Below are 115,343 nucleotides of genomic sequence, written 5' to 3'. Positions count from 1 at the left end.
GTATTTTATGATAACTCTTCATTGCTTAACAATTTGCGGTACTATCCTTATTTCTTAGGGCTATTTATCCTATCCTACCTGTTATTTTCATTCTGGTTTCTGAGGACGATTAAAAAAACGGATGAAGGATATGTATGGGCAGGTCTGGCAAAGGAAACCGCACACCAGATCGGAACTCCGCTTTCATCCATGATCGGATGGATGGAGATTATGAAACTGGAAAATCCTGATTCTGAAGGAATCGAAGAGATAGAAAAGGATATTGAGAGGCTGAGAACCATTTCTGAACGATTTTCAAAAATCGGATCTGTGCCGGAGCTTAATGATATGAATTTTAATCAGATGATTCAGGAGAATTATGAATATTTAAAATCCAGGATTTCAAGTAAGATAAGTTTTACCCTGCAGCTACCGACATATACTATTCTGGTTCCGCATAATAAGATCCTGATGAGCTGGGTTATTGAAAATCTGGTGAAAAATGCCGTAGATGCTATGAAAGGGGAAGGATCTTTGCAAATGTCCGTATTTGAAAGAAATAAAAATATCCTGGTAGAAGTGAAAGATACGGGTAGCGGGATGACAAAGCAGCAGGCAAGAAATGCATTTAAACCGGGCTATTCAACAAAGAAACGGGGTTGGGGATTAGGGTTGTCGCTTGCAAAAAGGGTAGTGCAGGAATACCATAACGGTGACATAAAGATTTCACAAACAGAATTGGGCAAGGGGACTACTTTTAGGATAACAATTAAGAAAGGATAGAAAGTGTGTAAAAATAAAAAAAGCGGGGATTGTTCCCCGCTTTTTCATTAAGTATTGTTTATTATTTCTTTCCTGTTAACCACTGATCCTGCAGTTTTTGTTCTGCCGGTGTAGGATTGGCTTTGTATTTAAGCGTTTCCATTGTTAGCTTATCAAGGATTGCTTTTCCTTTCAGCTCTATTTTATCAGTCTTATCTCCATTTTTTCTAAGAACTGTTACTGTCACGGGTTGTCCTTCTTTGATGGTTTTGGTATAATTGATAAATGCCTGTATATTTTTCACATCAATAGTTTTTCCGTCTATTGCATAGATCTCATCCGTAATTTTAAAACCAATGCTTTTTGCAAAAGGAGATAAAGGAGAGTTTTCATCAAAAATGAAAGTATTGTTTTTCTCGTTAAATCCTGTTTGGTTTGGGTCTTTAATAAACCAGAAGATTGGTGGAGTTTCCTGTTTTGTTATTTCCACACCTACCTGGTTTAAATAGTCAGCATAAGGTGTTGGCTGATTTCCTGCAATATATTTGTTGTAAAAATCTTTAACTTGCGGATAGCCGGTAACAGTTACCAGTTCATCGATCAGTTTGTCGTCCTTAAACGGTTTGTTTTCACCAAATCTCTGTGATAATTTTCTGATCATATCACGATAACCCATCTCACCGTTGGATAATTTTCTAAGCTCAATATCCATACACATTGCCAGTAAGGCTCCCTTTTCGTAAACATTTCTGTACTGATCCTTGTAAGGCTCTACAAGAACATTTTTACTCATTACAGTAAACGGCATTGTGTCGTCATAGTTCTTAGAATTGGTGATTTTTTCACCTATTCTCTTCAGGAATTCATCCTTGTTGATCAATCCTTCCTGGATTTGGAATAAATTTGCGAAATACTCTGTTCCTCCCTCATACATCCATAGATGTTGAGACATTTTAGGATCTGCATAATTGAAGTAGTGAATTTCTTCAGAGTGGGTTTTCAGAGGATTTACCGTATGGAAGAATTCGTGTGAAACAACATCGGTAATGGTTTGGTCGATAGCTTCTTTAGGCATGGCCTCCGGTAATACAACACTTGTAGACTCATGGTGTTCTAGTGCTCCGAAACCTTTAATCTGAGGTCCTTCTCCACCTGAAAGGTAAAGCATGATCGCATACTTTTTATTGGTATTCATATCACCCAGGAATTTCTTTTGGGCAACGACCATTTTTTCAAGGTTGGTTTTAAAGTCAGCTGCTTTATACTTTCCTGTCGGAGAATAAACGCCTAAAACCAGATCCATACCGCCTGCATTAAAAGTAATATAGTCCGGTTTGGTGTACATTAACGGAGAATCTGTCACTTTTGCATAGTTAGCCAGCGTAAAAGTGTCTGTAGCTTCTGATTTATCCTGATCTACGAGGGCAGTGGTTCCATAGAAATCAGCGGGCTTCTGAATGACCAACTGGTAAGGAACATCCTGCATATCATCTATATATCCTATAAACCCATGGGTATTGATTAAATATACTTTTCCAGCTTCAATATCAGTTCCAGACGGAGAAAATACCGCTTTGTGTTTTTCAGTATTCAATTCATCATCAAAACTGTCATTGACCAGATAAGTTACCTTTGATAAAAACTGAGCATTTTTAAGTGCATAGGAATTGTCATCCACTTTAGTGTAGGCCAGCTCTCTTCCCTTGTTATCGAAGAATTTGATACCCTCTATAAATCTTCCGTAATCATCCACGGAATAAGTTCCGGGAACTGTTTTAGGAAAATGGAATTTTACATTGCCGGATTTCATTTTAGGAAATTCCATTGTTACCGCCACCTTATCGTCTTTTACATTCACCAGGTCAATATTGGTTTTAATAGACTGGGCATTGGCCAGAACAGTGGCTAATATACCTAAGCTTAGTGCTATTTTTTTCATTGATTAGAATTTATAGTTAAGTAGTTGTTCTAAAAATGATTTTGTTACAAATAAGATTCCATTGTGGTATTAAACTTTTCTTAAAATGGCAAAAGCCCTTCTGTATTTCAGCTTATTGTACCTTCTTATAATTCACGTAATAATTTTTATTAAACTCAACAGGAGTACCTTTTTTCAATTTTACCGTTTGCCATTCCTCTGTTGGATTTATAGTTTGCTCTCCGTCAATTCTGATAGGAAGCTTGAAGTTCTTAACAACATTGGTGTATCTGAACTTCAATGCTTCTCCTTTTTGAGAGTATTCCAGTGTCGGAACTTTAATAGTTCTCAAATACTGGTTGAATACACTGGAAAAGTCAATGCCTGATTTCGAATTGATGTAGTTTTCAATTTGCTGAGTAGTTACCGTCTGGTGGTAGAATTCCTTATTAAGGCCTCTTAAGATCTGTCTGAACTTATCATCATTGTTGATAACCTGTCTGATCGTGTGGATCATGCTGGCTCCTTTAGGGTACATATCACCGCTTCCTTCATTTCGAACTCCGTATTTACCGATAATCGGGATATCATTGCTTATGATATTGCGTATTCCGATGGCATATATATCTGCTGATTTTTTATCCAGGTATTTTTCTGTAAAAAGAACTTCTGAATAATTGGTAAAACTTTCATGGATCCACATGTCAGCCTGATCTTTTGCGGTAATATTATTGGCAAACCATTCATGTCCGCTTTCATGGATAATGATAAAATCCCATTTCAATCCCACTCCCGTACCGGACAGATCCCGTCCCAGATATCCGTTCATATATTGATTACCATAAGCTACGCTACTCTGATGTTCCATCCCCAGATACGGAGAATCCACGAGTTTATAAGAATCCTCATAAAAAGGATACGGACCAAACCAGTACTCAAAAGCGGATAGCATTGGTTTTACCTGCTGGAATTGCTTTTTTGCTTTTTCTAGATTGTAATCCAATACCCAATAATCCAGATCCAATTTCCCTTTTTCCCCGTTAAAAGTATCTTTAAAATTGACGTATTTTCCAATATTAGGAATGATAGAATAGCCGTTGATTGGGTTTTTAACTTCCCAAGTATATATGGTTTTATCTCCGTCCGCTTTTTTATCGATTAAACGTCCGTTTCCAACCCCAACAAGACCTTTGGAAGCAATGATTTTCATAGTGATGCCATTATCCGGCTCGTCACTCCATATATCCTTTGTAGGAAGCCATACAGAAACCCCTATGCCTTCATCAGCAACGCTCATCCAAGGATTTCCATTTTCATCCTTGGTAAAAACCCAGCCTCCATCCCAGGGTGCTTTTTTGGCAATCACAGGATTTCCGGAATAGGTGATATCAATGGTGTATTTTTCGCCTTTTTTGAAGTTTTTATTTGTGGTGATGAAAATGAAATCCCCATCCTGTTTGGTGTCGGCAATCGGAAAGCTGGCCTCCACTTTATCGGCTTTCATAGGTTTTTGAAGATCGATCTGGAAAGTAGGGTTGGTGACATCTTTGATGATTTCAAAACTGATCTTGTTGGTTCCTTTAATGCTTTTCTGATCAAAATCCGGTTCTACGGAAAGATCATATCTTTTTACATCCCAAAAGTTCCGGAATTTGGTGTTTGAACCTTTTAAAGTGTCCTGCTTTGTAAATGTTTCCGTTTTTTCGAAGAATTGTCCAAAAGCAAGTCCTGATGCAAGTAAAAGTGAATATGAAAGTTTTTTCATCTGATATCAAATTATTAATCTATCAAAAATAGAAAATTAATTGAAGATAAATTGTGAAAGCATAAAATAGTTCTTAAAACTAATATCGGTGACAACGGGCAAAACAATAGCCCTGATTGAAGTGAAAATCCTTTTTGTAAAAAAGATTGTAACGGAAAGCAGGATTAAGCTCCTGAAAAAAAATATAAATCGAGTGGTTATATCCATAAAAAATCCCGCAGATCAATCTGCGGGAATATAGTAAGAAGACGCTTTTGGTCTTTGTTTTTTGCTGACACTACTTCTGGACGACAGGCAGGTTTCCTTCACGTTTCTGAACCTTTTTATAGGTGTAAGAACACATGACAATACTGAATTCATACAGCAACAATAATGGCAGGGCTGCCATAATCATACTTAAAACATCAGCAGGAGTAATAATAGCTGCTACAACCATGATGAGCACAATAGCATGTCTTCGGTATGTTTTCATGAATTTCGGGCTCAGAATTCCGATCGTCGTAAGGAAATAAATAAGGATAGGAAATAGAAAAACCACTCCCATACCTAATACAACCTGTAAGAATAACGTGGTATAATCGCTCAGATCATAAAGAGGAACGATAATATCGGAAATTTTGAAAATCACCCCAAAGTTGACGGCAAAAGGAAGAATCAGAAAGTACCCTGATAAAACCCCTGACATAAACAATATCCACACCGCATTGATAATGAAGATCGAATTTTTTCTTTCTTTCGGATGTAATGCAGGACTGACGAAACGCCATAGCTCCCAGACTATATAGGGAAATGCCAGAACAATCCCCCCGAAAATAGAAACGGCCATCATGACATTGAACTGCTGATAAAGCCTTTGTACACGAACAGGAAATTCTTTTGGAAGATGTATGCTGTCTTCTCCGAGGATCATCCTCGAAAAGTGATTAACAATTTTAAAAGTGGGAAAGTCATTTCTGGTAGGACCGAAAAAAATATGGTCCATAATCCAATTGATATTAAAGCCAATGATAAAAGCGGCAATAATAATAGCAATAATTGAGCGAATCAGATGCCCTCTTAATTCTCCAATGTGCCCAAGAAAGGACATTTCCTTTTTTTCTTCCATTATATAGAATCTATCTAGAATATTAAGGTCTTACAAAGTAAAAACTTTATAATATATAAGCATGCAAAACTATGAAATTATAATGAGTAATTGTAATTATTGATTATGATTTTGCTGTCCTTTTTATATAATCACTGATCCCGGTAAAAAATTACCGGGATCAGTTTTGAGATTTCTACTTTTCTTGTTTTTCCAATATTTCCAGCACTTTTTCACCAACCGCTCCTCCTGATTGAGGATTTTGGCCTGTAACGAGTCTTCCGTCAGCAACGGCGAAAGAAATAAAATCTTTATCGGCTTTAACATAGTTGGCACCTTTGCTTTTTAAAACATCTTCTGTCAGATAAGGCATATGGTCAGCTAACTCAGCTGCTACCTCCTCCGAATTTGAAAAACCGGTAAGTGTTTTCCCCTTAATCAGTAATTCACCATCTGAAAGCCGGATGTTAAATAAACCTACAGCACCATGACAAACAGAAGAAACAATTCCTCCGTTTTCATAGATCTTTCTTGAAATATCCTGTAACTCCTTATTGTCAGGAAAATCCCATACAACACCATGTCCTCCGGAATAGTAAATAACTTCATAATCTTCTGCATGAATATCCTTAGGCTCTAAAGTATTTGCCAACTTTTCCCTGAAGGATTGATCTGCATAATATTTCCAGTCCACCGGTTGTACAAACATTTGGAGGGAAACAGGATCAAGAGGAGTGTAACCACCTCGCGGGCTTACAAAATCGATTTCATATCCTTTTTGGGATAATTTTTCATAAAAATGAACTGCCTCACCTAGCCATAAACCGGTTGCACGATCCATTTCAGGGTATTTTTCCACACTTGTGACTACGATTAATGCTTTTTTCTTCATGTTTTTTGTATTTGTTCTTACAAGATATGGATTTTAAAAAATGTTGGCAAGGGTAAAAATAAAGTTCCGGCTTGCGAAGCAAGCCGGAACTTTATTTTTATAAGATGTTATTTTTTAGATTATTCCTTCGTCCAATAATTTGTGAAGGTCTATAATTCCAAAGTACTTACCATTTTCGGTTACAATAAGCTGGCCGATATTGTTTTCTTTTAAAACTTTTATCGCATCTTTTGCGAGAACATTTTTTTCAATGGTTTTAGGATGGGCAGACATGATATCTTTGGCCAGAACCTTAGATATATCTTCATCTTTTAACAGCATCCTTCTCAGGTCACCGTCCGTAATCACACCGATGATTTCATCTTCTTTTGTAACCACAGTAATTCCATGACTCGATGCGCTGATTGAGATAATTACATCCCGTACAGGTGCATTTTCGCTTACCTGTGGTTTTTGTGATGAAAGGAATTGTTCAACCCTTGCGGTTAAGTTTTTTCCTAAGCTTCCTCCGGGGTGGAATTTTGCGAAATCGTTTTCTTTAAAGTCGTTGAGTTCCATCAGGCAGATTGCCAGGGCATCTCCCAGTGCCATCTGTATGGTAGTAGAACTGGTCGGAGCTAGTTTATTGGGGCAGGCCTCAAGGTCAACATGGGTATCTAAAATGATTTCAGAAAATTCTGCCAGTTTGCTTTTTCTGTTTCCTGTCATTCCTATTAATGATGAAGAATAATCTTTTAAGAATGGAACAAGATTGGCAATTTCAGGTGAATTTCCGGAATTGGAAATGCATAAAACCACATCCTGTTTCTGGATAACTCCAAGATCTCCATGAATGGCTTCCGAGGCGTGAAGGAACTGGGAAGGAGTTCCGGTGGAATTGAGTGTGGCAACAATTTTATTTCCCACATGAGCAGATTTTCCTATTCCAACAACAATTAATTTTCCTTTTGCTGAATGAATAACCTCTACTGCTTTTACAAATTCATTGTCTATTCTGCTTTTTAATTTTTCAAGTTCTGAAATCTCTATTTCTAATGTTGTTTTTGCTATTGAAATGATATTTGCTCTTTCCATTTTTACCTTTACAATTTGTATACAAAATTCTCCCGATATAAATTTATACTTTAAAAAGAATATTTAATATAAATTTTATTTTTTATAAATTCGTTCGCTTTTATTATAAGCAAAAATTTTATAACTTTGGATTAGATGCAAATTTAGCAATAGAAAATTAGATGAGCGCAAAAAAAGCCAATTTATCGGGCGAATTGAAAAAGTATTTCGGGTTTTCTACTTTTAAAGGTCAACAAGAACAAATTATAGAAAATCTGTTACAAGGGAAGGATATATTTGTTTTGATGCCGACAGGAGGAGGTAAGTCATTATGTTACCAACTTCCGGCACTCATTTCTGAAGGGACGGCGATTGTAGTTTCTCCCTTAATCGCATTAATGAAGAATCAGGTAGATGCCGTAAATGGTCTTTCATCTGATGATGGAGTAGCACATGTTTTAAATTCATCATTAAATAAAACCCAAACCAAGCAGGTCTTTGATGATATTAAAAGCGGGAAGACAAAATTACTTTATGTTGCTCCTGAATCATTAATTAAAGAAGATTATCTGGATTTCCTTAAGGAAGTTAAAATTTCATTCTTTGCTATTGACGAGGCTCACTGTATTTCAGAGTGGGGACACGATTTCAGACCGGAATACAGAAATCTGAAATTGATTATCGATAAAATTGCCGACGTTCCCGTTATTGCACTTACAGCCACGGCAACTCCTAAGGTTCAGGATGATATCCAGAAAACATTGGGAATGACGAATGCATTGGTATTTAAGGAAAGCTTCAACCGTGCTAATTTATACTACGAAGTACGCCCGAAAGTCAATGTAGATCTTGAAATCGTAAAATTTATTAATCAGCATAAGGGAAAATCAGGAATTATATATTGTTTAAGCAGGAGAAAAGTAGAGGAATTTGCGCAGCTTTTACAAGTGAATGGAATCAATGCATTACCATATCACGCCGGTCTTGACCAGAAGGTAAGAGTGGCTAATCAGGATAAATTCCTCATGGAGGATGCTGATGTTATTGTTGCAACCATTGCTTTTGGGATGGGAATTGATAAACCGGATGTGCGGTTTGTAATCCATTACGATTTTCCGAAGTCATTAGAGAGTTACTACCAGGAAACGGGACGCGCAGGAAGAGACGGTGGAGAAGGACACTGCTTAGCCTTTTATGATCCGAAAGATATCGAAAAGCTTGAAAAGTTCCTTGCTCAAAAGCCGGTTTCAGAAAGGGAAATCGGATTACAACTTTTAAATGAAGTGGTAGGTTATGCTGAAACATCCATGAGCCGGAGACAGTATATTTTGTATTACTTTGGTGAAGCTTTTGATCCTGTTAATGGAGAAGGAGCTAAAATGTGTGATAATGCATCAAACCCTCCAAAATTAAAGGATGCTACAAAAGATCTGAAGAAAGTTCTGGAACTGATCAGGGAAACTGGAGAAAAGTTTAAATCCAAAGACCTGATCTCTGTGATCTCGGGAAAAGAAAGTGCTGTCACCAAATCGTACAAGCTTGAACAAAGTTCATATTTCGGTTTCGGGAAAGATCAGAAAGATAACTATTGGAAAACGATCTTAAGACAGGCTACTGTTCAGAATTTTCTGCAAAAAGATATTGAAACGTACGGTGTTTTAAAGATTACGGATAAAGGCCTACAGGTTCTGGACCATAATTTAGATCACGTGTTTATGATAGCAGAAGACCGCGAATTTGACCTTACACAGTCAAAAGCGGAAAGTGATCAGGTGCAGATGCAATCCGGAGGAGGACTGGACCAGAATTTATTTGGTCTTTTAAAGGAACTGAGGAAAAAAGTAGCTAAAAAATACGGAATTCCTCCTTATACGGTATTCATGGATCCTAGTTTGGAAGACATGACGGTTCAGTATCCGATCACAGTGGAGGAAATTGCCAAGATTTATGGAGTAGGGGAAGGAAAAGCCAAAAAGTATGGAAAGGAATTTGCCGACTACATAAAAACCTATGTTGAAGACCATAATATTGAACGTACTCAGGATATGGTACTGAAACAGGTAGCGAATAAATCGAGCCACAAAGTATTTATTATTCAGAGTACCGATAAGAAGATCGATCTTGAGGATATTGCAAGAGCCAAAAATTTAACAATGAATGAATTGTTGAAAGAAATGGAAAGTATTGTATACCAGGGAACGAAGCTGAATATTGATTACTATATTGAAGATAATTTCGATGAAGATATTGTAGATGGCTTCATGGAATTCATGAATGATTCTGAAAGCGATAGCATGAAAGTATTGCTGGATGAATTCGGAGATGAGCTTTCTGATGAAGAGGTCAGAATGTTAAGGATAAAATTCATTAGTGACGTAGCTAATTAAATTAAAAATATGAACCTTATCCGATCATGGGTAAGGTTCTTTTACAATGATGAAAAAGATTTCTGTTATTTTTATTCTGCCGGATTTGGAAACCGGAGGTGCAGAAAGAATTATTACCACAATTGCAAATCATCTTTCACGGGATCGTTTTGAACCTAAGATTTTGCTTTTACGGAAACAAGGAGGTTATCTTAGCTTTCTTGAAAAAGATGTTGAAATTATTGATATCAATACAGAAAGAATCAGACATTCATTAAAGCCTATTTTATCGGAGATCTATAAAAGGAAACCTGATATTGTATTTTCAGGATTTGGTGAGGTAAATGCATATTTATCATTGTTTATAAAGCTTTTTCCAAGGACGAAGTTCATTGCCAGAGAAACAAATGTGGTAAGTGAGCATGTGACGCGGAAAGAAATTAAATTCTTTTATAATTTTTATAATAGCTATCAACGGATCATCGCACAAAGTGATGACATGATGAGGGATCTGATGAAGAACTTTAATATAAAATCGGATAAGATTGTGAAGATCAATAATCCGGTGGATTTTGATTTTATCAATCAGAAACTTGCCGTTTCCCAAAAGCCGGAATGCTTTGCGTACAATTACAAAAATGTTGTGGCCATTGGAAATTTATCTTCAAGAAAAGGATTCGATAACTTGCTGAAAGTTTTTTCCCGATTAAAAAATGAAAATATTCTGCTCCATATTCTGGGGGACGGAAAAGACAAAGAAATCCTGCATCAGATGAAAGATTTTCTGGGATTAAAACATGTATTTTTCCATGGAAGACAGGAGAATCCTTATCAATACTTAAAATACGCGGACCTTTTCATTCTTTCTTCAAGATATGAGGGATTTCCTAATGTGTTATTGGAAGCCGGTGCTTGTGGAACTTACGCTCTTGCTAACAACTGTCCCGGAGGTATTAATGAAATCATCCAACATCAGGTAAACGGTGAGATTTCGGATATCAATAATCACGAAGATTTTTCTCAAAAGATCATGAGTATCCTGCATCAGACCTATGATAAAGAAGCCATTAAAAGTTCTATTAAATCAAGGTTTTCCAAGAATATTATTCTCGATAAATACGAAAAACTTCTGTTGGATGTAGTTCGTAGTTCATAACAAAAATTGTTAATAGGCTAATTACTAATTATTAAACCAAAGGTAATCATGGAGAAAATAATTAAATCGTTTGCAATAGCTATTTTGATGGTGAATTCTGTAGCTCTTATGGCTCAGAACACCCAGCTTTCCAGAAAAGAGTTGCTAAAAACAGGTCTTGATCAGAAAGTTAAAACTGCGGAAATTCAGGAGGTCACAATAGCTGCAGGCATAGCGGCACCGGAGCATCTGCATCCTTGTCCGGTATTGGGAATAATAAAATCAGGAGATGCTGTTTTTCAGATAGAAGGGCAGCAAAAAATAATACTCCATGAGGGGGATGCTTTTTATGAACCAAAAAACGTTAAAATTCTTCATTTTGATAATGCATCAGCTGAAAAACCACTCATTTTTTCAGCAATTTATTTAAAAGAAGGAAATGAAGAAAATATCAAACTATTGAAGTAACTCCTGTAAAAGATAGGATGTCCTGTTATCAATTCTAAAATTGATAAAACTCACTTTGGTGCTTGGTAATTTATCATTAAATTTGTAAGACTTAAGATAGATAATAATAAACAAATTCATAAAATAACATGAGTCAATTCGATGTTACCGTAATAGGTTCTGGTCCTGGTGGTTATGTTGCTGCAATTCGTGCTGCGCAATTAGGCTTCAAAACAGCAATTATTGAAAAATATTCAACTTTAGGCGGAACTTGTCTTAACGTTGGATGTATTCCTTCTAAAGCACTTTTAGATAGTTCCGAGCATTTCGAAAACGCAAAACATAATTTTGCAGGTCACGGAATCATTATCAATGATCCTCAAGTAGATATTGCAAGAATTATCGAGCGTAAAAATGAAGTGGTAAAGCAAAATACAGATGGGATCAACTATCTGATGAGCAAAAACAAAATTACTGTTTTTGAAGGTGTTGGAAGTTTTGAATCAGCTACTCAGATTAAAATCAGCAAGAAAGATGGTTCTTCAGAAACTATCGATTCCAAATATACAATCATTGCAACAGGTTCCAAGCCGTCTTCATTGCCTTTTATTACGCTTGACAAGGAAAGAGTAATTACTTCTACTGAAGCTTTGAATCTTAAAGAAATTCCTAAGCACTTGGTAGTTATCGGAGGTGGTGTAATCGGTCTTGAGCTAGGTTCAGTATATTTAAGATTAGGATCTCAGGTTACTGTTGTTGAATTTATGGATAAGATCATTCCTGGAATGGATGGAGCATTAAGTAAGGAATTACTGAAAGTTCTTAAGAAGCAGGGAATGAAATTCATGCTTTCTACTGCTGTTTCTGCTGTTGAGAGAAATGGAGACTCTGTAAAAATTACAGCTAAAGATAAAAAAGGAGAGGAAATTACTGTTGAAGGAGACTATTGTTTGGTTTCTGTGGGTAGAAAGCCTTATACAGATGGTTTAGGTCTTGAGAAGGCTGGAGTAGAACTTGATGAAAGAGGCAGAGTAAAGGTAAATGATCATTTACAGACCAATGTTGCCAATATTTATGCGATCGGAGATGTGGTTAAAGGAGCTATGTTAGCGCATAAAGCTGAAGAAGAAGGCGTATTTGTTGCTGAAACTTTAGCAGGTCAAAAGCCACACATCAACTACAATCTTATTCCTGGTGTAGTATATACATGGCCTGAAGTTGCCGGAGTTGGTAAAACTGAAGAGCAGTTAAAAGAAGAAGGTGTTGCTATTAAAGTGGGTTCATTCCCAATGAGAGCATTAGGAAGAAGCCGTGCAAGTGGTGATATTGACGGATTGGTAAAAATCATTGCTGATGAGAAGACAGATGAGGTTTTAGGAATGCATATCATCGGAGCAAGAGCCGCAGATTTAATTGCTGAAGGTGTAATTGCTATGGAATTCCGTGCAAGTGCAGAAGATATTGCAAGAAGTTCTCATGCTCACCCAACGTATGCTGAGGCTGTTAAAGAAGCGGCATTGGATGCTACAGGGAAGAGACCAATTCATATGTAGTATTTACTGAAAGATTAAAAATTTCAAAATTGATATAAAAAGAGAAACCAAAACTTGGTTTCTCTTTTTTTTGGCATAAAAATAGAGATGCTGATATAAAAGTAAAATAATGAAAAATATATTTATTGGTTTAGCGATGTTTACCGGAATTTATTCTTTTGCTCAGGAAGCTGGAAAAGCAGGAGAACTGTTAAAAAATGAAGCTTCTGTGACTGAAATGAAATCTTCAGCGGCCAAAGGAAATCAACAAAATAATACTACTAAAAATAATACTACTAAAAGCAATTCCGGATTTCGAAACGGTAATCAAAATAATGGTTTTAAAAATCCCAATTATCATTGGAACCAAAATTATGGATATGCAGAAGTTTTTCTGAGGATTCCTGAACTGGGATATTTCACTGTTGAACTTGGTGATCAATCCATTTCAAATAATTCCGGAAAATACCGTTTCTTTGATTTGCAATCCGGGAGAATGCCCATATCAATTTATGATAATGGATTTTTAATTTACAGATCGACTCTGATGTTAAGGAATAACAACAGAATGGTACTCGATTTTTTTACCAATGAAGGTTTATATTTATTGGATTCTTACCCGGTTCAGGACGGATCTTATGGCTTCAACGACTGGAATGATATATGGAATAATCCTTATGGTAATCAATCCGGAAACTGGAATCAACCAGGCAATACTATGGATGCCCGCACATTCAGCCAATTTTTTGAAATGCTTCAGAATAATGAGAAATTTGATGACGGTAAAATAGCATTGATTAATCAGCAGATGCGTACTTCTTTTTTTACTTCACAGCAGATAAGGGATCTTGTAAAATCGTTGAGTTTTGATAAGAATAAATTGACCCTGGCGAAATCCATGTACCGAAAATGTGCAGATAAGAACAGGTATTTCATGGTGTATGATGCTTTTGATTTCGAAAGCAGTAAGCGGGAATTAATGGAATATATAGCAAACTCATAATAAGCATCTAGACAAATTTTAAATTTAAATTATGGAAAGATCAGAATTGGAATTGTATTTAAAACGGTTGGGAACGTACTGGAACCATGAAGATAACGGCGAGCTGAAAGGCTTGCAGAAATTACATCAGTTGCATCCTAAACATATTGTATTTGAAAATATTGATTCTTTCATGGGCATCGTTCCTTCTTTAGACATAGGTGCCATTTTCCATAAACTGGTTACACTTCAAAGAGGTGGATACTGTTATGAACAAAATATACTGTTTAAAAATATCCTGACGAACTTAGGGTTTATTATCAAAATGCATCTGGCCAGAGTCCTGTGGAATAGTGCCAATGGTAAAGCAACGGCAAGATCACACATGATGCTCACTACGGATATTAAGGGTCTAAAATACCTTGTAGACGTGGGTTTCGGTTCAATGACGCTTACTTCACCCATATTACTTCAGGCAAATATAGAGCAGGAAACTCCAAATGGAGTGTTTCGATTGGTAAACAATGACATTTTTTATCAGTTGGAGGTTTTGAAGGAAGAATGGCTTCCGATCTATAAATTTTCACTTGAAGAAGTGGAGAAGCCTGACCTGGAAATGGCAAATTGGTTTGTGGCTACTGGACCTGATTCTGTATTTGGTAAATCTCTTATGATTTCCAGTGTAGATGAAAAATCCAGATATTCCCTTTTTAATCATGCATTCACTATACGCGGAAATGATGGAAGAAAAGAAAGTCTTGAAATTACTGAGCCTGATCAACTAAGGTTTATCCTGGCCACACATTTTAATCTTGACAAGCTTTCGGATCAATTATTAAGCACAATGTATAACAAGCTGAACGAAATCCGGATTCGTTTTCAGACAACTTAATAACCGGTCGATGAATAATCAACTTTGTAGCTAAGTTCTCTTTTAAAATAGACCTCTTTATAAATATAAACTGGTAAAGGAATATTGGGTCTGATTAATAAAATTAAATCAGGAAATTCAGGGAAATAGAAGCTGACGGAATTATTTCTGAAGGAGTCATTTTATATTTCCGTACCTTTGCAGACTAATTTTATCATCAATGCAACTCGGAAGAACTCAAACTTTAAAAATTTCAGAAAAAAATAATTCAGGATGGATCCTGATAGATGAATCGGGTGAAAAGGCTTTTTTACCAAAGGTTTTCGCTCAGGAAGATAAGGAAATTGAGGATGAAATTGAAGTTTTTGTGTATCAGGATGATGGTAAATTAAAAGCCACTACTGAAATTCCATTGGCTGAAGTAGGAGAGTATGCAGTAATGACAAGTGTTCAGAGTTTACCTAGTGGTGCTTTTATGGATTGGGGAATTATTAAAGATTTATTCATTCCTTATAAGCAACAAAAATCCAAAATTATTGAAGGCAAGAGATATCTGGTATATCTTTATGTAGATGAGGATCTGGAACTGATCACAGGAACAACAAAGTTTAAAAGGAATCCTCAATATGAAAATCTGCCCTTCCAGAAAGGGGATAAAGTAGATCTGATCATGATGAATGAAAGTGAACTGGGGTGGAATGTTGTTATTAATAAAAAATACATAGGATTGATCTATGCTTCTGATGTTTTCAAGAAATTATATCCGCTATCTGAAGAAAAAGGATACATTAAAGCCATTCGTGAAGACGGTAAGATTGACGTTTCCTTACAGCCTGAAGGTTTTGAAAATATTGATGAGTTTAAGCAAAAAATCCTTACCAAATTAGAGGAGAACTATGGTCTTCTTTATCTATCTGATAAATCTACTCCAGAGGAGATCAAAGGTGAAATCCAGATGAGTAAAAAGAACTTCAAGAAAGCAATCGGAGGTCTTTATAAAGATAAGATCATCGATATTATGGAGGATAAGATCAGATTATTATAAATATAAAACGAGCAGAATTTTCTGCTCGTTTTTTTGTTTTTATTCTCTGTTCTTAATCAATATCCAACCATTGTATAATCGCCCATCCGAAACCTTTATAATGTACCAATAACTTCCTGTAGGCAATGGTAATGAATTGTATTTTCCGTCCCATTCAAAAGGTTTTTTACTGATGATATCTTTGAATACCGGAATACCTCTTCTATAATAGATGCCTACTTCAGTTCCTGTATAATTTTCAAGGCCTCTTATCTTCCATTTATCGTTGATCCCATCACCATTAGGAGTAATTGCATTAGGAATATTGAAGATAGAAAAGTTTTTCTGGCCAATGATACAACCTGATTTTGTTCTTACATAAACAGTATATTCTCCCATGCTTAAATTATTAAAGACATTGGAATCCTGCCATGTCACATTATCAAGTGAATATTCATAGTTTCCACTAGCTGAAAGTAAAACAGTTGCAGAACTATTAGCAATTGTTACAGAAACGATCTCAGCTAAAACAGAATAGCTAACCTGCGTATTTGCAATGCTTTCACATCCGAAACTGTTGGTTACTTTCACAGAATAGTTTCCGGGAACGGATACTATAATTGTCTGTGTTGTAGCTCCTGTATTCCATAGATAAGAAGCAAATCCGCTTCCTGCATCGAGTGTTAATGTTTTTCCCTTGCAAAAATCAATGTTTTCTGGAAGACTGATTTTAGGCTTTGGATTTAATGTTAAGCTTAATCGTATCACTATAAAACAGCCATCGGGGGTAGATACTTTTACATGAATAATACTTGAGCCAATGCTCATCATATAAACTGAAGGATTTGGAATCGTATTTCCTGCACTATCTGTATAAGTAAAAGTGTAGTTTTGCGGGTTAGAAATAATATTTCCTTCATACGAATGAAGATTAATAGCCATTGTTGTTCCGGTAGAAGTATTGCATAAAGCATCTGTGACATCCTGAGCCGGAACATTATTGATGGACAATGTAACAGCTATGGATTGCTTTTCAGATTTGCACCCGTTCAATGTTTGAGTGACAAAATATGTTTGTCCATGTACCAGCGGTGTACTGAGAGGTAAAATATTCCCTCCCGCATTGTAAAACACAAGTGATGCTCCCGTAACAGCCAGATTAGCTAACGTAGGATTGGCAGAGGCACAAAAATCCTGAGTAGCATTTGCTGCTGGCTTAGGAGTGGAATTAACCGTCACCTGAATTGCTATTTTGTTGCTTTCACAGTTGTTAATGGTTTGTGAAGCATAATAGGTTTGCCCGCTTACAAGCCCTGTATTTAAAGGTAAAAGGTTTCCTGATGCATCATACCATTTTATATTCTGACCAATGATCTGAATATCTGAAACTTTTGGCTGATTAGTAGCGCAAAATGTTTGTTGTAAATTTTGTGTTGCAGGGAGAGCCGGAGAGGTTATAATTACATTTTGGTTTTGTGTTGCCGTATTTCCATGACCATCATTATATGTCCAGTGGATTATATAAGTTCCCGGAACAGAATAAGAAAGCGGATCTGTGGTGGTTGCTGTAATAATTCCTGCGCAATTATCAGTTGCTGTTGGGAAAGTTGAAATTACAGTATGGCAATCTCCTGTGACATCCGGCATATTGGCAATATTTGGAACCGGTGCAACAGTATCTCCTACGATTACATTTACAGTGAAGCTTCCGTCACAACCGCCTGACCCTGATACCTGACAAATATATGTCCCTGCATTAGCCGCTGTAGCATTTGAAATAACAGGATTTTGTTGGGTAGAACTAAATCCATTAGGTCCGGTCCAGCTATATGTTGTTCCCCCGGTTGCATGTAATTGGATGGATGAATTGATACAAACAGGAGAGTTTGAGGTTACTGTAGCGGCTGATGTACAATCCTTAAATTTAGCAATAAAAATATCGTTTCCACCACCAGGTAATTGCTGAAATGTTCCAGGGGTTGCGATACCTGATGTATTTCCACCTGACATTCCTGTTAAATAAATCGCATCATCATTATCTTTTGTTACCTCTCCTTGTTGTGTCGCACCATTTCCTGTATAATAAGTACCCCATTCCTTTACATCATTTTGGTTATATTTAATTAAAAATGTAGAATTATATTGTGCCGGCATTCCCATATAGGCACCGGGAGTCGATATATCCGGAAGGCCATTGAAATGTAAACCTGTGAAGAAAACATTTCCCGAAGTGTCAGGATATGCTAATAATTGAGGATCTCCATGAAAATTAAAGTAGTTTTTTGTAACGGTATTATTCGCAAGGTTAACACGCCAAATTCCTGGCTGCCCCTGAGGAAAAGCAGTTGTAGTATATTTTCCCGGAAGAATTAAAATATTATTTACAATTCTTGCTTTTAACACAAGTTCAGATCCTGCGTTTCCATAATAGCTTGATCGAAGAATGGTGTTTCCTTGTTTCGATAATTTAATATAGATTCCGTCTGATTCTCCACCTTTTATAGATTGAAAGGCATTAATCATGGGGATATTTGAAGATTGTGTAGCTCCAATTATTTCAAGATCATTGTTTGAAGAAAAAATATGGAAAATAGAAGTTGAACCATCACTTTGCCCAAAATAAGTTGCCCAATCTACATTACCTGTTGTTGAATTTAAAGAGGCTAAAATTCCATCTGTATATCCAAGAGGTGTAGATTTTGTTGGTTGCATTGCATTCACAGTTGGGAAATCAGAACTGAAAGCATCTCCTCCGATATATATCTTATTTTGATTATAAGAAACGGAATAAAGCTTGTCTTGTCTGCTGGAAACAAATTCTTTTTGAAAGACAAGAGCGCCATTATTGTCAAATTTTACTAAAACAATATTTTCATTGTATGGTCCTCTTTGAATAGTTCCCCGGCATAAATACTAAAATCTTCGTCAAAATCAACATCCATGAAAACATCAGTCATTCCAAAACCATAATATGTTCCCCAAAGTCTTTGTCCGCTTGGCGTCAACTTCATTAAAAAAGAGTCAAGTCCACCGGCAAGATTCTGTTGATAGGTACCTGAAGTAGCAAAATTAGTATAGCTACTGGTGGTACCAAATAAGTAACCCTTATTTTGACTATCAGTTTTTATTCTACCATAATCATCACCTGTTCCACCCGCATGGCTTCCCCAGATTCTTGTTGGAACCGGATCAATGATAATAGTTTTAGTGGAAATGTCAATTGGAGTATTAAAGCTAAAAGTTTGATTACCAATATCATTAAAAGAAACGGGAATACTTACATTTATATTCTTGTTTTTAATCCAACTGTTGGGAATATTTTCCTGCATTTTTCCAAAACGCATATCCAAGGTAAGCTTACCATCTTTAATTGAGGTTGGAGCCCCACTAAATTTCATTTTTATATCTGAAATTTTTCCGCCTGGATTGATAATAAAATTGTACTCAATGGGCTTCATAGTGTCTTTTGGTTTAAAAAATACCAAATCAATATTTGAATAAATATTCTTGTATACTATTTTTTGGAACCTGTGTACATTGGTTATTCCTTTAGAATTATTGGGAATGTTGTAATAATTGTCAAAATCATAAGATTTTCCCTCCGCAATAATTGCAACACTTTTATTTGAATTTAGTAATTCAATATCAACTCTATGAAATAAATGTTCGTAAAGGAATTCATCCTCATAATACGTTTTAGCGTTTAAAGATTTATCTTTTTTAAATTTTTGGGAATTAGGATTGGATGTCTTTTTCGTTTCGTATACATCATAAGAAAACCCATTAGATCGAAGTTGAACATTCAGCCCTGCTGAATTGTACAAATATTTTACATCAGTATTTTCTTTTCCATCCTGATCAACAATCTGGCCTTTGTTTTCGTAAAAAAAATACTGATTATCCTGTATAGCTTTGGTTTGAGAAAATGTGAGTCCATAGGTGAACACTGATAAAAGAAATAAAATTTTCCGCATCTATTATTAATTTCCGGCAAATATATAAAAACGCCTCACTTTATCGGGATTAATAATCATTCATCTGTAAGTGTTTGTTTTAAAACATGATGGAAATCATGAGATTCATTTAATTATTTTGTTTAACAATTTTGTCAAAAAAAAAATTTGATCTACATTTGCACAAATTTGTTTAACAAAAATGTCAAATCAAGCAAAAAAAGACCAAACACAAGAATTGATCAAAGAAACTGCGAAGCACCTATTCTTTGTGAAAGGGAAGTTTGATGCTACTACGCAAGAGATTGCAGATGAAGCCGGAGTGAATAGAACGCTTATTAATTACTATTTCCGTTCAAGAGATAATCTGATGCAGATTGTATTTAATGAAGCGCAAAAAGTAGAACAAGAGAAATCTAAAATTATACAGAATTCCGATCTGCCTTTTAAAGAGAAAATAAGCCAGTTTATAGAAGGCAGCTTATCAACAAGCCTTCAGTATCCTTATCTGGAAACTTATATTGTTTCACAGATCAATAAAGGGAATTGTCATCAGAAGGATATAGAGGAAGATGATTTGAAAAAGATGTATGAAGACATTGAAACGGAAATGGAAGCAGGAAATATAGAGAGAATGAAACCTATCCAATTTATTCTGAATATGGTTTCTTTATTGGTATTTCCCAGCGCAATACGTCCTCTTTTGATGGAGAATCTAATGATCAGTGATAAAGAATTTGATAAGATCATATCAGAGAGAAAAGAGATCATACTGAATATTTTATTTAAAAATTAGTTAAAAGCTTAAAGTATTTTTAAATATGATCCGTCCTTTAGGAATAAAGTATTTGAAGAAGAACATCTATTAAAAAAATAAACGAAGTAATAAAATTATGAAAAGAAAACGTATAACTGCACAAAAGCTAAAAATAGGGATAGCTGCAGCATTTATGATTTTCGGTTACTCATCGGTACATGCTCAGCAACAGGTTTCTTTAAAAGAAGCCATTCAGCAGGCCCTGAAAAATAAGGCAGAAGCTAAGAAAGCTGCTTTACAGGTAAAAAAAGCTGAATATAAGATTGATGAAGCCAGAGCCGGTGCTTTACCGCAGATCAGTGCTAATATCAGCAATACTTTTAATCCTATTTTACAGAAGTCTGTTCTTCCTGGTGAGATTTTAGGAATGCCGGGACAAATGATTCCGGTGACATTCGGAACAAAATGGCAGTCTGTAAACTCTGTAACGCTTAACCAGAATATTTTTGACCAGAGAGTATTCATCGGTTTAAAAGCGGCTAAATCTACCCGTGAGTTTTATATTCTTAATTCACAGCTGACCAATGAACAAATCATTGAAAATGTAGCGACAGCTTATTATCAGGTTTTTGTTCAGGAAGAAAATCTTAAGACGATTGAAGCCAGTTATGCTAATACGGAAAGGGTAAGAAATGTGATCAAAAGTTTAGTTGATAATGGCCTTGCTAAATCTATAGACCTGGACCGTACCAACGTTCAGCTTAATAATATAGGATCGAACAGGCAACAGCTGATCAACGGAGTGGAAGTGGCTAAAAATTCATTGAAGTTTTATATGGGAGTTCCTATTGAAACACCGATAGAGCTTGAAGAAAAAACAATCGAACCCAATCCGCAGCTTTTAGCAACCAATGTGAGCCTGGAACAAAGATCTGAATTAAAAGTACTAAATAAACAAAGAGAGTTATTACAGTTTAGTAAAAAAGCAACAGAAGCTTATCTTTATCCTACCGTGGGATTAACAGCCAATTACGGATGGCAGGGATTAGGAAATAAATTTCCTTATTTCACAGGATCTTCTCAGGGAACCAACTGGAGTGATTTTGCTTCCATAGGTCTGGCCATTAAAGTTCCGATTTTTATGGGTGGCCAAACCAAGGCTCAGATTCAACAGGCTGAAATCGATATTCAGGATCTGGATCAGGATATTGAGAAAACTAAGCTTAGCCTGAACCTGGATTATAAAAATGCTATTTCCAATATGGAAAATGCGATCATCAATATCGAAAGCATGAAGAATAATGTAGGACTGGCAGAAAGGGTTCAAAGCAACACACAATCCAATTATCAGTATGGTTTAGCAACACTTACAGAAGTTCTGGATTCTGAAAATGCTCTTACTCAGGCAAAACAGAATTATGCGAATGCATTGCTGGATTATAAGCAGGCTGAGATAAAACTGATCAAAGCTAAAGGAGAATTAAATACATTAGAAAACCAATAATAAACTAAAATGAAAAAAACTTTAATATATATCATCGTAGCGGCTGTACTTATTGGTTTAGCAGCTTATAAGATTGCGGGAAACAAAGAAAAACAGACACAGGAAGTAAAAGAAGTTGCCAAGCAGGTTGATAAGATCAACGTTAATGTGGTAACCGTAAAGAGAGAAAATATCGATACGGATTACTCAGCGAATGGAACGTTTCTTCCAAAGCAGGAAATGAATCAGTCTTCTGAAATTGCAGGACGTATTGTAAGTGTTCTAGTAAAAGAAGGTTCAAGAGTTTCTGCAGGTCAGACTTTAGCAACTATTAAAAGAGATGCTATTGAGGTAGATGTATCACAGGCTCAGAATAACTTACAAAACGCAATTATCGACAATCAGCGTTATGAAAATGCTTATAAAACAGGAGGAGTTACCAAGCAACAGCTTGATAATTCAAGATTACAGCTTAAAAATATGCAGGCTGCTGTAAAAGCTCAGGGTGTAAGAGTAAATGATACCAGCATCCGGGCAGGGATCAGCGGTACAATTAATAAAAAAATGGTGGAGCCTGGAACTGTAGTTTCAGTGGGAACTTCCATGTTTGAGATCGTTAATATCAATACCTTAAAACTTTCCGTTCTGGTGGATGAAAGCCAGGTTGGGAAAATCCAGTTAGGTCAGGTAGTTCCAATTAGCGTAAATGTTCTACCTGAAGATTCTTTCAGTGGAAGAATTACATTTATTGCTCCTAAAAGTGATGCTTCTTTAAATTTCCCGGTAGAAATTGAAGTTCCGAACAAAGGAAACCTGAAAGCCGGTATGTATGCAACTGCAGTATTCAAAACAAACAACGGAGCTGAAACTCAGAACATGCTTACTGTTCCTGCGGAAGCATTTGTAAACGGGGTGAGCTCTGGCCAGTTGTTTATAGTTCAAAATGGAACTGCCAAATTGATCAAAGTAACGATCGGAAAAGTGTACGGAGATAAAGTACAGATTCTTACAGGTCTTACTGAAGGTCAACAGGTAATTACCAGCGGACAGATCAACTTGGATAACGGGTCAAAAATCAATATTGTAAAGTAGTAGACTTATGAAGTTAGCAGAAATATCGATCAAAAGACCCTCGTTGGTAATTGTATTATTTACAATTCTGACACTGGGAGGTATCCTGAGTTATACACTCATGGGATACGAATTGATTCCGAAGTTTGAAACCAATATGGTAACAATTTCTACGACCTATCCGGGAGCTTCGCCTGCAGAGGTGGAAACTTCCGTAACCCGGAAAATTGAAGATGCCGTAGGTTCTTTGGAAAATGTAAAAAAAGTAGAGTCTTCTTCATATGAAAGTTTATCCGTGATCATGGTTCAGCTGAACGATGGTGCGGATGTGGATTATGCTTTGAATGATGCTCAGCGTAAAGTAAATGCAGTTCTTAAAGACCTTCCGGATGATGTAGATCCGCCTTCACTGAATAAATTCTCATTGGATGATTTACCTATTATTACGATGAGTGTTTCTTCGAATAAATTGAATAACAAAGAACTTTATGACCTTTTAGATAAAAAAATAGAGCCTATTTTCTCCCGTGTAAACGGAGTAGCACAGGTTGATCTTGTAGGTGGACAGGAAAGAGAGATTCAGGTGAATCTTGATGAGAAAAAATTGCAGGGTTATGGACTTTCCATCGGAGATGTTCAGCAGGCTATCCTTTCATCCAACCTGGATTTCCCTACAGGAAGTTTGAAATCGAGAACCACAAAATCTACGATCAGATTATCGGGAAAATATAAATCGATCCAGGAAATGAACAACCTTGTTGTTTCCAATAAAGATGGAGCTCAGGTTCGTTTATCCGATATTGCTACCGTTTTCGACTCTCAGAAAGATGTTGAGAAAGTGGCCAGATTTAACCAGTTTCCGACGATCTTAATGCAGGTTAAGAAACAGTCTGATGCGAATGCGGTTGCTGTATCTGAAAGTGTTCAGAAAACCATAGCAAAAGTAGAAGAAGCGTATAAAGTTCAGGGGATAAAAGTGAAGGTAGTAAATGATACTACGGATTTTACTCTTGAATCTGCCAACCACGTTATTTTTGACTTGTTCCTGGCAATCGTCCTTGTAGCTATTGTGATGTTATTATTCCTTCACAGTATCAGAAATGCCTTTATCGTAATGGTCTCTATTCCGGCTTCGTTAATTGCAGCTTTCATTGGAATGAACCTGATGGGGTATACACTGAACCTGATGAGTTTATTAGGATTATCCCTGGTGGTTGGTATCCTTGTGGATGATGCGATCGTGGTATTGGAAAACATTTACCGTCACATGGAGATGGGTAAAAGTAAGATCAGGGCTGCGTATGATGGAGCGTCTGAAATTGGATTTACGGTTGCTGCAATTACATTGGTAATCGTGGTGGTATTCCTTCCGATTGCAATGAGTTCAGGTCTTGTAGCAAACATCCTTGGACAATTTTGCGTCACGGTTGTTATTGCAACCTTATTATCATTGTTGGCATCATTTACCATTATCCCTTGGTTATCATCGAGATTTGGTAAGCTGGAGCACTTAACAGGTAAAAACTGGTTTGAAAAATTCATTCTTTGGTTTGAAGGACTGATTGATAAATTCACACACTGGATCACAGGCATTCTTGAGTGGTGTCTGAAGTCAACGTTAAGAAGGATATCAACGGTAGTGATCACCTTTATTATTCTGATCTCTTCGTTCATGTTGGTAGCATTTGGTTTCATTGGTGGTGAATTCTTCCCTCCAATCGACCGTGGTCAGTTCTTAGTTCAAATGGAATTATCAAAAGATGCGACTGTTGAAAAGACCAACCAGTTAACTTTAGATGTAGAGAAGTTTTTAAGAAATGATAAAGATGTTGTGGATCTGATTACCACTGTTGGTCAGCAGTCAACAGGTTTTGGTGGAGCTCAGGCAACGACTTATCAGTCTGAAGTTCAGGTAAACCTTACTGATAAATCTGAGCGTGCTGAAAGTACGAACATCAAAGCAGCTAAAGTAAAAAGAGCATTAGAAGAGAAATTTACAGGAGTTGAGTTTAAAACGGCTCCAATTGGTATCCTGGGTGCTGAAAATGCACCAATCGAAATGGTTGTAACAGCTCCTGATAATGCTACAGCAGTAAAAGAGGCAACAAGAATTCTGGAACTGTTGAAAAAAGTTCCCGGAGCAGTAGATGCTGAACTATCAACAGATACTGGTAATCCTGAAGTTCAGGTAAATATAGACAGAGATAAAATGGCTTCTTTAGGCTTGAATCTTCAGAGTGTAGGACAAACAATGCAGACAGCATTCAACGGAAACACAGATGGGAAATACAGAGCCGGAGAATATGAATATGATATCAATATCCGTTTCGGTGATGCCAACAGACAGTCTATTGATGATGTTAAGAACCTGATGTTCACAAATCCTAGAGGAGAAAAGGTTCGTTTGAGTCAGTTTGCAGAAGTGAAAATGGGTTCAGGACCAAGCTTACTTGAGCGTAGAGATAAATCTCCTTCCGTAAAAGTAAGAGCAAAGGCGGTAGGTAGACCTGTGGGGGATGTTGCGAATGAATGGGCAGACCAGTTCATGAAGAGCGATAAAAAACCTATCGGAGTGGATTATATCTGGAGCGGTGATATGGAAAACCAGCAGGAAGGTTTCGGTACTTTAGGTATTGCCTTACTGGCGGCTATCGTATTGGTTTACCTGGTAATGGTTTCCTTATATGACAGTTTTGTTTATCCGTTTGTGGTATTGTTCTCGATTCCGCTTGCGATGATCGGAGTTATGGTTATCCTTGCCTTAACAGCAAATTCACTGAACATCTTTACGATGTTAGGGATGATCATGTTGATTGGTCTTGTGGCGAAGAATGCGATCCTGATTGTTGACTTTACCAATGCTAGAAAAGCTGCAGGATCAAATACACACGATGCCTTGATTCAGGCTAACCATGCTCGTCTTCGTCCTATTCTTATGACAACCATCGCGATGATCTTCGGGATGTTGCCAATTGCATTGGCAAGTGGAGCAGGAGCCGAATTTAATAAAGGTCTGGCTTGGGTAGTTATCGGTGGTTTAACATCGTCTCTATTCCTTACCTTGATCATCGTACCAGTAGTATACTCTCTGTTTGATTCAATTCTAAGAAGAATGGGTCAGCATGAGAAAACAGACTATGAGGCTGAAATGAAGGCTGATTACGAGCACAGAGAACTAAGTGATGACGGATTTACTCCTAAACATTTAGATTAAAATAACAACCTTAATTAACCGAAAAAGCGTATCATTTTTGATACGCTTTTTTGATTGTTCCCTGTGCTGCCAACAAAATTTTAAACTCTATTCTCCACAATAAAAAAGGCTTCCAGAATAAACTGAAAGCCTTCGCTTTTATTTTATGCAAAAAATTAATCTGCCATGGCTTCACCTGACTTTCTGTAGATGAAGTTTCCGTAAATGTGTCTTCTTGCAAAACGGCTTGGTGAATCAGCATTTACCATTTTAATATAGGTGTTTCTTGGTACTCCCAGGTATTCATACATCATTCCGTTTAAATGCTGGATCTTCAGAACCTGTTTTTCAAAATAGAAATCGTGAATATTAGATTTTGTAGTTGTTTCTACATATTCCTCCTTATACTTTTCCTGTGTTTCCGGGTTAATGCTCACCAAAAAATGGTAAGCTTCAATTACAGATTTGCTTTTTTCTTCCGCTTCCAATTTTCCGGCTTCATCATTGATAAATTTATCAGGATGAGAATCTTTCATCGTATTCCTGTAAATGGTTTTTAACTCCTGTAATGTGACTGTTTTATCTACCCCAAGAAGCTTTCTATGTTCACCAACTCTTTTCATATCTATATATTTTATTGATTTTAAGGATTCTCTGTAATTGTTATATCCATAAGTATGAATTCGTACAATACTATTTTATATTCCGTTATATGATCCTTTTTTCGGGGTGCAAAATTAGGTAATTAATTCCAGAAAATCATAACTTATTCATTATTAATTTATTTGAAGCTGTTTGTTATAATAAGAAGATAAGGAAAAGAATTAATAATCTTCATTTTTTATCATATCTAATAAATCTTTGACATTTTTAAACCCGGGAAGATCATTATTATTTTGTTTTAAATCAAAAAGTTTAGTTTCTGTTTTTACTAATGAATTATTTATTAAAGTCTCACTTGTATATTTTGCTAGGTCAGGTTGAGAATCATCATAATAAATTGTGATTTCGCGAATTATACTTTTTTGTGGATTTTTATGATCTTTTATATAATGATTGGATTCAGATTTTAAAATTCGAATAATTTTACCATTACTATCTTTAGTTATTTGATGGAGAATCCTATTGCACCTACATTTCTGTTTTTTTTATTTTTTATTAATCCAGATCCCTCGACAAGTTTGGTGGGATAATCTTTTGAATAAACATCAATAGTATCCAAATGGCTGTAGTTTTTATGTTTTAGTTCTTTTGACTGACCTAGTAATGATCCTGAAATTGTAATTAAAATAAATAGAATTTTCATATTACTTCTGTAGTTTGGAATTTACAATTTTAATAATTCTAACAGTTCCAATTAACTGAGATTCTTCAAATCTTAAATCCCTGCTGTTTTTAATTTTCTTTGAAAATATTCCTACGGTAAAATATTAACTTCTGCATTTACCAAGTTCCCATGAAAATATAGCTCCTAAGTTTTAAATATAACAAAACATAAATATATGATATTTTGTTTTTCGTGATAAAAATTTCCTACGAATTCTTCTGTAGTCATTGATTTATTTTATTAAACAAAAAAAGCAGAAGCTTACGCCTCTGCCTTACAATATAAAAAAAATAATAATCAGTTCTATTATACTTTCTCAGTCGAATAAGCTGCAGCCACTTCTTTCGAAGCTGCTACCATAGCGATCAATGCTTTTTCTGTTTCCTCCCAATGACGGGTTTTCAATCCGCAATCTGGATTTACCCAAAGCTGTTCTGCCGGGATTACGGCTTGTGCTTTTTTCAGCAATGCAACCATTTCCTCTTTTGACGGAACTCTTGGAGAGTGAATGTCATACACTCCTGGGCCGATCTCGTTTGGATATTTAAAGTCTGCGAAAGCATTTAATAACTCCATTTGGCTTCTTGAGCATTCTATCGTGATGACATCGGCATCCATATCGGCGATATTGTGGATAATGTCATTAAACTCGGAATAACACATATGCGTGTGGATTTGTGTAGCATCCTCAACACCACTTGCAGAAATTCTGAAAGCTTCTACAGCCCATTGAAGGTAATTTTGCCATTCTGCCTTACGCAAAGGAAGACCTTCTCTGATAGCTGGTTCATCGATCTGGATAATTCTGATTCCTGCTTTTTCAAGATCGTTTACTTCATCACGGATTGCCAAAGCAATCTGCTTACAGGTGGTAGAACGAGGCTGATCATCACGTACAAATGACCATTGAAGAATGGTTACAGGGCCGGTCAACATTCCTTTTACCCATTTTTGAGTTAATGACTGGGCATATTGCGACCAGTAAACCGTCATTGGCTGAGGCCTGTGAACGTCTCCATAAATAACCGGTGGTTTTACACAGCGGCTTCCGTAGCTTTGAACCCATCCGTTTTGAGTAAATGCAAATCCTGCGAGCTGTTCCCCAAAATACTCGACCATATCGTTGCGTTCAAATTCTCCATGTACCAATACATCAATTCCGATTTCCTCTTGCCATTGGATGGTTCTCTGTGTTTCTTCTTTAAGCAGCTGATCATATTTCTGGGCGGTAAGATCTCCTTTCTTGAATTGAGCTCTCCAGCTTCTTACTTCTTTGGTTTGAGGAAAGGACCCAATTGTTGTTGTTGGAAATAAAGGAAGCTCCAATGCGTTCTGCTGTGCTTCTTTTCTCACATTAAAAGGACTGTTTCTCTGTGCGTCACTTTCTGTAGTTACGGTAACACGGTTTTTCACATCCTGATTGTGAATTAGTGTTGAAACTTTTCGGTTTTCAATAGCTTTTTTATTTTCAGCTAATTCCTGTAAAGTATTGTAATCCGGGTTTTCTGAAGCTAATTTTTTTAAGGTAACAATTTCATAAACTTTTTGCCTGGCGAAAGCCATCCATTGTTTGATCTCCGGAGATAGTATATTTTCATTTTTCTCCAGGTCAAGATCGAAAGGAGAATGAAGTAATGAACATGACGGTGCAATGAAAACTCTTTCAGAACCTAATGCTGCAATAGCTTTTTTGATGAAAACCAGAGACTGATTGAAATCGTTTTTCCAGATATTTCTTCCGTCTACGACTCCTAATGAGAGGATTAATGTTTCAGGAATTGCATTGATGACCTCATCCAATTGTTCCGGGGCTCTTACCAGATCAATGTGTAGTGCATCAACAGGTAGAGTAGTGGCCAATGAAAGGTTATCTTTTAACCCATCAAAATAGGTGGTCACAATAAATTTAAGGTTCGGAAACTGTTTGGCAATTTCAGCATAAATGTTCTGGTAAACTTCTTTTGCTTTCTGATCAAGGTCTAGTGCTAAAAACGGCTCATCCAGCTGAATCCATTCTGCTCCGTTGTTTTCAAGCTCTTTTAAGATCTCAACGTAAACCGGAAGCAGATTTTGTGCTAAATCCAATTTATCAAAACCTTCTTCTTTTTCTTTTCCTAATAATAAATAGGTTACCAATCCAAGGATAACAGGCTTTGTATGAATTCCTGCTTCCTTCGCTTCAATAAACTCATTAACGATTTTATGGGAGAATAATTTGAATTGCTGATCTTTTTGGAATTCTGGAACGATATAATGATAATTGGTATCAAACCATTTTGTCATTTCCATGGCTGTAATATCGTGCCCTTCTTTCTGATAACCTCTGGCCATAGCAAAGTAAAGATCTAGCTCATTTGGTGTAATATCCTGATAACGGGAAGGAATAGCTCCAACAGACAATGTCATGTCCAATACCTGATCATAAAAAGAAAAGTCATTGGATGGAATCAGATCAATTCCGGCTTCTTGTTGTAGTTCCCAGTTTTGCTTTCTGATCTTTTTTCCTGCCTCTAAAAGTTCCTGTAACGATGTTTTACCTGCCCAATATAGTTCGCAGGCTTTTTTAAGTTCTCTGTTGCTACCGATTCGCGGATAGCCAAGGATGTGTGTTTGCATTTTCTTTAAACTTTTAATTAAATTTTGGTTTTAAAAGTTCTTATAATGCTTCATAACGCAATCGGGAAATAGTTTTTAGCAATAGAGAAGATACAATATAGACGTAATTTTCCCAGTGAAGAGTAGATTGTTAGGTAACCTGAAATTAATTTTCATAAAAAACATTACGTTTAAACTCAAATAAATTCTGAGTTAAAACCCAATCCAATACGTTCAAAAGTATCATCTGTATGACCAAAAGCTTCAGACCGCGAAAGCATTGTCAATTCGGGACAGGCAGGTCTCCTGACTTGTAACAGTTTTTGTCATCCTTCCCGCTTGTGGCAGTGGATATTCAGGGACAAAAACCTCTGTTGTGTTACTTACAGTTGCGCGACAGCTCGTGATTTTCACACGATTCCCTATTAATCTACCTTAAGTAAAACCTTTTCCGTTTGATGAAGTATGTTAAAGAACAAAATAGGGTGTAAAGGTATTAATTTAAGATGTTTAATTGGCTTAAATGCAAAAATTAAGTATATTGTTTTGTTTAAATTGAATTTGTAAGTTATTTATTCTGTAAATTTGGAAATATAAATCGAAAAAAGAATATTATCCTGTGGAAAGACTAGACGATAAAGACCTTCAATTGTTAAGAATCCTTCAAAAAAATGCAAAATTGACCGTTAAAGAATTGGCAAAGGAAATTAACCTTTCTCCATCTCCTGTTTTTGAGCGTGTTAAAAGGTTGGAGCAGGAGGGTTATATCAAACATTATGCGGCTGTCCTGGAAGCCGAGAAACTGAATCGTGGTTTTACAGTTTTCTGTCAGGTTAAATTAAAGATCCACGACAGGTCTGTGGGAAATGAGTTTGTACAGGAAATTACACTGATAGACGAAGTGGCGGAATGCTATAATATTTCAGGCGATTTTGATTTCCTTCTCAAAGTTCAGGTACGCGATATGAAACACTACCAGGATTTTGTATTTAATAAATTAGGTTCCGTCGACTCGATAGGAAGCACACACAGTACTTTTGTAATGGCAGAAGTGAAGAATAACCATGGAGTTACTATATAGAGCAGATCTCTTACTAGATTTTTTTTCCTCTGATCCTGCTTAATGATACAGAAGTGATACCAAGATAAGATGCAATATAATACTGAGGAACCCGGCGGAAAATCTCGGGGGATTGCTTTATAAGCTCATTATATCTTTCCTCTGCAGAATCTTTTATACGGGAAATAAAGAGCTTCTGATATTTAAGTAAGCGTTCCTGTAGATAGCTGTAATAAAGTTCCTTGCTGTCCGGATTATTTTCAATTATTTGTCTGAAATCCTCAATAGAAGTGCTATATACAGTACAGGGTTCTATCGTTTCGATATTATAAATACTTGGAGAATTATAAAACAGACTTTCCCACGACGAAATAAAGTTTCCTTCAAACAAAAATTGAAATGTAATTTCCTTACCGTCATTATTAAGCCAACCTCTGGCAACTCCTTTTTTGAGATAGTAAAATTTACGCGCCATCTTACCTTCTTCCGTTAGCAAGGTTTTGTTGGGTAATTCTTCCTGTTCGAAATTACTAAGGATTTTAGCCAAGGCGTTTTTATCTGGGGACATGCTCAAGAAGATTTTAAATATAATTACTCACTTCAATCAGGTTCTGATCAGGATCCCGGAAGTAGACGGACCTTATTTTGCCTGTTGCTCCGGTTCTGATAACAATACCCTCGATGATTTCGATGTTTTTTTCTTTAAGTTCTTTTAAAATATCATGTACATCTGTTGTGGCAATAAAGCACAGATCTGCAGAACCGGGAGTAGCATGTAGTGCCTTTGGCTCAAATTCATTGCCTTTCTGATGCAGGTTGATTTTTTGGTTTCCAAAAGCAAGCGCTTTCCGGTTATCTCCGAATGAGACCGCTTCAAATCCAAGGATGTCTGTATAAAAAGAGATGGTTTTTTCGATATCAGCTACCGTTAGAACGATATGATCAATGTTTTGAATTTCCATGGTTTTGTTTTTAATGTAAACACTGCATATTTTTTATGCTGTGTTTGAAATATTAATAAAGATAATCAATATTGATCAGACCCCTTCTCAATGGAACAAGGACTGTATCATTGGTATTCATTTCAAAAATGGGTTTTAATTTTTTTTCAGCCTGAATGTATTTACTTTATTCAAATCATTATTATCATGTATTGAGGTTTTACCATTCAACCAAAAGGTCTTATAATCTTGATGATTAACAACTTTATATTCTTTTGAATTTCTTCCTTTCTCAACTTTCATATTGATGTAAAGTAAAAGATCATTTATTGGACGATGTAATCCTGCGAAACAACTGAGTCCTAAAACAAAAATAGCAATGGGTAAGTTTGAAAGATCTTTTATTTTTGATTTAATTGTTAAGAAAAACATTAGGGACAAAAGAGCGAAAAATACAATCACTGTATATTTCCAGGAGCTTTCTTCAAAATTTTTGAGATCAGAAGATAAGTAGGTCTCTCTGATCATCGGTTGTAATACAAAATTATGTACAAAGAAAATGATTAGAAAAACACTAAAAAATACTATTTGGGATGTTGATGTTTTTTTTAACATTTATGTTGATTATAATCTATGGTGAATTTCTCATAATAATTTTCAAGAGCAATGTCATCTTGCCTTACTGGATTGTTGAATTTTACGTTTTAACAATATGTAAATCAAAGCAAAGATCAAAAAAATAAATGATTGAATAATAATGACTATTATTTCTGAATCCCTAGCAGCAAATCTAATCATAAAGCTAACAACTGAAATGGGATATGTTATCATCAAACCATAAATAGAATATTGACAGTAAAATATATCTGAAGGGTAGCATCCAAAAAGCGACACTAGTGCAATTATCTGATAAATTGAAAATAATAAGAAAATTACATTAAGCTGTTTGATGCTTGAAATTTTTAAAATCATCTGACACTGCTATAATTAAAGATCTTCTAATCTTGCCTCTGCTGCTGCAGGTAGGTCAAAGTTGAATTTTTAACAAACTCTTCCATAGAAGTTTCTTTACCTGCATTTTTATTAGTCAGTTCAAAAAGATATTGAATTAAATTGCCCAGTTTACTATCCTTGCAGGTCACTCTGAATCTTTTGGCCTTCAGGCTGGATTCGAGGAACGTTAGTTCTATGGTATTGCTTAATTTTACATTATTGACATCGAAACCGGCACGGGGATTTTTCTGAAGACGCAGAAATCTTTTCTGGGTTTTGTCGGTACTTTCCTCTATGAATTTTTCCATTTGATAATCGGTCAGGAGTTGCGGATAGATAAGTCCTTCCCGTAAAATTAAACTTGTTAGTTTATCCGATTTATCATAGAAAATGGTTTTATCATCAAATTGTATCTGATTATCTTTCACAACGATCTTTCCTTCAAATTTGTTATAAGTCTTCTTTTTATAATCATTTTTGAACTGCTCGGTAAGTGCTTTTTCCTTAATGCTTACACTTTCTTTTTTTTGACCAAAGGCAGCTAATGATAACGATAATAAGATAATCAATGAAAATTTCCGTTTCATATTTTTAAATTTTAAGTGTACTTCTCACATCCTTTTCGGGAAATTCTAAGGCTAAGAAACCAAGAATGAAAAATACTTATTTTATTTTAAATTCAGTTTTTATGATATTAGTTTTTTAGCAGCAAAGATGATGCTACAAAATATTTTTTACACGAAGATATTGAAGGAGCATGATTGTTTTTGCATCTTTGATCTCCCCGTTATCGATCATTTGCAATGCTTCACCGAAAGATAACTCCAGCACTTCAATATCTTCACCTTCTTCTTCAAGGCCACCACCATCTGCTATTTTCATTTCTTTAGAATATTCCGCAATGAAAAAATGAAGAATTTCAGTTACTGACCCCGGAGACATATAAGATTCAAAAACTTTTTCTACCCGCGAAATCTGGTAGCCTGTTTCTTCTTCGGTTTCTCTTCTGATACAATCTTCAGGATTGTCATCATCCAGTAAACCTGCACAGGCTTCTATAAGCATTCCTGTTGAATTTCCATTAATAAACGTAGGTAATCGGAATTGCTTTGTCAGAATAACTGTATTTGTATTTTTATTGTAAAGCAGGATCGTGGCACCGTTTCCTCTGTCGTAAGCTTCTCTGCTTTGGATTTCTACTGATCCGTCGTTTTTTATCTTTTCATAGGTAACCTTTTTCAGGGTGTACCAGTTATCTGATAAGATTTCAGTCTTTATGATTTTCACTTTATTGTTCTGCATAGGGAATATCTTCTATATGATAATAAATTTTCAGTCCTCTTTCTTGAGCAATTCTTACATCCTCATCAGCTCCTTTGGATGCTCCTTCTATCCGTAATACAGCATCACATTTTTCCAGAATTCTGTGGGCAATCGGATATTGTATTTCCTGCCAGGCTTCATCACCTATCTTTGTTGAACCGGCAAGGTGTATCAGTGGTAATGCCACCCATTCACCTATCATCGGGATATGACCTTTCCTGAAAATAGGCAATGCTGCTGATTCTAGTTTATTCAGATTTTGTTTGATGAGTTTTGGATCATCGTGGGTACCACTTCGGTAAGGTCCGGCAATTAATATTAGCATTATCTTTTATTTTTAAGTAAAATAAAGAAAGAAACCATGTAAAAAAAATAAGATAGTTTAAGAGTATTCATTTTTTATTTTTATTGGTTTTTATGGTACTTAGAAATTCGGGCGTGATCCCAAGATAAGAAGCGATTTGCTTTTGGGTAATACGTTCTGCCGCCACAGGATATTTCCGGATAAAGGCATTATAACGTTCTTCTGAAGACAGGGAGAGATTTTCAATGATCCTTAGCTGTTCCCTGGTATAAGCATTCTGCATCATAATTCTGAAGAATCTTTCAAATTTCGGAACCGTATAGTACAATTTGTCCAGATCTCCTTTTTTCAATTGAAAAATAAAACTATCCTCGAGTGCTTCAATATTCAGCATAGCGGGTTTTTCATTAACGAAACAATACATATCAGTGATCCACCAATCAGGAAGGGCAAACATAATTGTGGATTCTTTACCTGTCGCATCCAGATAAAAAGCACGCAGTATGCCCGAATGAACAAAGCTGATTTCTTTACAGGGTTCCTGCTGTTTCAGGATACTTTCTTTTTTTCTGACTTTCCTTTCGCGTAACAAAGAATTGAAATAATTGGCTTCATCATCGCTGAGCGATATATGTCGGGATATATTCCTTAAGATTAAGCTGTTATTCATGGTTATCAGATGAATTTTAATTTCTCTGTAATGTACGGGCTAAATTAATATTTATTTTCCAACAAATCCTGTAAAATCCTTTTAAATTGAGAGATTTTGATCGATATAGATCATACCTTACTATTTTCCATGGAGATGTTTTTTCAGATATTTAGACGTTTCGGACTGCGAAGCGGATAAAAGATGTTCTACAGTCCCTTCGAACATAATTTTACCACCCAACTTTCCGGCTCCGGGACCAATGTCAATAATCCAGTCTGCCTGAGCAATAATATCCAGATTATGTTCAATGACGATAAGGGTGTTATCTTTATTCACAAGCTCCTCAAAAAATAAAAGCAACTTTTCATTGTCGATAGGATGAAGTCCGGTGCTGGGTTCATCCAGAACTATAACCCTGGCAGTATGGTTTAATTCTTTGGTTAATTTTAGACGCTGCCTTTCACCGCCGGAAAAACTGTCGAGCCGCTGGCCTAAAGTAAGGTAATCTAAACCAAGTTTGATCAGCAGAGTAAGCTCATGTCCGAATCCTTGTTTGGGAAAAAAACTTAGCGCTTCTAAAACGGTCATATCCATCACTTCAGCAATATTTTTTTTGTGATAATGATATTGAAGAACTTCGGGCTTGTATCCTGATCCCTGACAAACTTCGCAAGGTTGCTCAATATCATCCATAAATGCGAGGTCCACTTTTTCTATTCCCAGACCTTTACAATTGGGACAGGCGCCCTCTCCGTTCCGGCTGAAAAGCTTATCCGAAACATTGTTTGATTCTGCAAAGAGCTTTCGGACCGTATTGGAAAGATTGAGATAAGTAAGCAGGTTGGAACGGCTGCTGGCCGTAAAAACAGATTGATCAATGACGGTTAATTCCGGATAAAAAAGAGGGAGTATTTTATTGATCAGCGTGCTTTTACCGGAACCTGCAACTCCCGTTACAACCGTCATAACTCCTTTCGGAATTTTTATGTCAATATTTTGAACATTAAACATACTTCCGTTTTTTATGTCAATAAATCCTTTTGCTGATCGGGGATTTTTATTATAATCTGGAATTTTGCTGAAATAGATCCCGGTTTTGCTTTTAGCTGTTTTTAGATTCTTAAAAGTTCCCTGGTACATAATCTCGCCTCCATTTTTTCCGGATGCAGGTCCCATATCTACGACAAGGTCTGCTATTTTAATAAGATCAGGATCATGTTCTACGATCAATACTGTATTTCCTTTATCTCTGATTTTCTTTATAATGTCTACAATATGATCAATATCTTTGGGATGAAGACCAATACTGGGTTCATCAAAAATATACAACAGATCGACAAGACTGTTTCCTAACTGTTTTACCATTTTTACCCGTTGAGATTCACCTCCGGACAGAGTATCTGTCTGCCGGTCCAAGGTGAGATATTGCAATCCTATATCGATGAGATTCTGAAGTTTTTTTTCCAGCTCCGATAGGATGGAAGAGTAGGTTTTGGAGGGGATGGACTGGATGAATACCAGAAGTTCATCCACTGATAGTGCTGTACAATCGGCAATGTTTTTATCAGCAATTTTACAGGACAAAACTTTTGGATTCAATCTTTTTCCTTTACAGGCCGGGCAATCTTTAGTAATGATTACTTTTTTTAGCGTTTCTTTTCTGGTGATATTCTCTTTTGAGTCCTTTTTTAAAAATGAGTTTTCAATCCTTGGAATTACTCCTTTATACTTCACCGTTTTTCCCCATTCTTTTGAAGGATGTTTAGGAGTGTGCTCTTCAGCATTCAGTAATAATTCCCATTCATTTTTTGTATAGTCCTTTAATTTTTTATCATTGTCAAAATATCCGGAATGAATATATCGGGTCAGCCGCCAGCCACCGGGTTGAAAGGTAGGAAACCGTATAGCACCTTCGTTTAGGGATTTATTTTTATCAAAGAGAGTTTCAGTATTTACCGTCTGTACAAATCCAAGACCTTCGCATTCAGGACACATTCCCTGGGGATTATTAAATGAAAATACATTGGAATATCCCACAAAAGGCTCACCGATTCTTGAAAAAAGTAATCGTAAAGAAGCATAAATATCGGTTGCGGTTCCCACTGTAGAACGGGCGTTACCTCCTAATCTCTTTTGATTGATGATAAATGGAACATTCAGATTTTCAATTTTATCTACATTCGGAACACCAAAATGTTGCAGGCGGTTTCTGATGAAGCTATTTTGGGTTTCATTGATCTGCCTCTGAGCTTCAGCCCCGATTGTTTCAAAAACCAGGGATGATTTTCCTGATCCCGATACTCCGGTGAAAACGGTGATTTTGTTCTTAGGTATTTTTAAGGAGATATTTTTAAGATTATTCTGTCTGGCTTTGGTAACAATGATGTCTTTCATAATGTAGTATTTAGATATGAAATCAGATACTTCAATATTAACAGATACTTTCTCTTTATGTATCCTCTGAGAAAAGACCGTGGATCTTATTTCTTCAGTAAATCTTCCAGCGAATCTCTCAGATCAGGAAACTGAAACCGATAGCCTGCATCCTGAATTTTTTGGGAATCAACCCTTGAGCCTTCCAGTAAAGCAACAGAAAGCTCTCCAAAAATGATCTTCAGTACAAATGCAGGAACATTAGGCATAAACAAAGGTTTGTGTAAAACCTCTGCAATTTTTTCCGTAAACTGTTCGTTGGTTGTATGTTGTGGTGATGCAGCATTATAAGCTCCTTTTAGCTGAGGATTTTTTAGAGCAAATTCATATATACCGATGATATCTTTCAGATGAATCCACGGCATATACTGTTTTCCGGTTCCAATGGGTGAGCCGATTCCCAGCCGCACGGGAGTTGCCATTTTTTTTAGGGCTCCGTCTTTTTCAGATAGTACGATGGATGTTCTTACTTTAACAACTCTTTCTGCAACATTCTGACTAAGAAATTCATCAGCAGCTTGCTCCCAAAGCATAACTACCTTTCCAAGGAAATCATCGGCTTTTTCATCTTCCTCTGAGAAAATTTTCTGTGAAGTATAAGCTCCATAAATTCCCGTGGCGGAAGCTGATATAAAAGATTTTAACTTGATGTTTTTCTTTTTTAAAGTATCAAGAATAAGTTTTGCAGAATCAATCCGGCTGGAAATAATCTCTTTTTTTCTGTCATCCGACCATCTTTTTTCAGAAATATTGGCTCCAGCAAGATGAATGATATGACTGATATTTTCAAATGCCGAATCATCAATTGTCCTATTACTAATATCCCATTCGTATTCATTGTCTTTGGTCTTTTTCCGGGTCAGCAACCGGACCGTATATTCCGGATCTATCTTTTTTGATAGCTCTCGGGCAACCATTCCATTAGCTCCGGTAATTAAAACAACTTCTTTCATAGATATTAATTTTGGTGGTGTATTCTTAGGTTTGATTTTTTACAATCAATACAAAATCATCTTCCAAAAGTTTATAACCGTAATCGTAAATAAATTTATATTCCGAACCGTTTTTATAAACTTTAATGTTAGTGATGTAATCGAAATCAAAACCTAAGCCATCCAGCTTTGAACGTGAAATTTTTGTTTTACCTTCCACGTTTATTTCCGTAAGAATACGGTAGTTTTTGCGAAGTTTATTATTAATGTTCCGCATCAGGTTATTGGAGTCTTTATTCTGCTTATTGTTATAGGCGTTGCGGCAGGCGTCATTGCAGAATTTTTTGTCTGATCTTCCGATGATCTTTTCGCCACATTCTAGACAATTCATAATATTATTTTTTCATTTTGTGTTGATGCTTTTTCTTTAACAACCGCAGAAATCTTGTATGGTTGGGATAACTTCTGTTGGAGGTAATATTATTGAAAAATAAAGCAACAAGAAGCAGGATGATACACCCCGATAGAACAGGAGATAATGCATACCAATATCCCAGTTCCGGAATTTTTCCTGATGAGGTAACGGCGATCAACGCTGTAGCACCACCGGGTGGATGCAGGGTTTTCGTATACTGCATCAGAACGATTGAAAACGCAACAGCCAACGGAGCTGACAGCCATAGCACGTCGGGAACTATTTTATAAATCGTTACACCCACCAATGCTGAAAGAACGTGACCTCCTACAAGATTCCGGGGTTGTGCCAACGGACTTTGAATGGCTCCATAGATTAAAACGCTGGATGCCCCGAACGAGCCGATCAGAAAAATGTTCTCCTGTTCCAAAAGATAGTGCGACTGGATGAATGCAATGATTCCGATTCCAAAAAATGCACCTAAAAAAGACCAGAAATGTTCTTTGTAATCGACAAGAGTTTCTTTATAAATTACATATTTCGAAACCCTTAGTGTTCTTTTTATTTTCTGCTTCATGAATTCTTCTTTATTTTTTTATTATCTGGGTTAAATTTTCAACAAATGCCTTTGTGTAGACGCCTTGCTTATCGTAGTCAGGGTCTAATATAGTAATTTCTATTCCAAAACATTGGTCATTCTCAATCAATGGGGTCAGAATTTCCCGGAGGTTATTATAGTCGATTCCATCTTCTGTTCTGCTATCAACAGCCGGCATAATCTGATCATTCAATACATCAACATCGAAATGAATGAAAAAACCATCCAAACCTTTCTGTTGAATCATTTTTAAAAAATCTTCAGCCGTTTTGCTGAAACCATTTTTACGTAGACTTTCCAGATCATAATAATGAACGCCTGAATTAATAACCTGGTTTACATAGTCTTCATCGTCTGTTTCTGCATTCCCTACACAGAAGATGTTTTCTTCAAGAAAATAGGGCCTCAGGCCACGAATATTGGTGAGTTTTTGATGTCCCATTCCTGAAACGATAGCCAGATCCATTCCGGCTACGCCACCACTTGATGAAAGTTTAGGTGGAATATAGTCAGTATGCCCGTCAAGATAAAACAAACCAAAATTTCCCAGCTTTTTAAGGGCGATTGCAGTTCCTATTAAAATACTGCAGTCACCGCCAATGATTACATTGAGGGTGTCTTTATCATAGTTTTTCAGGATCAGGTCAGATTGCTTTTGGGCATATTCAATGATTCGATCTGGATTTTTTACCTGGGTTTCTTCATCAAAATCCATTGCATAGTCAGGACCATTAAGTCTCAAAATATTCTTAGGATGGAGCTTAGCATGAAAATTAAGTTTTCGAAGCCAATCCGGAAGTTTTTTTACTCCGGGCTCTGTTTCATGTTCTTTTTTAGTAAGGCCTAGATTAAAAGGAAATTCAAAGATGTTGATCTCTTTTTTCATACCATGAATATTTAATCAAAGGTACGGATTATCCGTTTACAAACGACTACAAATGAATTTAAATAGTTTATAACCGACTTTAATGGGCTGGGATGGCAATCTTTGCAACAGAGATTTGAGAAAGCAGTGAACGTCTCTTATCTGATAATATTAATCTTTAAAATTTATAGTTATGTCACTAAGAAACAAAGTAACATTAATCGGTTACACAGGAAAAGAAGTAGAAATGATCAACTTCGACAGTGGGAATGTAAAAGCAAGCGTGTCTTTAGCAACGAGTGATCACTACACCAATGCAAAAGGTGAAAAAGTAGAAGAAACACAATGGCATAATCTGATTGCCTTTGGAAAAGTTGCGGAGATCCTTCAGAAGTATGTTCCCAAAGGAAAAGAAATCGCTATTGAGGGAAAGCTTACCTACAGATCTTACGATGATAAAGATGGTGTAAAAAGGTATATTACAGAAATAAGGGTTGATGAAATCCTGCTGTTAGGGGGTAATAAATAATACAAAAACACAGATGATGAGAGTAAAAGTTTTTAAAATAAGGCTGCCCGAAGAGTATCTGTATACAGATCAGCAGGCATTGGACGATTTTCTCGGAAATCATGAAATTATTAAAACGGAAACCGCTTTTGTACACGACGAGCTTTACTGGTCAGTTGTCTTATACTTCGAAGAACTGAAAGCAGGAGTATCTGCTGTAAAAGAATCCAAAAGTGTAAAATATTCGGCAGAAAATGAAATGCTGAATAGGGATGAAGAAAAAATTCTCGATGCCCTGAAATTATGGAGATCGGAAAAAGCAAGAGAGCAAAATCTCCCAATTTATTTTATAGCCAGTAATAAAGAGCTGTTATCCGTAGCAAAATATAAACCGGCAAAAAAAGCAGAATTATTAGACATCAAAGGTTTCGGAAAACATAAAATAGAAAACTATGGTGAAGAGATTATAGAAATTCTGGAAAGTATCTGATTTACTAATTGATCAAACACAAATTGTGAAACAATGAAAAGCTGGGGGACCTGTATTCCTTCAGCTTTTTCCATACCTATTTATGTTATGAAACCTACCGGTAAATAATGGGCACACGTACTGAAAACTGATAATATTTTTTTATAAGACATTTGTAAATAAAACAAAAAAATAATAATTTGACATAGGCAAAAAAAAGATAAATGATTAGTATAAACGATATACTCCCTATAGTATTTTCGATTGTAATTGGAGGAATCATCGGGATCGAAAGAGAGTACCAGTTAAAATCTGCAGGACTTAGGACAATGATATTAGTGACATTGGGTTCGTGTATGTTTACCATGCTATCTTTGAGTCTTGGTGTCGAGGGAAGTCCGGATCGGATTGCAGCTAATATTATTACAGGAATCGGCTTTGTAGGGGCGGGAGTTATTTTTAAGGAGGAAAACAGGGTATCCGGACTTACAACAGCTGTGACTATTTGGATTTGTGCGGCACTGGGTATGACGATAGGTGCGGAATATTATAAGGAAGCTCTTATCGGTTCCCTATCTGTAGTTTTACTTTTGGTCCTTTTCAAATACATACAGAACGTTATCGATAGGATTACAACCCGCTATACTTATCAGATTACCCTTTCTTATAATGATGAAGTGGTGGATAAATATGAAGCCCTTTTCAAAGAATACGGACTAAAATCGAGCAGGGGTAAACAGATGAGGATCGGAGAGAAATATACGATCATATGGCGTGTACAGGGAGCTTTGAAAAATCATGAGGCTTGTACAAAAATACTGTTTAATGATAAGGGAATTGATGAGTTCAAATTTTAAATAATTAAAATCTTCCGGAATTTAAAAAGTCCTTTCAATTCCTTATTTTTGCAAGACTTATCAATTATTATTTATCATTTACCTATTATAGAATGAAGCCAAGCTTAGCAAAAGGAACGAGAGATTTTACCGCACAGGAAGTTTCAAGAAGAAAATATATCATTAATATTTTACAGAATAACTTTCAATTATTTGGATTCCAGCCTTTGGAGACACCAAGTTTTGAAAATCTTTCGACATTAACGGGGAAATATGGAGAAGAGGGAGATCGGTTAATTTTTAAGATTCTGAACTCGAGCATCAATGAAGCTAAAGAAGATAAAAAGACACAGATGCTTACCGATTTTCAAAAAGCATTGGATAAGCCTTTCAGTTCAGAAAGTCTTACGGACAAAGCTCTTCGCTATGATCTTACCGTACCTTTTGCGAGATTCGTGGCAATGAATCACGGGCAATTAACATTTCCATACAAACGATATCAGATTCAACCGGTTTGGAGAGCTGACCGCCCTCAAAAAGGAAGGTTCAGGGAGTTTTACCAGTGTGATGCCGATGTAGTAGGCAGTGAAAGTCTTTTACAGGAAGTAGAGCTGATTCAGCTGTATCTGAAATCTTTCTCAGACTTGAAAGTTTCGGTAACGATTCATGTCAACAACAGGAAAATCCTTTCCGGATTGGCAGAATATGCAGGAATTACAGATAAGCTTATTGATTTTACTGTAGCACTTGATAAATTGGATAAGATTGGAAAAGACGGTGTAATCAAGGAATTGCTTGAAAGAGGAATTTCCCCGGAATCTATCGATAAACTAGATTTCTTATTCTCTCAATCGGATGATGCTTTGGAAAACCTTCTTCAGCTGAAGGAAAAATTTGTAGGAAATGAAATAGGATTGAAAGGAGTAGAGGAACTGGAGTTTGTTCTTACGCAATCTTTAAGTCTTGGCGTAGACTTGCAGAACCTTGTTTTCGACATTACATTAGCAAGAGGGTTGGATTATTATACAGGAGCTATCTTTGAAGTGAAAGCCGATGAAGCTCAAATGGGTTCTATCGGTGGTGGTGGAAGATATGATAATCTTACGGCTGTATTCGGGGTTAAAAATATTCCGGGTATCGGTATTTCTTTCGGATTAGACAGGATTTATCTGGTTATGGAAGAGCTAGGTCTTTTCCCGGAAGAGGCTGCGTCGAAAGTAGAATATTTGTTTGCTAATTTCGGAGGGGAAGAAACACTTGAAGCTCTAAAGCTGATTATTCAACTCAGAGCAAAGGGGATTTCTGCCGAGCTTTATCCTGAAAGTGCAAAAATTAATAAGCAATTCACTTATGCGGAAAAAAAGGGAATTAAAAACCTGGTATTCCTGGGTGAAGAAGAGATTAAAAACAGAACAGTGACTTTTAAAAACCTTGAAGCCGGAGAGCAAAAAACAGTTTCTTTGGAAGAGTTTTTGGGATAGTCTAGATTAATAACTAAAAAGAGTCTTCTTATCAAGATAAGAAGACTCTTTTTTTATTTTATCTTAGCCTTTATTTCATTATATATTTTTTGAGTAAAAGGTACTTTGATTCCGTTTTCATTTCCGTATTTGATAATTGCTCCTGCAAATAATTCCAGTTCACTTTCTTTTTTTCCGGAATTAATATCCAATTGAAGGGAAGTAGGAGTTTCATGAGGAAATGCTGATGCTTTTTCAAAAGTATTCTCGATGATATTATCTTCAAGTAAAATCCCCTTTTTATCTGCAATTGCTTTTATTTCCTTCATTATTTCTTCTGCCTCATTTTTTTGTGCAGGATCTGTACAAACGGTACCAATAGAGGAGTTGTATTTAGCTGTTACCAGTCCGAAACTTGCTATAAAAGTAAATTTGGTCCAGATATCAGTTAAGGCATCATCTTTAAAATCAAAATCGATCCTGCTTTCTTTGAGAACATTGATTACCCAATCTATGTTTTGGGAAAAATTTTGTGGATCCCTGCCAATAATCAACTTTCCAGTTTTCCCTTTATGCTCTACAACTCCTTTTTCTTTTATATGAGAAGCCACATAAACACATGAAGGCAATATAACATGAGCAGGAATTATTTTTCTTATTCTGTCATAAATATCAGCACCATTCATCATAGGTAATAAAATGGTATTTTCAGTAATGACTTCTTTCAGTTCTTGACAAACTCTTTCCAGGTCGTATTCTTTTACACAAATCAATACAAGATCAGGTTTTACAATTTCCCCGATATTTTCATAAACTGAATTAGCCCATGTTTTACTATATCGGTGTTCAGTGGAAATTAAGGTCAAGCCTTCCGCTTTCACTTTTTTATAGGTTTCACCTCTTGCAACAAATGATATGATATATTGGTGGAAAGTTTCATTATTCTGGCTTATTTTAAAGCCAAAATAGCCACCTACACCTCCTAAACCTATGATTACAATATGTTTTTTATTCATGAAATTATTTTTTATCTGTTTAAAACCTGGCCTTTAATAATACACTATGTTAAAGATGGTGATTTATTTTAATATTTTGAGATGTATATAATCTATATTTATTGTGAGATAAGATCAATCAATTATTATATTTATGTCAACATTTTTAATAGCCTTATCATGAAAAATAAAGCTTCAGCCGAAATATTAGAAAAGTGGTTGAAAGGATGGTCGTTATCAAGAGAATTACCTTTACCGGTTCCATATAAATCCGGTTTTACTGTTGATGTAAATACTCCTATGCAGAAAAAGCGATATCTGTTTTCTGAACCTAATGATGATTTTATTCAGCTGTCGAAGATAATTGATGAACCATGGGTATACCTGAAAGTTTCCTCAGCTTTTGAAACTTTTAAGGATAAAATCCCCTCAAAATGGAAAATTCAGGGTGACCAGTATATGATGTCATGTTTTCATCCCATGGTTGCTTTAAAGCGTGGTCTCCCAGATGACTACACGATTCATCATGACGTGTATAATTCTACGCATGTTGTAAGGGTAATGACCAAAAATAGAAATGAGCAGGGAGCGATAGGAAGAGTTGCTATTGTTGATGATATGGCTGTGTATGATCAGATCATTACAGATGAGAAACACAGAAGAAAAGGACTTGCTTCTTTACTAATGAAAGAACTTGAAAAAATAGCACTGTCAAAAGGCGCCTGGAATAATTTTCTGGTGGCCACTACAGAGGGTAAATCATTATATGAAACTTTAGGGTGGGAGATTTACAGTCCTTACACTTCTATTGTGATTCCATCCGATGATTCTCTTGATGACTGATTCGGGGCATTATAATTAATATTGTTTACAATACACATCATAGCACTTATATGTTCAATCATGGAAAAGAATTATTTAGAAATTAACAGAAACTCCTGGAATGCTAAGGTGGAACCCCATCTTAAATCGGATTTTTATTTTGTTGATGAGTTTTTAAATGGAAGAAATTCACTCAATTCCATAGAACTCGAACTTTTAGGAAATATTGAAGGAAAAAAGATCCTGCATTTGCAATGCCATTTTGGACAGGATTCAATATCATTATCAAGGCTGGGAGCTGTGGTTACCGGAATTGATCTATCTGACAAAGCTATTGCCACTGCAAGAGATTTGACGAAGAAGTGTGGAACCGATACTGAATTTATTTGCTCTGATGTTTACGATCTTCCCAATGTTTTAGATGAAAAGTTCGATATTGTATTTACAAGCTATGGAACCATAGGATGGCTTCCCGACCTGGATCAGTGGGCGCAGGTTATTGCTCACTTTTTAAAACCGGATGGGAAGTTTATCATGGCAGAATTTCATCCTGTTGTATGGATGTTTGATGATGACTTTAATAGGGTTGCTTATAATTATTTCAATGAAAAACCGATCATTGAAACATATAACGGAACGTATGCAGATCAATCAGCCGATATTACTCAGGAATATGTGATGTGGAATCATTCATTGGTAGAGGTTATCCAGAATCTAATTAAAAATAACATGACCATAAATGACTTTCAGGAATTTGACTGGTCTCCCTATCCTTGTTTTAAACACATTGTAGAATCTGAGAAAGGTAAATGGAGAATACCGCAATTTGGAAATCATATACCTTTGGTATTTGCATTGGAGGCACAAAAAAAGTCATCGTAAATAAGTATTACGATGACTTTTCTGTATATGAATGTTAAAAAAAACTTGTTTTAACTTAAAGAGTCCTGAGCTTTTGTTTTAGCCTCATCAACTTTGTCCTGAACCTGGGATGCTACATCATTTGCTTTGTTCTTAAGATCATTTCCCCACTTGTTTACATTGTCCTTAACGTTGTTGATTTTGTCCTTTACTGCTTGTTGTTCTTCTGGTGTGGATTTTTTGTACTTCCAATATGCTAAAGCACCTAAACCTAATAAAGCTAATAATCCGTTTGTCTTATTTCCCATGATTTCTATTTTTTTAAATTAATATTAAAAATTTGTTGTTTAGTATCATGTAAATTGCGTGCCAAAAAAATGAAAGCAGTAATAAAAAAATGTTAAATTAATTGAATATTTCAAAATTTTCACCATCAAAACTTGCAAAAACCATCGTAGGATAAGAGTCCTGATGATAGATATTTCCATCTTTATCAAGAGCAATCGCACCTGCAAAGCCATCAATAGTTTTTAATTCCTCGAAGGTTTTATGAAATGCATCTTTCAATTTCATTCCATCAGTTACCCGGGTCACAATTTTGGTTGCTGTAGCATTGCTTACAATATCTTCACCTACACCAGTGCAGCTTACGGCACAAAATGAATTGGCGTAATTTCCGGCAACAGTAGCTGAATCAGAAATTCTTCCTGGAATTTCAAATCCTTTTCCACCGGTTGAAGTGGCAACAGCAAGTTTTCCATCTTTGTCTATGGCTACACAGCCTACAGTTCCTTTTCCACCGTTATTGATTTTTGCTTCGTATTCTTTTCTTCTTTGGGGAATTTCTGTAGAGAAATCTTCAAAACCATGTCCTGAAGCATATTTTTTTGCACCACTACCTCCTAAAACACGATCTTCCTCCTTCATTAAATCCTTTGCTACAAATACGGGATTTTTAACATCCTGAATATTAATAACACCACTTAATTTCTGTGTTTCTCCATCCATGATCGCTGCACTCATCCGAATGATACCATCACTTTGGATTTGGGAACCTATTCCTGCATTGAACAGGGCATCATCTTCAAGAAGAGATACTGCATACGCTACGGTATTAAAAGCTGAATTGGATTGCAGATAATCAAATGCTTTTTGTGCAATATTTTTTAATGAATTTTGTTTGGCAACTTTTACTTCATGGCTTTGGTCACTTTCGGAAAAGAAACCACCGTGGATGATTATTTTCATATTTTTATTTAAATGAAAGTTGAAGGTGGTAAACTTACGATTATATTGACTATAAATTATAAGGTTTTTAGTTCTTATACACTAAAAACTTTTAATTCTTCACTCTCAATTTTTCGGGATCAAATTATTTGTCCTGTGGGATAGGATTGAACTGTGAATTCTCAATCGTTAATGTTCTTGTGGTAAGGTCATAATGATCGTTCATCGACATGACATGCACGGTAAGGTTATCAATGGATATAGGTTCGCCTAAGTTGATATTGGTAAGATTGGTATCTTTAATAAAACGTCCATCCACGATAATTACAAGACCTGAACCTACAGCAGTCATTACATCATTGTGTATAAAAAGACCTGTATCTTCTCCCAATCCGATTCCTAATGTTCTTGGATTATTAACAACTGCCTGGAAAAGTCTTCCGATACGTCCTCTTTGTACAAAGTGGGTATCAATGATTACATTATCAATAAGTCCTAACCCCTGAGTGGTTTTTATTTCTCCTTTTAATAATGCTTCCGAGCTGCTACCCTGATAGATCATGTTTTCTGAAGCTGCAGCAGCTCCGGCAGAAGTTCCGGAATAGATGAAATCCTGCTCCTGGTATTTTAAAAGAATGGTATCGTGGAATCTTGTCCCGCCAAGGATAGATGTAAGCCGCAATTGGTCCCCACCGGTAAACATCACCACGTCCGCTGCATTGGCTCTTGCTACCATAGCATCAGAATTGGCTTCTTCCCGGTTATGGATATCCAGAATGTTGACATTTTTTGCGCCCAGAAATTCGAATGCTTTCTTATATTCCGTTCCTACAATCTGAGGGATCTGTGAAGCTGTAGTAACGATTTCTATTACAGAATTTTCTTTGAGCTTAGACTCATTAATGATCTTTCTTAAAATACCTCTTTCAAAAAAATTAAGGTTTTTTTCTATGTTCTGATCATAATCGGTTTCTGCAAAACTTCCTTTATTTACAGCACCTCCGATAACAATTAATTTTCCAACAGGTTTCATCATGTATGCAAATTTAAAAAATTATTAATACTCGAGGAAATATCAATTATACATAAATTGATTTTGAGGATTTTAAGATTGTTAATAATATTTAATTTTTTTGGGAAATCTTTAAATGGTCTATGGTTTTGTTTATGGTTTTACATTATCTTTGATTTTAGAAGATGTTATTATTAATCAAGAAAAATGCAAATTGACTATGAAAATTGAGAAGATACAGGCCTTACGTGGTCCAAATATTTGGAGCATCAGAAGGAAGAAGCTGATACAGATGCGGTTGGACCTCGAAGAGATGGAGAATTTTCCTACCAATAAGATTGAAGGGTTCAGAGAGCGTATAGAAAAATTGATACCTTCCTTGATTACCCATCGCTGTTCGGAGGGCGTAAGAGGAGGCTTTTTTCATAGGGTAGAAACGGGAACCTGGATGGGACATGTTATTGAACACATCGCTCTCGAAATCCAGACTTTGGCAGGAATGGACACCGGATTTGGAAGAACCCGTGAAACAAAAACTCCCGGAGTTTACAATGTAGTATTTGATTATATTGAAGAAAATGCAGGAATTTATGCTGCTGAAGAAGCCGTAAAAATTGCTGAAGCCCTGATCGAAGGAAAAGAATACGATATCAGTGAATGCGTTCATAAATTAAAGGAAATCAGGGAACGTGTTCGTTTAGGTCCTTCTACAGGGAGTATCGTAGAAGAAGCCGTTTCCAGAAAAATTCCATGGATCAGATTAGGAACCAATTCTCTGGTACAATTGGGATACGGAGTTAACCAGCAAAGATTCCAGGCAACGATTACCGGTAAAACAAGTTCAATTGCGGTAGATATTGCATGTAACAAGGAGCTTACTAAAAAGATGCTTCATGATGCGGCAATTCCGGTTCCCATAGGTGACCTTGTGACGGATGAAGAAGGCTTGGAAAAGGTTATTAAAAAAATAGGATATCCGATTGTTCTTAAACCATTGGACGGTAATCATGGAAAAGGGTCTTCTATCAATGTAAATGATTGGGAAAGTGCTAAAATTGGTCTGCAACATGCCCAGAACTATTCTAAAAAAACGATCGTTGAAAAATATATTACAGGATATGATTTCAGGGTTCTGGTCATTAATAATAAAATGGTTGCAGCAGCCAGACGGGTACCTGCCCACGTGGTAGGTGACGGAGAACATGATATAGGAAAACTGATTGAAAAGGAAAACAAAGATCCGAGGAGAGGTTATGGTCACGAAAATGTTTTAACGGAAATACAAATTGATAAGGATACGATGGAGCTTCTTGAAAAGCTTCAGTATACACTGGAGACGGTTCCTCAGAAAGGAGAAGTCGTTTTCCTGAAATCTACTGCCAATCTTTCTACGGGAGGTACCTCAATTGACGTAACGGATATGGTACATCCTGAAAATATTACCATGGCCGAAAGGATTTCTAAAATCATCGGTCTTGATGTTTGTGGTATCGATATCATGGCTGAAAATCTGACTCAGCCACTCAAAGAAAGTGGTGGGGCCATTATTGAAGTAAATGCAGCTCCTGGATTCAGAATGCATCTTGCTCCAAGTGAAGGTCTTCCGAGGAATGTGGCTGCTCCTGTTGTAGATATGCTGTATCCACAGGGAAAACCTTTTACAATTCCTATTATAGCTGTAACGGGGACTAATGGTAAAACAACCACGACGAGACTGATCTCCCATATTGTTAAAAATAACGGATACAGAGTTGGATTTACAACTTCAGATGGAATCTATATTCAGAATACCATGCTTACAAAAGGAGATACCACAGGTCCGCTTTCCGCTGAATTTGTTTTAAAAGATCCGACTGTAGAATTTGCGGTATTAGAAACTGCCAGAGGAGGAATTCTGCGTTCAGGGTTAGGTTTTTCACAGTGTGATATTGGCGTTTTAACCAATATTAAAGAAGATCACTTGGGGATGAATGATATTCATAATCTAAAAGATCTTACCAGAGTAAAGAGAGTAGTATTGGATAGTGTAAAGAAAAGTGGCTGGAGTGTAATGAATGCCGATGATGAATATTCAATGCGAATTGTAAATGATCTGGACAGCAATGTAGCAATTTTCAGCTTGGACGAGAATAATTCGTATATTAAGAAGTTCGCGAAAGAAGGAAAAATTACCTGTGTGTATGAAGAAGGCTTTGTAACCATTAAAAAAGGAGACTGGAAGATCCGCATTGGAAGGGCTAAAGATTTTCCTATTACAATGGAAGGTAAGGCAAAATTCATGATCGCAAATGTTCTGGCAGCAAGTTTAGCCTGCTACCTGTACGGTTTTGGTATTGAGGATATTTCAAATTCACTTAGAACATTTATTCCAAGTGCACAGCTTACACCGGGAAGATTGAATATATTTAAGTTTAAAAATTTTAAGGTATTAATAGACTTTGCCCATAATCCGAATGGCTACGAGGCGATTGAAGATTATCTTAAAAATGTAGAGTCAACCAAAAAAATTGGAATTATTTCAGGGGTAGGAGACCGGAGAGATGAAGACATACGGTTATGCGGCAAGATTGCGGGGAGAATGTTTGATTACATTATCATAAGAAATGAAAAACATCTTCGGGGAAGGAAAGAAGAGGAAATTAACGGTCTGATTATAGACGGAATTAATGAAGCCGGAAGAGATGTAAGTTATGAGATTATTCCAAAAGAAATTGAGGCATTGAAACATGCTATCGGAATGGCTGAAGAAGGAACATTTATTACTGCCCTGAGCGATGTGATTTCAAATGCGATTGATCTTGTCCAGGAGTATCAGGCTAAAGAATTGCTGGAAGACGATAAAATCTGATTAAGAATATAATGAAAAAACCTCCATTTGGAGGTTTTTCTTTTATAAGCTTGTTCATCTCTTCTCAATCTCCCTCATTTTCATCAGATAAAAATAGAGAGGGATTAATTCTAGTCTAATGGTGAAGCTGATGTTTGAATTAACGAAAGGAATAACTACCATCATGACAATGCAAACTATAATACCTATAATAGCATCAATAATTGCTGTTTTTGGACCCCATTTTTCTTCAAACCAAAGTCCATAAGCTACAATGGCCTTAAAAATTAAAAGAATACAAACGATGAGACCAGGAATAGTATAAGGATGATTGGCTTTGATTCCGTAAATTGATAATGATACATTTGTCAGGAAAAATCCTGCAATTAGTATCAGGGATGCTACAGATCCTCCAATTAAGAAAAACCAGGTAAAGATCTTGATCCATACCGGTAATAGGTCGCGCCTTTTAGTGGTATTATCAAACTCTTCAAAAGCGGAATTTTGTTCCATAAACAGATATTGTTTTAATTATTTTTACATTTCTCCAAAGAATACATTAGAACTACCGATCCAGATGGCATCTTTTTTATTAAAATCTACATTCACCATGGCAGCTTTGGTCATTCTGCCCAGATTCTCAAGTAAGATAGGACGTTCATCATTTTCCCGCCAAATATACAATAAACGGATCTCTGCTTTTGAAAATTCACCATTGATATCTTCAAAAACAGGTTCGTATTGTACTTTCCGTTGTAATATATAATTTTCCTTATCTGTAATAGAATCTGTTATTTCAAAGGTAGGATTGAGTTCTACACCACTACCTGCAAATGAAAATAAAGGTTTTAAAACATAATTTTCAAGATTCTCATGCTCGGGAAACTCATGGAGGAAGTAGCTTTTAGGAACAAACTGATGTCGTAATAAAGGTAAAAGGTATTTTGAAATTTTAAAAAACCAATTGGGATGGGTGATCCATTTAACATCTGCCTCTTCTCGAAAATCGAATTCAAGAGTAAGACCCGGAATTCTGTCCAATTCATCAAAAATAACACGATTATAAATCCTTTTTATCTGAATTTGTCTGCCATTATCCTCATAGTATAGTTTTCTTCCTTCTTTTTTTACTTTAGTAAGGCAAACTGTTTTTATACCGAGTAATTTTTCAGTCAGCGCAAAATCTATTGCCGTCTTTTGTTTGTCGGGAAAAATTTCCAGAAGAATTACATTTTCCGGATTTTCATTTCCGATAATTAACTCTTTCAAATAATGAGTGAACTGGTCAGCAGACATGGGATTCTTAATTGCTGAAAGAAAGGGATAAACTTCACAAAAAGTATTTTCAAAAGTTTTCTGAAAAGCATATAACGATGGAAAGGCCTGTAGTTCTATCAATTGTGGCTCAATCTCTCCATTTTCATTTTTACAAACACCAAAGTCAATGGTGAAGAAGTGAGGCTGATCTGTATCATTGGGAACTTTACAATTCTCCGGGATAGCTTTCTGAAGAATTTCTTTAGGTAAAGCCTTTATCTGATCGATAATGCTTTCACTGGCGTCAATGAGTTTGGTTTCAAATTCTTTAGTAAGAAAAAACGGACTTTCTGAAATTCTGAATGCAGGCTCAATACCGCTTTTTTGCGTAAGAATATCTTTAACTTGATTGTATTTTTCCTGCGAAAAATCTTTATTAAATTGCTTTCTGTATTTTGGGATCATATTTTTTTCTTTGTGATTTTAAAAAATCGAGCAATTTTGCTCGATTTATGGGATTGCGTTTATTTACTTTTTATTTCAAGCAATTACACCTGTTCTTTTCAGAATATTTTTTTTCGCAAACTGTAAAAATGCCGGAAGGATCTGGGCTCTAGTCAAAACAATTTTGTCTTCATCATCAATGCGGTCAAGTGTTTCAAGATATTTCTCTCTTCCGAAATTTTCTATCATCGCAGCTCTGTTCTTTTCATCTTTTAGATTTTCAAGCATGCTCGCCGGATCTGCTTCGGGATGAAACTGTGTTCCAAATATCTCTTCTGAGAAGCGAACTGCCATAACAGCCCGTTCAAGGTCTATGTGAGGTCGGAATTTTTCTATTGCAACGATCTTCATTCCTAATTCCTCAAAACGATCATGGTCCGGTTCTATAAACTGAAATGCCCGCGAATCTACACCATAAAAAGGATTCGAAAGATTTTTAAATAAGAATTCACTTTCTCCTTCCTCTGTCTTGTGGATAGGCATTACTCCAAAAGAGTAAGATTTTCTTGGACATACATTTCCCAGATTCCAGTGAATACTTCCTATCTGAAACGAATGGCATATGAGAAACAAATATTTCTTATCCTCCTTTTCTTTATTATGGTTATATACGGCATCTAAAAAATCAGCGTACTTTATTTCCCAGTCCAAACCTTCTTTATGAGGATTTCCCGGCCCTCCAGATGAAATAAAAATATCAAAATCTCTGATATCCGGAATTTCATCTTTGTAGCGTACATCAAATACCTCAATGCTTACATTTTCTTCAGAATTTTGCCTGAAGGCTTCAGAAATTTCTTTAATATTTCTAAATCCTTGGTTAACATGATTGTTGTTCATGTCCAACAGAGCAATTCTAATATCTTTCATACATCATATTTTTGCAAAGTTACCAAAAATATCATGAAATGATTTCGCCGTGGGTAATGCCGTATTCTGTTTCGGAGATCATATAATCTACCACTTTAGTAAGGTCTCCTGTTTCCCTGAAGATCTGAAGCTGCCTGTCTGCACCGGTTCCGTTTTCCAGTATTTTCCATGCGTATTCTACTTCTTTCCTGCATCCTAACTCATCAACTACATCATCTATAAATTCCAGCAGTTCTTTCAGGAGATCCGGATATGGCACCGATTCCTCTTTACCAAAGTCGATAAGATGTGCTTCTATACCACTCTTTGAAGCGCGCCATTTATTTTCGTTTAATAAAAGCCTTCTATAGCTTCTGAAACTTAAATTTTGCTTGTGAAGTTTATAAATTTTGGCTACTAAGCTCTGCATAATGGCAGCCAGACAAACCGTTTCATCAATCCTTAACGGCATATCACAGATTCTGAATTCAATAGTAGGGTAGAATGGATGTACCCGAAGATCCCACCATATTTTTTTGGCGTTATCAATCGTTCCTGTTTTCACCAGAAGGTCTACATAGCTGTCAAATTCAGCCAATGAGTTGAAATAGCTTGGTATCCCTGTTCTTGGGAATTTGACAAAGATCTCTTGTCTGTATGATTTAAAACCTGTATTTCTTCCGATCCAAAATGGAGAATTGGTTGATAGAGCGTAAACATGGGGAAGAAAATATCGCATTACGTTTTGAATTCTTACTCCTTCTTCACGATTGGGAATACCAATGTGAACATGAAGACCGAAAATAAGATTTTCCCGGGCTACATCTCCCATATCATCTACAATTTTTACATAACGTTCACCTTGGGTAATGGAATTGTCCGACCAATGGGAGAAAGGATGGGTTCCTCCTCCTGATACCCTGAGCCCCTGTTCATGTGCAATATTGATGAGATGCCTTCTTAAATTCGTGAGCTCAGTTCTTGCATCCTGAATATTCTGGCAGATCCCTGTTTCCATTTCAATCATGGACTCATGCATTTCGTGTTTTAAATTTTCACTTAAAACAGCTTTACCACCTTCAATAATTTTAGAAACATGAGAAATAAGATCCCTGCTTTCAACATCAATTATCTGATACTCTTCTTCGATTCCTATAGTAAACTGGTGCATCCTTTTAGTGTTTTTTTATTTTCTCTTTCACTGATCTATCGTATGGAGTCTTTTACAAAATTTCCCCAGGAAATATTAGGCTTTCCTGGAACATATTCTTTGGCTTTTTCAATCGCAAACAGAGCAGCGTGTTCCACAATCCATGCAAAATTTTCTTCTCCTACAGAATTTCTGTCGGCATCAGGCGCAGGATTACAAAAATCAATAGCATAAGGAATTCCATCCCGTACTGCAAATTCCACGGTGTTGAAATCATATCCTAAGGCCTCATTCATTGTTATGGTATAATCGTGAATGGTCTTCAATAGTTTTTCCAGTTCTTCACCATCAGTCTGATGATTGGTTGCATATCTTAAATGAGGCTCATTTCGAGGCTCATAAGGCATGATATGAACGTATTTCCTACCCAGGCAATATACCCTGTAGTAATCATCAAAAATAATCTCTTCCTGAACCATCATCACGAGTTGTTCTGTTTCACCCAGTTTATTCCATAAATCTTCCGGATTTTCAATTCTATACACATTTCTCCAGCCTCCTCCGTCGTGAGGTTTCATATAAGCGGGAAAACCTACATAATCGAATATATATTCCCAGTCATGAGGAAATTTTAAGTTTCTGAATGATGTTTCCGTAGTATTGGTTGGCCTTTCGTGAGAAGGTAATAATACCGTTTTGGGAAGAGGAATTCCCAGTTTTGTCATCAGTGCATTATTGAAAAATTTTTCATCAGCACTCCACCAGAACGGATTATTGATAATATAGGTCCCATTCAGTGCAGCATTTTTGAGGTATGCCCTGTAGAAGGGAACATCATGGGAAATCCTGTCTATAATAACAGCATAACCATAATCAGCCCCTTGTTCAAGTTTATCAATATGGACAGGTTCTGCTATAATCTCGCCATTTCCCAGCTCATTTACTTTATCGATAAATGCCCAGGGAAATGTATCCTCCATACCAAATAGAATTCCCACCTTTTTTGTCATAATTGTTATTTTTATTGTTTTATACTAATAAATGATTGTCAGAACCTGATTTTTCAGGAAAAAAATGCGCTGATGAACGTCGGAAATACCATTCTCCACAACGGCCAGTCGTGAGTGATCCATTTTCTTTCATCATACCAGTAATCTATTCCTTTTGATTGAAGGATTCCTGCCATTTCAAGGTTTTTATCCTTACAAATGTCCTGATCAGAAGTACTTAAGACAATATGCATATGTTTATATTTCCAGGCCTCATCATTTTTGACGAACTCTCTGGGGCAATTATAATATACAAGATCATCAGAATATCCGTCCATGAAATTCCGGATCGTAAATGCCCCGGAAAGACAGAATAAATGTGAGATGACATCAGGAAACCGGAATGCAAAATTTGCAGCATGGTATCCTCCGAAACTGGCACCGGCTATAGCAACCCGGTGTGTTTTATGTAATTTCTGAATATAAGGGACAAATTCCTGAATAAGAAACTGAACATATCTTTCATAATTTTTTATTCTTTGCTGCGGCGATATAGCATCATCATAAAAACTCCAACTGTCAATAGTCTGAAGGTTATACAGTTTTACTTTGCCCTGCTCTACAAACCAGTTGATGCTTCCGTTGAGGTGGAAATCATGATTCTGGGTATACAATCCCTGCGAAGTAGGGAACATGATAATAGGATAGCCGTAATGTCCTGTTACTTCTACCTTAATGCTTATTCCCAATATATTTGAATAATAATCAGTATGTTCTATATGTGGCATGCTTGGAATAATTATAATTTGAATACAGACCGAACTAACTTGTGGGTTTACCTTTCGGAGGTAAAATATTCAGTAATCCGGTATTGATCTTCTCTGCTGCGAAGTCGAGTCTTTCCTGTATAATGTCGGCGTTTCCGGATTTATATACTATCCCGACATGATAATCTATAGGAAGGTACTTAACGATTTCTTCACATTCGAACGGACCGTAATCAGGCTTTTGATCCTTAATTAAGGCAATGATCAACCCGGAATGGTACTCCACGGGTTTGGCTACTTCATATTTTTTTGATCTCAGGAGTGCGTCTTCAATCTTTGCCCATTCGCGCCAGATATTGATATCGCTGGAAGCTTCAACAAGATCAGGAATATGTGCACCCCCTACACGTGAAGAGGTTTCCAGAAAATACCATGTTCCGTCTTCTTTACTCCTTATAAATTCAGTATGGGTGGCTCCATTCAGTAATCCAAAATTTGAGAGGAGTTTTGCATTAATTTCTTCAAGAGCTTTGAATTCATCAGATTGCCTGCTTAAAGTTTTGGTTCTGAAAACACCTCCTTCATGGGAAACCTGCATCGGCGGGGCCAGATATTGAGATGCTGATGTAAACACAACTTCCTTATCAAAAGTAAGGCTGTCTACATGGAAAACATCTCCGGGTTTAAAGCTTTCCAGTAAAAAAAGATGGCGTTCTTCTCCCAACTCATTTAAGGCTTCCCAAAGCTGTTCCTTAGAAGTGATTTTCTTTATCCCCGATGCAGAAGCTTCGGAACGGGGCTTTAACACCCACGGAGCAGGAATGTTTTCAATAAAAGTATTAACCTCATCATTGTTAAAGACTGCTGTAAATTCCGGCACGTTGATACCCGAATCTTTGGCTTTTTGTCTCATTGCCAGTTTATCCCTGAAATAGCGGTGGGTAGTTTGTCCCATTCCGGGGATACGGAAAGTCTCCCTGATCAGTGCTGCTTTTTCAACGTCGTAATCATCGAGAGCAACGACAGCATCAATTTTTCGGGTCTGCATAAGATGGGAGAATCCCTGAATAAGATGTTCAAGGTTCCATACGGACGGCTTTAATTCGGGCATATAAAAAACCTCATCGATCGCATGCCACGGCCAGTTCTTTTCTCTGATATTTTCGGATGTAATCAGGATTATTTTATTACCGAGCATCTTCATTTCGTCCATGAAATCATAGCCCTTGTAATAGCACGAAATACATACTATAGTTTTCTCCTCCATACAGTGTTTTTAAAAATTTAATGAATTATCAAAAATAAAAGCAATTTTTTATTAACTAATTAATATTAAAAATTAGCCATTGTTGAGATTTTGAAAATCGTAAATCAATTATACAGAGAAATTTTGTAATAAACTAATTTTTAATGATAATTTTCGATTAAATCCGTCAGCAATTGCACTCCAAAACCTGTTGCGGCTTTTTCTTTGGCATAACCAACACTCCCGAAAGCGACTCCCGCAATATCCAGGTGAGCCCACTTCGGATGATTTTCTATAAATTGTTCCAGAAATTTGGCCGCTACAATACAATCACCAATCGGCTTCAAGGAAATGTTTTTAAGATCTGCTACATCAGATTGTATGTCTTCTTTCCATACATCCCACAAGGGAAGATTCCACAGCCTTTGATTGGTTCTGTCACCTGTTTGCAATAACAGATTTTTCACTTCTTCATTGTTTGAGAACAAAGCACCACAGGTATCTCCAAACATTCTTACTGAACTTCCTGTAAGGGTTGCCAGATCAATAAGAAGATCTGTTTTGTAGTTTTTAGCCAGATAAGAAAGAGCATCGGCTAATATCATTCTGCCTTCTGCATCAGTATTCAGAACTTCTATAGTTTTTCCGTTGTAAGCTGTGATGACATCACTTGGCAGAAAAGCTTTTTCAGAAATAGCATTATCGGTAATAGGTAAAATTACAACAAGGTTTACAGGAAGCTGCATCTCTGAAGCATAAATTAAAGATCCTATAACAGCAGTTGCTCCGCCCATATCGGATTTCATATAATGCATGTTCTGATGATCTTTTAATGAAATGCCTCCGGTATCAAAAACCACACACTTTCCAATTAATCCAATGGTCTTTGCTTTTTTTACGGTTGTCCGATATTCTAATATGGTGAATGCAGCATCATAAGCGCTTCCCTGATTAACTGAGAGATACGCTCCAAGACCTAATTCCTCACATTTTTTTCTGTTGAATACAGTGTATTTAAGCTGATGTTTTTTTGCCAGATCCTTAAGGTATGAGCCTAAAACGGGTGGGGTCTTAAGGTTTGCAGGTTTATTTAACCATTCCTGGCAGGCTGTCTGACCATTGGACAACGCTAATGCTTTTTGGCTGATATTATCCAGTTTTTTCTGGCTTATATTTTCAAAGTGAATTTCAAATTCAGGGCTCCAGAAAGGATGGCTTTTATCAAATGGGTATTTGTATGTTCCTAATAACAGTCCTTTGATAAATTCTTCAAATTGTTTTTGGCTGATGAAATCGCTCATCAACAGAGTAGGGACAGCTCTTAAATTATTTTTTTGTGTTTGTGAAAATTTTACTGCCACCTGCTGGATCTCAAAACTCTGAACAGACGATTTTCCTAATCCGATAAAATAAGTAATGCTATCTTCACTAGTGCTAATGAAAACTTCATTCTTTTTTCCTGTAAAAAAGGTGGAAATATTTTTGTTAAAGCTTTTATTTTTTTTGATCCATTCTTCTTCTGTAAATAATTGAAAAACCTGAATGTAATTTTTATTTTTTTTATTGATTAGTTTCATAATTTTTACGGTTTGATTGATTGTTGTTGTGGTGCTACTTCTACAGGATTTTCTGTATTGTCATAAAATAGCCATTCGATGGCCCTCGGAAACTCCTGCGACCAATAGAATTCACTGTGTGTACCTTCGGGATTGATACTGGTTTTAAATTCGAAATCAAAAAGATTTTTTTGTTCCCATTTTTTTAAATATTCTTCAAATATGCGGATTCTTTTTACCATTTTAGATCCTTCCTTTCCTCCTCCGTATAAATAGATTTTAGTCTTGAAGGGAATACGGAAGTTCATCATTGGAAAATTATTGTTAGGCTCTACCCAAAGCGAAGGAGAGAAAATCAGTAATTTTGAATATACTTCAGGGTATAGAAATCCACTGTAAATACTAATAAGGGCACCTAATGAACTCCCGCCGATACCTGTATTTTCCCTGTCTTTTTTTGTCCGGTAATTTTCATCGACGAAAGGTTTCAGCGTATCTGTGATGAAGCGTATGTATTTCTTGCCTTCGGAACCGTGAGCAACATGATCATTGTCGAATATATATTCCTTTATCCTTTCCTGACTTCCGTGTTCAATCGCGATGATGATTACATCCCCACGTCCATATTCTGCAAGAATAGAGAGTTTTTTATCTATTTCCCAATTGCCGTATTCACTTCCTTCGTTGAAGAGGTTCTGTGCGTCCTGAAGATAGAGTACAGGATAGCTTTTGTTGGAAATATAATAATCGTAGGGAAGTAATGCCCATACTTTTCGGTATCTGTCGAGTTGTGGAATGTAAAATTCTTCTGAGATGATTTCAATAATGGGAAAAAATTCATCTTTAAAAGGTCCCCAGTTAAGCCTCCATTTCTTTACCATGTCAGAGGCTTCTCCTGTCGATTTGTTTACTTTTCTGTTGGGAGTAATATTTCCATACTGGTCAAGCTCTACATTTTCCCAGCCTCCTTTTGTGAATTTATATTCTATTGCTGAGGGCAAAAATTCATCGCTAATTTCAATGCTATAGTTGTTAGCATCTATGGAAGTAAGCTTGTATTGATCATCTTTAGGGTTCCAGTTATTAAAATTTCCTGTTATATAAACAGTTCTGTCATCACTTTCATCAGTGTAAAGCTTAAACTTCATCATGCGTTTTATAAAAAGTTAAGGCTAAATTTATAAAAAAACTTTAGATATATAAACGTTGAAAATTTCTGGTAAAAAACAATCAGAAGACTATTAAATTTTATATATTTGATAGGGAGGTGGATGAAAGAACTTTTATAACAATTATTTGAACTATAATTAATTGTTTCTATCTGTATTTTTCGTAGTTTCAAAGCATATAAAATTAAACACTAATGAACTCTGTTAAAACCTATACACTTTTTACGGATCATGATGTTTATCTTTTCAAAGAAGGTAAGCATTACAAGCTTTACGATAAGTTTGGGGCACATTCCGTAGAGAAAGACGGGGTTTCAGGAGTTTATTTTTCTGTCTGGGCACCCAATGCGAAAAAGGTTTCTGTGATTGGGAATTTTAATAACTGGAATCATAAAGAGCATATTTTATATCCCCGGTGGGATGGATCCGGGATCTGGGAGGGCTTTATTGCTGATCTTAAATGGGGGACTTTATATAAATATGCTATAGAAACGGCTTATGGTGATCTTTTGGAAAAAAGTGATCCTTATGCATTAAGTTGGGAGCAAAATTTACAGGCAGCATCTCTGATTTCTACTACGTGGTATGAATGGAAGGACCAGGAATGGATGGACAGCCGATGGAAAAAGAACCGGTTGGAAGCTCCGATTTCTGTTTATGAAATGCAATTAGGTTCATGGGTAAGGGAAGAAGACCATCCTGATAAGTTTTTAAATTATCGTGATATAGCCAAAAAGCTGGTGCCTTACATCATAGAAATGGGATTCACACACGTAGAATTTATGCCCGTCATGGAGTTTCCTTATGATCCCAGTTGGGGATATCAGATCACAGGTTTCTATGCCGCAACTTCAAGATTCGGATCTCCTCAGGATTTAATGTTCCTGATTGATGAACTTCATAAGAATGATATAGGCGTAATACTGGACTGGGTTCCGTCTCATTTCCCGGGAGATGCGAATGGACTCCATCGTTTCGATGGGTCTTTTTTATATGAGCATGAAGACCCGAGAAAAGGATTTCATCCGGACTGGAAATCTTACATTTTCAACTACGGAAGAAATGAAGTAAAATCTTTTTTGATCTCCAACGCCATGTTTTGGCTGGAAAGATATCATGCGGATGGATTGCGGGTAGATGCCGTAACTTCCATGCTTCATCTGGATTATTCCAGAAATGAAGGAGAGTGGGAGCCAAATCAGTATGGCGGGAATGTAAATCTTGAAGCAAAAATATTTCTTCAGGAGTTTAATACAGCAGTATATAAAGAATTCGGAAATGCAATTATTACGATTGCTGAAGAAAGTTCAGATTTTCCAATGCTTACCAAGCCGGTGCATGATGGTGGTGTGGGTTTTGGAATGAAATGGATGATGGGTTGGATGCATGATACACTGGATTATTTTAAACTTGATCCCATCCTCAGAAAAAACAACCATCACAAAATAACCTTTGCGTCCATGTATATGTATAACGAAAATTATATCATGCCTTTATCTCACGATGAAGTTGTACATGGGAAAGCAAGTCTTATTTATAAAATGCCGGGAGATGAATGGCAAAAGTTTGCCAATCTTCGGGCACTTTATGTATACATGTATACGCATCCGGGAGCAAAACTGCTTTTTATGGGAGATGAATTCGGTCAGACTGCTGAATGGAATTTTAAGCAAAGCCTGGATTGGCATTTGTTACAGTATCCTGTTCATAAAGGATTGCAGATATTAGTCAAAGATCTCAATCATGCGTACAGATCAGAATCTGCTTTGTATGAAAACCAGTTTAATCCCAAAGGATTTGAATGGGTGGAAGCCGATGATAAGGATAATTCTGTCTTTGTATATTTAAGAAAGGGAAAACGGAAGGAGGATGTTTGCATGGTCGTTCTTAATCTTACACCCCGTATCGTTGAGTATACAATAGGAGTGAACGAAGGAACACATTGGGAAGTTATTTTCAATTCCGATGATGAAATATACAGTGGCAGTGGTGTAGATCCTATTGTTATCAGGGAAGAGAAAGGGGATTGGATGAACAGGCCCCAATCCATAACTTTAAAACTGCCGCCACTCGCCGGATTGATTTTAAAGCAGAAAAAAGATAAAAAGTATAAATTACATAGAATTAAATTACATAAAAAGTAAAATGATTGTTTATCATCTTAGTACGGAATGTTATCCGATAGCAAAAGTAGGAGGTTTAGCAGATGTTGTAGGAGCTTTGCCAAAATATCAGAATAAAATAAAAGGAGTGGATGCAAAGGTTGTAATGCCTTGGTATAATAAATCTTTTATTTACGATCATGAATTTGATATTGTTTTTGATGGTTTTATTCATCAGGGACCCAATATGCTTCAGGTTCAGGTAATGAAAGAAAAAACAAATGTTTTAGGCTTTGAGTTATACCTGGTGAAAATTCCAGGGCTTTTAGACAGGGATAATCCTTACGGTTACCAGGATGAAAGTTTCCAGTTTTTAGCGTTTCAGCATGGTGTCTTGCATTGGCTGAGTGCCATGGAAATCCGTCCTGATGTTTTGCATTGTCATGATTATCACACGGGCCTGGTTCCTTTTATGATTGAATATTGTCCTGAATTCAAATTTCTTAAGGGGGTTAAAACGATTGGGACAATTCACAATGGTGAATACCAAGGGATGATGAGCTGGAATATGGCACAATATATGCCTGTGTTTGATAACTACAGATGGGGACTTTTAGACTGGAACGGATTGATTAATCCTCTGGCGTGTATGATCAAATGTGCACATGCATTCACCACGGTTTCGGAAGGCTATCTGGAAGAGCTTTTTATAAGTTTCCGCGGACTTGAAAGCCTGGTTCGCGAAGAATTCGGAAAAGCATACGGAATCATCAATGGTATTGATACTGAAGTATGGAATCCTGAGACTGATCCTATGCTGGATTATAACTTTAGTATCGAAGATGCCGTAGAACAGAAGAAAAAGAGTAAAGCCAAACTTTGCAAAGAGTATGGTCTGAAGCCGGAACTTCCTTTGTTTGCATTTATTGGAAGGTTTGCAACAGAAAAAGGAGCCGATCTGTTGCCCGATGTTGTATGGAGGAGTATAAGACAGAGCTATGGTGCTTTAAATGTCATCATTCTGGGCTCCGGTAACAGATATATAGAAGATAAGTTAAAAGAATATGAACATTTGTACAGTAATTTTGCTCTTGATCTGGGGTATAAAGAATATCTGTCCCATAAAATATATGCTTCAGCAGACTTTTTGCTGATGCCTTCAAGGGTGGAGCCATGCGGATTGAATCAGATGTATTCCATGAGATACGGGACGGTTCCCATTGTAAGATACACCGGTGGATTGAAAGATACTGTGCAGGATATATCTACAGGAGGGGCGGGATTAAATTTTTCCTATCCGGGAGTTGATGATGTAATTCACGCGATGAACAGAGGGATGCATATATATTATCAAAAAGGTGTGATGGAGGACCTTATCACTGCCAATATGCAATTTGATTTCGCCTGGGAGAAGTCTGCGGAGAAGTATATTGCGTTATACAATAAATAAAACGAAGTATAACCTGTTTTGTTTTCTGTAGTGACATAATGAGGAAAAGAAGTATTGTAGAAATACATAAAGTGAATAAAAAAGTAATCTAAACTAAATTAAACGCAAGATATTTATGAATCGCAACGTTATTTCCATTGTTTTGGGAGGAGGTAGAGGAACAAGACTTTTTCCGTTAACTTATTCAAGGTCAAAACCAGCCGTTCCAATTGCCGGAAAATACAGACTGGTAGATATTCCTATTTCCAATTGTTTAAACTCGGGACTGAATAAGATCTTGGTTTTAACCCAGTTTAATTCTGCTTCTTTAAATTCTCATATTAAAAATTCATATCATTTTGATATCTTCAGTAAAGGATTTGTAGATATTTTAGCTGCCGAACAGAATGTTGAAAATGAGAACTGGTACCAGGGTACTGCAGATGCGGTTCGTCAGTCGATGAAACACCTTGAAAAATATGATTATGATTATATTCTTATCCTTTCTGGGGATCAGCTTTATCAGATGGACTTCAGGGAAATGCTGGATTATCATATTAAAAAAGGAGGGGATGTAACTATTGCGACTATTCCTGTAAATGCCAAGGATGCAACAGGGTTTGGTATTTTGAAATCCGATGATGAAGGAAATATTACTTCATTTGTTGAAAAACCTGGGATGGATATTTTAGGAGATTGGAAGTCTGAAGTTTCTGATCATAACAAACATGAAGGGAAAGAATTCCTTGCATCTATGGGGATTTATATTTTCACAAAGAGTATTCTTAAAAAGATGTTTGATGAAGGTGCGGGGGATGATTTCGGTAAAGATATTATTCCTAATTCAATAGGAAAATATGCTACATTAAGTTATCAGTATGAAGGATACTGGACTGATATTGGAACAATTGAGTCTTTTTACGAAGCTAATATTGATCTTTGTCAGGATTTTCCACAGTTTAATTTATTTTCTTCGTCACCGATTTATACGAGAGCCAGAATGCTACCTCCATCCAAAATTAATGGATCTTACGTTAGTAAAGCTGTTTTTGGAGACGGATGTATTATTATGGCGGACAAAATTGAAAATTCAGTGATCGGAAACAGGACTCGTATCGATAAAGGAAGTACGATCGTAAATTCTTATGTAATGGGATCGGATTTCTATCAGAACACTACTGAAATTGTCATGAATGACCGGAATGGCCGTCCCAACATGGGAATAGGGAAATACTGTTATATCGAAAAAGCAATTCTGGATAAAAATTGCTATATCGGAGATAATGTAAGGATTATCGGAGGGAAGCACTTACAGGATGGCGACTTTGGAACCCATTCCGTGCAGGATGGTATTGTTGTGGTGAAAAAAGGAGCTGTATTGCCTCCGGGAACTCATATTGGATAATTTTCATAAACTTAAAACTAGAGTGATCAATATATTGGTCACTTTTTTTATTTGTTTTACTTTTGTACGATGCGTTTTTTTAAAATAATAAGTGTAATTGTTGTTTTACTGGTAGGGGCTTATGCTGCTTCCATGTATTATTTTGTGGATGAAAGTAAAGATTTTAAAATTGAAAAAGAGATAGATTATCCTTTGGATAAAGTCTTTCACCAATTCAATAATTTGCAGAATTTTACCCGTTGGAATAATTTTTTTACAAATTCCCAAACTATTGATATTGATTATTATACTCCCTACGAGGGAATGGGAAGCGCTATAAGTTACGTTGATCCAAAAAATGATAGAGACGGAGAGATGTTTATCCGGTATGAAAACCCTAATCAAACCCTTAAATATCAGCTTTTTGAAGATAAAAATGAGAACCCAACGCTTGTCGATGTTAAATTCAAAGCATTATCTGCAGAAAAAACAAAAATCACATGGTATGTTCATACCCCTAAACTTTCTGTGCTGAGGAGAGTGGAGAATTTCTGGACGGAGGACCGTTTTACAGAAAATATCGATAAAAGTATGGCCAACCTTAAGAACGTTCTCGGAAATAAGGTGGAAAAAGATAACCAGATGGCTGCAATAAAATACGATAGCTTAATGGTAGAAAATGAAGAGGAAAAGTTATTGCTGGGAATTAATGTAAGCACCTCCAATAAGAAAGATGCTTTGTACAAAAACATCGTTATGAACTACAATAAAGTTTACAATTATGTAAGCATGGATCTTGGAAAAAAAGAGGATGAATTCGGGTTTCCCATCCTGATCACTGACGCCGATAATTATAAAGATAAGGAGGTTTCCTATTTCCTGGGGATACCATTGTCAAAAAAGATAGGAGTTACAGATAATAACTTTAGTTTCAGATCTGTAAACCCTACACAGAATTATGTGATGTATTACAAAGGACCTTATGCCGGAAGAGTAAAAGCAATTCAGCAATTGATTCAAAAAGCAAAGAAAGATGAGATGCGTTTTGGTGATATTCGTCAGGTTTTTATGGAGCGCCCGATGGATGATCAGGACGTGAACATGAAGCTTTCCCTATCTGTCTTTAAGTAAATTATTGGAAATTATATATTTTATGTTTTTTTTAGTAATCTGAGGCTGTCCCAAGTCGGTTTTTTTTATTAAATTTGAGGATTAATTATACAAACAAATTTTAATAATAGATAAACTGTAATAATGGACAGATTTTCATTCCTAAACGCAGCTCATTCTCAGTTAATTGAGGATTTATACCAACAGTACTTAAAATTCCCGGATTCTTTAGAGCCATCATGGAAAGCCTTCTTTCAAGGCTTTGATTTTGCTTTGGAGAACTACGGTGATGAAGATAACATCCAATACATTCAAGCTCCAGCTACTACTGCTCCTGCAGTACAGCAAATATCTCAGGCGGTATCAAACGGAGAAGTTCCTGAGCACATCAAGAAAGAATTTAAAGTAGTAAACCTTATTGAGGCTTACAGAACAAGAGGGCATTTGTTTACAAAAACAAATCCGGTAAGAGAAAGAAGACACTATACACCTACTCTGGATATCGAGAACTTCGGTCTGAGCAAGGAGGATTTAAATACGAAATTTAACTGTGCTGTTGAAACAGGGATGAAAGAGCCTGCAACATTGCAGGATATCATTAAGCACCTGGAAAACATTTATTGTGACTCTATCGGTGTTGAATATACTTATATCAACAATGTTGAAGAGAAGGATTTTATCAAAAAATGGTTGCAGGTAAATGAAAACCATCCAAGTCTTTCAGCCAATGAAAAAACTGAGATCTTATTGAAGTTGAATCAGGCTGTAGCTTTTGAAAATTATCTTCACACGAAATTTGTTGGTCAGAAAAGATTCTCACTGGAAGGAGGAGAAACATTGATTCCTGCTTTGGATCAGTTGATTTCAAGATCTTCTCAGCTTGGTGTAGATGAGGTAGTGCTTGGTATGGCTCACAGAGGAAGATTAAATGTACTATCCAATATTTTTGGAAAATCTTACAAACAGATCTTCTCTGAATTTGAAGGAAAAGAATTTGAAGAAGATGTATTCTCGGGTGATGTTAAATATCACTTAGGATCTTCTAAAAAGATCAAAACAGCTTCAGGTGAAGAAGTTTCTATCAATCTTACTCCGAACCCATCTCACCTGGAAACAGTAGCAGCTTTGGTAGAAGGGATCTGCCGTGCTAAAGTAGATGATAAATACAAAGGGGATTATTCTAAAATTTTACCAATCGTTATCCATGGGGATGGAGCTATTGCAGGACAAGGAATTGTTTATGAAGTAGCGCAGATGATGACCTTGGAAGGATACAAAACAGGAGGTACGGTGCATATTGTTGTGAATAATCAGGTTTCATTTACAACCAACTATGCAGATGCAAGATCATCCACTTATTGTACGGATATTGCAAAAGTAACTGAGTCTCCGGTAATGCATGTAAATGCTGATGATGCGGAAGCAGTAGTTCATGCAATTCACTTTGCAGCTGATTTCAGAGCGAAGTTCGGAAAAGATGTATACATCGATTTACTGGGATATAGAAAATATGGTCATAACGAAGGGGATGAACCAAGATTTACTCAACCCAATTTATATAAACTGATTTCCAAGCATCCGAACCCAAGAGAAATTTATAAGGATAAATTAATTCAGGACAGTATTGTTTCTAATGATATCCTGAAGAAAATGGAAACTGATTTCAAAGAACTTTTGGATAAAGATTTCGATGCATCTAAGGAGATTGAGAAAAATGCAATGGATGTTTTCATGTCTGATGACTGGACAAACTATCCTATTGCAAAAAGAGGAGCAATGCAGTCTCCTGTAGATACAAAATATGATTTAGCTAAGCTTAAGGAACTGGCTATTAAAATGTCTACACTTCCTGCTGATAAGAAATTTATCAATAAGATTACAAGACTTTTTGAAAACCGTGTAAAAGCAATTGAGGGAGATTCTTTAGATTGGGCTTTAGGAGAATGGTTAGCATATGCTACATTACTTGCTGAAGGACACAACATCAGAATTTCAGGGGAAGATGTGGAAAGAGGAACTTTCTCCCACAGACATGCCGTAGTAAAAACAGAAGATACGGAAGAAGAGTATATTCCATTAAGACATATTTCTGAAAGCAGATTTGATGTTTATAACTCTCACCTTTCAGAATACGGAGTTTTAGGTTTTGATTATGGATATGCTATGGCTTCTCCAAACACGCTTACAATCTGGGAAGCTCAGTTTGGGGATTTCGTAAATGGTGCTCAGATTATTGTTGATCAATATCTGGCTGCTGCTGAAGAGAAATGGAAGATTCAGAACGGATTGGTAATGTTATTGCCACATGGTTCCGAAGGACAGGGAGCAGAACACTCTTCTGCAAGATTGGAGAGATTCTTGACACTTTGTGCAAACGAAAATATGGTGGTAGCCAATATCACTTCTCCAGCTAACTATTTCCACTTGTTGAGAAGACAATTGAAATGGTCTTACAGAAAACCGTTGGTTGTAATGAGTCCTAAATCATTACTAAGACATCCTAAAGTTGTTTCTCCATTAGAAGATTTTGCGAACGGAACTTTCCAGCCTATTTTGGATGATGCTACTGCAGATCCTAAAAAAGTAGAAAAAGTTGTCCTTTGTTCAGGTAAATTCTATTTTGAATTATTGGCGAAGAAAGAGGAACTTAACAATGAAGATATTGCTCTGGTTAGATTTGAACAATTGTATCCATTACAAACAGATGCTATTGAGCAGATTTTAAGCAAATATGATAATAGAAAAGAATTGATCTGGGCTCAGGAAGAACCTGAAAATATGGGGGCATGGTCTTATATCCTTAGAAACTTCAGAGATACAGGTATTCAGGTAATAGCTCCGGTACCAAGTGGTGCTCCGGCTCCTGGTAGTCACAAGATGTTTGAGAAAAATCAGAATGCAGTAATCAACAGGGTTTTTAACACAAACGATGCGCCTGCAAAAAGACCTGTAACAGCTTAATCAATAAATAATAATTAATAAAAAAATAAAAAATACGATATGTCAGTTTTAGAAATGAAAGTTCCTTCACCGGGCGAATCAATAACAGAAGTTGAAATCGCGACTTGGCTTGTGAAAGATGGTGATTATGTAGAAAAAGATCAACCAATCGCTGAGGTAGACTCAGACAAAGCAACTCTTGAACTTCCAGCTGAGCAAAGTGGTGTAATTACTTTAAAAGCAGAAGAAGGTGAAGTTGTACAAGTAGGTCAGGTAGTTTGCTTAATTGATGTAGATGCTCCTAAACCAGAAGGGGCAGCTGCTCCTGCTGCTGAAGCTCCTAAGAAAGAAGAAGCTCCAAAACCAGCACCTGTTCAGGAAGCACCAAAACCGGTTGCACAACCTGCGGCTGCTACACAGACATATGCAACGGGAACTCCGTCTCCTGCTGCTAAAAAAATTCTTGATGAAAAAGGAATAGATGCAGGGCAAGTTACCGGATCCGGAAGAGATGGAAGAGTTACTAAAACTGATGCTGAATTAGCTGCTGTTCCTGCTATGGGAAGTGTATCTTCTACTAACGGTTCAAGAGCAACAACGACTACTAAGCTTTCAGTTCTAAGAAGAAAAATCGCTTCAAGACTGGTTTCTGTAAAGAATGAAACGGCAATGTTAACTACTTTCAACGAGGTTGACATGTCTGAGATCTTCAGAATCAGAAAACAATATAAAGAAGAGTTTGCCCAAAAACACGGAGTTGGACTAGGTTTCATGTCTTTCTTTACAAAAGCTGTTACAAGAGCTTTGCAAATGTATCCTGATGTAAATGCATCTATCGATGGAGATTTCAAAATCAACTATGATTTCTGTGATATTTCAATCGCGGTTTCAGGTCCTAAAGGATTAATGGTTCCTGTATTGAGAAATGCTGAAGACATGACTTTCAGAAGTATTGAAGCAAACATCAAAGATTTAGCTACTAAAGTAAGAGATGGTAAAATCAGTGTTGATGAAATGACTGGTGGTACATTCACAATTACAAATGGTGGTACTTTCGGATCTATGATGTCTACTCCGATTATCAATCCTCCACAATCTGCAATCCTGGGAATGCACAACATTATTCAAAGACCTGTAGCAGTAGACGGGCAGGTAGTTATCCGTCCTATGATGTACGTTGCAATGTCTTATGACCACAGAATTATTGATGGAAAAGAATCCGTAGGGTTCCTAGTAGCTGTAAAAGAAGGTATAGATAATCCTGTTGAGATTTTAATGGGCGGTGATGAAAGAAAAGCTCTGGAATTATAAATTTTAAGAAAATTATAATATAAGTTACGATCTCGCCTCAAAAAAGGCGAGATTTTTGTATTTATTTAAACAAATGTTAAGTGATGTTTTCAAAAATAACTTCTAATATCAAAGTTTCAGTCATACCTGAATATGATAGTAAAAACAGTTACCCCTCAGAAAACCGTTATGTTTTTAAGTATAATATAACCATAGAAAACGACGGTGGTTTTCCCATTAAGATTCTGAAAAGAAAATGGTTAATCTTCGATGTAGGTTTCGGATATACTGAGATCATCGGAGATGGGGTAATCGGATTGACTCCGGAGATCTCAACAGGTGAAAATTTCGGTTATTTCTCTAACGTAATGCTTCGTTCAGGAGTAGGGAATATGAGCGGAAAATACCTGGTTAAAAACATGGAAACTCAGGAAAGTTTTGAAATAGACATTCCTAAATTCAACCTGCTTTCAGAAGTATTGAGCAATTAGAATCAGAGTTGTTTGATTTTAGGCCGCAGGTAATCATAAATTTCTTCATTTGTACTTAGAAATAACTTTTCAAAGGCTAATAAAGAGATTTTAGCACAAGCTTCGGCATCATCTCCAGCCCTATGGTGATTAAGGCTGATCTGATGATATTCTGACAGATGTTTTAATCCATACCTAGGGAGATAATTCCAGGACTTTTTTGCCAGCTGAATACTGCATAAATAATTCAGTTTTGGTGTGAATATACCATAATGTTTAAGGCACCCTCTTAAGACCCCTGCATCAAAGCCTGCATTATGAGCAATCATAAGCGTTCCATACATCATTTCTTCCACTTCATACCAGATTTCATCAAAAGTAGGAGCATCCTTTACATCTTCTGGTTCTATACCGTGAACCGCAACATTAAATCGGCTAAAATAAGGAAAACTGGGTGGTTTAATAAGCCAGGTTTTGGTTTCAACAATCTTGGAATCCTGAACAATACAGACTCCAAGTTCACAAGCAGAGCTTCTGTCGTTGGTTGCCGTTTCAAAATCTATTGCACAAAAATCCATTTTTATTGATAATATGATAAGTTATGAATTATAATTGAAAAGCCAAAGCTTATGAAGACTTTTTACCTCCAATAAAGTGTTTGAATATAAGCCATTTACTTTGATAGAAAATATTCTTTTGATTTTTCTGACGGAGTTTCCAGGTTCCGTGAACCTGTGCATAAAAGCCAAAATGTGCTCTTACAACAGCCCAAAGATGAGGAAATCCATTTTTTAATCCAAAATAAATACCCGCTATACTGTCTAAGCAAAGTCTGAAAAAAATAAGCCAGATCAGTTTTGGGAAAGGAAGGTTCTTAAGCATCATGGAAAGGTTATTTCTGATATTCAAATAAGTCTTCTGCGGACTTTGCTTATTTAAAGTTCCTCCTCCTACATGATAAACAGTAGATTTCCCTGTATAGTATATTTTTTTTCCCGTGTTGATCAGCCTCCAGCATAAATCGATTTCTTCCTGATGGGCAAAGAATCTTTCGTCAAATCCATTTTGTTCCTGAAAATCCTTTGAACGGATAAAGAAACAACATCCCGATGCCCAAAATATTTCTGCTTCATCATTGTACTGTCCTTTGTCTTCTTCTACGTCATCAAAAACCCTTCCTCTGCAATATGGATATCCTAAATTATCTATTAATCCCCCGGCAGCACCTGCAAATTCAAAATGTTTTTTGTTCTGATAGGATAAAACCTTGGGTTGTATAGCTGCAATTTCAGGATCTCTTTCAAAGAGGTCAAGGACAGGGGTAATCCAGTTTTCCATTACTTCTACATCAGAATTAAGAAGGCAGTAATAGTCAGCCCTGATATTTTTCAATCCGACATTATATCCGCCCGCAAAGCCATAATTTCTGTCATTGTAAATAATCTTTACGGTCGGAAACTGTGATTTTAGATAATCGATGGAGTTATCTGTAGAAAGATTGTCAATAACATATATATCCGCATCAGCCGAGAAGCGGACAACGCCAGGAAGAAACTTTTCCAGCCAGTCCTTACCATTCCAGTTTAAAATAACAACTGCTAATTTTTTAGACATCCTGTATTATTCTTTTTCTGAATCAAAGTGTTTAATAGAGTCCTGATATTTCCACTTCCTGTGTGACCAAAGGTAGTTGTCGGGACGTTTATGAAGGGTGTTTTCCAGTAATTTATGAAACTTTTTTACTACCTCGTGCTCAACAAACTTTTCACTGTCCGGATAAATTCTATGGTAGTTTACCTGATAAAAACCACGTTTTACTTTTTTCATTTCACAGTAAATGAAAGCCAGGTCCATTCTTGTCGCCAACTTATCATATCCTATAAATACTGGGGTTCTCTGGTCCAGGAATTCCAATCCATAGTTGACATGAGAAACATGAGGTGTTTGATCGGCAACGAACATATAAATGGAGTCACCATCATTTTTACTCCTGAAAATATTGAGAATAACCTCATTGGCTTCCAACGCCTTATTTCCGAATTTATTCCGGACCTTTTTCATCTGGTTTTCCCAGAATTCACTGTTTACTTTGCGGTATACAGGATGGCAGTTTTTCTGGGGAACGATAGTGGCCAATGCATTGATCCATTCCCAGTTAAAAACATGTCCGGCCAATAAAATAACATTTTTACCTTCCTTTTGGACTTCATGAAATACATCCTGATTGATGTGCTGCATCCTTACCCTGGCCTCCGTTTGTGAAATACTAAAGGATTTTACAGTTTCTACCAGGTAGTCTGAAAAGTTACGATAGAATTTTTTTCTTATCTCTGCGATCTCTTTTTTTGATTTCAGGGGAAAAGACCTTGTTAGATTCTGGGTGATTACATTTTTTCTATAACCTACAATGTAGTAGTTTAAAAAGAAAATGATATCCGAAAAAATATATAATATTTTCAACGGGAGCTTAGAAATCAGGTATAGTATCTTGATCAGGAAATTCATAAAACATGCAAATTTAGTGATAATAAAAATATGGTTCTATTTTTGCTTGCAATAAGTATTATTTTTTTACTTTTATATTATGAAAAAATTATCAATAGCAGCTTTCCTGATCGCAGGTACTTTTGTTTTTTCACAGGAAACAAAGAGGACTGAGGATGTTAAGGATTCAAGAGATAAGGCATTAATTGTAAAGACTGATCATGCAGAACTGGATGCCAAAAGAAAAGCCGCTGAGGAGAAGGCTAAGTTACCGAAGCCATATGATCCGAAAGCGGATGCTCAGAAAGATATTAATAAACTGATTGCCCAGGCAAAAAAAGAAAATAAAAATATTATGATCCAGGCCGGTGGAAATTGGTGTATCTGGTGTTTACGCTTTAATCAGTTTGTACAAACCACACCTGAATTAAAAAATATTGTTGATAAGAATTATTTATACTATCACCTTAATTTCTCTCCGGACAACAAAAATGAAAAAGTGTTTGCCCAATATGGTAATCCGGGAGATAAATTCGGATATCCTGTGTTTATAGTTCTGGATAAAAATGGTAAAATGATTCATGTTCAGCAAAGTGATGTTCTGGAACAGGATAAAGGATATAATCTTGAAAAAGTAAAAGCATTTTTCAATGAATGGATACCTAAATCATAAATAAAAACCGGGAGTTTTCCCGGTTTTTTGTTTTATAAAAGTTTCTTAATCCATTTTAGTTTTTTATCAGAATATGGCGGATATTTTATATTAGGTTCACCCCATGTTACCCTTTCAAGGATCGATTTCTGATGTGAAAAAGTTTCAAACCCATATTTACCATGATAATGGCCAATTCCTGAATTTCCTACTCCCCCAAACGGCAGATGGTCGTTACTTAAATGCATTACCACATCATTGATACATCCTCCGCCAAAAGAGATCTTTTGCTTAAAAATTTCTTTTTCTTCTGGGTTATTCGTAAAGAGATAAGCAGCGAGAGGTTTCTCTAATTCTGTAATCGTATTGATCATTTGGTTATAGTGGGTGAATGAAATCACGGGCAGAATCGGACCAAAGATTTCTTCTTCCATGACAGGATCTTTCCATTCAATATCCGTTAGGATGGTTGGTTCTATATAAAGTTTTTCTTCACTATAATTACCTCCGAAATATACCTTATCCTTTTGGATCAATTGAATAAGCCTTTGAAAATTTCTTTGGTTAATGATTCTTGTGTATTGTTCTGATCCGGGTTCATATTTAAATTCTTTAATGTATTTCCGGAGCATTTCCAGAAACTGCTCTTTCACGGATTCTTCTATAACAAGGTAATCCGGAGCAACACAAGTTTGTCCTGCGTTTAAAAACTTACCCCAAACGATTCTTTTGGCTGAAACTTCAAGATTTGCTTCTTTAGTAATGACGACCGGTGATTTTCCTCCTAATTCTAAGGTTACTGGCGTCAGGTTTTCCGCAGCAGCTTTATAAACAATCTTTCCTACTTTGGTACTCCCTGTAAAAAATATTTTATCAAACCTGAGTTTCAAAAGATCTGTCGTTTCATTGATTCCACCTTTATAGACATAAACATATTCAGAAGGAAAGTTTTCATTGATAATTTTAGCCATTGCTTCCATTGTATTTTCGGCAATTTCACTTGGTTTAAGGATACAGCAGTTTCCTGCTGCTAAGGCGGCAACAAGTGGAGAAAGGGATAGTTGATAAGGGTAATTCCATGCACCAATTACAAGAATACATCCTAAAGGTTCAGGATAAATGAGACTTTTCCCGATCTGATTAACAAGGTTGGTTGAAACCTTTTGGGGTTTTGAAAGCGTTTTCAGATTTTTTATATAATAATCAATATCCTTTAGAACAAAAGATAACTCTGTAGTAAATGTATCAAATCTTGATTTTCCAAAATCTTTCTCTATTGCTTTATATAAGAGCTCCTCATTCTGTGTGATGATTTCTTTAAGCTTTTCAAGGTACATTTTCCTGAACTTTATACTTTTTGTTTTATGTGTTTTGAAAAATGCTTTCTGAGCTGATGAGATTTCCTGAATGTCCATGCTTTCAAATTTGGGGAAGCAATGCAAATTTTTTGCCTAAAAATTACATAATATTTCTGATTGCAATTTTAGCGGGATGATATAAAAGCAGTAAAAGTGCCGTAATAAATGCCAGCCAGAATAAGCCGGTAAATATTTCCATATTGGAAAGTAAAATAGCCTGTGATGTAATTTTTGCTTTAAACGCTCCGGCTGTCAATGATAAAGATTCATTCACCGGTAGCTTAGAGATATTTGCTCCGAAAATCTGTGTCCACTGCGAATAAAAAACAGGATTGGTATCTGTCATGTTATAGCTTAAGGCATCAGAATGTTTTAAGGTAAGAAAGAGCATTAAATTCTGCATTAAAGCATATCCTATAGCAGTCGTCCAGAATCGGGTAGTGGTTCCCATTGCCGTGCCATTTGCTACATAATCTTCCGGAAGCCCTGCTATTAAAAAGAAAACAAGAGGGGTGAATAAAAGCCCCTGGGCTATTCCCTGTAAAAATAACGGAGGGCAAATGGTAGAAAGTGTTGTATCGGGATAAAAAGTATATGTGAACCAGGCACAATCAATGGCCAGTAATAAAAACCCGGTAAAGAAGACCATTCTGGAGGAAATACCTTTCATTAAACAGATCCCGGATAATAAAACGCCAATAAGTGTTCCCGCCACATTCCAATACTGAACATCTACAATATAATCCCATGGCCATTTCCATACGGTAGCCATGATACTGTATACATTATTTAAAGCTGAACGGATCAGATAAAAAACAAAAAAAAGAACCATACCCGCAATAACATTTTTAGAATGGAAAACTTCAAAATGGAAAATTGGGCGTTTTGAATTTCTCTGTTTTAAAATAAATAATCCTCCGGATATTAAAAATATGAATAAGCATAAAATAATGATATGGGATTCAAACCACATAAGGCGTTTTCCATAGATAATAGCGTAAGCTCCCGCCTGCAAGCAGGTCCACAATAAAAACCAGCTGGTAATGTCAAGCTGATATAGTGGCTTTTTGGGAAAGAATCTGTTTTTGTTGAATAACGCAATTCCGATAATCAATACAAAAATGTGGAAATAAGCGATCATCAGAATCATATGCTGAAAATCGTAATCCTGAATGCTTGATTTTAATAATGAGGTGGTAACTGTTCCTCCGGTAAGCATTATGGTGTACATGAAAAGATAAGCAATTATTTTAGCATGAACAGTCTTCAATTCCGCTATAATAAGGGGTAAAAAAATAGCGCCTTCCAACAATCCGAATATCCCTTCCAGGAAGCGGATGACAAGAACAATATGATAATCATTGGTGACTGATAATACATACAGTATAATTACTGAAATAGAGGACATCAGCAAAATATAGTATTTTACGCTGAAATAGGCCATAAATCGCTGCAAAACTAAAAGGGTAACCACAAATGTCCCGTACATCAAAATCAATAAGTATTGGATATCATCTGGGTCCACATCCATAAAGGAAGCCGTGAAGGCACTATTGGAATGCAGGATAGACAATAACATCAGGTGGGGAAACAGCGCCAGAATAAGGAGCGGCAGTTTCAGCCATTGTGGTACCCATTTATAATAAACTGAATTATGTTGCATTTTTTTAACTTAGATAGTAGATTTGGAATTGCGGATAGTGGGGATTAAGGATGGATATAAGGTCTCAAATTCCTTTATGTCACCACATACATGCTGAATTTTTCGCTTTCTATAGTTTTTTAGCGCTGACCAGTACATTCATTCCTGAAAGTAATTTCTCATTGTCCTGGCCATTCTCTAAAATAATTTTTACTGGAAAACGCTGTTCTATTTTTACGAAATTTCCGGTTGCATTATCGGGCTTAACCAGAGAAAACTGAGAACCTGATGCAGGGGATACGGAAACTATCTTTCCTTTAAATTCAATATCCGGGAAAGCATCCGCTTCAATAATCACTTCCTGCTTCTGATCAATCTGCCCCAGTTGGGTTTCTTTATAATTGGCAATGATCCATTTTTCCTTACTGACGATCTGAACCAAAGCTTGTCCTTCTTTAATCAGCTGTCCTTCCTGAATCGTTTTTTTTCCGACCCAACCATCATAAGGGGCAGTAACTACCGTATACGAAAGAAACAATTTTGCATTACTGAGATTGGCGGAGCTTTGCTGAATCTGACTTTTTGCGGGAGCTACTTTGGTCTCTTGTTCATTAGCACCAGCTCTAATTGCTTTCTTTTGCTGTTCCAATGCCAGCAGATTGGCTTTAGCCTGATCATATGAAGCCTGTACATTTTCAAACTGTTGTTCGGTGGCAGCATCTTCAGCCAAAAGATTTTTGTATCTTTTATAATCCTGTTCCGTTCTCCATATATCAATTTTTGCTGAAGCTATTTTAGCATCGATGATTTTAGTATCACTTTCTTTAGTATTAACACCACTTTGGATGGTTGCAATATTTTCTGAATTTGCATGCAGGTTGGCTTCGGCCATTTTTACCTGGTTGATGAATTCCCGGTTGTCAATTACAATTAAAGTGTCTCCTTTATGGACAAACTGATTTTCATTAAACCGTATGTCTTTAATAAAGCCAGAAACTTTACTTGAAACCGGTGTAATGTATTGTTCTATTTGCGCATCATTTGTTGTTACATTCTTTCTGGAAAAAAGATAGAAACTTATCATCCCTGTAATTCCGCTTATGATGAGAATCCAAGCTAATAAAGTAATCGATTTGTTGATTCTTTCTTCTTTTTTAGTCAATTGCTTCTTAGTCATAGTTTTATAAGTTTCCGATAGTATATTGGAGTTGATAGTATTTTAATTGTCGGTTGATCTTCACAGAAATAAGATTGGATTGAGTTTCCAGATATGTATTATCAGCATCAATCAATTCGGTGATAAGGCTTAATTTATTTGCGTATTTTGTTTTAACGATCCGATAGTTTTCTTTTGCCTGATTAATAGCTTCCTCTGCTATTTTTACTTTTTGTTCAGTTTCTTCAAATTTTTTATACGCTTCATAAACTGAATGTTTTAAACTTTCTTCCTTCTCTTCAATCTGTAATTTGGCAAGGTCTACATTTTCCTTTGCTTCCTGCATCTTATATTTATTCTTATATAAGCTCTCTATAGGATAGGTTAGGTTTACCCCAATCATTCCTAAACGATAAGCATAAGGCTCAGGGGGAAAGAACATCATATTGGGATATTTTATGAAATATTCACCTCCGGCAGTAATCTTGGGAAGATAATTGGCTTTTACGATTTTTTGATCAAGCTCTTTTAAAGAGAGATTTTTCTTGGTGATTTCAACATATTCATTTTTAATTAAAGCTGTTTCGGTCAGCTCATTGATATACGGAATTTCTGCATTTTCAGAAATAAGATCTTCTGTTTCAGCATGCATTTCCTGAGTGTCCGGAAGAAATAAAATTGTTTTTAACTGGTGTTCCGCGATCTGAATGTCATTATCAAGTTCTGTCCAGCTCATTTTGTGATTAGAAAGTTGCAAAGATGTTCTTAGTACCTCATTAAAAGTAACTACTCCGTTTGCTTTTAAGGCTTTTACCTGTTTTATGTTTACAGAATCTTCCTTCATTTTTTCAGCAATAAGTTCTTGTTGTTCCTTTAAATGGTGAATCTGAAGAAAAGCGGTAATGATTTGCATTTTCAGTGATCTTTCATCCAGATGGGTTTGTAATTTCGAAATTTCAGTGTTTACAGATGATTTCTTCTCCGTATTTTTAATTCTTCCACCCATATATACCGGAATGGAAGCGGAAAGGGTAAAATCATACATCCCGTTAATAACATTATATCGGGTTGCTTTTCCCAAAATTCCGTTTTCATGCTGAAAAAGATCAGATACCTGAGTGTAGCTGGTATGAAATTCAATGTCCGGCAATCTTTCCATTTTAAGATCTTTCTCTTTTGTTTCAGACATGCTTTGTTTGAGGTGGCTGATCTGAATGTTTTTATTATTCTTCAGACCTAATTCTAATGCCTGTTGAAGGCTGAGATGTTGATAATCGATCACTTGTGAGTGTAGGGACATGCTTATCAATAATAAGCACAACGCAATCCAGTGATATCTGCGTGTGCTAAATATCATTTTCATAAATTAATTAAAGGTTTTTTGCTAAATTGATTTTGATAGTGCAAAGGTACGAGCAGTACGTCTAGACATGATTTGTTAAAGCAGAAAAAGATTTGCTCATTTACGCCAAATAGAAATATTCTCAGTACCTTTATCTCATGAATGATAGTCACTTTAAAGCGGTAGAGGAAGAAGACGCAGAATTTTATGTATATCATGTACTTACCGGTAATGTAAAAACAGATATCCATAATCACAGTTCTGCCCAATTGGTGTATGCAGAAGGCGGTATCGTACATATCTTTACTGAACTTAAGCACTGGTACCTTCCTGCGAGATGTTTTATGTGGATCCCTGCCGGAATCCCCCATTATATATTTACATCTAGCCCAAAAGTGGATTTATACAATTTTTACTTTAAAAAAGATGGAGATGAAAATGGCTTTTTTGATGAAATCAATATTTATTCTGTGAGTCATTTACTTCGGGAAATGATTTTATACACAAAAGAATGGGATGGGAAAATCACAAAAAATGACGGTTCTAAATATTATTTTCTCAAAGCACTTAAGGGAATTTTACCTGAAAAAAGAGATAAAAAATTAGCGTTTCCTGTACAGCATCCTTTCCCGGAAGATGAAACATTGCTAAAGGTAGCCAAATACATCCATGCCAACCTGGAGAAGAACCTTACCATTGAATCTACAGCAAAAGAATTTGGAATGAGTACAAGAACATTGTCCAGAAAATTTAAAGAGATTTTGGGCATGAATTACGTTCGTTTTTTAAGAGCTTTAAGAATAACCCGTTCATTGGAACTTATGCTTGAAGGGAAATACAATATGTACGAGATTGCAATGATGGTAGGGTATAACAGTCTGTCTTCCTTCAGTAATATCTTTAAAAAAGTAATTGGAATACCCCCGACAGAATATCTTCAGAAGTTGAGAGGAAATGAATAGGCAACAGATATCAGGGCATAAAAAAACCACTTCGAATGAAGTGGTTTATATGGTGTGAGAAATAAATTCTCTTTTTATTAAGCTTCTTCTTCAGTTTTAGCTTCTTCTTTTTTAGCCGCTGGAGCTGGAGCTACAACAGGAGCATCAGAAACAACGTCAAACTCGAAGTTGTACTCTACGTTTCTGTGTAATCTTACAACAGCAGTTACTTTACCAGTTCTCTTAATAGTGTTCCCTGGAATTTTGATGTATTTCTTCTCAACTTCAACACCAGCTTTTGCAAGAGCTGCAGAAAGGTCAGCATTGTTGATAGATCCGAATAGTTTATCACCAGATCCAACTTTAGCAGGAATAGTAATAGTAGTTTTTTTCAATTGCTCAACTACAGCGTTAGCAGCAGCAATTAATTTAGCTTCTTCTTCTTTTCTAGCTTCTAAAGTTGCTTCTAAAGTTGCTTTGTTTTTAGGAGTAGCTAAAAGTGCGTAACCTTGAGGAATCAAGAAGTTTCTTGCATAACCTGGTTTTACGTTTACTGTATCAAACTCAAGTCCTAAGTTTTCTACGTCTTTTTTTAGGATAATTTCCATTGTTGTTGTCCGTTTTTTAGTTCTAGAGAAAAGAACAAAGAAAAAAGAAAAAAGACTGGTGTCTTAGAAATTATTTCTTTCCTTTAATCTAAAAATCGTTAGAATTAATTATTTATTCAGCAACTTAAAAAAAGAGAAAAAGATCTCCATCTTTTCTCTTTCTTCTTGTTTCTTTATATCTTATTTTAATAAGTCAGCTACGTAAGGCATTAAAGCAAGGTGTCTTGCTCTTTTGATAGCAGCAGAAACTTTTCTTTGGTATTTTAAAGAAGTTCCAGTGTATCTTCTTGGTAAAATTTTACCCTGCTCGTTTACGAATTGTAATAAGAAATCAGCATCTTTATAATCTACATGCTTAATTCCGAATTTTTTGAATCTACAATATTTCTTTTCAGATTTTGTATTGATATCAAGTGGAGTAAGGAATTTTACTTCTGATTCTCCTCCAGCTGAGGCTTGTTTAGCCATTTCATCTATTGCCATGTCTTGTCTTTTTTAATAATGGGTTAATAATTAAGCTTTAGCTACTTTTACTTTAGTTCTTCTTGTTACAGCATAGTCAATAGCATGCTTGTCAAGTTTTGTAGTAAGGTAACGGATTACTCTTTCGTCACGTTTGAAAGCTAATTCTAAATCAGCAACGATAGTACCTTCTCCTTTAAACTCAATTAAAGTGTAGAATCCGTTCTTTTTTAATTGGATCGGATAAGCTAATTTTTTTAATCCCCAGTTCTCTTTAGCAACGATTTCGCAGTTTTTCTCTTTTAAAAGAGTTTCAAATTTTTTTACTGCTTCCTCCACCTGTGCGTCAGATAGAACGGGAGTTAAAATGAAAACAGTTTCGTAATTGTTCATAATGTTAAATGAATTTATTAATTATTTCGAGGTGCAAAAGTAGTGAAAGTATTTTAAGTATGCAACAGATACGGCAGATTTGTTTGTGTGGAACTGCTAAAGATAATAGTAGAAAGTCTGAGTTATAAATTATTTTTGATAGTATTAGACTTCTTCTTTGCTTCTTATTTCACTTAAAAAATTCATCTTTATCACGTCATAGAGTGAATGTCTGCTTACTAAAATAGAAGCAATAGACGATACCATTCCGGCCAGCATTAAATGGAATATTAATGAGTGCCTGTCAGTCATTTCAAGGACGATAATCGCCGATGTAAAAGGGGCTCTTGTAATTCCCGTAAGAAAAGCAACCATTCCCGCAAGAACGACAACATTCGTTTCGTTTTGGGTAAGATGAATCACTCCTGAAATGACGGAGCCAATACTTGCGCCTGCGGAGAGAGCAGGAGCAAAGATGCCGCCGGCTCCTCCTGATGTAAAGGATAAAGCCGGTCCCAGCATTCTTAAGATGGGCACATACCAGTCTTCATGCTTGTTTTTTGTGAAAAGAACTCTTTCCATAATTTCTTTACCGGATCCTAAGATCTCTCTGTTAATAAAATAAGCAATAGAAGCAATGATAAGCGCACAAATAACAAGAAATAAAATATTTGACTTATCCGTTTTCAGATTTTTCTTTTTCCACTTATTCATGGTAAGCATGATAACAGACAGCTGACTTGCGAGAATACCTGAAATACCCGCTACAAGCATGATCGGGAACATTACCATCAGCGAGACATCATGCGTTTTGGGATAACCAAGATATAAATAAGATCCTGCCAGGGTTTGCGCAGTTAAGCCTGCAATAATAACAGCTGTAAAAAGAGCTGTTTTAAAATAATTAATATGAGTTTTTGATAGTTCTTCCACCGCGAATACAATTCCCCCCAAAGGAGTATTGAAAGCTGCTGCAAGACCTGCGGCCGCACCTGTCATAATCATATTTTTTTTTGATATTTTCGGCCACCATTCGGGAAGATATTCGTTTACCTTTCTGAAAACAGAACCTGCGATCTGGATGGTTGGTCCTTCGCGTCCCACAGCACCACCCCCGATTACCAAAATGACAGAAGAAATAATTTTAAAGAATATGATTTTAAGACTCAAAAGGCTTCTGATCTTTTTGTGTTCCTTGGGATTAGCAAGCTCTACGGCAGCCATTACCTGTGGAATTCCGCTTCCTTTGGCATTCGGTGCAAATTCTTTTACCAGCCACCAGGACAAAACAAAACCAATGGGAGCAATAATGAAGATCATCCATGAATGCCAATTGAAAATGATATTTAAAAGACTTTCACCCCACGCAAATATTTTAGCATACATCACTGCAAAAAAACCCGTAATCACCGAACCAATCCAGAAAGGAATTGCCTGAAGCAAATTGTACTTCAGTTGTTCATTGCGGATATTATCAAAAGATTTTTTGAGACTTCTGCGGAGGTATATAAAAACTGAGTACATTTTATAGTCTTGTTTTACCTTGAAGAGCAGATATTGTTTTTATTCCTAAATAATAGTTGTAATTATTTAAGCCATAGGATAGCAAGAAGTTAACGTTATTGTATTTCAATTTCATCATTTAAAGTTTGTTTTAAAAATAATATTATTTAATCACAAATGCAATAATAAAAAACCTCCGAAATTCATTTCGAAGGTTTGTATCGTATAACAAGCAAAATTTATTGCTGCTTTAATTTCTAAATTTCTGTATTCAGATCCCAGTTTTGAAGGTAATCATGAACATGTTTTAAGAACATTCCTCCTAAAGAACCATCTACAACTCTATGGTCATAAGAGTGAGACATAAACATTAACTGGCGGATAGCGATTACATCACCGTCTTTAGTTTCAAGTACTGCCGGTTTTTTAACAATAGCACCGATGGCAAGGATAGCTACCTGCGGTTGAGGAATAATAGGGGTTCCCATTAAGTTTCCGAAGCTTCCTACATTGGAAATAGTGTAAGTAGCACCTTGAGTATCTTCAGGTCTTAATTTCTTGTTTCTGGCTCTATAAGCTAAATCATTAATCGCCTTTGCAAGTCCTGATAGTGAAAGCTGATCTGCATTTTTGATGACAGGAACGATAAGGTTTCCGTCCGGTAAAGCCGTTGCCATACCAATGTTGATATTTTTCTTTTTGATGATATTATCTCCATTTACAGAGACATTGATCATTGGATAATCCTGAATTGCTTTTACGATCGCTTTTACGAAAATCGGCATAAAGGTAAGTTTTTCACCTTCGCGTTTTTCGAACAGATCTTTATGCTTATTTCTCCATTTTACAACGTTGGTAACGTCTGTTTCAATGAAAGAAGTAACGTGAGGTGCAATGTGTTTTGCTTTTACCATATTTTCAGCAATGATTTTTCTCATTCTGTCCATTGGAATGATTTCATCACCAGCTGAAACTGATACAGGTGTTACAACAGGAGTTGTTGCAACCGGCTGTGGAGTAGAGGCAACTTGCTGAACAGGTGCTGTCTTTGGCTGGTTTCCTCTGTTATTAACAAATGCTAAAATATCTTCTTTGGTAATTCTTCCTTCTAAACCGCTTCCTTTAATAGATTTTAATTCAGATTCAGAAATGTTTTCTTGTTGTGCAATAGATTTTACAAGAGGCGATAAATAAAGATCTCCTGAGAATTCAACTGTTGAAGTTCCCGTTTTTAATGGTTCTTCAATCGTTTTTAAAGTTTCGGTATCAGGAGCTGATACCTGGGCTTCAGTGATCGTTTCTTCTGTAGCTGTATTTCCGCCTTCTCCTTCAATTTCTAAAATAGCAATGGCTTCACCAACTTTTGCAACTTCATCCTTTTGCTTTAAGATTTTCACAATTTTTCCCGAAACTGGTGTCGGAACATCTGAATCAACCTTATCTGTTGCAATTTCTACTACGGAATCATCTTCCTTTACCTGATCACCCTCATTGAATAACCAAGTGATAATTGTAGCTTCCATAACACCTTCTCCCATGGAAGGAAGCAATAATTTGTACTCTGCCATTTTTATTTTTTAGATTTTGACAAATATATAAAAAAAATCGGTTTTTTTACGGAATATATAATTTTACGAAAATTCTATATAAATATTCCCGCCTACATTCAGTCCAAATAAACTTCTTGCACCATTTTTCTTGCTTCCTTTATAGATAGTAAGTTCCAATAGTTGGCTGTCATTAAAAATGGCTGCGGATTGCCCATGGAATTCGGTTTCCCTGTTCCAGTCTGAAACAACTTCCGTGTGGCTGGAAAATACTTTTGAAAGACTTAAATTCCTGAATTTGATCGTGAAATTTTCATGTCCTTTTCCTGCGGCTTCAAAAAAATCTTTGTTGATATTTGAGATTATGTTTCCGAAATTATCAATATACATCACTTCCCCGATAATCATCTTTTCAGTCTCATTATAGACAGGTTTCGGGAATAGAAGTTCTTTTACACTTTTTATTTTCCGTCCGATTACTTCCGGAAGGCCACTGTTGGCTAAATGTACGGCAGCAGGAACGAAAATATCTGTGGAAGTGAAATTAATGATATCATCAAACCTGTTGTTCAGAGTAATTTCATAAATAGCCTCAGGTTTGATATCAAAAAAAACAAGGCTAAGTAAACCATTATCTGCAGCAAGAAAATAAGAACCATCTGCTTTATAAAGAATATTTTTTCTTGACTTGTGATAAAAACTGTCTACAGACAGAATATGAATAGTTCCTTTTGGAAAATGTTTATACGCGTTCCGTATGATATATGAAGTCTGGATAAGGTTATATGCCTGAATTTCGTGGGTAATATCAATAATATTAACCTCAGGATTTAAAGAAAGAATTTTGCCTTTCATAGCCGAAACCCTGTAATCTAAATTTCCGAAATCAGAAGTGAGTGTAATAATTGACATTTTTGTAGTTGTGGAATAATACTAGTCCTGCAAATTTATTTAAAATAAAGGAAAACTTCGTGCTTATAACTCATAAAAAATAATTAAAAAAGAAGCTTACATGAGTTTAAACCTCCTTTTATTACATTGAATATAATATCTTTTAATACTAAGAAAAAGAATTAAAAAGGTACCACATTATACCTGTTACAAGTGTTTATATAATCTATATTGTGGTACCTTTTAAGAGAATTGATATTTTATATAACTAAGAGTTAGCTAATTGTATTATAAAGGTGTTTAAATGAAAATTGTGGATAACAAAATTAATATAAGTATGAAAAAAAAACTTTAAATTTAGATTCTAATAAAAAAATGCTTACATGTTTGAATTAACATATGATTTGGAAGATATCGATGTGAAAATCTTCTATGGAGTTAATAACCAATATTTCAATTTATTAAAATCAAGCTTTCCGACACTAAAAATTACAGGCAGAGATCACTCTATTTTAGCTAAAGGAAATCAGGAAGCTCTGGATATATTTAAACAAAAACTTGATGATATTGTAAAATTTATTTCAAAAAATAATTCTATTGAACTGAAAGATGTAGAGAGTATTCTCAATATTAAGGATGAGAATGAAAAACATCTGATTTTTGATCAGGATATTATTGTAAAAGGAGTCAATGGTAAAATTATAAAAGCTAAAACGACTAATCTTAAAAAACTGGTTAAAGAAACCGAGAAAAAGGATATGGTTTTTGCTATAGGACCTGCAGGAACAGGGAAAACATATACCAGTGTTGCTTTAGCAGCCAGGGCTTTAAGAGATAAAGAGGTTAAAAGAATTATACTTACCAGACCCGCTGTAGAAGCAGGGGAGAGCCTTGGATTTTTGCCGGGGGATCTTAAAGAAAAATTAGATCCTTATTTACAGCCTTTATATGATGCTTTAAGAGATATGATTCCTCACGAGAAACTTGAAGGTTTTATGGAGAAGAAAGTTATTGAAGTGGCACCTTTAGCTTTTATGAGAGGAAGAACCCTGGATGATGCTTTCGTAATTCTTGATGAAGCACAGAATACAACCCATGCCCAGATGAAAATGTTCCTTACCAGAATGGGTATGAACGCTAAATTTATTATAACAGGGGATCCTACCCAAATCGATTTGCCAAGAAATCAGCAATCCGGACTAAAAGAAGCAATGAGGATTTTGCATGGTGTAAATGAAATTGGTTTTGTGCATCTAACTGAAGAGGATGTTGTAAGACATCCGGTTGTAAGGAAAATTATCCTGGCTTATAATGACGAAGAGAAAAGGCTTCGAAATGAATAATCAAACATTGAGGGCCGATTTAAATTTGATGGAAATTAATAGGTTTAATTATTCAGCAAGATTAATTACGCTCACCCTAGTTTAAAATAATTTTAAGCACTTACCTGGTAAGTGTTTTTTTTATCCGTGTTTTAACGGGAGGCAGAATGAAAAATAAACGTTAATTTTGCAGCATCAATCAAAACTATTTAAAAATGAAAAAACTATTATTAGTGGGCGCTTTTGCGCTTTTAGGAAGTGCAGTAAATGCGCAAGAAGGTTTTAAACTAGGAGGACATATCGGAATTCCTGTTGCTGATGCCAGTGATGTTTCATCATTTACTTTAGGTGTAGATGCATCTTATATGTGGAATATTACAAAAGGATTGGATCTGGGAGTTGCTTCAGGGTATTCACATTTCTTTGGAAAGGATAACTTTGATGATTTTGGATTTATTCCGGTGGCTGTTTCAGGAAAGTATAAGTTCTCAGGAGCTCCTGTTTTTGTAGGATTGGATCTTGGTTATGCTATTTCTGTAAAAGACGGAATGGATGGAGGTTTCTATGCACAACCGAAATTTGGATATCAGATGTCTAAAGGTGAATTGTATATAGGGTACCAAAGCATTAGTAACAGACGTGATTTTGGAAGATACAGATCAAGCTGGACAATAGGCGCTGTAAACATCGGATATAATTTCTATTTAAGATAAAATTATTAAAAATTCCGAATTTTAAGGACTCCAATTGCAGAATTGGAGTTTTTTTATTCAAAAATTTGTGAAAAAAATAATATAATATATTAAGTGCATTTTTTTCTTGTAAAAAGCGAGTATTTTTGGATGATATTAATCACGTTAACAAATTTTAATATTAGAGGGACCCACTGTAAATTTGCTCTCAGAAAGTATTAAAATTTTTTAAAATGAAAAAATTATTATTAGCGAGTGCTATTGCACTTTTCGGTTTATCTAATGCTCAGATTGCTAAAGGTACTACATATTTATCAGGATCTGTTGGTTATTCTCAAGAAGAATCTAACAATGGTAATCTTAAAAAAGAAAACTTCAATGTATTACCTACAGTTGGATATTTTGTTAACACAAACTTAGCAATTGGTTTAGGTGTTGGTTACCAAACTGAAAAAACTACAGCTACTACTACTACAACTATTCTTAACACTACAACTGTAAGTGAGAATATCACTAAGAAGCCAGCTTTCGTTGTTGCTCCTTTCGTAAGAAAATACTGGACTTTGTCTGAAAAATTATATATCTTCGGACAATTAGCAGTACCAATGGAGTTCGGAAAAACTAAGTTAGAAAATAACTCAGTATCTACTTCAGGAAATACTACAGTTTCAAACTCTACTTCTAGCGAAGCTAAATACACGCAAATTGGTGTTACTGTGAAGCCAGGTTTAGATTACTTCTTGAACAAGAACTGGTCTATCGAAGCTACTATCGGTGAGTTCGGTTACAACAACTACAAGCCAAAAGATGGTGATGCTACAAACAACTATAACTTCGGATTGAATTTATCTTCTGTAACTTTCGGAGTTAAATATGTTTTTGCTAAGTAATTAGTACATTATTTTACAATAAAAAAAGGTCTGAGCTTGCTCAGACCTTTTTTTATCGCTTTAAATTTCTGAAAACAATGGTGTAAAAGAGATTATAATATTGTTTAATTAAATATTAAATAAATGATAAATTTATGTTAAATTTGCCGCTTGTAACTTTTTATATCAAATGATAACTAATAATGAGTTCTATTTCCACAAATAGAACCCTGTATAAATTAAATTTTAATAACTATGAAAAAACTATTACTAACTGGTGCTGTTGCACTTTTTGGATTATCGAACGCTCAGATGAGTAAAGGAGACTGGGTGATCAGTGGAAACACTGGTTTAGGATTTAACAACATTAATACAACAATTAAAGCTGGCGGACAATCGATAGATGGGCCTAAAGTGAGCACTTTTTCTGTATCTCCTTCAGTGGGGTATTTTGTAATTGATAAGTTAGCCGTTGGAATTGACTTAGGTTTTATGAGTGCTACAACAAAATATCAGGGAATCAAATCTAAAACCAATAATTTTTCTGTAATGCCAACTGCTACTTATTACTTTGTTAATGATAGCAAGTTTGTTCCTTTCCTTGGAGCAGGGATCGGATATTCGTCTGTTAAAAATACAGGTGAAGGAAATTTTGGTGATGGTTCAGTTTCATCTGATACTACTACAGATGGTTTGGCATGGAAGGTAAAAGGAGGAGTAACGTACATGGCGACACAATCTTTAGGGGTTAATTTAGGGGTTTCATATGATCAGTTTTCTAATAAAGAAACAATTATGAATACCGATGTAAAAACTAACGTTAAAACTTTTGGAGTTAATATTGGTTTTTCTTACTTCATTAAATCAAAATCTCAGAAATCTGATAAATAATAATCAGTCAGACTAAAAAATAAAACCGGCTCAATTGAGCCGGTTTTTATATTGATTGATGGATTCCTATTTTCCAAACATTCCGCCCATTCCAGGCATATTAGGCATTTTACTCATCATCTGCATCATTTGTTTACCCTGAGGTCCCTGCATCATCTTCATCATTTTACCCATTTGATCAAACTGTTTCATCAATTGGTTTACATCTTCAATCTTTCTTCCTGCGCCTTTTGCAATTCTTTGTTTTCTTTGCGTATTGATAATAGAAGGTCTTCTTCTTTCTTCCGGAGTCATGGAGTAGATAATTGCTTCAATGTGTTTAAATGCATCATCACTGATTTCAACATCCTTAATAGCTTTTCCCACCCCAGGGATCATTCCCATCAGGTCTTTCATATTACCCATTTTCTTGATCTGATTGATCTGCTTTAGGAAATCGTCAAAACCAAACTCGTTTTTAGCAATTTTTTTATGAAGTTTTTTAGCTTCTTCTTCATCGAATTGTTCCTGAGCCCTTTCTACTAAGGAAACAACGTCTCCCATTCCCAAAATCCTGTCCGCCATCCTTTCCGGGTAGAAAAGATCTAGAGCTTCCATTTTTTCCCCTGTGGAAATGAATTTAATCGGTTTTTCAACTACAGAACGGATCGTTAAAGCAGCACCCCCTCTTGTATCACCGTCTAATTTGGTAAGAACAACACCGTCAAAATTTAATGCATCATTGAATGCTTTTGCAGTATTTACAGCATCCTGACCCGTCATAGAGTCCACAACGAACAATGTTTCATGAGGCTTGATGAAATAATGAACAGATTTGATCTCATTCATCATTTGCTCATCTATAGCCAAACGTCCTGCAGTATCCACAATTACAACATCATGGTTTTTTTCTTTTGCAAACTTGATGGCATTTTCAGCAATGGTAGACGGATTAGTAGCTCCTTCTTCTGTATAAACAGGAACCCCTATCTGGCTGCCCAGTACTTTTAACTGGTCGATTGCAGCGGGACGATAAACATCACACGCTACCAATAAAGGTTTTTTATTCTTTTTAGTATGTAAATAATTGGCAAGTTTTCCGGAAAATGTAGTTTTACCGGAACCCTGAAGACCTGCAATAAGGATTATGGTAGGTTTACCTGAAAGATTAATGCCTTCCTGGGATCCCCCCATTAGATCTACCAACTCATCGTGAACAATTTTAGTCATCAATTGGCCCGGAGTAAGAGAAGTGAGAACGTTTTGTCCCAAAGCCTTATCTTGAACTCTTTTAGTAAGATCCTTTGCTACTTTATAATTAACATCGGCATCTACCAATGCTCTACGAATTTCTTTTACGGTTTCCGCAACATTGATTTCCGTAATTTTTCCACGTCCGGAAATATTATGAAGCGCCTTGTCTAATTTATCCTGTAAACTATTAAACATATGTGTTATAAATTATAGTCTGCAAAAATAAGGATTTTTTAATAATATATATGATATACATTGCGGAGATTTATTTTGCTTAATAAATTATAATTTTATTTTTGCAAAATGAATATTTGGAATAGTTTAATTATTGTACTTTTAATAATAGTCCTTAATAGTATTGTTTATATAATATTTAAAAGATATTTATATGGCAGACCAGACGCGGGGATGAAATTTCTGGTGGTAAACCTTTCAAAAGATCTTGTATGGCTTGTTATTTCTTTGCTTATTATTGATAAAACAAAAGCTAATTTTCTATTTATTGTAATTTGCTTTATTATCGCATCGTTCCTTATATACTTATCTATAATAAAACTCATTAACAAATCTTGACTTTTTTGATGATAAAAATCAATTTTTAATATTGGTAAAGTTTAATAAAATCGATATATTTGCACACGATTAAAAAAGAGATATGAACAGAAAAATTTCTTCATTATTTTTCGCATTTTTATTTGTGTTTATTAGTGGTTTAGCTAATGCACAGCATGAATCTGAAGGTGAGAAGGCAGCTGAAAAAGTAGAGCATACAGAAGCGGAAAAGGGCTTTAATGCGACCAAAATGATCATGGAACACATTGGTGATTCTAACGAATGGCATTTATGGACTACCAAAGATGATAATGGGGAAGAACATCACGTTTCAATTCCATTACCTGTAATTATTAAAGATAATGAAGGATGGCATACTTTCCTTTCTAACAAGATCGCTCACGGTCATGAACATGATGGATATACATTAGAAGAGGGACAAGTGGCTTCTACTAAAGGAATTGAAAAAGCAACTTTGTTTGCATTAATAGGTGGGAAACAAAAATCAGATAAGGTTTACTTTGATCTTTCCATTACTAAAAATGCAGCGTCAATGTTCTTATCAGTGATTTTTATGCTGGTAGTATTCATTGGAATGGCAAGAAACTATAAGAAATCTCAGCTTCCGACAGGTTTTGGAAAAATAATGGAGCCTGTGATCGTGTTTATCAGAGATGAGGTAGCAATCCCGAATATCGGATCAGTTAAATATAAAAGATATATGCCTTATTTATTAACAGCATTTTTCTTTATCTGGTTCAATAACCTTTTCGGATTGGTTCCTTTCTTCCCTGGAGGATCTAATCTTACTGGTAACATTGCAATCACTGCTGTATTGGCTGTTATTACCTTATTGATTACTTTGTTCAGTGCTAATAAAGATTATTGGAAACATATCTTTATGCCGCCGGTACCGATCTTATTATATCCTATTATGGTTCCGATCGAAATCATTGGTATCTTTACAAAGCCTTTTGCGTTAATGATGCGACTTTTCGCTAACGTTACTGCAGGTCACATTATGATCTTGGCTATTATATCTTTGATCTTTATTTTTAAATCTCCGTTTTTAGGATTTGCATCAGTACCATTAGCATTATTTGTTTCTGTATTGGAATTATTGGTAGCTGCCTTGCAAGCATATATATTTACAGTATTATCAGCACTATTTATCGGTATTGCTGTAGCAGAACATGAGCACGAACATGGTCATGAAGAACACGCTCACTAATAGAGCATTATTTTTAAAATAATTTTAACTAATATAATTTATTTATTATGGATTTATCAACTGGAGCAGGATTAATTTACGTAGGAATCGGTTTAGCAGTACTAGGAGTAGGTCTTGGTATCGGTAAAATCGGTGGACATGCAATGGATGCTATCGCTAGACAACCAGAACAAGCTGGTAAGATTCAAGGAGCAATGCTTATTGCTGCTGGTCTTATTGAAGGTGCTGGTCTTATCGCGATCATCTTTGGTGCTTTCATCAAGTAATTTATCCTCAAAAGAGAATATTCTTAGCAGTGAAGCGGTTGGCTGCTGCTAAGAATTTTAAAAAGATATCCATAAAATTATCACATTAAAAAAAGAATTTACAGATATGGGAATTATTGAACCTGGAATTGGACTTTTGTTTTGGATGACGCTTACTTTTGTTATCCTGTTGTTTCTTTTAGCAAAATTCGCTTGGAAACCAATCGTTAATGCAGTAAATGACAGAGAAACTTCTATTGTTGACGCATTAAATCAAGCTAAATTGGCTAAAAAAGAAATGGAAGATCTTAAAGCTGATAACGAAAGAATCATTCGTGAAGCTAAAATTGAAAGAGATGCTATCCTGAAAGAAGCAAGAGAAATTAAAGATAGAATTGTAGGAGAGGCTAAAGATGTTGCTAAAGCTGAAGGAGATAAAATGATTGAAGCAGCTAAACAAACTATTGAGACTGAGAAAAATGCTGCAATGGCAGATATTAAAACTCAAATTGGTGCTTTATCTGTAAATATCGCTGAGTCTATCTTAAAACAAAAATTAGATAACAACGAAGCTCAGAACGAGTTGGTTCAAAATTATTTAAACAAATCTAACCTTAACTAATAATGCTTACATCTAAAGTAGCTAAAAGATACGCACAGGGTTTGCTTGATTTCACAAATGAAACAGGGCAAACGGCTACTGTATTTTCTGAAATGAAAGATGTGGTAAAGCTGATGTCAGTATCTGCGGATCTGAACAAGTTTTTCCTTACACCTTACATTGATGCTAAAAAGAAAATAGAAGTAGCTGATGAGATTTTCAAAGATTTGTCACTTTCTTCGCAGAATTTAATCAAATTGGTTATCAGACAAGGTCGTGAAAGCCAGTTGAAGAATATCGCTCAGGAATTTATCAATAAAGTAGAAGATGTTAATGGTGTACAGAGAATCACTTTAACTACTGCTACTGAGCTTTCAAAAGAAAATATTGATCAGATCTTAGGATCTACAAACCTGGTAAAAAATACTTCAAATTTTGATTTGAAGGTTAATGTAAATCCTAAGATTTTAGGGGGTTATATTTTAAGAGTAGGAGACCAGCAGATCGATGCATCTGTTAAAAGCAAACTTAATCAGGTTAAAAAAGATTTTCAATTAAATTAAGACAAAAACAACCATACAATGGCAGAAATAAATCCGGCAGAAGTATCTGCGATCTTAAAACAACAATTGGCCAACTTCGACACTCAATCTAACGTTGAGGAAGTAGGTACAGTTTTAACCATCGGTGATGGTATTGCTCGTGTATACGGGTTAGAAAACGTACAATACGGAGAGTTGGTTAAATTTTCTAGTGATGTAGAAGGTATTGTACTTAACCTTGAAGAGGACAACGTAGGGGTTGCACTTTTAGGAGAAAGTAAATTAGTAAAAGAAGGTGATACAGTTAGAAGAACAAACAGAATTTCTTCAATTAAAGTAGGGGAAGGTATGCTAGGAAGAGTAGTAGATACTCTTGGTAACCCTATCGATGGTAAAGGTCCTATTACAGGGGATTTATACGAAATGCCATTGGAAAGAAAAGCTCCTGGAGTTATCTTCAGACAGCCTGTAACTGAGCCTCTACAAACAGGTATCGTTGCGATCGACTCTATGATCCCTGTAGGAAGAGGACAAAGAGAGCTTATCATTGGTGACAGACAAACAGGTAAAACGACTGTTGCTATTGATACGATCATCAACCAAAAAGAATTTTTTGATGCAGGGAAACCTGTATATTGTATATATGTTGCAATTGGACAAAAAGCATCTACAGTAGCTCAGATCGTTAAAACTCTTTCTGATAAAGGAGCTTTAGCTTATACTGTAATTGTTGCCGCTAATGCATCAGACCCTGTTCCGATGCAGGTGTATTCTGCTATGGCAGGTGCTTCTATCGGTGAGTATTTCAGAGATACAGGTAGACCAGCTCTTATCGTTTATGATGACTTGTCTAAACAAGCTGTTGCTTACCGTGAGCTTTCTCTTCTATTGAGAAGACCACCGGGACGTGAAGCTTATCCTGGAGACGTTTTCTACCTTCACTCAAGATTATTGGAAAGAGCTGCAAAGGTGATCGCTGATGATAACATCGCAAGCCAGATGAATGACCTACCTGAATCTTTGAAGCCTTTGGTTAAAGGGGGTGGTTCATTAACTGCACTTCCTATTATCGAAACTCAGGCTGGTGACGTTTCTGCGTATATTCCTACTAACGTAATTTCAATTACAGACGGACAGATTTTCCTTGAATCTGATCTATTCAACTCTGGGGTTCGTCCTGCAATTAACGTAGGTATCTCCGTATCAAGGGTAGGGGGTAACGCTCAGATTAAATCAATGAAAAAAGTGTCTGGTACATTGAAACTTGACCAGGCTCAATATAAAGAACTAGAAGCGTTCGCTAAATTTGGTTCTGACTTAGATGCATCTACTTTAGCTGTAATCTCTAAAGGGGAAAGAAACGTGGAGCTTCTTAAGCAGCCGGTTAACTCTCCACTTCCGGTAGACAGCCAGGTAGCAATGATCTATGCAGGTACTGAGAACTTGTTAAGAAACGTTCCTATCAGAAAAGTGAAAGAATTCCAGGCGGAATATATCGCTTTCTTAAGATCTAAGCATCCTGAAACGATGGCTGCTATTAAATCTGGAAAAATTGATAACGAAATTACAGACGTTCTTAAGCAAGCTGCTAACGATCTAGCTTCAAAATATAATTAAAAAATTAGTTGATGGTTTTTGGTTGATAGTTGACAGAAATTTCTAAAACTAGCAACCAACAACCGACAACCAACAACTAACCCAATATGGCAAACTTAAAAGAAATACGAGGAAGAATCAGTTCAATTTCATCTACGATGCAAATTACACGTGCTATGAAAATGGTTTCTGCTGCGAAACTTAAAAAAGCACAGGATGCAATCGTGATGTTAAGACCTTATTCCGAGAAACTACAAGAAATCATTCAGAATGTAAACTCTAGTTCAGATCCTGATCAGGTTTCTATATATGCTCAAAAGAGAGAGGTTAAAAGAGTGCTTTTTATCGCTGTAACGTCAAACAGAGGACTTGCCGGTGCATTTAACTCATCTATTGTAAAAGAGCTTAATATTCAGTTTCAGAATAATTCTCAATACGATATTGAAGTTCTTACAATCGGTAAAAAAGCATATGATGCTGTAAGAAGAAGCCGTACTGTATATGCTAATGAAAGTGCCGTTTTTGATAATTTGAACTTTGATGCAGTTTCTAACCTTACAGAAGGGGTTATGAACAGCTTTAAGGAGGGTAAATTTGATGAGATTTATTTAATTTATAATAAATTCATTAATGCTGCTACTCAGGAAGTAACCAAAGAGCAACTTCTTCCTATCCTGATGCCTGAAACTACTGAACCACAAGTAGAAACAGATTATATCTTTGAACCTAACAAGAATGAAATTTTGGATAACCTTATTCCAAAATCTATAAAAACTCAGGTTTTCAAAGCTGTTTTAGATTCAGTGGCATCTGAGCATGGAGCTAGAATGACTGCGATGCATAAAGCAACAGATAATGCCCAGGCTTTGAAGAATGATTTGGTAATCTTCTATAACAAAGCGAGACAGGCTGCTATTACAAACGAAATCCTTGAGATCGTTTCGGGAGCAGAAGCTTTGAAAAATTCATAAGAAAAATATTTAGTAAAATATTAAAGCATCGAGTATATCGATGCTTTTTTTTGTTATTTTTATTTTCTATATCTTTGTAAAACTAAATTTTATATAATTTTCTAAATGGACTCGGACATAGTCAGGCTTTTGCTAGCCTTGTTTCTTGTATTACTTAATGGCTTTTTCGTAGCCGCTGAATTTTCAATTGTTAAAGTTCGTTATTCGCAAATTCAAATTAAGGCCGCAGAGGGGGACTCAATGGCTAAACAGGCAGAGCACATCATAAAACATCTTGATGAATATCTTTCTGCAACACAATTAGGAATTACATTAGCTTCACTTGCCCTGGGTTGGGTAGGAGAAAGCGCATTACACCATATTGTAGAGAATATCTTTATATCTATCAATTTTCAATTAAGTGCTGCTTCAGTTACTTCTATATCGTTAATCATCAGTTTTGTTCTTATTACGATTATGCATATAGTGTTTGGAGAATTGATTCCCAAATCCATTGCAATCAGAAAATCAGAAGCTACCACGATGGCAACTGCTGTTCCTTTGAGGATCTTCTATACGATTTTCAAACCTTTTATCTGGTTGATGAATTCCATGTCGAACGGGGTTTTAAGATTAATGAAAATCCATCCCGCATCTGAGCAGGAAATCCATTCTACAGAAGAACTTCAGCTTTTGGTAAAACAAAGTGCTGATAGCGGAGAAATAGAAGAGGAAAACTATGAGATTATTAAGAATGCGTTTGATTTTACAGATCACTCTGCAAAGCAAATCATGGTTCCCCGACAGAATATTACATCAATAGATTTTGAGGAAGATATCAACGATATTATCAATAAAATTATGGATAGTGGTTATTCCAGAATTCCCGTATATATAAACTCTATTGATAACGTGATCGGTATTCTCTATACAAAGGAGATTATCAGAGAATTTGTTAAAAGAAAAGGTGAGCTGAATCATGAAGATCTGAAAACCCTTATGCGTGATGCTTTCTTTGTAGTGGGGAGTAAAAAGATTTCCGATCTCCTTAAGATCTTCCAGCAGAAAAAGCAACACCTGGCAATTGTTATTGATGAATTCGGTGGTACCGAAGGTATTATAACACTTGAAGATATCCTCGAGGAGCTGGTGGGAGAAATTCAGGATGAGGAAGATGACGAAGATAAAATTGTTGATAAGATTGGAGACAACATCTATTGGGTTCAGGCTACACAACCTCTCGAAGAAATTAATGAATTCCTGCCTAAAAAATTGGCTCCTTCTGAAGAAAGCGAATATAATACATTAGCAGGATTTATTCTCCACGCATTAGAAGATATTCCTGTGGAAAATCAGGAGTTTGATATTGAAAACTACCATTTTAAAATTCTAAAAATGAATAATAAAAGCGTTGAGCTGGTAGAATTGGTGTATGAAGGTCCAAATGTTATCAATGATTTGGCGGATAAATTAGGGGAAGTTTAAATAATTCTAAAATGATTTTTTATAACAGTATAAAGGATTACGAAAATCCAAAACGCCAGTACGAGGAAGAAGTTCTCGTGTTGGAAGAAACGGATGATGTGTATAAGCTGATTGTACATAATGATGATGTACATACTTTTGATTATGTGATCGACTGCCTTGTGGAAATTTGTAAGCATACATTTGAGCAGGCTGAGCAATGTACGATCCTGATTCATTATAAGGGCAAATGCACTGTAAAAACAGGCTCTATGGATGTACTGAAGCCTATGCATGAGAAATTGATTTCAAGAGAGCTGACAAGCGAAATAGTATAACAAAAACACCGGTATCATTGCCGGTGTTTTTATTTGTATGTGCTTTCCATATAATTTAAAGATGGATTACTTTACTTGCATTCAAGTAAAATAGTATATTTGTACCAACTATATAGAAACTCAAAAAGAATGCTTGTAATAGGAATTGCAGGAGGAACTGGATCCGGCAAAACTACAGTTGTGGATAAAATACTCCAACAGCTTGATATCGAAGGAATGAACATCTTGTCACAGGATAATTATTATCATGATAACCATAATCTTACATTGGCTGAAAGGGAAGCTTTGAATTATGATCACCCGAAGTCTATAGATTTTGAACTGATGTTAAAACACGTCAAAGCTTTAAAAAATAATGAGCCCATTGAACAGCCCATTTATAGTTTTGTTACGCATTCCAGAACCGGAGACCACGTGACTGTAGAACCTAAAAATGTATTGGTTGTGGAAGGTATTTTAGTTCTTACTAATAAAGAGCTGCTGAAAGAATTTGATTTGAAAGTTTTTGTTCATGCAGATTCTGATGAGAGGCTGATCAGAAGAATTAGAAGAGATACCCAGGAAAGAGGTAGAGATTTAAGTGAAGTTTTACATCGCTATCAAACTACTTTAAAGCCAATGCATCAGGAATTTATTGAACCTTCAAAAAATGAGGCTGATCTTATCATCCCTAATATGAAGCAAAATTCTGTAGCGATTGATTTTTTAACTACTGTGATAAAAAACTCGTTGAGAAAACACTAAAATGGCAAATAAATTAATTAAAGACATCCAACCGAAATCCGAAGTCGTTAAACTGCTTCAGAAATACATTGTAAACAGGTATTTTATTACTATCTGTTTGTTTTTAGTGTGGATGATTTTCTTTGATAAAACATCATTTCTGGTAATTAATGAGCTCAATGGTGAGATCAGTAAATACCAGGAACAATTGCAGTATTATAAAACGGAATATGAAAAAAATGATACTTTTTATAAAAAGCTCATGAATAATAAATCTGAAAAAGAAAAATACGCAAGAGAAAATTATTTTATGAAAAAACCTGATGAGGAAATCTTCATTCTTGTTGTGGATAGCACTAAAATATCGAAGAAATAAAATTCATAAAATAAAAGCTCTTAATCCTATAACTTTCCACTAAATGTCAAATATTAATACCCTTCCTGATTGGGAAAATTTAGTAAAAAAGCAACTTAAAACAGAAGATATCTACACAATTCTGAAAAAAGAAAATCTAGAAGGAATTGTAGTAAAACCTTTCTATAATTCTGTACCACAGCTTTTGGTCAATCTTCCCAAAGTTGAAGAAAGCACTCATTTGGTTGCCCAGTACCATGAAAGTCTGGAAGATGATGTTTTTGCATTTCTTTTAAATCAGAATGTTGAAAATTTAGAAGGAAAAACCATTTTCGTTAATAATAAAGATCTTGCAGAGCATATCAGCCCAAAGGATGAAGATCAATACTTTTCGCTGATTGATGTATTTAATGAACAAGATGGAATAATTAATGATCAGTTGGCCAGGGAGCTATTAGCTAAAGATTTCAGAAGAAATATTTGTATAGATATTTCTCTTCATCAAAATGCAGGAGCTGCAATTTATCAGCAACTTGGAATAGCATTAGCAAAAACGAAAGAACTTATTGAAGTTTTTGGAGCTGAAATCTTAGATAAATTGATTTTTAAAATTGCCGTAGGAGGAAATTATTTTTTTGAAATGGCAAAGATAAGAGCATTTAAACTCATCTTTAACCAGCTTTCAAAAGAATATAACCTTAACGAAATCCCTTATATTTTTGTTGAAACTTCATTAAGAAATAAAGCAGTTTCGGATAGTGAAAATAATCTTATCCGTTCCACATTGGAGCTTGCCGCAGCAATGATTGGTGGTGCTGATGCGGTTTATAGCAATAATTATCTTGTAAGCAGAAGTACGGATAATTCAGAGGAAATTTCTTTCAAGCAACAGATCGTGTTGGCTTACGAAAGTATCATTAATGTTTTTGAAGATGCTGCCAATGGGAGTTATTATGTTGAAGATCTCACACGACAAATTGCAGAAAAATCCTGGGGTCTGTTTTTGGAAATAGAAGACGGGGGTGGCTATCTGGAATTAATCAGACAGGGAGTTATTCAGAAAAAAATCTATCAGCACGCTATTGAAGAGCAGAAGTGGGTGGAAGAAGGAAAGATCAAATTAATAGGAGTGAATCTTTATCCAAAATTGGAAGCTAAAAGATCAATTGATGAATTGTATTCTGAAAAAGAGATAAAGCCTGTACGTTGGGCGGAAATGTTTGAATTATGATCGATAAGCTAGTTGATTTATTTGAATATACACATCATTATAATCAGAAAATAATTAAGCTGGTTAAAGATTATACGCCGAAAATAGATGAAAGAACTATTGCATTAATCAATCATACGATTAATGCTCAACAAATCTGGAATGCAAGGATATTGGGAGAAGAAACTTTCGAAGTCTGGCAGGTCAATCCACTTGAAGATCTGGAAGAGATCAATCACCAGAATTTTTTAACAAGTATTCAGATTGTTCAGAATTTTAATCTTGATAACCGAATAGGATATCAGAACTCAAAGGGGACAAAATTTGAAAATAGTGTCTTTGAAATGCTTTTCCATGCGATCAATCATTCTACTTATCACAGAGGGCAGATTAATTCTCTATTAAAACAAAACGGTATTGAGCCATTATTAACAGACTATATCTTTTATAAAAGGTAATTTTATATTATTTAGAGCTGTAGTGTTCTTCTCTATCGATCTACTTGAAATTAACAGGCTTAAAACTCTAAATTTTAGTTGGTTTCAATACTGATTGCATTGCTAAAAGGATATTTAGAAAAATAAATGGAAATTTAGAATATTAAGAAATTAAACATAAACACCTTTGTAGATCAGGGAAATCTGTGGTTGAAATATTAAAAAAAGAGGTTCAAAATTTTATAAATGCAAATCTGACTACAGATTTACATTCATTATTATTGAAAAAATCGCCATTTGATGAAGTCAGCATGCAGGAAATCGTTCATCAAATAAAGGGAAGACAAGTTGCTTTAAAGAAATTTCCTTTTTTATTACGTGATGAAATTATATTTCCTCCTCAGCTCAATATGGAACAATCGTCTTCTGAAAAAACAGCGATTTATAAATCAACTTTGATAAGTGGGAAAAAATTCATTGACCTTACCAGTGGTTTTGGAATTGATGCCTACTATCTCTCACAAAATTTTGATGATATAGTCTTAGTAGAACAAAATACTGAGCTTTTAAAAATAGTTGAACATAACTGGTCGGTTTTAAGTAAAAAAGCCAAATTTATTAATCTAAAGCTTGAAAATTTTCTTGAGCAGAATAAAGAAGTTTTTGATGTTACGTATTTGGATCCGGCCAGAAGAGATAGTAGTAAAAATAAAGTTTTTCTTTTAGAAGATCTCTCACCCAATATTCTTGAAATCCAGGATCATTTACTATCCATTTCAAATAAGGTAGTAGTAAAACTATCGCCACTGATTGATTTAAAATATCTTCTCTCTGTATTAAAGAATATTTCAAGAATTGATATTATCGCATTAAAAAATGAGGTAAAAGAGGTTGTCGTATTTCTAACACATGATGAGCCTGAAAAAGTCATGTGCCATTGTATCAACTTAGATAGTGGAGAGTCGGACTTTGTATTTCAATTGGGTAATGAAGAATTTGTTCATTCAGAATATTCCGAACCAGAGCGTTTTATATATTTGCCAAATAACTCCATTTTAAAAGCAGGTGCGTTTAATCTTATATCTGAACGATTTTCCTTAAAAAAACTTCATCCCAACACTCATATCTACACTTCAACAGAGAAAATTGAAGGCTTTCCGGGAAGAGTTATGGAAATGGAAGTTATTGGAAATAAGCAGATTAAAAAGAAGGAGCAATTTAATATCATTTCAAAGAACTATCCTTTGAAACCAGATGAAATCAAAAAGAAATACAACCTGAAGGATGGTGGAGAAAGATATCTTATTTTTACACAATCCAAAAAAGGTAAAATTATTTTAAAATCAGTGTAAAAATGTTGTCAAAAGGAGCAGGATTTCTTAATTTTGGGCAATCTAAAATTTAAGCATGAAATCGCGGCTGTTGGGATAATTTAGAATAGACTAAAATAGAGCGATTCCATATGACCTTTTAAAAAAAATAAATCTTACATATGAAAAAATTAATTATATGTTTAGCCATTGCAAGTGTAGCAGTAAGCTGTAAAAAAATACAAGCTGGAGGAAATAAGAATACTTTAAAGCTAGAAGAGGGAGCAGAAAGATATTCAGATGATGTGCAAAAAGGTGGAGAAACTCATGGTCATGATGCTACAGCTGAACATAAAGAAGCTGCTGTTGCTGAAAAACATGGAACAGAAGCTCCAAAAACAGACAGTACTGCTGCAGCAAAACCCGTAGAAGCTGAAAAAGCTAAAGCTGAACACTAATTATTATTAGAAAATATAAAAATGTCTTGCCAGGTTGCAGGACATTTTTTGTTTTTGGTGTGTAGTATTTGGCCGATTCTAAATAAATAATTGGCTAAAGGAAAATTCTTTGTTTTTGCTTGCTGCTGCTGACCATTTTCTTTAATTTTAACAAAACAAATTTTTACAATGCAAGAGACATTAAATTACATCAACGAAAACAAACAGCGTTTCGTGGATGAATTATTTGAGTTATTGAGAATTCCTTCTATTTCTGCAGATCCTGCGTATAAAGATGACGTATTGAAATGTGCAGAAGTATGTGCAACACATCTAAAAAATGCGGGAGCCGATAATGTGGAAGTATGCCAAACAGCTGGTTACCCAATTGTTTTTGGAGAAAAGATCTTAGATAAAAATCTTCCCACTGTTCTGGTATATGGTCATTATGATGTTCAGCCTGCTGATCCTTTAGAATTATGGAAGAAACCTCCTTTTGAACCTTATATAGAAAAGACAGAGCTTCACCCGGATGGGGCTATTTTTGCCAGAGGTTCTGCGGATGATAAAGGACAGTTTTTTATGCATCTAAAGGCATTTGAAGCGATGATGAAAACCAATACTCTTCCTTGTAATGTTAAGTTTATTTTAGAAGGAGAAGAAGAAGTAGGATCCGTAAGTCTTGGTGATTTTGTTAATGAAAATAAAGAAAAACTGTCTTGTGATTGCATTCTGATTTCTGATACTCATATTTACAGCAATGAGCAGCCAACTGTTACAACAGGTTTAAGAGGTTTAAGTTATGTAGAGGTAGAAGTAGAGGGGTCAAACAGGGATTTGCACTCCGGATTGTATGGAGGTGCAGTTCCCAATCCAATCCACGTTCTTTCAAGAATGATTGCAAAGTTAATCGATGAAGATGGACATATTACAATTGACGGGTTTTATGATAATGTAGATATTGTTTCAGATCAGGAAAGAGCTGAAATGAATAAATTGAAAGATAATCCTGAGGAGTTTAAAAGAGCTATCGGATTAGGTAACATAGAAGGAGAAAAAGGATACACGACTTTAGAAAGAACATCAATCCGCCCAACATTGGATTGTAATGGAATTTGGGGTGGCTATACCGGAGAGGGAGCAAAAACAGTTATTCCTTCAAAGGCTTTTGCAAAAATTTCTATGCGTTTGGTACCTTATCAGACTCCGGAAGAAATCACTGAAAAATTTACCAGATATTTCGAAAAAATTGCTCCGGATACAGTAAGGGTAAAAGTAACTCCGCATCATGGAGGGATGCCTTATGTTTTACCGACTGACACTAAGGAATTTGCAGCTGCTAAGCAAGCAATGGAAACGGCATTTGGAAAAGAGGTATTACCTTACAGAGGAGGAGGAAGTATTCCTATTACCTCAATGTTTGAGAAAGTATTAGGAGCAAAGTCTGTATTGATGGGCTTTGGATTGGATTCTGATGCCATTCACTCGCCTAATGAACACTATGGATTGTTTAATTTCTATAAAGGAATCGAAAGTATTCCGCTCTTTTTTGAAAATTATTCAAAATAACAGAACAGTATGAGAAGTTAGGTGCTTGCACATATTGTAGTAAACAAATAAAAGATAGGATACCCCACTAGGTATCCTATCTTTTTTATTTTGACTCAGGTATTTTTACATTAAAATGTTATTTATGGTTTATTTTATTAATAATTAAATTATTTTGTAAAATGAATATTTTTCACTGCTAAGTGGATTGTTTTGTTTTGTTAATTGCTTGTATAGCTTGTTATTCTTGATTATTTGATTTATTTGTTAAAATTTTTTTAAATCAAAAAAATAAAATATATTTACATTTTAAATTTAAAAATTATATCATGAAGAAAATTTTTACATCTTTAGCAGTTGCGTTAATCGCAAGTGCTGCTTACTCTCAAGTTATTACACAAAATGCAGTTCCTAATACTGTAGCAACTACAGGTTCTGTGGCGTGTGGAAGTCAGGCTAACGGCTATACTGCCGATAATTCTTATTATAGAGTATTTAAACTATCAGACTATGGTATTAATTACAACTATAATATTACCAATATTGCATTTGGAGTACAAACAGCCAATACTACTTTCCCTGTAGAGGTAAACCTTTATACTTTGGCAGGTACGTTTCCAACAGGAACCCCGACACTTTTAGGGACGGCTAATGTAAACGTAGCTCCGGCTAATGTTGGGCAGATGGTTAGTACGGGAGCAACACTATCACAAGTGGTTCCGGCAGGAGGAACATTTGTTGTGGAAATATATCATGATGGATCTACAGCAACTCCACCTCAGTCCTTCTATTTAGGAACTCATCCTGGAGCTCAGACAGGACCGTCTTATTTATCTTCAGAAACTTGTGGTATTGACACACCTATTGCAACAGGAACCGGAGCTTTAGCAGGTTTTGCTTCTGCAAGATGGGTAATGACTATTACAGGACAGAATACTCTAGGTGTTACAGAGGTAATTAATTCAAAAGATTTACAAATCTTCCCAAATCCGGTTAAAGATGTTTTGAAATTCAGATTTGGTAACAGTTTAAAATCTGAAGGAATTGATATTTATGACATGAATGGAAGAGTGATTACTTCAATTTCTAATAATAAAAATGTTAATGAAGTAAACGTATCAAGCTTTACCAAAGGAACTTATATCTTAAAGGTTAAGGCAAGTGATGGAAAAGTATATGTTCAAAAAATCATTAAAGAATAAAGCTAATAAACTTTAGTATAAAAAACGCTCCAATCCGGAGCGTTTTTTTTATTGCCAAAATATTTCATTGATTAATCTTAAAAATACCTAAAACTAGGTAGAAATAATTACCCTTTTCCAAGTATTGGTAATCTTTAAGTATCAAAATAGTTTTGTAACATAAAATTGGTTAGGCTTAGGATAAGGAATGATAAAAAAAATCAATCAATGAGTTACTGAGAGTATATAGAATCTTTGTTTTATTAAGCGATTGATATTAAATGTTTATTTTTTTCATAAGCAACCTTTTTAGATTTTAGTTGTCTTATCAATAGAAGTACATTCTTTGGTAATGAAGTTTGTACTAAAAATTAATGTTATAATAATATGTTTAACTAAAAAAAGTATGTTATGAAAAAAGTTTTATCAATTAGCGCGTTTTTGTTTGGTTTGTTTCAAACATTCAATGCTCAATCTTTACAAAGTGATAATTTTAATTCCTATGTCATAGGAAATGTGGGGGTAAGTGTTACCCCAGGTTCCCCGGGTGTTCCAGCCACAGGACAAGGTGGCTTTCGTACAGATTTTGCTGGGGGAGCTAATACAGACGCACAAATTGTAAATATTGATGCTTCTCATGGCAAATCTTTACAGCTAACCGGAAGTGCGAATGCAACAGATCAAAAGTATATGTGGAAGGATGGATTACCAGCCGCATGGGCTGCAAGAACCTCAGGAAATGATATCCTGTCATTGGAATTTAACCTATATACAGGAAGCATCACAGGGGGTGTAGCTAGAGGAACTGTGATGGTTTATGACCAAACAACGCATAAAACATTGCTTGGAGCCGGATATGAATACGCCACACAAAGAGTTGTAGGAATAGCATATTATACAAATACTACAACAGGGGTAACCGGGAATATTCTATTTTATTTGGAACCCAATACCTATACTTATCCTGCCAATACATGGATAACATTAAAATGCACATACAATAAAATTACGGGAGCGGTTACATGGACTGGCCCGGGAGGTGTGGTTCGTACTCCACCTGCAACATATTTACCAGCTGCTGCAGGTGTAGATCCTTATGAAATGGATTTCACTTCAATAGTTGGTCCGGGAAATACGGTAGCTCATATCACTTCTTTTGACAATTATACATTAACCGCTACAAATAATGCAGTGCTAGGGGCAAAAGACGCAATTGTAGAAGAAGATAGTATTTCAGTTTATCCTAATCCTGCAACAGATTTTATTACAGTACAATCAAAGTCACAGATTACTAAAGTTGAAGTATTTGATACAGCTGGAAGAAGTATTGGTGTTAAACTTGATCGTGATAAAGTAGACGTAACGAATCTTCTTCCGGGCACATATATCCTCAATATTGAAACCAAAGGAGATACATTTTCTAAAAAATTCATTAAAAAATAGATTACTGATAAATCTTATTTCATATAAAGCGCTTCAATTGAAGCGTTTTATTTATTTTAGGGAAATTAAAGTAAAAAGTATGATTAAAAATAAAGTAGCCTATATAACAGGTGGGACCAAAGGTATTGGTTTTGGAATTGCCAGAATTTTATTGGAAAACGGAGTATCAGTTGCCTTTTCAGGACGTAAAAGAGAAGATGTAATGAAAGCAGAAAAAGAATTGCAGCCATATTCCGGACAGGTTTTAGGGATTGTTTCAGATGTGAGAAGTCTTGAAAGTGAAGAGGAAGCTATAAAATACACTGTACAGAAGTTTGGAAAAGTAGATTTTGTAATTGCAAATGCAGGATTAGGGATATTTAAGCCCGTAGATGAACTTACTGTGGAAGAATGGAATACTATGATAGAAACGAACTTAACCGGCCCTTTTTATACGTTAAAAGCTTCAGTTGAGGAGTTAAAGAAGACGGAAGGATATTATATTACAATTTCAAGTCTGGCAGGAGCTAATTTTTTTGAAAACGGAACTGGTTATAACGCCTCAAAATTTGGGGTTGTTGGCTTTACACAGGCCGCAATGATAGATCTAAGAAAATATAATATTAAAACAACAGTCATTATGCCGGGATCTGTAGCGACGAATTTCAACGGGAATGTTGTTTCAGAAAAAGATGCATGGAAAATTCAGCCTGAAGATATGGGAAATCTGGTGTTGGATATTTTAAAAATGAATCCAAGGGTTTTACCTAGTAAGATAGAGTTCAGGGCGACTAAACCGGCAAAATAAATACATTTAATGTATTGAATAATAAAATCATAAGTATTATGCATGCATAATATATTTTTTATTTATATTTACAGAAATTAATCAAACAAAATCTCTGCATAACAACACCAGGCTTTTATGCAATAAAGAGAAAAATAAAATAGTACACATGAAAATATTAGTTTGTATTAGTAGTGTTCCGGATACTACTTCCAAAATTAACTTTACAGCAGATAAGTCTGCTTTCGACAAAAACGGAATTCAGTGGGTAATCAATCCATTAGATGAATTTGCGTTGACAAAGGCAGTTAAACTTCAGGAGTCCCAAGGAGCTACAGTGACGGTTATTAATGTAGGAGATGCTGCAACGGAACCGGTTATCAGAAAGGCATTGGCAATTGGTGCAAATGATGCAGTTAGAGTAAATCTTGATCCAAAAGATAGTTATTCAACAGCTAAAGAAATTGCTGCTGTTGCTCAAAATGGAGGTTACGATCTTATCCTTTGTGGAAAAGAGTCTATTGATTATAATGGAGGTTCTGTTCCCGGAATGGTAGCACAGTTGCTAAATCAGCCGTTTGTGAATGCATCTGTTGGTTTGGATGTTAATGGAAGCGAAGCTACTGCAGTAAGAGAGATTGAAGGAGGTAAAGAAACGATTTCTGTAAAACTTCCTGCTGTGATTGCCGGACAGAAAGGTTTGGTGGACGAAAAAGATCTAATTATTCCTAATATGAGAGGGATTATGTCTGCAAGAACAAAACCTTTGCAGGTTGTTGAGCCTACTTCTTCTGAAGTGAAAGTTCAGGGAGTTTCTTATGATAGTGTTCCTCCAAGAGCTGCTGTGAAAATGGTTTCTCCGGACAATCTGGATGAGCTGGTAAGATTACTTCACGAAGAAGCTAAAGTGATCTAAATCTTTTAATTATTAAATTTTTTAATCTTTTAATTCAAAAAAAATGGCAGTATTCGTATACGCAGAAAATATAAACGGAGTTTACAAAAAAGCAGCTTTTGAAGCAGTTTCGTATGCTAAAGCTATTGCTGATCAGGCGGGAGATACCGTTACAGCAATTTCTGTAAACCCTACAGATTCTTCAGATTTATTATATAAATATGGAGCATCTAATGTCATCAATATTAAAGACGAAGGTCTTAAAAACTTTTCAGCAAAAGCATTTGCTCAGGCAGTGAGTGAGGTGGCGAATGGAAACATAATTGTTTTTCCTCATACTACCGATGCTTCTTCCGTAGCTCCGATGTTGGCTGTAATGAAGAATTTTTCTTTAATTACCAATGTATTGGCAGCTCCTGAAAGTATTTCTCCGTTCCAGGTGAAGAGAAGAGCTTTCTCAGGAAAAGGATTTATGCATGCTAAAGCTGAGGGTACAGGAGTAATTATTACTGTTTCTCAAAATGCTTTCGGAATTAAAGAGAATCCGGTGTCAGGTTCTGAAGAGGTGAAAAACTTATCAGTGGCTAATGAAGATACTAAGGTGGTTTCTCATGAACAAAGCTCAGGGAAGTTGGATCTTAAAGAAGCTGAAATTGTAGTTTCAGCGGGAAGAGGTTTAAAAGGTCCTGAAAACTGGGGAATGATTGAAGACCTTGCCAATGTTTTGGGCGCGGCTACAGCTTGTTCCAAGCCTGTTTCCGATATTGGTTGGAGACCTCATACTGAGCACGTAGGGCAAACAGGTAAAGCAATTTCTCCTAACCTTTATATTGCAGTAGGTATTTCCGGTGCTATCCAGCATTTAGCAGGAGTAAACTCTTCTAAAACAATTGTTGTGATCAACAGTGATCCGGAAGCTCCTTTCTTCAAATCAGCAGATTATGGGGTAGTTGGTGATGCATTCCAGATTATTCCGGCATTAACTGAAAAAATTAAAGCAATCAAAGGATAAAATTTAGTTTTATACTATATAAAAAATGAAAGTTCGGGTTTTTCCGAGCTTTTATTTTTGTCCAAAAAGTAAAACTTACATTCAAAAATTACTTTATCTTTGTAGCTATGGATTATAAACAGCTAATTATTCGAGGAATATCGTACAGCCAGACCCAATCAGGGGCGTACGCTTTGTTATTGGAACATGAAGAAACACACATAAAGTTACCTGTTGTTATAGGAAATTTCGAGGCACAATCCATTTCTCTTGGTCTGGAGAAAGATATTCATCCACCACGTCCTCTTACCCATGATTTATTTACAAAATTTATAGTTTCGGCAAATTATGAATTGGTGTCCGTGATTATTTATCAAATTGTAGATGGAGTTTTCTTTTCCAACATAAACTTCAAAAATAAAATAACGGAAGAAGAACTGATTTTAGATGCCAGAACTTCTGACGCTGTTGCTATGGCAGTACGCTTTGACGCGCCTATTTTTACCACTCAACAAGTCTTAAATGAAGCAGGAATTCTTTTGGAATTGGAAGATGTTTCCAAGGAGGAACAGTCATTTTCTGAAACAGTTCAGACAGAAGATAATTTAAGATCTCTCTCTATGGAGGAATTACAGAAATTATTGGAAGATGCTGTAAAGGAAGAAGACTTTGACACCGCTTTGGAGATTCAGGAAGAAATCAAAAGGAGGAAAAAGAAAATTGACTAAAGAGATACTTACAATTAAACTATGAATTTAAAATTACGACTTACCATCCTCAGCTTTCTGCAGTTTTTTGTTTGGGGTGCATGGCTGATTACGATGGCTAATTTTTGGTTCGGTACAAAACATTGGGATGGAACTCAGTTTGGAGCTGTTTTCGGAACAATGGGGATAGCTTCTATCTTTATGCCTACCATAACCGGAATTATAGCAGACCGTTGGGTAAATGCAGAGCGGATTTTTTCGGTTTTACAGATTCTTTACGGAATTGTCTTATTTATCTTGCCACATACAGGCGACCCTAATTCATTCTTTTATGTCATGCTGGCTGCTATGTGTTTCTACATGCCTACTATTGCTCTTGCCAACTCTATTTCATATACAATACTGAAAAATAGTAATCTGGATGTTGTAAAAGACTTTCCACCTATACGGGTTTGGGGGACAATAGGATTTATTGTAGCCATGTGGATAACAAATCTTACAGGAAACAAAGCAACCGAAGGACAATTTTATATCGGAGGCGTTGTTGCAATTTTATTAGGAATTTATGCATTAACTTTACCTAAATGCCCACCTCAAAAACTGATTGATAAAAATGCTCCGTTATCAGAGCAATTAGGACTGAATGCCTTTAAACTTTTTGCTAATTATAAAACAGCATTATTCTTTTTATTTTCCATGCTTTTAGGGGCTGCCTTACAGCTTACCAATGCGTATGGTGATGTATTTTTGAGTGAATTTGCTCATTTTCCTAAATATGCAGATTCTTTTGTGGTGCAGAGATCAACAATTATTATGTCGATTTCACAGGTTTCGGAAACACTGTTTATCCTTGCAATTCCTTTCTTTTTAAAGAAATTCGGTATAAAGAAAGTAATGTTGATGTCAATGCTTGCCTGGGTTTTAAGGTTTGGCTTTTTCGCATATGGAATTCCTGAAGGATATGGGCTTGCACTGATTATTCTTTCCTGCATTGTTTATGGAATGGCATTCGATTTCTTCAATATTTCAGGTTCCCTTTTCGTAGAGACCACAACCGATAAAAAGATCCGTTCTTCTGCACAGGGTTTATTTATGATGATGACGAATGGTTTTGGAGCTGTTTTTGGAAGTTATATGGCAGGTTGGGCGATTGATAAATTCTTTACACGTGAATTTACTAATGTAAGTGATTTATCTGCTTATCTGGAAACAACTCCCGATAATCGGACATTTTTAGAAATTCTGAAAAATTCTTTTAATGCAGCTGTTAATTCCGATGGAACTTTGTCCTCTATTGTGATGGTAAAAGACTGGCAGAATATCTGGTTATCTTTTGCTGCGTATGCATTAGTTTTGGCTATTCTTTTTGCTCTTTTATTTAAACACAAACACGATCCTAAAGAAGTAGCCCATATCAATCATTAAAAAAAAATATTAAGCTTATTATCAATACAATACAATACAATACAATACAATACAATACAATACAATGCACTTTAGAAATAAAGTGCATTTTTTTATTTTTTCAGGCAACCTTTTGTATTTTTCCACGTCTTTAAGATAGAAACTAAAACATGAAGAATTTAGAAGAAAACTTTACACTTGCTAAAAAACAGGATCGGAGGGCTCAAAAAGCTCTTTATGATGCTTTTTCAAGTAAAATGTTGGCTGTTGCGAATTCTTATACCAATAATATCCATGATGCTGAAGATATTCTATTAAATGCATTCCTAAAGTGCTTTACTAAATTGAATGAATGCAGAGATTATAAGAGTTTTCCATTTTGGCTGAGAAAGATCATAATCAATGACTCAATAAATTTTATAAGGAAAACAAAAAACATTTTATATGCAGATGTAGAAATCGCCGATGATTTTTCTGATGACGATTTTGAAGAAGGATTGGAAGAAATTAATCTTGAAGAAATATTTTCTAAAATGCCACCAGGGTATAGGATTATTTTTAATTTATATGTTTTTGAAGAGAAAAAGCACCAGGAAATAGCTGAGATCCTTAATATCTCCGAAGGGACAAGTAAGAGTCAGTTAAACAAAGCTAAAAGGTGGCTGGTTGAATTTTTTAAAACTAAAGAAAATGAAAAACAAAATGCTGAATAAATTAAAATCCGGATATGAAGAAATGGAGATAAAGCCATCTCATGATCTTTGGAACAAAATAGAAGCAGGTTTGGATGAAGCAGATATTTCAGTTGAAAATCTACCTGTTTCATCGCCTTATAAGTGGTGGAAATATGCAGCAATTATTCTGTTCTTATTATCTTCAGGAATTCTTGTTTATTTTAATATAGACAGGACAAAAACTGCACATATAATTGCCCATGACAAGTCAAACGAGAAAACTGAGACTTTAGATAATAAACCAGAGTTAGCATTCCGGAATGAGCATCTGGATCATTCTGCTATATCTTCGGATATTGTTGATCGTAGTATTGCAACAAATGGTAAAGAGAAGGAAAGAGTAGATAGTATCACATCCAATCGTGATCATAATAGGGCTATTACAAAGGATATTAAAGTGTCAAATTATGAAGCAGATCACGATCTTCATCCTATAGCATCTGGCGTTCAAATAAAGCCTGTTGATCTTGTAATTCCCGAGGAAGAAAAGATATCTGAAAATAAATTAGGTACGGTTAATCAAAAAACTGAGAAAAAAACTGCAAAATATATAGAGGCTTCAGACTTACTTGTTGGAAGAGAATATGATAAAATACAAGGAAACCTGGAAAAAGGACCGTACATAAGAATTGAATTGGATAAACTAAAACCGCACCTTTCAAAAGCGGCTGTAACATTAGGAGTCACTGTCCATACCAAAACAGATTAAAACAATTTCGACTTATAATCACAATATATCATCCAACTCAAATGCAGCTGGACAGCTGGAATAATTAATAAAAATAAGAAAAATGAAAAATAAAGCTCTAATTTCTGCCATCATGATGACTGCTTCTGTAATGGCTTTTTCACAGGAAAAATCAGGGAATTATTACGATTCCCGTTCCCGGGAAACTTTGAAAGAAAAAATTAATAATTATACTGCAAAAATCGACAGCATTATTACTTCAGAAAAGACAAAAATGAATGGAGAGCTTGATGCTGTTGATAAAGACTTTAAGGATGGAAAGATTTCTGCTGATGATAAGAAAAAAATGAATGGTGAAATTGCGGTGAAGTATGAAAATAGTATTAATGAAAAGGTTGATGCTGAAAAAGAAAGCTTTGAGGATATAACAAAAGAGAAAGTAAGAAAATCTGTTCTGGGTAAAAGTATTGATGAGAAAAAAACAGATATGAAACGTCTTTTAAATCATGCAGGGGTTCTTATTGGTGGAGGCTTTTTAAATCTTACAGATAAGTCTGCTCCGTTTAATTTTTCTAACGATTCTGAAGAACTCCGTTCAGGAAAGTCAGGGTCTCTTTCTTATCAGTTTAGATTTGAAGTGCAGGCAGGAAGTAATGCCAGCCCCGTATTGCTGAATTTTGGAGGTGGGTTGAGATCGGATATCTATAATGTGAAGAAACCAATGGTTTTTGCACAAGCTGATGGAAAACTCTTTCAAAGACCTTTTACGATGGGTAATCTGAAATCTTCACAATTAAAGGCAGAATATATTGAAATTCCTCTTGAAGTGCAGTTTGTATTAAATCCTAAGTACGTAAATTATGGTGGTGAAAAATTTCTGGATAACAGTCAGCCACAGTTTAGAGTAGGTCTCGGTGTATATGGAGGCGTAAAAATCGGAAGTAAAATAAAATACAGATATTCCAATGAAGAGTCAAAAAGGAATATTTTTAAACAGAGGATAGAAGATGGGATGAATCCTTTCCTTTTTGGAACAAAACTCAGTATAGGCTATCGAGGGATTAGTTTGTATGTTAAAAAAGATCTTACTCCTATT

107 protein-coding genes and 1 riboswitch (2 of these 108 only partly in view) are annotated in these 115,343 nt (G+C 35.6%); of the genes, 58 read left to right on the top strand and 49 right to left on the bottom strand.

Features of this window, described 5'->3' with window-relative positions; genetic code table 11:
- Positions 1-762, top strand: the 3' portion of a protein-coding gene (locus tag AC0INN_RS07850) for a sensor histidine kinase (RefSeq protein ID WP_273648241.1). The gene continues 408 nt to the left of window position 1, outside the view; only the last 762 of its 1,170 coding nucleotides appear in the window; the start codon falls outside the window, past its left edge; its stop codon occupies positions 760-762.
- A gap of 61 nt (positions 763-823) precedes the next feature.
- Here the strand turns inward: AC0INN_RS07850 and AC0INN_RS07845 are convergent, their stop codons facing one another.
- From AC0INN_RS07845 to AC0INN_RS07825, 5 genes are all read right to left on the bottom strand, one after another.
- A complete protein-coding gene (locus tag AC0INN_RS07845) occupies positions 824-2,680 on the bottom strand; it encodes a M61 family metallopeptidase (RefSeq protein WP_273648240.1) in 1,857 nt (618 codons plus the stop codon).
- Positions 2,681-2,792: 112 nt separating this feature from the next.
- Positions 2,793-4,424 (bottom strand): M1 family metallopeptidase, encoded by a 1,632-nt coding sequence (locus tag AC0INN_RS07840; RefSeq protein ID WP_306612594.1) that lies wholly within the window; start codon positions 4,422-4,424, stop codon positions 2,793-2,795.
- A 277-nt stretch (positions 4,425-4,701) separates the two neighbouring features.
- A complete protein-coding gene (gene tatC, locus AC0INN_RS07835; protein WP_273648238.1) occupies positions 4,702-5,529 on the bottom strand; it encodes a twin-arginine translocase subunit TatC in 828 nt (275 codons plus the stop codon).
- A 175-nt stretch (positions 5,530-5,704) separates the two neighbouring features.
- The gene (locus tag AC0INN_RS07830; RefSeq protein WP_273648237.1) at positions 5,705-6,400 is read right to left on the bottom strand and encodes a type 1 glutamine amidotransferase domain-containing protein; all 696 of its coding nucleotides are present in this window, start codon (positions 6,398-6,400) and stop codon (positions 5,705-5,707) included.
- 114 nt (positions 6,401-6,514) lie between these two features.
- A complete protein-coding gene (locus tag AC0INN_RS07825; RefSeq protein WP_273648236.1) occupies positions 6,515-7,474 on the bottom strand; it encodes a KpsF/GutQ family sugar-phosphate isomerase in 960 nt (319 codons plus the stop codon).
- A 161-nt stretch (positions 7,475-7,635) separates the two neighbouring features.
- Between AC0INN_RS07825 and recQ the strand changes: the two genes are divergently transcribed.
- The 7 genes from recQ to AC0INN_RS07790 all read left to right on the top strand — a co-directional run bounded on the left by recQ (position 7,636) and on the right by AC0INN_RS07790 (position 15,831).
- On the top strand, positions 7,636-9,840 hold the full coding sequence (recQ, locus tag AC0INN_RS07820; RefSeq protein WP_172278637.1) for a DNA helicase RecQ: 2,205 nt from the start codon (positions 7,636-7,638) through the stop codon (positions 9,838-9,840).
- 49 nt (positions 9,841-9,889) lie between these two features.
- Positions 9,890-10,975: a glycosyltransferase gene (locus tag AC0INN_RS07815; protein ID WP_273651050.1), complete on the top strand. Its 1,086-nt coding sequence runs from the start codon at positions 9,890-9,892 to the stop codon at positions 10,973-10,975.
- A gap of 48 nt (positions 10,976-11,023) precedes the next feature.
- A complete protein-coding gene (locus tag AC0INN_RS07810) occupies positions 11,024-11,422 on the top strand; it encodes a cupin domain-containing protein (protein ID WP_273648235.1) in 399 nt (132 codons plus the stop codon).
- Positions 11,423-11,550: 128 nt separating this feature from the next.
- Positions 11,551-12,954, top strand: coding sequence for a dihydrolipoyl dehydrogenase (gene lpdA / locus AC0INN_RS07805; protein ID WP_273648234.1), 1,404 nt, complete (start codon positions 11,551-11,553; stop codon positions 12,952-12,954).
- A gap of 109 nt (positions 12,955-13,063) precedes the next feature.
- On the top strand, positions 13,064-13,936 hold the full coding sequence (locus tag AC0INN_RS07800) for a DUF4476 domain-containing protein (protein WP_273648233.1): 873 nt from the start codon (positions 13,064-13,066) through the stop codon (positions 13,934-13,936).
- A gap of 31 nt (positions 13,937-13,967) precedes the next feature.
- Positions 13,968-14,807, top strand: a complete 840-nt coding sequence (locus AC0INN_RS07795; RefSeq protein ID WP_273648232.1) for an arylamine N-acetyltransferase family protein — start codon at positions 13,968-13,970, stop codon at positions 14,805-14,807.
- Between the two features lie 199 nt (positions 14,808-15,006).
- A complete protein-coding gene (locus AC0INN_RS07790; protein ID WP_273648231.1) occupies positions 15,007-15,831 on the top strand; it encodes a CvfB family protein in 825 nt (274 codons plus the stop codon).
- Positions 15,832-15,870: 39 nt separating this feature from the next.
- On the opposite strand, the gene AC0INN_RS07785 is transcribed toward AC0INN_RS07790, so the two are convergent.
- Together AC0INN_RS07785 and AC0INN_RS07780 are read right to left on the bottom strand one after the other, a co-directional pair.
- Positions 15,871-18,522: a T9SS type B sorting domain-containing protein gene (locus tag AC0INN_RS07785; protein WP_306612588.1), complete on the bottom strand. Its 2,652-nt coding sequence runs from the start codon at positions 18,520-18,522 to the stop codon at positions 15,871-15,873.
- 146 nt (positions 18,523-18,668) lie between these two features.
- Positions 18,669-19,784, bottom strand: coding sequence for a DUF7948 domain-containing protein (locus tag AC0INN_RS07780; protein ID WP_306612586.1), 1,116 nt, complete (start codon positions 19,782-19,784; stop codon positions 18,669-18,671).
- A 181-nt stretch (positions 19,785-19,965) separates the two neighbouring features.
- On the opposite strand from AC0INN_RS07780, the gene AC0INN_RS07775 reads away from it, so the two are divergent.
- The 4 genes from AC0INN_RS07775 to AC0INN_RS07760 all read left to right on the top strand — a co-directional run bounded on the left by AC0INN_RS07775 (position 19,966) and on the right by AC0INN_RS07760 (position 26,288).
- Entirely contained in the window at positions 19,966-20,559 is a 594-nt protein-coding gene (locus AC0INN_RS07775; protein ID WP_172278623.1) for a TetR/AcrR family transcriptional regulator, read from the top strand.
- A 97-nt stretch (positions 20,560-20,656) separates the two neighbouring features.
- Positions 20,657-22,024, top strand: a complete 1,368-nt coding sequence (locus tag AC0INN_RS07770) for a TolC family protein (protein ID WP_172278621.1) — start codon at positions 20,657-20,659, stop codon at positions 22,022-22,024.
- A gap of 9 nt (positions 22,025-22,033) precedes the next feature.
- Positions 22,034-23,095, top strand: a complete 1,062-nt coding sequence (locus tag AC0INN_RS07765; RefSeq protein ID WP_172278619.1) for an efflux RND transporter periplasmic adaptor subunit — start codon at positions 22,034-22,036, stop codon at positions 23,093-23,095.
- Between the two features lie 7 nt (positions 23,096-23,102).
- On the top strand, positions 23,103-26,288 hold the full coding sequence (locus AC0INN_RS07760; protein WP_172278617.1) for an efflux RND transporter permease subunit: 3,186 nt from the start codon (positions 23,103-23,105) through the stop codon (positions 26,286-26,288).
- A gap of 155 nt (positions 26,289-26,443) precedes the next feature.
- Here the strand turns inward: AC0INN_RS07760 and AC0INN_RS07755 are convergent, their stop codons facing one another.
- From AC0INN_RS07755 to metE, 3 genes are all read right to left on the bottom strand, one after another.
- On the bottom strand, positions 26,444-26,890 hold the full coding sequence (locus AC0INN_RS07755) for a KTSC domain-containing protein (RefSeq protein ID WP_172278613.1): 447 nt from the start codon (positions 26,888-26,890) through the stop codon (positions 26,444-26,446).
- Between the two features lie 482 nt (positions 26,891-27,372).
- A complete protein-coding gene (locus tag AC0INN_RS07750; protein WP_306612582.1) occupies positions 27,373-27,573 on the bottom strand; it encodes a hypothetical protein in 201 nt (66 codons plus the stop codon).
- 327 nt (positions 27,574-27,900) lie between these two features.
- A complete protein-coding gene (gene metE, locus AC0INN_RS07745; RefSeq protein ID WP_273648228.1) occupies positions 27,901-30,210 on the bottom strand; it encodes a 5-methyltetrahydropteroyltriglutamate--homocysteine S-methyltransferase in 2,310 nt (769 codons plus the stop codon).
- Between the two features lie 258 nt (positions 30,211-30,468).
- Positions 30,469-30,654, bottom strand: a riboswitch (cobalamin riboswitch).
- A gap of 154 nt (positions 30,655-30,808) precedes the next feature.
- Between metE and AC0INN_RS07740 the strand changes: the two genes are divergently transcribed.
- The gene (locus AC0INN_RS07740; RefSeq protein ID WP_172278609.1) at positions 30,809-31,270 is read left to right on the top strand and encodes an Lrp/AsnC family transcriptional regulator; all 462 of its coding nucleotides are present in this window, start codon (positions 30,809-30,811) and stop codon (positions 31,268-31,270) included.
- A gap of 13 nt (positions 31,271-31,283) precedes the next feature.
- Here the strand turns inward: AC0INN_RS07740 and AC0INN_RS07735 are convergent, their stop codons facing one another.
- From AC0INN_RS07735 to AC0INN_RS07680, 12 genes are all read right to left on the bottom strand, one after another.
- Positions 31,284-31,817 carry a Crp/Fnr family transcriptional regulator gene (locus AC0INN_RS07735; RefSeq protein WP_273648227.1) on the bottom strand — a complete coding sequence of 178 codons (534 nt, stop codon included), beginning with the start codon at positions 31,815-31,817 and terminating at the stop codon, positions 31,284-31,286.
- Between the two features lie 13 nt (positions 31,818-31,830).
- Positions 31,831-32,211, bottom strand: a complete 381-nt coding sequence (locus AC0INN_RS07730) for a VOC family protein (protein WP_273648226.1) — start codon at positions 32,209-32,211, stop codon at positions 31,831-31,833.
- A gap of 135 nt (positions 32,212-32,346) precedes the next feature.
- Entirely contained in the window at positions 32,347-32,805 is a 459-nt protein-coding gene (locus tag AC0INN_RS07725) for a hypothetical protein (RefSeq protein ID WP_306612577.1), read from the bottom strand.
- 383 nt (positions 32,806-33,188) lie between these two features.
- On the bottom strand, positions 33,189-33,770 hold the full coding sequence (locus AC0INN_RS07720; RefSeq protein WP_273648224.1) for a hypothetical protein: 582 nt from the start codon (positions 33,768-33,770) through the stop codon (positions 33,189-33,191).
- Positions 33,771-33,903: 133 nt separating this feature from the next.
- A complete protein-coding gene (gene nudK, locus AC0INN_RS07715) occupies positions 33,904-34,485 on the bottom strand; it encodes a GDP-mannose pyrophosphatase NudK (RefSeq protein WP_273648223.1) in 582 nt (193 codons plus the stop codon).
- Complete coding sequence (locus tag AC0INN_RS07710) at positions 34,472-34,831, bottom strand: DUF4406 domain-containing protein (protein ID WP_273648222.1); 360 nt, start codon at positions 34,829-34,831, stop codon at positions 34,472-34,474. The genes nudK and AC0INN_RS07710 overlap by 14 nt, the downstream gene beginning before the upstream one ends.
- 67 nt (positions 34,832-34,898) lie before the next feature.
- Entirely contained in the window at positions 34,899-35,480 is a 582-nt protein-coding gene (locus AC0INN_RS07705; protein WP_273648221.1) for a Crp/Fnr family transcriptional regulator, read from the bottom strand.
- A 120-nt stretch (positions 35,481-35,600) separates the two neighbouring features.
- Positions 35,601-37,856, bottom strand: a complete 2,256-nt coding sequence (locus AC0INN_RS07700; RefSeq protein ID WP_273648220.1) for an excinuclease ABC subunit UvrA — start codon at positions 37,854-37,856, stop codon at positions 35,601-35,603.
- A gap of 86 nt (positions 37,857-37,942) precedes the next feature.
- Entirely contained in the window at positions 37,943-38,848 is a 906-nt protein-coding gene (locus tag AC0INN_RS07695) for a TIGR01777 family oxidoreductase (RefSeq protein WP_273648219.1), read from the bottom strand.
- A gap of 25 nt (positions 38,849-38,873) precedes the next feature.
- On the bottom strand, positions 38,874-39,218 hold the full coding sequence (locus AC0INN_RS07690; protein WP_172278589.1) for a hypothetical protein: 345 nt from the start codon (positions 39,216-39,218) through the stop codon (positions 38,874-38,876).
- 4 nt (positions 39,219-39,222) lie between these two features.
- Positions 39,223-39,819 (bottom strand): HPP family protein, encoded by a 597-nt coding sequence (locus tag AC0INN_RS07685; protein ID WP_172278587.1) that lies wholly within the window; start codon positions 39,817-39,819, stop codon positions 39,223-39,225.
- A 10-nt stretch (positions 39,820-39,829) separates the two neighbouring features.
- Complete coding sequence (locus AC0INN_RS07680; RefSeq protein WP_306612571.1) at positions 39,830-40,726, bottom strand: arginase family protein; 897 nt, start codon at positions 40,724-40,726, stop codon at positions 39,830-39,832.
- A 172-nt stretch (positions 40,727-40,898) separates the two neighbouring features.
- Here AC0INN_RS07680 and AC0INN_RS07675 point away from each other — a divergent pair, with 172 nt between their 5' ends.
- The 4 genes from AC0INN_RS07675 to hisS all read left to right on the top strand — a co-directional run bounded on the left by AC0INN_RS07675 (position 40,899) and on the right by hisS (position 43,999).
- Positions 40,899-41,234 carry a single-stranded DNA-binding protein gene (locus tag AC0INN_RS07675; protein ID WP_172278583.1) on the top strand — a complete coding sequence of 112 codons (336 nt, stop codon included), beginning with the start codon at positions 40,899-40,901 and terminating at the stop codon, positions 41,232-41,234.
- A gap of 13 nt (positions 41,235-41,247) precedes the next feature.
- Entirely contained in the window at positions 41,248-41,703 is a 456-nt protein-coding gene (locus AC0INN_RS07670) for an HRDC domain-containing protein (RefSeq protein ID WP_228456952.1), read from the top strand.
- Positions 41,704-41,906: 203 nt separating this feature from the next.
- Positions 41,907-42,539, top strand: coding sequence for an MgtC/SapB family protein (locus tag AC0INN_RS07665; protein WP_273648217.1), 633 nt, complete (start codon positions 41,907-41,909; stop codon positions 42,537-42,539).
- 92 nt (positions 42,540-42,631) lie between these two features.
- Complete coding sequence (gene hisS / locus AC0INN_RS07660; RefSeq protein WP_306612568.1) at positions 42,632-43,999, top strand: histidine--tRNA ligase; 1,368 nt, start codon at positions 42,632-42,634, stop codon at positions 43,997-43,999.
- A 53-nt stretch (positions 44,000-44,052) separates the two neighbouring features.
- Here the strand turns inward: hisS and AC0INN_RS07655 are convergent, their stop codons facing one another.
- On the bottom strand, positions 44,053-44,994 hold the full coding sequence (locus tag AC0INN_RS07655; protein ID WP_273648216.1) for a ketopantoate reductase family protein: 942 nt from the start codon (positions 44,992-44,994) through the stop codon (positions 44,053-44,055).
- Positions 44,995-45,153: 159 nt separating this feature from the next.
- Between AC0INN_RS07655 and AC0INN_RS07650 the strand changes: the two genes are divergently transcribed.
- Positions 45,154-45,816, top strand: coding sequence for a GNAT family N-acetyltransferase (locus AC0INN_RS07650; RefSeq protein ID WP_273648215.1), 663 nt, complete (start codon positions 45,154-45,156; stop codon positions 45,814-45,816).
- A 60-nt stretch (positions 45,817-45,876) separates the two neighbouring features.
- Positions 45,877-46,677 carry a class I SAM-dependent methyltransferase gene (locus tag AC0INN_RS07645; protein ID WP_306612565.1) on the top strand — a complete coding sequence of 267 codons (801 nt, stop codon included), beginning with the start codon at positions 45,877-45,879 and terminating at the stop codon, positions 46,675-46,677.
- 50 nt (positions 46,678-46,727) lie between these two features.
- Here AC0INN_RS07645 and AC0INN_RS07640 read toward each other — a convergent pair whose 3' ends face one another.
- From AC0INN_RS07640 to AC0INN_RS07630, 3 genes are all read right to left on the bottom strand, one after another.
- Entirely contained in the window at positions 46,728-46,964 is a 237-nt protein-coding gene (locus tag AC0INN_RS07640) for a YtxH domain-containing protein (protein WP_172278571.1), read from the bottom strand.
- 97 nt (positions 46,965-47,061) lie between these two features.
- On the bottom strand, positions 47,062-47,904 hold the full coding sequence (locus AC0INN_RS07635) for an isoaspartyl peptidase/L-asparaginase (protein ID WP_273648213.1): 843 nt from the start codon (positions 47,902-47,904) through the stop codon (positions 47,062-47,064).
- A gap of 124 nt (positions 47,905-48,028) precedes the next feature.
- Positions 48,029-48,916: a cyanophycinase gene (locus AC0INN_RS07630; RefSeq protein WP_172279675.1), complete on the bottom strand. Its 888-nt coding sequence runs from the start codon at positions 48,914-48,916 to the stop codon at positions 48,029-48,031.
- A gap of 199 nt (positions 48,917-49,115) precedes the next feature.
- Here AC0INN_RS07630 and cphA point away from each other — a divergent pair, with 199 nt between their 5' ends.
- A complete protein-coding gene (gene cphA, locus AC0INN_RS07625; protein ID WP_172278567.1) occupies positions 49,116-51,743 on the top strand; it encodes a cyanophycin synthetase in 2,628 nt (875 codons plus the stop codon).
- Positions 51,744-51,797: 54 nt separating this feature from the next.
- On the opposite strand, the gene AC0INN_RS07620 is transcribed toward cphA, so the two are convergent.
- The 9 genes from AC0INN_RS07620 to AC0INN_RS07580 form a co-directional block, all read right to left on the bottom strand.
- On the bottom strand, positions 51,798-52,235 hold the full coding sequence (locus tag AC0INN_RS07620) for a hypothetical protein (protein ID WP_273648212.1): 438 nt from the start codon (positions 52,233-52,235) through the stop codon (positions 51,798-51,800).
- A gap of 24 nt (positions 52,236-52,259) precedes the next feature.
- Positions 52,260-53,444, bottom strand: a complete 1,185-nt coding sequence (locus tag AC0INN_RS07615; RefSeq protein ID WP_273648211.1) for a hypothetical protein — start codon at positions 53,442-53,444, stop codon at positions 52,260-52,262.
- Positions 53,445-53,519: 75 nt separating this feature from the next.
- On the bottom strand, positions 53,520-54,353 hold the full coding sequence (locus AC0INN_RS07610; protein WP_172278562.1) for a type 1 glutamine amidotransferase: 834 nt from the start codon (positions 54,351-54,353) through the stop codon (positions 53,520-53,522).
- Positions 54,354-54,384: 31 nt separating this feature from the next.
- Positions 54,385-55,503 (bottom strand): carboxylate-amine ligase, encoded by a 1,119-nt coding sequence (locus AC0INN_RS07605; RefSeq protein ID WP_172278560.1) that lies wholly within the window; start codon positions 55,501-55,503, stop codon positions 54,385-54,387.
- Positions 55,504-55,538: 35 nt separating this feature from the next.
- Positions 55,539-56,492, bottom strand: coding sequence for an ATP-grasp domain-containing protein (locus AC0INN_RS07600; RefSeq protein ID WP_306612560.1), 954 nt, complete (start codon positions 56,490-56,492; stop codon positions 55,539-55,541).
- A gap of 53 nt (positions 56,493-56,545) precedes the next feature.
- Positions 56,546-57,259 carry an alpha/beta hydrolase-fold protein gene (locus tag AC0INN_RS07595; protein WP_306612558.1) on the bottom strand — a complete coding sequence of 238 codons (714 nt, stop codon included), beginning with the start codon at positions 57,257-57,259 and terminating at the stop codon, positions 56,546-56,548.
- Between the two features lie 34 nt (positions 57,260-57,293).
- Positions 57,294-58,505 carry an ATP-grasp domain-containing protein gene (locus tag AC0INN_RS07590; protein WP_306612556.1) on the bottom strand — a complete coding sequence of 404 codons (1,212 nt, stop codon included), beginning with the start codon at positions 58,503-58,505 and terminating at the stop codon, positions 57,294-57,296.
- Positions 58,506-58,645: 140 nt separating this feature from the next.
- On the bottom strand, positions 58,646-60,061 hold the full coding sequence (locus tag AC0INN_RS07585) for a M17 family metallopeptidase (protein WP_306612554.1): 1,416 nt from the start codon (positions 60,059-60,061) through the stop codon (positions 58,646-58,648).
- A gap of 5 nt (positions 60,062-60,066) precedes the next feature.
- Positions 60,067-61,188: an alpha/beta hydrolase-fold protein gene (locus AC0INN_RS07580; protein ID WP_172279662.1), complete on the bottom strand. Its 1,122-nt coding sequence runs from the start codon at positions 61,186-61,188 to the stop codon at positions 60,067-60,069.
- 215 nt (positions 61,189-61,403) lie between these two features.
- Between AC0INN_RS07580 and glgB the strand changes: the two genes are divergently transcribed.
- The 7 genes from glgB to apaG all read left to right on the top strand — a co-directional run bounded on the left by glgB (position 61,404) and on the right by apaG (position 71,955).
- Positions 61,404-63,353, top strand: coding sequence for a 1,4-alpha-glucan branching protein GlgB (glgB, locus tag AC0INN_RS07575; protein ID WP_306612552.1), 1,950 nt, complete (start codon positions 61,404-61,406; stop codon positions 63,351-63,353).
- Position 63,354: 1 nt separating this feature from the next.
- Positions 63,355-64,761, top strand: a complete 1,407-nt coding sequence (locus AC0INN_RS07570) for a glycogen synthase (protein ID WP_172278548.1) — start codon at positions 63,355-63,357, stop codon at positions 64,759-64,761.
- Between the two features lie 115 nt (positions 64,762-64,876).
- Positions 64,877-66,145 (top strand): glucose-1-phosphate adenylyltransferase, encoded by a 1,269-nt coding sequence (locus AC0INN_RS07565; RefSeq protein ID WP_172278546.1) that lies wholly within the window; start codon positions 64,877-64,879, stop codon positions 66,143-66,145.
- 69 nt (positions 66,146-66,214) lie between these two features.
- Positions 66,215-67,255, top strand: coding sequence for an SRPBCC domain-containing protein (locus tag AC0INN_RS07560; protein WP_172278544.1), 1,041 nt, complete (start codon positions 66,215-66,217; stop codon positions 67,253-67,255).
- Positions 67,256-67,378: 123 nt separating this feature from the next.
- Positions 67,379-70,195: a 2-oxoglutarate dehydrogenase E1 component gene (locus AC0INN_RS07555; protein WP_172278542.1), complete on the top strand. Its 2,817-nt coding sequence runs from the start codon at positions 67,379-67,381 to the stop codon at positions 70,193-70,195.
- 39 nt (positions 70,196-70,234) lie between these two features.
- On the top strand, positions 70,235-71,485 hold the full coding sequence (gene odhB / locus AC0INN_RS07550; RefSeq protein WP_172278540.1) for a 2-oxoglutarate dehydrogenase complex dihydrolipoyllysine-residue succinyltransferase: 1,251 nt from the start codon (positions 70,235-70,237) through the stop codon (positions 71,483-71,485).
- Between the two features lie 83 nt (positions 71,486-71,568).
- Positions 71,569-71,955: a Co2+/Mg2+ efflux protein ApaG gene (gene apaG, locus AC0INN_RS07545; protein WP_194304229.1), complete on the top strand. Its 387-nt coding sequence runs from the start codon at positions 71,569-71,571 to the stop codon at positions 71,953-71,955.
- A gap of 2 nt (positions 71,956-71,957) precedes the next feature.
- Here apaG and AC0INN_RS07540 read toward each other — a convergent pair whose 3' ends face one another.
- From AC0INN_RS07540 to AC0INN_RS07530, 3 genes are read right to left on the bottom strand one after another with little or no spacing between them, the layout of a single operon-like run.
- Positions 71,958-72,512, bottom strand: coding sequence for a 3'-5' exonuclease (locus AC0INN_RS07540; protein WP_172278536.1), 555 nt, complete (start codon positions 72,510-72,512; stop codon positions 71,958-71,960).
- Between the two features lie 49 nt (positions 72,513-72,561).
- Entirely contained in the window at positions 72,562-73,548 is a 987-nt protein-coding gene (locus AC0INN_RS07535) for a glycosyltransferase family 2 protein (protein WP_273648207.1), read from the bottom strand.
- Between the two features lie 6 nt (positions 73,549-73,554).
- Positions 73,555-74,439 carry a lysophospholipid acyltransferase family protein gene (locus tag AC0INN_RS07530; RefSeq protein ID WP_172278532.1) on the bottom strand — a complete coding sequence of 295 codons (885 nt, stop codon included), beginning with the start codon at positions 74,437-74,439 and terminating at the stop codon, positions 73,555-73,557.
- 79 nt (positions 74,440-74,518) lie between these two features.
- On the opposite strand from AC0INN_RS07530, the gene AC0INN_RS07525 reads away from it, so the two are divergent.
- Positions 74,519-75,091 carry a thioredoxin family protein gene (locus AC0INN_RS07525; protein ID WP_172278530.1) on the top strand — a complete coding sequence of 191 codons (573 nt, stop codon included), beginning with the start codon at positions 74,519-74,521 and terminating at the stop codon, positions 75,089-75,091.
- 32 nt (positions 75,092-75,123) lie between these two features.
- Here AC0INN_RS07525 and AC0INN_RS07520 read toward each other — a convergent pair whose 3' ends face one another.
- The 4 genes from AC0INN_RS07520 to AC0INN_RS07505 all read right to left on the bottom strand — a co-directional run bounded on the left by AC0INN_RS07520 (position 75,124) and on the right by AC0INN_RS07505 (position 80,589).
- Complete coding sequence (locus AC0INN_RS07520) at positions 75,124-76,512, bottom strand: aldehyde dehydrogenase (protein WP_273648206.1); 1,389 nt, start codon at positions 76,510-76,512, stop codon at positions 75,124-75,126.
- Positions 76,513-76,528: 16 nt separating this feature from the next.
- Positions 76,529-78,091 carry an MFS transporter gene (locus AC0INN_RS07515; RefSeq protein WP_306612544.1) on the bottom strand — a complete coding sequence of 521 codons (1,563 nt, stop codon included), beginning with the start codon at positions 78,089-78,091 and terminating at the stop codon, positions 76,529-76,531.
- Positions 78,092-78,200: 109 nt separating this feature from the next.
- Positions 78,201-79,247 (bottom strand): HlyD family secretion protein, encoded by a 1,047-nt coding sequence (locus tag AC0INN_RS07510; RefSeq protein ID WP_172278524.1) that lies wholly within the window; start codon positions 79,245-79,247, stop codon positions 78,201-78,203.
- Between the two features lie 4 nt (positions 79,248-79,251).
- The gene (locus AC0INN_RS07505) at positions 79,252-80,589 is read right to left on the bottom strand and encodes a TolC family protein (RefSeq protein ID WP_306612542.1); all 1,338 of its coding nucleotides are present in this window, start codon (positions 80,587-80,589) and stop codon (positions 79,252-79,254) included.
- 137 nt (positions 80,590-80,726) lie between these two features.
- On the opposite strand from AC0INN_RS07505, the gene AC0INN_RS07500 reads away from it, so the two are divergent.
- Complete coding sequence (locus AC0INN_RS07500; protein ID WP_172278522.1) at positions 80,727-81,530, top strand: helix-turn-helix domain-containing protein; 804 nt, start codon at positions 80,727-80,729, stop codon at positions 81,528-81,530.
- Positions 81,531-81,607: 77 nt separating this feature from the next.
- Here the strand turns inward: AC0INN_RS07500 and rplI are convergent, their stop codons facing one another.
- The 6 genes from rplI to AC0INN_RS07470 all read right to left on the bottom strand — a co-directional run bounded on the left by rplI (position 81,608) and on the right by AC0INN_RS07470 (position 86,913).
- The gene (gene rplI / locus AC0INN_RS07495) at positions 81,608-82,117 is read right to left on the bottom strand and encodes a 50S ribosomal protein L9 (RefSeq protein WP_172278520.1); all 510 of its coding nucleotides are present in this window, start codon (positions 82,115-82,117) and stop codon (positions 81,608-81,610) included.
- Between the two features lie 180 nt (positions 82,118-82,297).
- On the bottom strand, positions 82,298-82,600 hold the full coding sequence (gene rpsR / locus AC0INN_RS07490) for a 30S ribosomal protein S18 (RefSeq protein WP_007844708.1): 303 nt from the start codon (positions 82,598-82,600) through the stop codon (positions 82,298-82,300).
- Positions 82,601-82,630: 30 nt separating this feature from the next.
- Positions 82,631-82,972: a 30S ribosomal protein S6 gene (gene rpsF, locus AC0INN_RS07485; protein WP_172278518.1), complete on the bottom strand. Its 342-nt coding sequence runs from the start codon at positions 82,970-82,972 to the stop codon at positions 82,631-82,633.
- A 144-nt stretch (positions 82,973-83,116) separates the two neighbouring features.
- On the bottom strand, positions 83,117-84,475 hold the full coding sequence (locus AC0INN_RS07480; protein ID WP_273648202.1) for a chloride channel protein: 1,359 nt from the start codon (positions 84,473-84,475) through the stop codon (positions 83,117-83,119).
- Between the two features lie 236 nt (positions 84,476-84,711).
- Positions 84,712-86,022, bottom strand: coding sequence for a dihydrolipoamide acetyltransferase family protein (locus tag AC0INN_RS07475; protein ID WP_172278514.1), 1,311 nt, complete (start codon positions 86,020-86,022; stop codon positions 84,712-84,714).
- 63 nt (positions 86,023-86,085) lie between these two features.
- A complete protein-coding gene (locus AC0INN_RS07470; RefSeq protein WP_273648201.1) occupies positions 86,086-86,913 on the bottom strand; it encodes an SAM hydrolase/SAM-dependent halogenase family protein in 828 nt (275 codons plus the stop codon).
- A 362-nt stretch (positions 86,914-87,275) separates the two neighbouring features.
- Here AC0INN_RS07470 and AC0INN_RS07465 point away from each other — a divergent pair, with 362 nt between their 5' ends.
- The 4 genes from AC0INN_RS07465 to AC0INN_RS07450 all read left to right on the top strand — a co-directional run bounded on the left by AC0INN_RS07465 (position 87,276) and on the right by AC0INN_RS07450 (position 90,666).
- Positions 87,276-88,235 carry a PhoH family protein gene (locus tag AC0INN_RS07465; RefSeq protein ID WP_172278510.1) on the top strand — a complete coding sequence of 320 codons (960 nt, stop codon included), beginning with the start codon at positions 87,276-87,278 and terminating at the stop codon, positions 88,233-88,235.
- 194 nt (positions 88,236-88,429) lie between these two features.
- Positions 88,430-88,927, top strand: coding sequence for a hypothetical protein (locus tag AC0INN_RS07460; protein ID WP_172278508.1), 498 nt, complete (start codon positions 88,430-88,432; stop codon positions 88,925-88,927).
- Positions 88,928-89,139: 212 nt separating this feature from the next.
- Complete coding sequence (locus AC0INN_RS07455) at positions 89,140-89,796, top strand: outer membrane beta-barrel protein (RefSeq protein WP_273648200.1); 657 nt, start codon at positions 89,140-89,142, stop codon at positions 89,794-89,796.
- A 234-nt stretch (positions 89,797-90,030) separates the two neighbouring features.
- Positions 90,031-90,666, top strand: a complete 636-nt coding sequence (locus AC0INN_RS07450; protein ID WP_172278504.1) for an outer membrane protein — start codon at positions 90,031-90,033, stop codon at positions 90,664-90,666.
- Between the two features lie 66 nt (positions 90,667-90,732).
- Here AC0INN_RS07450 and ffh read toward each other — a convergent pair whose 3' ends face one another.
- Positions 90,733-92,094, bottom strand: coding sequence for a signal recognition particle protein (gene ffh / locus AC0INN_RS07445; RefSeq protein ID WP_172278502.1), 1,362 nt, complete (start codon positions 92,092-92,094; stop codon positions 90,733-90,735).
- A gap of 460 nt (positions 92,095-92,554) precedes the next feature.
- On the opposite strand from ffh, the gene atpB reads away from it, so the two are divergent.
- The 25 genes from atpB to AC0INN_RS07320 all read left to right on the top strand — a co-directional run.
- Positions 92,555-93,682: a F0F1 ATP synthase subunit A gene (gene atpB, locus AC0INN_RS07440; RefSeq protein WP_172278500.1), complete on the top strand. Its 1,128-nt coding sequence runs from the start codon at positions 92,555-92,557 to the stop codon at positions 93,680-93,682.
- A 47-nt stretch (positions 93,683-93,729) separates the two neighbouring features.
- On the top strand, positions 93,730-93,948 hold the full coding sequence (locus tag AC0INN_RS07435; RefSeq protein WP_007844726.1) for an ATP synthase F0 subunit C: 219 nt from the start codon (positions 93,730-93,732) through the stop codon (positions 93,946-93,948).
- A gap of 106 nt (positions 93,949-94,054) precedes the next feature.
- Entirely contained in the window at positions 94,055-94,549 is a 495-nt protein-coding gene (locus AC0INN_RS07430) for a F0F1 ATP synthase subunit B (protein WP_172278498.1), read from the top strand.
- A 2-nt stretch (positions 94,550-94,551) separates the two neighbouring features.
- A complete protein-coding gene (gene atpH / locus AC0INN_RS07425) occupies positions 94,552-95,091 on the top strand; it encodes an ATP synthase F1 subunit delta (protein ID WP_172278496.1) in 540 nt (179 codons plus the stop codon).
- An 18-nt stretch (positions 95,092-95,109) separates the two neighbouring features.
- The gene (gene atpA / locus AC0INN_RS07420) at positions 95,110-96,687 is read left to right on the top strand and encodes a F0F1 ATP synthase subunit alpha (RefSeq protein WP_172278494.1); all 1,578 of its coding nucleotides are present in this window, start codon (positions 95,110-95,112) and stop codon (positions 96,685-96,687) included.
- A gap of 86 nt (positions 96,688-96,773) precedes the next feature.
- Positions 96,774-97,637, top strand: a complete 864-nt coding sequence (gene atpG / locus AC0INN_RS07415; RefSeq protein WP_172278492.1) for an ATP synthase F1 subunit gamma — start codon at positions 96,774-96,776, stop codon at positions 97,635-97,637.
- A 105-nt stretch (positions 97,638-97,742) separates the two neighbouring features.
- Positions 97,743-99,101, top strand: a complete 1,359-nt coding sequence (locus AC0INN_RS07410) for a hemolysin family protein (RefSeq protein WP_172278490.1) — start codon at positions 97,743-97,745, stop codon at positions 99,099-99,101.
- 11 nt (positions 99,102-99,112) lie between these two features.
- Positions 99,113-99,418, top strand: coding sequence for an ATP-dependent Clp protease adaptor ClpS (locus AC0INN_RS07405; RefSeq protein ID WP_172278488.1), 306 nt, complete (start codon positions 99,113-99,115; stop codon positions 99,416-99,418).
- Between the two features lie 129 nt (positions 99,419-99,547).
- Complete coding sequence (gene udk, locus AC0INN_RS07400) at positions 99,548-100,162, top strand: uridine kinase (protein ID WP_273648198.1); 615 nt, start codon at positions 99,548-99,550, stop codon at positions 100,160-100,162.
- Between the two features lies 1 nt (position 100,163).
- Entirely contained in the window at positions 100,164-100,517 is a 354-nt protein-coding gene (locus tag AC0INN_RS07395) for an FtsB family cell division protein (RefSeq protein WP_172278484.1), read from the top strand.
- Between the two features lie 43 nt (positions 100,518-100,560).
- A complete protein-coding gene (locus AC0INN_RS07390; RefSeq protein WP_273648197.1) occupies positions 100,561-101,727 on the top strand; it encodes a methylmalonyl-CoA mutase family protein in 1,167 nt (388 codons plus the stop codon).
- The gene (locus tag AC0INN_RS07385) at positions 101,724-102,164 is read left to right on the top strand and encodes a DinB family protein (protein WP_273648196.1); all 441 of its coding nucleotides are present in this window, start codon (positions 101,724-101,726) and stop codon (positions 102,162-102,164) included. The genes AC0INN_RS07390 and AC0INN_RS07385 overlap by 4 nt, the downstream gene beginning before the upstream one ends.
- Before the next feature lie 260 nt (positions 102,165-102,424).
- Entirely contained in the window at positions 102,425-103,495 is a 1,071-nt protein-coding gene (locus AC0INN_RS07380) for a THUMP-like domain-containing protein (RefSeq protein WP_273648195.1), read from the top strand.
- Positions 103,496-103,635: 140 nt separating this feature from the next.
- A complete protein-coding gene (locus AC0INN_RS07375; RefSeq protein ID WP_172278476.1) occupies positions 103,636-103,911 on the top strand; it encodes a hypothetical protein in 276 nt (91 codons plus the stop codon).
- Positions 103,912-104,079: 168 nt separating this feature from the next.
- On the top strand, positions 104,080-105,459 hold the full coding sequence (locus AC0INN_RS07370; protein WP_273648194.1) for a dipeptidase: 1,380 nt from the start codon (positions 104,080-104,082) through the stop codon (positions 105,457-105,459).
- Between the two features lie 308 nt (positions 105,460-105,767).
- Positions 105,768-106,640 carry a T9SS type A sorting domain-containing protein gene (locus AC0INN_RS07365; RefSeq protein WP_273648193.1) on the top strand — a complete coding sequence of 291 codons (873 nt, stop codon included), beginning with the start codon at positions 105,768-105,770 and terminating at the stop codon, positions 106,638-106,640.
- A gap of 390 nt (positions 106,641-107,030) precedes the next feature.
- Positions 107,031-108,062: a T9SS type A sorting domain-containing protein gene (locus tag AC0INN_RS07360; protein ID WP_273648192.1), complete on the top strand. Its 1,032-nt coding sequence runs from the start codon at positions 107,031-107,033 to the stop codon at positions 108,060-108,062.
- Between the two features lie 79 nt (positions 108,063-108,141).
- Positions 108,142-108,849: an SDR family oxidoreductase gene (locus tag AC0INN_RS07355; RefSeq protein WP_273648191.1), complete on the top strand. Its 708-nt coding sequence runs from the start codon at positions 108,142-108,144 to the stop codon at positions 108,847-108,849.
- A 148-nt stretch (positions 108,850-108,997) separates the two neighbouring features.
- The gene (locus AC0INN_RS07350; RefSeq protein WP_065394252.1) at positions 108,998-109,744 is read left to right on the top strand and encodes an electron transfer flavoprotein subunit beta/FixA family protein; all 747 of its coding nucleotides are present in this window, start codon (positions 108,998-109,000) and stop codon (positions 109,742-109,744) included.
- Positions 109,745-109,787: 43 nt separating this feature from the next.
- A complete protein-coding gene (locus AC0INN_RS07345; RefSeq protein ID WP_172278466.1) occupies positions 109,788-110,735 on the top strand; it encodes an electron transfer flavoprotein subunit alpha/FixB family protein in 948 nt (315 codons plus the stop codon).
- A gap of 107 nt (positions 110,736-110,842) precedes the next feature.
- On the top strand, positions 110,843-111,442 hold the full coding sequence (locus AC0INN_RS07340; RefSeq protein ID WP_172278464.1) for a bifunctional nuclease family protein: 600 nt from the start codon (positions 110,843-110,845) through the stop codon (positions 111,440-111,442).
- Positions 111,443-111,463: 21 nt separating this feature from the next.
- Positions 111,464-112,846 carry a nucleoside permease gene (locus AC0INN_RS07335; protein ID WP_273648190.1) on the top strand — a complete coding sequence of 461 codons (1,383 nt, stop codon included), beginning with the start codon at positions 111,464-111,466 and terminating at the stop codon, positions 112,844-112,846.
- A 149-nt stretch (positions 112,847-112,995) separates the two neighbouring features.
- Positions 112,996-113,538: an RNA polymerase sigma factor gene (locus AC0INN_RS07330; RefSeq protein ID WP_172278460.1), complete on the top strand. Its 543-nt coding sequence runs from the start codon at positions 112,996-112,998 to the stop codon at positions 113,536-113,538.
- Complete coding sequence (locus tag AC0INN_RS07325; RefSeq protein ID WP_273648189.1) at positions 113,516-114,268, top strand: hypothetical protein; 753 nt, start codon at positions 113,516-113,518, stop codon at positions 114,266-114,268. Before AC0INN_RS07330 ends, AC0INN_RS07325 begins: the two co-directional genes overlap by 23 nt.
- An 82-nt stretch (positions 114,269-114,350) precedes the next feature.
- On the top strand, positions 114,351-115,343 hold the 5' portion of the coding sequence (locus tag AC0INN_RS07320) for a hypothetical protein (protein WP_306612520.1). It continues 75 nt past the right edge of the window; the window shows 993 of its 1,068 coding nt (coding positions 1-993); the start codon lies at positions 114,351-114,353; its stop codon lies off the right edge, out of view.

The organism is Chryseobacterium subflavum (assembly GCF_055762745.1).
This window is presented reverse-complemented; position numbering and strand designations above follow the sequence as displayed.

Bases quoted from the DNA above. Each gene is read 5' to 3' on its own strand.
- AC0INN_RS07435 (WP_007844726.1), top strand. From the start codon at position 93,730: ATGGATTTATCAACTGGAGCAGGATTAATTTACGTAGGAATCGGTTTA.
- hisS (WP_306612568.1), top strand. From the start codon at position 42,632: ATGAAGCCAAGCTTAGCAAAAGGAACGAGAGATTTTACCGCACAGGAA.
- AC0INN_RS07540 (WP_172278536.1), bottom strand. From the start codon at position 72,512: ATGGATTTTTGTGCAATAGATTTTGAAACGGCAACCAACGACAGAAGC.
- AC0INN_RS07755 (WP_172278613.1), bottom strand. From the start codon at position 26,890: ATGAAAAGAGTTGGTGAACATAGAAAGCTTCTTGGGGTAGATAAAACA.
- AC0INN_RS07330 (WP_172278460.1), top strand. From the start codon at position 112,996: ATGAAGAATTTAGAAGAAAACTTTACACTTGCTAAAAAACAGGATCGG.
- AC0INN_RS07475 (WP_172278514.1), bottom strand. From the start codon at position 86,022: ATGGCAGAGTACAAATTATTGCTTCCTTCCATGGGAGAAGGTGTTATG.
- AC0INN_RS07335 (WP_273648190.1), top strand. From the start codon at position 111,464: ATGAATTTAAAATTACGACTTACCATCCTCAGCTTTCTGCAGTTTTTT.
- AC0INN_RS07705 (WP_273648221.1), bottom strand. From the start codon at position 35,480: ATGAATAACAGCTTAATCTTAAGGAATATATCCCGACATATATCGCTC.
- AC0INN_RS07730 (WP_273648226.1), bottom strand. From the start codon at position 32,211: ATGGAAATTCAAAACATTGATCATATCGTTCTAACGGTAGCTGATATC.
- AC0INN_RS07680 (WP_306612571.1), bottom strand. From the start codon at position 40,726: ATGAAAAAAGAGATCAACATCTTTGAATTTCCTTTTAATCTAGGCCTT.
- AC0INN_RS07770 (WP_172278621.1), top strand. From the start codon at position 20,657: ATGAAAAGAAAACGTATAACTGCACAAAAGCTAAAAATAGGGATAGCT.
- atpA (WP_172278494.1), top strand. From the start codon at position 95,110: ATGGCAGAAATAAATCCGGCAGAAGTATCTGCGATCTTAAAACAACAA.
- AC0INN_RS07410 (WP_172278490.1), top strand. From the start codon at position 97,743: ATGGACTCGGACATAGTCAGGCTTTTGCTAGCCTTGTTTCTTGTATTA.
- AC0INN_RS07360 (WP_273648192.1), top strand. From the start codon at position 107,031: ATGAAAAAAGTTTTATCAATTAGCGCGTTTTTGTTTGGTTTGTTTCAA.
- AC0INN_RS07685 (WP_172278587.1), bottom strand. From the start codon at position 39,819: ATGAAGCAGAAAATAAAAAGAACACTAAGGGTTTCGAAATATGTAATT.
- AC0INN_RS07645 (WP_306612565.1), top strand. From the start codon at position 45,877: ATGGAAAAGAATTATTTAGAAATTAACAGAAACTCCTGGAATGCTAAG.
- cphA (WP_172278567.1), top strand. From the start codon at position 49,116: ATGAAAATTGAGAAGATACAGGCCTTACGTGGTCCAAATATTTGGAGC.
- rpsR (WP_007844708.1), bottom strand. From the start codon at position 82,600: ATGGCAATAGATGAAATGGCTAAACAAGCCTCAGCTGGAGGAGAATCA.
- AC0INN_RS07830 (WP_273648237.1), bottom strand. From the start codon at position 6,400: ATGAAGAAAAAAGCATTAATCGTAGTCACAAGTGTGGAAAAATACCCT.
- AC0INN_RS07460 (WP_172278508.1), top strand. From the start codon at position 88,430: ATGAAAAAACTATTATTAGTGGGCGCTTTTGCGCTTTTAGGAAGTGCA.
- rplI (WP_172278520.1), bottom strand. From the start codon at position 82,117: ATGGAAATTATCCTAAAAAAAGACGTAGAAAACTTAGGACTTGAGTTT.
- AC0INN_RS07785 (WP_306612588.1), bottom strand. From the start codon at position 18,522: ATGCAACCAACAAAATCTACACCTCTTGGATATACAGATGGAATTTTA.
- AC0INN_RS07630 (WP_172279675.1), bottom strand. From the start codon at position 48,916: ATGAAACCTGTTGGAAAATTAATTGTTATCGGAGGTGCTGTAAATAAA.
- AC0INN_RS07800 (WP_273648233.1), top strand. From the start codon at position 13,064: ATGAAAAATATATTTATTGGTTTAGCGATGTTTACCGGAATTTATTCT.
- AC0INN_RS07525 (WP_172278530.1), top strand. From the start codon at position 74,519: ATGAAAAAATTATCAATAGCAGCTTTCCTGATCGCAGGTACTTTTGTT.
- AC0INN_RS07760 (WP_172278617.1), top strand. From the start codon at position 23,103: ATGAAGTTAGCAGAAATATCGATCAAAAGACCCTCGTTGGTAATTGTA.
- AC0INN_RS07370 (WP_273648194.1), top strand. From the start codon at position 104,080: ATGCAAGAGACATTAAATTACATCAACGAAAACAAACAGCGTTTCGTG.
- AC0INN_RS07430 (WP_172278498.1), top strand. From the start codon at position 94,055: ATGGGAATTATTGAACCTGGAATTGGACTTTTGTTTTGGATGACGCTT.
- udk (WP_273648198.1), top strand. From the start codon at position 99,548: ATGCTTGTAATAGGAATTGCAGGAGGAACTGGATCCGGCAAAACTACA.
- AC0INN_RS07510 (WP_172278524.1), bottom strand. From the start codon at position 79,247: ATGACTAAGAAGCAATTGACTAAAAAAGAAGAAAGAATCAACAAATCG.
- AC0INN_RS07750 (WP_306612582.1), bottom strand. From the start codon at position 27,573: ATGAAAATTCTATTTATTTTAATTACAATTTCAGGATCATTACTAGGT.
- ffh (WP_172278502.1), bottom strand. From the start codon at position 92,094: ATGTTTAATAGTTTACAGGATAAATTAGACAAGGCGCTTCATAATATT.
- AC0INN_RS07650 (WP_273648215.1), top strand. From the start codon at position 45,154: ATGAAAAATAAAGCTTCAGCCGAAATATTAGAAAAGTGGTTGAAAGGA.
- AC0INN_RS07600 (WP_306612560.1), bottom strand. From the start codon at position 56,492: ATGACAAAAAAGGTGGGAATTCTATTTGGTATGGAGGATACATTTCCC.
- AC0INN_RS07585 (WP_306612554.1), bottom strand. From the start codon at position 60,061: ATGAAACTAATCAATAAAAAAAATAAAAATTACATTCAGGTTTTTCAA.
- atpG (WP_172278492.1), top strand. From the start codon at position 96,774: ATGGCAAACTTAAAAGAAATACGAGGAAGAATCAGTTCAATTTCATCT.
- AC0INN_RS07565 (WP_172278546.1), top strand. From the start codon at position 64,877: ATGAATCGCAACGTTATTTCCATTGTTTTGGGAGGAGGTAGAGGAACA.
- AC0INN_RS07620 (WP_273648212.1), bottom strand. From the start codon at position 52,235: ATGGAACAAAATTCCGCTTTTGAAGAGTTTGATAATACCACTAAAAGG.
- AC0INN_RS07560 (WP_172278544.1), top strand. From the start codon at position 66,215: ATGCGTTTTTTTAAAATAATAAGTGTAATTGTTGTTTTACTGGTAGGG.
- AC0INN_RS07455 (WP_273648200.1), top strand. From the start codon at position 89,140: ATGAAAAAATTATTATTAGCGAGTGCTATTGCACTTTTCGGTTTATCT.
- AC0INN_RS07465 (WP_172278510.1), top strand. From the start codon at position 87,276: ATGTTTGAATTAACATATGATTTGGAAGATATCGATGTGAAAATCTTC.
- apaG (WP_194304229.1), top strand. From the start codon at position 71,569: ATGTTTTCAAAAATAACTTCTAATATCAAAGTTTCAGTCATACCTGAA.
- AC0INN_RS07450 (WP_172278504.1), top strand. From the start codon at position 90,031: ATGAAAAAACTATTACTAACTGGTGCTGTTGCACTTTTTGGATTATCG.
- AC0INN_RS07725 (WP_306612577.1), bottom strand. From the start codon at position 32,805: ATGTTAAAAAAAACATCAACATCCCAAATAGTATTTTTTAGTGTTTTT.
- AC0INN_RS07735 (WP_273648227.1), bottom strand. From the start codon at position 31,817: ATGTCCCCAGATAAAAACGCCTTGGCTAAAATCCTTAGTAATTTCGAA.
- AC0INN_RS07515 (WP_306612544.1), bottom strand. From the start codon at position 78,091: ATGCAACATAATTCAGTTTATTATAAATGGGTACCACAATGGCTGAAA.
- AC0INN_RS07815 (WP_273651050.1), top strand. From the start codon at position 9,890: ATGAAAAAGATTTCTGTTATTTTTATTCTGCCGGATTTGGAAACCGGA.
- AC0INN_RS07590 (WP_306612556.1), bottom strand. From the start codon at position 58,505: ATGGAGGAGAAAACTATAGTATGTATTTCGTGCTATTACAAGGGCTAT.
- AC0INN_RS07845 (WP_273648240.1), bottom strand. From the start codon at position 2,680: ATGAAAAAAATAGCACTAAGCTTAGGTATATTAGCCACTGTTCTGGCC.
- AC0INN_RS07505 (WP_306612542.1), bottom strand. From the start codon at position 80,589: ATGAAAATGATATTTAGCACACGCAGATATCACTGGATTGCGTTGTGC.
- AC0INN_RS07635 (WP_273648213.1), bottom strand. From the start codon at position 47,904: ATGAAAATAATCATCCACGGTGGTTTCTTTTCCGAAAGTGACCAAAGC.
- AC0INN_RS07720 (WP_273648224.1), bottom strand. From the start codon at position 33,770: ATGAAACGGAAATTTTCATTGATTATCTTATTATCGTTATCATTAGCT.
- atpB (WP_172278500.1), top strand. From the start codon at position 92,555: ATGAACAGAAAAATTTCTTCATTATTTTTCGCATTTTTATTTGTGTTT.
- AC0INN_RS07795 (WP_273648232.1), top strand. From the start codon at position 13,968: ATGGAAAGATCAGAATTGGAATTGTATTTAAAACGGTTGGGAACGTAC.
- AC0INN_RS07775 (WP_172278623.1), top strand. From the start codon at position 19,966: ATGTCAAATCAAGCAAAAAAAGACCAAACACAAGAATTGATCAAAGAA.
- AC0INN_RS07765 (WP_172278619.1), top strand. From the start codon at position 22,034: ATGAAAAAAACTTTAATATATATCATCGTAGCGGCTGTACTTATTGGT.
- AC0INN_RS07350 (WP_065394252.1), top strand. From the start codon at position 108,998: ATGAAAATATTAGTTTGTATTAGTAGTGTTCCGGATACTACTTCCAAA.
- AC0INN_RS07670 (WP_228456952.1), top strand. From the start codon at position 41,248: ATGATGAGAGTAAAAGTTTTTAAAATAAGGCTGCCCGAAGAGTATCTG.
- AC0INN_RS07610 (WP_172278562.1), bottom strand. From the start codon at position 54,353: ATGAAAGATATTAGAATTGCTCTGTTGGACATGAACAACAATCATGTT.
- AC0INN_RS07385 (WP_273648196.1), top strand. From the start codon at position 101,724: ATGATCGATAAGCTAGTTGATTTATTTGAATATACACATCATTATAAT.
- AC0INN_RS07535 (WP_273648207.1), bottom strand. From the start codon at position 73,548: ATGTCTAAAAAATTAGCAGTTGTTATTTTAAACTGGAATGGTAAGGAC.
- AC0INN_RS07840 (WP_306612594.1), bottom strand. From the start codon at position 4,424: ATGAAAAAACTTTCATATTCACTTTTACTTGCATCAGGACTTGCTTTT.
- AC0INN_RS07810 (WP_273648235.1), top strand. From the start codon at position 11,024: ATGGAGAAAATAATTAAATCGTTTGCAATAGCTATTTTGATGGTGAAT.
- AC0INN_RS07345 (WP_172278466.1), top strand. From the start codon at position 109,788: ATGGCAGTATTCGTATACGCAGAAAATATAAACGGAGTTTACAAAAAA.
- recQ (WP_172278637.1), top strand. From the start codon at position 7,636: ATGAGCGCAAAAAAAGCCAATTTATCGGGCGAATTGAAAAAGTATTTC.
- AC0INN_RS07570 (WP_172278548.1), top strand. From the start codon at position 63,355: ATGATTGTTTATCATCTTAGTACGGAATGTTATCCGATAGCAAAAGTA.
- AC0INN_RS07665 (WP_273648217.1), top strand. From the start codon at position 41,907: ATGATTAGTATAAACGATATACTCCCTATAGTATTTTCGATTGTAATT.
- AC0INN_RS07780 (WP_306612586.1), bottom strand. From the start codon at position 19,784: ATGCGGAAAATTTTATTTCTTTTATCAGTGTTCACCTATGGACTCACA.
- odhB (WP_172278540.1), top strand. From the start codon at position 70,235: ATGTCAGTTTTAGAAATGAAAGTTCCTTCACCGGGCGAATCAATAACA.
- AC0INN_RS07530 (WP_172278532.1), bottom strand. From the start codon at position 74,439: ATGAATTTCCTGATCAAGATACTATACCTGATTTCTAAGCTCCCGTTG.
- AC0INN_RS07640 (WP_172278571.1), bottom strand. From the start codon at position 46,964: ATGGGAAATAAGACAAACGGATTATTAGCTTTATTAGGTTTAGGTGCT.
- AC0INN_RS07695 (WP_273648219.1), bottom strand. From the start codon at position 38,848: ATGAAAGAAGTTGTTTTAATTACCGGAGCTAATGGAATGGTTGCCCGA.
- rpsF (WP_172278518.1), bottom strand. From the start codon at position 82,972: ATGAACAATTACGAAACTGTTTTCATTTTAACTCCCGTTCTATCTGAC.
- AC0INN_RS07555 (WP_172278542.1), top strand. From the start codon at position 67,379: ATGGACAGATTTTCATTCCTAAACGCAGCTCATTCTCAGTTAATTGAG.
- AC0INN_RS07375 (WP_172278476.1), top strand. From the start codon at position 103,636: ATGAAAAAATTAATTATATGTTTAGCCATTGCAAGTGTAGCAGTAAGC.
- AC0INN_RS07595 (WP_306612558.1), bottom strand. From the start codon at position 57,259: ATGCCACATATAGAACATACTGATTATTATTCAAATATATTGGGAATA.
- AC0INN_RS07790 (WP_273648231.1), top strand. From the start codon at position 15,007: ATGCAACTCGGAAGAACTCAAACTTTAAAAATTTCAGAAAAAAATAAT.
- AC0INN_RS07390 (WP_273648197.1), top strand. From the start codon at position 100,561: ATGTCAAATATTAATACCCTTCCTGATTGGGAAAATTTAGTAAAAAAG.
- lpdA (WP_273648234.1), top strand. From the start codon at position 11,551: ATGAGTCAATTCGATGTTACCGTAATAGGTTCTGGTCCTGGTGGTTAT.
- AC0INN_RS07580 (WP_172279662.1), bottom strand. From the start codon at position 61,188: ATGAAGTTTAAGCTTTACACTGATGAAAGTGATGACAGAACTGTTTAT.
- AC0INN_RS07480 (WP_273648202.1), bottom strand. From the start codon at position 84,475: ATGTACTCAGTTTTTATATACCTCCGCAGAAGTCTCAAAAAATCTTTT.
- atpH (WP_172278496.1), top strand. From the start codon at position 94,552: ATGCTTACATCTAAAGTAGCTAAAAGATACGCACAGGGTTTGCTTGAT.
- AC0INN_RS07710 (WP_273648222.1), bottom strand. From the start codon at position 34,831: ATGCTAATATTAATTGCCGGACCTTACCGAAGTGGTACCCACGATGAT.
- AC0INN_RS07690 (WP_172278589.1), bottom strand. From the start codon at position 39,218: ATGAATTGTCTAGAATGTGGCGAAAAGATCATCGGAAGATCAGACAAA.
- AC0INN_RS07615 (WP_273648211.1), bottom strand. From the start codon at position 53,444: ATGATCCCAAAATACAGAAAGCAATTTAATAAAGATTTTTCGCAGGAA.
- nudK (WP_273648223.1), bottom strand. From the start codon at position 34,485: ATGCAGAACAATAAAGTGAAAATCATAAAGACTGAAATCTTATCAGAT.
- AC0INN_RS07655 (WP_273648216.1), bottom strand. From the start codon at position 44,994: ATGAATAAAAAACATATTGTAATCATAGGTTTAGGAGGTGTAGGTGGC.
- AC0INN_RS07365 (WP_273648193.1), top strand. From the start codon at position 105,768: ATGAAGAAAATTTTTACATCTTTAGCAGTTGCGTTAATCGCAAGTGCT.
- AC0INN_RS07395 (WP_172278484.1), top strand. From the start codon at position 100,164: ATGGCAAATAAATTAATTAAAGACATCCAACCGAAATCCGAAGTCGTT.
- AC0INN_RS07605 (WP_172278560.1), bottom strand. From the start codon at position 55,503: ATGCACCAGTTTACTATAGGAATCGAAGAAGAGTATCAGATAATTGAT.
- AC0INN_RS07325 (WP_273648189.1), top strand. From the start codon at position 113,516: ATGAAAAACAAAATGCTGAATAAATTAAAATCCGGATATGAAGAAATG.
- AC0INN_RS07470 (WP_273648201.1), bottom strand. From the start codon at position 86,913: ATGTCAATTATTACACTCACTTCTGATTTCGGAAATTTAGATTACAGG.
- AC0INN_RS07500 (WP_172278522.1), top strand. From the start codon at position 80,727: ATGAATGATAGTCACTTTAAAGCGGTAGAGGAAGAAGACGCAGAATTT.
- AC0INN_RS07340 (WP_172278464.1), top strand. From the start codon at position 110,843: ATGGATTATAAACAGCTAATTATTCGAGGAATATCGTACAGCCAGACC.
- AC0INN_RS07405 (WP_172278488.1), top strand. From the start codon at position 99,113: ATGATTTTTTATAACAGTATAAAGGATTACGAAAATCCAAAACGCCAG.
- metE (WP_273648228.1), bottom strand. From the start codon at position 30,210: ATGCAAACACACATCCTTGGCTATCCGCGAATCGGTAGCAACAGAGAA.
- AC0INN_RS07675 (WP_172278583.1), top strand. From the start codon at position 40,899: ATGTCACTAAGAAACAAAGTAACATTAATCGGTTACACAGGAAAAGAA.
- AC0INN_RS07700 (WP_273648220.1), bottom strand. From the start codon at position 37,856: ATGAAAGACATCATTGTTACCAAAGCCAGACAGAATAATCTTAAAAAT.
- AC0INN_RS07355 (WP_273648191.1), top strand. From the start codon at position 108,142: ATGATTAAAAATAAAGTAGCCTATATAACAGGTGGGACCAAAGGTATT.
- glgB (WP_306612552.1), top strand. From the start codon at position 61,404: ATGAACTCTGTTAAAACCTATACACTTTTTACGGATCATGATGTTTAT.
- AC0INN_RS07825 (WP_273648236.1), bottom strand. From the start codon at position 7,474: ATGGAAAGAGCAAATATCATTTCAATAGCAAAAACAACATTAGAAATA.
- tatC (WP_273648238.1), bottom strand. From the start codon at position 5,529: ATGGAAGAAAAAAAGGAAATGTCCTTTCTTGGGCACATTGGAGAATTA.